The sequence below is a fragment of the Xanthomonas sp. WHRI 10207 genome (assembly GCF_040202975.1).
GTDB lineage: Bacteria > Pseudomonadota > Gammaproteobacteria > Xanthomonadales > Xanthomonadaceae > Xanthomonas.
This window is the reverse complement of the sequence record NZ_JBEGDX010000003.1, coordinates 791,947-898,404: the sequence shown is the minus strand read 5'-3', so window position 1 is coordinate 898,404 and position 106,458 is coordinate 791,947. Positions and strand designations below refer to the sequence as shown.

Here is a 106,458-nt window from a genome sequence, read left to right as displayed (position 1 = left end):
CCAAAGAGCTTACATGGACGTACTTGCAGCGTGTCCCGCGATGGTGGGCGGGCAAGGGCCCTGCAGCGAACCCGCAGACCAGACGCCTTGCGCATCATCCATCCGCAGCAATCGCTTGCAGACGCCAGGATCTACGCGATAACAACCCCACCAGGCACCACACCCAAGCAAAACGCGACAGCGCACGCCGCAAGTTGTTTCGACGCAAGCACCGCATCGGGCATCATGGAGCGATGAAGATCTATCTCGTTGGCGGCGCAGTCCGCGATGCCTTGCTTGGCCAACCCGCCGGCGACCGCGACTGGGTGGTGGTTGGCGCCGACCAGGCGCAGATGCAGGCACAGGGTTTCAAACCGGTGGGAAAGGACTTCCCGGTATTTCTGCATCCACGCAGCGGCGAGGAATATGCATTGGCCCGCACCGAGCGCAAATCCGGGCGTGGCTACCGCGGGTTCGTGGTGGATGCCGATCCGTCGGTGACGCTGGAAGAAGATCTGCTGCGCCGCGACTTCACCATCAACGCGATGGCGCGCGACGAAGACACTGGCACATTGGTCGACCCGTACGGCGGTGCCCGCGATCTGCAAGCGCGCGTGCTGCGCCACGTAGGCCCGGCCTTTGTCGAAGACCCCGTGCGCGTCTTGCGCGCGGCGCGCTTCATGGCACGGCTGGCACCACTGGGGTTCAGCATCGCACCGGACACTGCCGCACTGATGCGCGAGATGGCGGCCAGCGGAGAGCTGGACAGCCTGGTGCCCGAACGTGTGTGGCAGGAACTGCGCCGCGCGCTGACGTGCGCGCAGCCCTCTGCGTTTTTGCGCACGTTGCACGACACCGATGCCCTGCGCGTCATCCTGCCGGAAATCGATGCGCTGTATGGCGTCCCTCAACGTGCCGAATTTCATCCGGAAGTGGATACCGGCATCCATCAGGAAATGGTCAGCGACATGGCTGCGCGGCTGGCACATGGCGACGCGCTGATCGGCTTTGCCGCGTTGACCCACGACCTGGGCAAGGCGCTGACACCGCCGGACGAATGGCCGCGCCATGTGATGCACGAACAGCGCGGCGTTGCGCCGCTGCAGGCCCTGTGCGAACGGCTCAAGGTGCCGCAAGACTATCGCCAGCTCGCCGTCATCGCCTGCCGCGAGCACCTCAACGTGCATCGTCTGGCGGAACTGCGCGACCGCACGCTGCACGAGCTGCTGGTGCGCTGTGATGCATTTCGTCGACCGGAGCGCATCGCGCAACTGGCGCTGGTCTGCGAGGCCGACAAGCGCGGCAGGCTGGGCAGCGAAGACGCCGCATACCCGCAAGGCGCCGAACTCCAACGCCTGCACGCCGCCGCCCTGGCGATCAACGCACGCGACCTGGCCGCGGAAGGCTTGCAAGGCCCGCAAGTCGGCGAGGCCCTGATGAAGGCGCGCATTGCGGCGATTGCACAGGCGCGTGTATCTGGCCGAGGCGAATCCGCCAATCATGGCGGCTATTTTCAGACGTAAGTATCAGTTTTCAAACCTTCTCACGGATAGCATCGGAAAGCGGCAGCATCTGCACGCAATTACTCAAGGATCAATACATCTAGTATTCGTGCCGAAATTTCATGTTTGCCGTACCGTAAATGTCGCATCTCACTTCAAGACAAAGGATCTGCTCATGAGCGAAGAGACTGGGAACAATCTGGTGGACTATTGGCGTAATCATGCCGGCGATGACAATCCCGCCGGTCCGTTGTTCGTCAGCGGTGCCTATGCGGAGGCCGACATCGTGTGCGAGGCAGCCGCGGTCACCGAACAGTGCGGTACGATTTGTACAGGGTCAGCCACCTTCCAGTGCTGTTGAGGCGGCATGGTCTCCGGCCAGCAAGGCGGTGACTTTGGCACGTCGCTGGATTGCCTGATTTCGTCACCCCTAGAGAAACTGGCAGTCCAGCTCACCCAGGTTGTTGCACTTCAACAGGTGGAACGCGAGGCCATCCTCACTGCAACGCGTCAAGCACTGTTGGCGGTACTCCACGGCAAACTAACCCGTCTGTTGTTGCTGGAACTGAATGCCGCCCGGGTGAATGCCCGACTCGATGGCGATAGCGCTGAAGAGCGTTGGACCGCATTCCAGCAACTGACTTGCAAGCCGGATTACTGGCAGTCATTGGCCCCGCATTATCCCGGGCTGGCAGAACGCGTCGATACTTTAGTTTCACATCGCTGCGCCGCAGCGCTCATGTTTGCGAACCGATGGTGCAACGACCGGCATCTGTTGCCGCCCCTACTGCATGCCACTGGCGGTTTGCTGCTAGAAGTCACTTTCGGAGCGGGCGACAGCCATTGCGGTGGGCAGAGCGTGGTGCTGGTACGTTGCACTGGTGGTCCCCTAGTCTACAAACCTAGGTCGGTCGCAATCGATTTGGCACTTGCACAATTTGTCCAAGCGCTAGGCGAGAAAATTGCAAACAACATGCACGTACCCCACGCCATCGATTGCGGTCACTACGGCTGGGTGGAATTCGTCACTCATCGGCAAGCAGACACACCTTCCGCGCAGCGGGATTTCTATCGCGCCAGCGGCCACTGGCTGGCGGTCATGCGGTTACTTGCAGGCACCGATCTGCACGCAGGCAACCTCATCGCACATGGGTCCGCACCGACCATCATCGACTGCGAGACACTTTTTACACCGCGTCTGCCTGCCCCTGCGTCAGGTCTTGGCGAAGCGGCGGATCGTGTTGCCGCCACCATCGCAGGCACCGCTGCCAACATCGGGATGCTGCCTAGCCGCGCCACCGGGCTTGGATGGCGTGGTGCGGATCATTCTGCACTGGGCTCAATACCCGGCCAACAGCCAGAGATAGCACGACCTGAAATGATCGATGCAGGCACGGACAAGGCACGCATCGGGCTTGGCGAGACACACGGAACGCTTGAGACACAGAATCTCCCGAATGCGCGCCCTGAGCTTGCACGCTATTGGCCGGACGTGTTGGCTGGCTTTGGTGAAATGACGCAGCTACTTCAAGAAATGGATACCCGTGCTGCATTAGGACCGCATTTGGAAGGATTCGCGGGCTGCGTCGTTCGCTTCGTCGCGCGGCCGACCGAAACCTATGCAGAAATCGGCCGCATGCTTTGGCATCCAGTGTCGCTGCATAATCCCGAGCAGGCACGCCAGCGTGCCTATTCATTGATGCTGCGCATGGCCGAAAATGTGGGATCTGTGCCCAAGGATTCAGATGTCCTCAACGCCGAGATCGACGATCTGCTAAGCGGTGACATCCCGTACTTCTCCGCGACTACCGACGATGGCTGCCTAGCAGGCCCAGGAAATACCCGCTGGAAGATCGCTGATAACCTGATCGCCAACGCACTGGCCGATTGGCGCAATGCCGACATCGCACTTGAGCGTGAAGTGATCCAGGCGTCGCTCATCAGTGCATTCGTCAACGATGGTTGGATGCCGGAAGACCGCTCGTTATTGCCCGCGGTACCTCAACAGGAAGACGCCGAGCAAAGGCGGCGGCAGCAACTCTGCGTGCTCATGCGTCAACTGGTCGGAAATGCGGTCATCGGCAAGGACGGCAGCATTGCATGGCTGGCACCGGTACTGGCAGCCAACGGCTGGTCGGTGCAGCCGCTCGGACCAGACGTTTACAACGGTATTGCCGGCATGGCGATGTTGCTCGCGGCCTACCGCAGGGAATCTGCCGAAGGCCGTGCCGATCCGGTCGATGGCATCGAGCACTGCCTGCAAGCGTGCATCACCACGATGATTATGGGTGATGCAAAACGGAGCCGGCTCATGCGCGATGGAATCCGCTTCCGCCCACTGCCGCCTGGCGGCTACATCGGACTGGGGTCGCAGCTTTGGGCATATCTAGTGCTTTTGGATTTCGGTATCGAAGCGGCCCTGGACCATGCGATAGCGCTTGCGCAGGAGCTTCCGGATGCAGCACAGGCCGACCAGGTCTTCGATATCCTGACCGGCTGCGCCGGTGCGATCGTTCCAATGCTTGCGTTGGCCAGACATACCCAAGACCAGCGTCATCTTGAAACGGCCGTATTGCTCGGCAACCGAATATGCGAAGCGGGAACGCGCGATGGTGAAGCCATGCACTGGGTCCACACCCGTTGGCCCGAAGGTGTCGGCGGCTTCGCCCATGGTGTAACAGGAATCGGCTGGGCGCTGACCAAGCTTGCACGAGCCACCGGGTGCCAGCTGTATACCGAATGCGCGCAGGCGGCGTTCGCCTTCGAGGATGGCCTCTACGACCATGCGCATCGCAACTGGCGCGATCTACGTATGCTTGCGGGAAATCCAACCGCCGCTGCGTGGTGTCACGGTGCGGTAGGAATCGGCCTTGCACACGCAGACCTTGATCCACAGTTGACACATACGCGGACCCGCGAAGTCCTGCGCATCGCCACTGACGCAACACGCCGCCAAGGGCTGGGATGGAATCACTGCGCCTGCCACGGTGATCTTGGCGCATGGGAATTATTCGATACAGCCGCGCGTCTGCAACCGGCGAAACACTGCAAAATGGCGACCGAGTTACTGGGCAGCGTGCTGACCAGTATTGAAGAACATGGCGCATGCTGCGGACTACTTCGCGACACCCTATCCCCCGGCTTGATGCCTGGCCTGGGTGGAATCGCCTATCAGTTGCTCAGGGCGCATCCGCAGCATCGCGTGCCATCGATTCTGCTACAGGGAGGACTGGGGATTTAACGTCTATGGCACACGATCCCGGACAGATTCAGAGCCCCTACTGGCGTATCGCAGATGACGCTTCCTCCCAGGACTTGGGAGCGATCCTAGTGCGACTCACCAGAGCGATCGGACCCGTCGTTGGTATCGCTCGCCAAGCTGCGCCAACTGCCATGCGTCTGCTTGTCGCCAGCCAGCTGTTGTCGGCAGCAGCTTCGGTATGGGGATTGCTACTGCTCAGACAGGTGTTGACGGTACTGCTCTCTGGCGTTTCTGCAGCAGATTGGGGTGCGCAGCTCCTGCCTGTCGGTGCCTTATTGCTGCTCGCGCATTTGCTAAAAGTCGGTGCACACGCCGCCAGTCTGTCCGCACAAGCGCAGTTGGTGCCCAAGGTACGGCACCTGGCTGACGACCAGATTCTGGCTGCAAGCCTGTCTATTGATCTGGCCGCATTCGACGATCCTCATTTTTTCGATCGTATGCAACGCGCGCGCGACCGCGGCGCGCTGCATATCGAGCGTGTGACCGTCTGCTTGTCGGAAGCGTTGTCGGCGCTACTGTCGGTTGTCGCCGCCTCGCTCGCCTTGCTGTGGCTGCATCCGCTGCTGCTTCTCGCCATGTCGATGGCCTTCATCCCGGAGGGATGGGCCGCGCTTGCCGCGGCAAGGCTGCACTATTCAGGAATGGACAAGACGATCGCGCTGACCAGGCATGCGCGGATCATCTCCGAGCTTGCCACATCGCGCGATGCAGCGGCGGAGATTCGCGCATGCCAGGCACAGGGCTATGTCCTGGATCAACATCGGCGCAGTGCGATTCCGTTACAAGAGCATTTGACTACCCAGGCAACCCTGGAAGCACGAATGCTATTGCGGGGCCGCCTGCTATCGGTAGTTGGATTGCTACTCACCTTCGGTTGCCTCGCCGCCATGCTGCATGCTGGCTGGTTGAATCTGGCGTTAGCCGGCACTGCCGTCGTCGCCATCCAGGTCACAACCAGTGCATTCGCTCAGTGCCTGCGCATGCTGCACGAGATCTCGGAACGCGCGCTCTATGTAGACGATTATCACGACTTTCTTGCATTGGCGATGGCACACCACACCATTGGTGGCAGCGTGATACCCGCCCTACAACCGAATGAGATCGTGCTGGAGGATGTCGGATTCCGCTATCCTGGAATGAGTGAACGTGTTGCACTGAACGACATCTCGTTGTGTATTCAAGCAGGACAGACGGTTGCATTGGTTGGCGAAAATGGCTCAGGAAAAACTACTTTGGCCAAGTTGATCGCAGGACTCTATAGACCAACCAGCGGCACGATCCGCTGGGATGGCTTCGAACTCCACCAACTTCAGATAGATGCGTTACGCGAACGGGTAAGTATCGTCCCGCAGCATCCACTGCGCTGGCCAGGCACCGTTCGCGAAAACGTCCGCCTAGGCCAGCCTTCACGTCACGACCCCATGGATGAAGACCTGCATCGGGCAGCCGCACGCGCTCAAGCAATTGACGTGATAGGGGAATTGCCCGGCGGCTGGAACTGCCTTTTGTCGCGTGAGTTCATTGGTGGCCATGATCTATCAAGTGGTCAATGGCAGAGACTTGCAGTAGCGCGCGGCATTTTTCGCGATGCGCCCCTGGTGATCTGGGACGAACCCACTGCACCTCTTGATGCAAAGGCCGAACATGTCGTCTTTCAGTCTTTGCGCGAACTTGGCCGCGGGCGCACCGTGGTGCTTATTACCCATCGTCTGGCCAGCGTGCGTGAAGCGGACCGGATCTTCTTCCTGAAAGAAGGCCAATTAATCGAGCAGGGCACTCACACGGAACTGATGCACTACGGCCGCGCCTATGCAGAGCTCTATCGTCTGCAGACACAACATAACGGCACCAATGGCTGAAAGCGCCGACACCGAACGAAGCGGCGGCGCTCCAGCAACCGCTCCGGCGGTAACGCTTACATCTTGAAATTCAGGCTCAGCATGAAGGAGCGGCCGTTTTTGTAGATGTAGTACGGCTGGTTCTTGTTGCCGATGTAGCTGAAGTAGGTTTCGTCCAGCAGGTTGGTGGCTTCCAGCGCCACGCGCAGCCGCTCGGTGGCCTGGTAGCCGAACGAGGCATCCACCTGGGTAAACGCATCGGTCATCTGCTGACCGTTGAGGCGACCGATCTGGGTGAAGTACTCCGAGCGCCAGCCCAGATTGACGCGCGCACTCCACTTGCCCTGCTCGTAGTACGGGCTGATGTTGTAGGCGTTGCGCGAGTTGTACGGCAGGCTGTAATCGCCGTCGGTGTTGGAATCGGAGTACGTGTAGTTGGCGACCAGACCGAAACCGTTGCCGAAGTTGTGCTGCAGATTGAGCGCCACGCCTTGCACTTTGGCGTCGCCGGCGTTGGTCGGCACCGAGGTCTGATACGTACCCGACCCACCGGTGGTGTTATTGAAGAACACGCGGTCCTGCACCGTGGTCAGAATGTAGTTGGAGATATCGCGCGAGAAGAACTCGCCGCTGAGCAGGCTGCTGTCGGAGAAGTACCACTCCACCGACGCACCGAGATTGGTCGACTCGTAAGGACTCAACCCAGGGTTGCCGGTCGACGCGGTCAACGTGGTGTCGTCGGTGGCAACGTATGGGGTCATGTTGGTGTAGCGCGGCCGCGCGATGACCTTGGAGGCGGCAAAGCGCAGCATCAAATCATCGCGTAGGTCGTAGGCGATATTGAAGGCCGGCAACCACTTGCCGTAACTGCTGAGAAAGTTCACCGGCGTGTAGCTGCCGCCCGGCGCATAGCTGAAACCATCGGTGGAATCGCGCGTATGCACGTAGCGCACGCCGATGTTGCCGCGATAGCGCTCGCCGGAGAAGTTGGCCTGCAGGAACCAGGCGCGATTCTGTTCTTCGATGCTGTAGTTGCCGGCGTAGCTGATCGGCAAACCGTCATCGCCCTCCAGGCCACCGATGTACTGACCGATGGCACCGCGATTGATGGTGGACCAGCGCTGCATGTCGGCGCTGGTCGATAACCCGCCCAGATAGCCGGACGGCGTGGTGCCCGGCGAGAAATCCGCCAGTGTGCTGCCGTCGTTCGGGGCCCAGGTGCGGCTGTACGACGATTGCCCGGTAGCATGATTGGTGAGCTTGATGCCGGTCATGATCTGCGTAAACGGGCCCCACTCCACCGCATGGTCGAAGTCCAGCTGCAGGTAACGCTCTTTGTCGTACTGCGGGCTATGGCTGGCCGAGGCGTTATTGAGCTGCATCGCCGCTGCGTTGGTGGGATCGGTGCTGTAGTCCATCACGGTGCGGCGCCCGTCGATGTTGTAGCTGTAGCCGGCAAGATTGCGGAACTGGATGCCGTAGATGCGCTCGGCACCGCCTTGCGAGCTGGTGTAACCGACCTGGCTCGATGCATTCCAGCCATCGCCATGCCAGTCGGCACGCAAGTGGATGCTGCCGGTGGTGACGTCGCTGTTACGCAGATAACCGTCGAGGAACGTGGTGGACTGATCGCCGAAGGTACCCGAGGTGGCCACGCCGTTTTCGAAGCCCAATGCCTGCGCGTCGCCAGGATTGGAACCCCAATAGCCGTAACGGCTCTGGTTGTAGTTGTCGAAACTTTCCTTGACGTACAGACCGGTCAGATTGAGCTCGAAGTCGGCGTCGGGCTTCCACTGCAGCGCTGCACTGATGCCATCGCGTTTGCGCGTCTGCTGAAACAACGCAGTGTTGATCGAGGTGGGGAACACGCCGGTGTTGTTGCCAACCACTGCAGGCGGAAACGCCGCGCCGGCCACGTTGTCGTAACCGAAGATTTCCACACCATCGCGGCGCAGCACGCGCTGGGAATGCATCACCGAGGTGAGCACACCCAGAGTTTCGTCCTGGTTCTTCCAGCTGTACAGCGCCGATGCGTTGGGCTTGCCTTCCTCGGACCGGTCGTTGTAGCCGTAGCTCACCGTGCCGGTCAGCGTATTGCGCTCCAGATCCAGCGGTTTGCGCGTATGCACGATCACCGTGCCGCCAATGGACCCTTCATCGATGCGCGCTTCCGGCGTCTTGTAGACCTCCATCAGCCCCACAACTTCTGGCGCCAGCGTGCTGTAGTTGAACGAGCGGCTGTCCGGGTCGTTGGGGTCGCCGCCCCAGCTTGTCGATGCAATAGTCTGGCCATTGAGCAACACGCGATTAAGTGCCGGGTCGGTACCAAGGATGCTGACCTTTTCGCCTTCGCCGAACTGGCGGTCCACGGTGATGCCAGACAACCGCGACAGCGACTCGGCGACGTTGGTGTCCGGGAACTTGCCGATGTCTTCTGCGCTGATCGCATCGACGATCGCATCGGCATTGCGCTTGACGTTGAGCGCCTTGCCCAGGCTGGCCTGGTAACCCACCACCTTGATTTCGTCCAGGGTGGAGACCGACGGGTTGGCTGGCGCCTGTTCTTGCGATGGCGCAGCGACGGGCTGTTGTTGTGCGGGCGCAGGTTCGGATTGTTGCTGCGCAGAAGCGGGAAGCGCCAGTACACCGCTCATTGCGGCGCCACCAATCAGCAAGCCGCGCACCGCCGCGCTCAATCGCGCGCGTTGCGGCCAATGCCTGGCTGCAGCAGTACTCAAGGAAGCGCTACGCGACTGCGCTGAATTGGCTTCAACAGCTTTCAAAAAACGCGAGTTGGAAGGGGCCTGCGACGCTGCGCAGAGATGATGGCGCACGTGGATTGGCTGCGCGGCGGGTTGGCTTGTTGCGGAAACAGACACCGGGAACAGACGGGGAAACAGCATTACATTGACCTCGTGGCAGATACGTCAGGTCGCAACCGATGGGTTGCACTAAAGCGCGCTGCGCGCGCCATGCTGCGGTCCGTCCCCTGTGCCGGATCGCGAGCGGCGATCCGCGCGGCTCGATACAGCGCACGGATCGAAAGGCCAGGCCGATGCACGGCTGGCCACAGTGATGTGATCGAGTGAAACAGGCTCCTGTTCGCTGACAACGTTATCAGCGAAGGTGCCTTCCGCAAGTTGCACTGTCAACCCGACATCAGAATTGCTTGGTTTTGTGCGGAATGCGCTATTTCTGCTGCCGATTACGGAATGACAGCGTGATCGCTATCGCAGTCTGGGCATCAACCGATGCAGACCAATGCGCCCGCGAGCCGACGCTAAAAGGCTGCGCAACGAAATGATGCAATGCAGAGTGCTGCGTTGGTGCAGTTGAAGTAAGCGCATCGTTACTGATGCAACGCACGTGATCTGTGCTCGCGCGCAGGCACGGTGTTGCGCGATGGGAAGAGCGATCTCTGCGACATGACGACACGCCCACTCCAATACGGCATCGGCTTCGTTAGCCGCACTGTGGCCAGAAGGTGTCATCCCTGCCCGCACGCCATACTTCGTATAGAACATAGCAACGCGATCAAAAACGACGCGTTGCGTGTCTCACTCAAGCTCTACGCATCGCTGGGTGCGCAACCACTGCGCCGCCGCGTCGATGGCATCGTCCTGCAGCGCAAGCACGACATCCGGATGCAGTGCGCCGTCCAGTTGCCGTGCATTGCGGTCTTGCGTGGCACTGCTGGCAATGGCAAGCACGCCACCACCGGGCAGATCGACCGCGCGATTGCTGGTGGTCTGCCCCGCACTCGGCTGGCCGAAACTGCGCGTTGCCGGGCGGCCACGCATCGCGATGGCGACCATCTCGCCCGAGCTTGCCGTGTGTGGCCCGATCAGGACGGCCACCGCGCGCTCGGTTTGCGACGCATGCGCACCGGCAGCTGGCCGCGCATGCCAGGGTGTCTGCCTGCCCGTTGAGTCGACGAAGTACCCGAGCAACTGGTCACCCAGCAACGGTTGCAGCCCGTTGACCATCGGCCACATCGTGCCGCCGGTGTTCTGTCGCAGATCCACGATCCATCCGCAGCGCGCCTGCGATGCCTTGCTATCCAGCGCGGCGGCAAGGGCGCGTTGATAGGCGCCCCTGACATCACTGGACGAGGTCATCAGGCCGGTCACCTCAACATAGCCCACATCCGGCTGCAGCAAGCGTGCCTGCACTGCGGGTCGCTCGGCGGCGCGCGCCTCCATCTGGCGCAGCGCGGTGGGGCGTATCAGGAAGCTGTGGCCGTCAGCGAGCTCGGCGATCAGCGCGTCAATGGCGGCATACGCGTCAGCTTCGCGCATGCTTGCGGCCTGTGCGCGCAGCTGTGGCTCGCGGGTGGCCCAGTCGATCCGGGTGCGCTGCAATGCGTGGTCACGGATGGCCGGGATGGCGATATCGAAAATCGCGGACGCCGATGCGGCATCAACGGTGGCTTGCGCCATCAGCCGCAAGCCGGTCACCTCGACCGCACCATCCCCTTCCAGCACCACGCCGACTGCCAATCGACTTGCTTCAGAGGGAATCTGCATCGCAATGCGACGGTGTGCCTGAGCACTGCCACTCACCCGATCAGCCTGCGAGGTTTCAAATGCCAGGACCTTGCCCTGCGCATCGACTGCGCGCATCCACAGGTTTGCACCCTGCATCGCTCGGGAGGCGTGGAGAAGGCCGTCCAGCGCCAGCGACTGACCACGCAGCGGGACGGCATCAAGTTGCACAGCGACTGCACCAAACGCAGCCGTGCGCTTGGCGCCAGCGGTCAGACGTAGCCGTGCGCCCTCGGGCGTCTGCACATCCCCGTGGGCCGCATCCAGCTGATAATCCGCCCCGCCGGCGACCAGTTGCCAACTGGCTGCCGCTGCAGCTGCAGCTGGGTGCGCGACGAACAGCAAACAAACCGCCAACCACCACCGCTTCCATGCGTTTCTCATCGGCAACACCGTAGTCCCTGAGTCAGCCGCGAGTCTAGCAGCGGCCCCTTGCCCGCTCACACCGCAGTGCCACGTCCGCATCGGCGACGATGACGCATCTGCTGCGCCGCCAAAGGCGGAGCTACAACCAGACGTTCCGGACTGGCCGCATGGAAGGGATCACAACCTAACTGTCACGAGAGCGACTGGTCCACGCGATGCTTGCGACAAGCATGCCGCTGCAAACCTCGGCATTGCAGCCGGATAAGTGACACGTCGCGGCCATCTGCGATCCCATCGGCTGCACTTACCTCATAGCACGCCGCACCAAATGTGCTGACGCCCTCAGTCGCGCTGCCCGCCAACCCAGGTGCCCAGCACTTGCACGTTCGTATCCACCAGCACCAGGTCGGCCTGGTAGCCGGGTGCGATGCGTCCCAGGCGGTCGCCCAGGCCGATGCATTGCGCGGGGTAAGTGGAGGCCATACGTGCGGCTTCGGCCAGATCCACGCCCAGCCACTGCACGCTGTTGCGCACCGCGGTGGCCATGTCCAGGGCGGAGCCGGCGAGTGCGCCGTCGGCGTTGCGCACCACGCCATCCACGGCGGTGATGGTTTCGCCGTACAGATCGAAGCTGGGGCTGTCGGCGCCGACCATCGGCATGGCGTCGGTGACCAGCAGCACCTTGCCACGCGGTTTGGCTGCCAGCACCACGCGCAGGCTGGCCGGGTGCACGTGCACGCCATCGACGATGACGCCGCACCACACCTGCGGGTCTTCCAGTGCGGCACCGACGGCGTTGGGCTCGCGACCGGCCAGTTGCGACATGGCGTTGTAGACGTGCGTAAAGCCGCTCACGCCGGCAGCAATGCCATCGCGCGCCTGCTCGTAAGTGGCCGCAGTGTGGCCGGCGAATACGATCGCACCACCGGCCACGAACGCGCGGATGTCATCCAGCGGCACGCGCTCGGGCGCGAGCGTGATCAGGGTGACGCCATTGTCCAGAGAGGTGTCGACGGCAATTTCGTGCGCGTCCGGCAAACGAAACTTGTGCGCGTCGTGGGTACCCTTGCGCGCGGGGCTCAGGTAGGGGCCTTCCAGATGGATGCCGAGCACGCCGGGCACGCCTTGTGCGATGGCCGCGCGGGTGGCGTCAATCGCTTCGGCCATCACCTGCGCGGTATCGCTGATCAGCGTCGGCAGCATGCCGGTGGTGCCGAAGCGGCGATGCGCCGCGGCAATCGTGGCCAGTGCCTGCGGGTCGCGTGCGTTGTTGAACAACACCCCGCCGCCGCCATTGACCTGGATGTCGATGAAGCCCGGCAACAAGGTGGCGCCGCCCAACTCCACGCGCGTGTGCGCCTGTGCAACGCGCACGTCGTCGGCCGGCACGACCGCCTGGATCAGCGCACCGTCCAGCAGTACGACCAGACCCTCTTGCAGGCCGTCATCGGTGAGTACGCGTGCGTTGCACAATGCCTGAGTGCGGGAAGCATCCATGTTCAAACGGTTTCCGTAACCTTGTTCAAATGCGGCGGTAAATCAGGATTGTGGCCACGCTGCAGCGCCAGCGCATTGATGGCGCGATAGAAGCTCTGCACGGTCAGCAGCGGCGCGCACGCCGGGTGCGCGGCATCGGCAAGCGGCAGATCGCCATCGGGCGCAGCCAGCCACACCTGCGCGCCACGCGCACGGAATTCTTCGGCCAGTGCACGCGTGCCGGCGCCGGTTTCGTCGGGCTGCGCGAAGACCAGCACCGGAAAGCCCGGGCCGACCAAGGCCATCGGCCCGTGTTTGACCTCGGCCGAGCTATAGGCTTCGGCATGCAGGCCGCAGGTTTCCTTGAACTTCAATGCCGCTTCCTGTGCCGCGCCCAAGCCCAGGCCGCGACCGAGCACGAACAGATTATGTGCAGGCGTCAAACCGGTGGTCAGTGCAGACCAGTCCGCCTGCCAGGCGCTGCGCAGTTGTTGCGGCAACGCGTCCACTGCGGCAAGCAGGGCCGGGTCGTTCTTCCACACTGCGCCCAGGTGCAGCACTGCAGCGAGCGAGGCGAGGTAGCTTTTGGTGGCGGCGACGCTTTTTTCTGGGCCGGCACCGAGCGGAATCACCACATCGGCCAGCTGCGCCAGCGGCGAATCTTCCACATTGACCAGAGCGACCACGCGCGCACCGGCGGCCTTGGCGGCTTCGGCATTGCGCAGCAGGTCGGGGCTTTTGCCCGATTGCGAAATCACGATATACAGCGCGCCACGCAGTTGCAGCGGCGCGGCGTACACCGAGCCCACCGATGGCGATGCCGAGGCAGTGACGATGCCCAGCTGCGTCTCGAACAGATACTTGGCATATGTCGCGGCGTGATCGGAGCTACCGCGCGCGCAGGTCACCACGAACGGCGGCGGGTTGTCGCGCAACGACTGCGCAAGCGCAGCGATGGTGTCGGCGTTACGCGCGAACTGTGCGGCGACCACGTCGGCGGTTTGCGCCGCCTCGCGGAACATCAAGGTGTCGGTTTCCTGGGGGAGAGTCATCGGTACTCAGGCGGATTCGGGGGGAAGGGATTTGGCGGCCGGTGTCTGCGCCGGTGCGGTGGAACCGCGCACCACCAGCTGTGGTACGAAGCCGCGGTTCTGCAATTGCGCCGGCTGGTCGTCGTAGGCATCGCTGCGCAGCTGGCTGATCAACAAACGTGCGGCGTGCCGCGCGATGTCTTCGGTGGCCTGCTTTGCGGTGGTCAACGCAGGCCAGGACTGCCGCGAAAACGGGCTGTCTTCGAAGCCGGCGATCGACAACTGATACGGCACATTCATGCCGGTGGACTTGGCCGCGGCCAGCACGCCGGCGGCGATTTCGTCGTTGCTGCCGAAGATCGCAGTGGGCGGCTCGCGCAGCGACAGCAACCGGCGCGCACCACGGAAGCCATCGTCGAAGGTGTAATCGCCGGGAATCACCAGATGCTTGTCCAGCGGAATGCCGTAGTCCTTCAACGCCGCTTCGTAGCCGGCGTAGCGCTCGCCGCTGGAGCGATGCTGCGGGCCGCCCCACAAGAAACCGATGCGTTGATGACCGAGCTGGATCAGATGCTCGGTGATTTCATAAGCGGCATCGCGGTCGTCGATATACACGCACGGGCCGTCGCCGGGATCTTCGGTGGAGGCGATGATGCGCACGCTCTTGATGCCGCGCGCGGCCAGGCCGGCGAGCAGTTCGGGGCGTTCGGACATCGGCGCGGTCAACACCACCCCGGCAAGACGCGAGCGCTGCACCCATTCGGCCAGTTCTTCGGCCAGCAACGGCGAAGTGGAATCGCAGGGATGGATCTGCAGGCCAAAGCCGGTTTCGCGGCAGGCGGCCAGCACGCCGTTCTGGATGCCGATGATGTGATACGGGTTGGGGTTGTCGTAGACCAGCCCGATCACGAATGGCGTGCCGCTACGCAGATTGCGTGCGGACGGATCGGGTTCGTAATCGAGATCGGCGATGGCGCGCAGCACGCGCGCACGCGTGGCCTGCATTACCGAGGGCTCGTTGTTGATCACCCGCGACACGGTCTTCAACGAGACCTTGGCGCGCTCGGCGACGTCTTTGATAGTGGGCCTGCGCATGGAAGTGCCTTGTTCGTCGGAACGCATCATGCCGCGTCGCTCACTTGGCATGGGCCGGCAGGCCCACGCGATGACCGCGCAGCGAATAAAACAGGATGTACAGATAGCACGGCACCATCAGCGCAGCGAACACGACCTGGAAGTCGTAATGCTGCTTGAGAATGGCGAACAGCTGCGGAATGATCGCGCCGCCGGCAATGCCCATCACCAGCAGCGCCGAGCCGATCTCGGTAAAGCGGCCGAGCCCGCGAATGGCCAGCGGAAAGATCGCCGGCCACATCATGGCGTTGGCAAATCCAAGTGCGGCCACGAAGGCCACCGACACGTAGCCATGGGTGAACAACGCACCCAGTGAGAACACCACGCCCAGCACCGCCGAGATGCTCAGGTAACGCGCCTGCGAAATGACCGCCGGGATCAACACCAGGCCGGCGATGTAGCCCAGCAGCATCGCGCCCAGCGTGTAGGAGGTGAACAGCTTGGTGCTGTCCAGCGGCAGGTTGAAGCCATGCCCGTAGGTGCCGATGGCATCGCCGGCCATCACTTCCACGCCCACATAGACGAACAGGCACAGTACGCCCAGCCACAGATGCGGGAACTGGAAGATGCTGGATTTCTGCACGCCGGCAGCGCCGGGCGTTGCGTTGGCTTCGGAGGCCTTGAGCTCCGGCAACGGCGAGAACAGCACGCCGATGGCCAGCACCAACAGCACGCCGGACATCACCAGATACGGTGCGTGGATCTTGGCGGCAAACGCAGTGAGCAAGGTCTCCTTGGTCGCGGCATCGGCGCTGGCCACCTGTGCGGACAGATCGCCGATCCCGTGCAGCACCAGCGAGCCGATCAGGATCGGCGCCAGGATGCCGGCGATCTTGTTGCAGATGCCCATCAGCGCGATGCGGCGTGCGGCGCTTTCGATCGGCCCCAGGATGCTGATGTATGGGTTGATCGCAGTCTGCAGCAAGGCCAGGCCGCTACCGATCACGAACAGCCCGCCCAATGCGCCCGGATACCAGCGCTGCGTGGCGAACTGGCCGAATGCGGCCGCGCCCACCGCCATCACCACCAGGCTCAAGGCCAGGCCTTTCTTCATGCCGGTGCGCTTGAGAATCCACGACGACGGCAGCGCCAGAAAGAAGTACGACAGGTAGAACACCATCAGCACCAGGAACGCGTTGACCTCGTTGAGGTCGAACGCCAGCCGCACGAAGGTGATCAGCGGCCCGTTGATCCAGGTAAAAAAGCCGATGATGAAAAACAGCACGCCGACGATGGCGATCGAGACAACGGGATTTGCGGGCCTGGCGGTAGTCATGGATCGGCTGGCTCTGAGGTTGTCGTAAGGAATGCCGTTGGCGTCAGCGGCGCAGTTCGGCGACGAAGTCGTAGAAGTCGTTATGGCAATAGGTATCGGTCAATTCGATTGCGCTGCCGTCGCGGGTGTAGCCCACGCGCACCACGTGCAAAATCGCCTCACCGGTTTTCATGCGCAGATGTTCGGCCAGACGCGCCGGCAGATTGATCGCGCGGAAGTACTGCAATGCGCGAACCACCGGGGTGCCCTGCGCATCCAGATAGCTGTAGAGCGAATCGCCCACCTGCTGCGGGTCGGCGACGATACGCTGCGGCAACACCGCATGCTCGTAGGCCATGACGCGGTCGTCGGCGCTGCGCAGGCGCGTCAGCGAGGCCACCGCCGCATCCGGCGACAAGCCCAGCCGCAGGATTTCTTCGCCATGCGCCGGGCGCAGACGCCGCTCCAGCCAGCGCGTGCCGGGCTCATAGCCCTTGATGCGCAGCGTTTCGCTGAAGCTGGTCAGACCACTGAGTTGGTGCTGGATCTGGGTGGTGACGAAGGTGCCGGCCCCCTGGCGACGCGAGACCAGGCCTTGTTCGACCAGCACATCGACCGCCTGCCGCAGGGTGACCCGCGAGATCTGCAGGCGCTCGCACAACTGGCGCTCGGCCGGCAGCGCTTCGCCGGCCTTCCACTGACCGCCACGGATGGCATCGGTGAGCTTGCCGGCCAGCTGCAGATACAGCGGGGTTGGCGCGGACGCGTCCAGGTGCAGGTCGTCCAGTCGCTTGTCGGCGTCCGCCTTGGCCTTGACCATCGTTAGTCCCGCCCGCCCGAATTCGATAGGTCCAATATAGTACCAATCGACGGCGACGCACCAGCCCTGTGCTGTGTCGGCGCGAGTGGACTGGTCTGGCGGGCGTTGGGGTGGCCTGCCGGTGTATCTGCGGATTGGACGATGAATGTCGGCGCAGCGAGGACTGGTGCGCATCGGACGGGGCGTCCTATCGGCAGCGGCCCTGGCAAGGCGCGGTGGCGACCGGCCGATCTGTGGCCGGGTAGATCAGACCAATTTCGCCCGTGCCGAGGTCGGCAGCCGACCAGTTCCGTTGCGCAGGTCGAAGCATTGGGCCATGCCCAACTGCAGTAACCCGGCCCAACGGCAAAGGCGTCAGGCATCTGCGCTACAGCTGCCCCTGATCGACACGCACCAGCCAACGCTCCGGCGTCTGGACGAAGCCGAGCAGTTGCAGGCCCAACTGCAGCGCGCTGTCGTTGCCGGGCTCGACCTGGGTGCGCCACTGCCAGCGGCCATCGTGCTGCAGGCGCAGCTCGGCGCTGAGGTTGACGCCTTCGGGCAGGCCGCCATCGGGCGCCAGTGCCAGCACCACCGCATCGTCCATGCATCGCGGGCTGCCACGCAGACGTAGCGGCAGCAGCCCGGCGGCTTCGCCACCGGCGTTAGGCAGCACCTGCACGGCGACATCGCCGCCGGCCTGCGTGCAGCGTGTGGCGTCGAAAACCGCATGTACCTCGCGCAGGTCGATCGATAGGTCCAGCAAGCCCACCCCACCCGGCTTGCGCAGCAACAGGCGACCGTTGGCCTGCTGCACACCCTGCCGCGCGCCTTGCAGCGCCACCAGCTGCGCGGTGGCCGAGCGTAGCTGCACCTGGCGTTGCCCGCGCAACAAAGGCAGCGGACGCAGACGCACACCGACATCGCCCACGTCCATGCTGGTCCAGGTCACGCCACGCAGGGTGCCATTCCAGATCGAGCCCTGCGCTTCCAGCGCGGCAAACGGCAGCGTGTCGATCGGCAGCACCCACCGCAGCGGCAAGGTGGCGATGACGCCGATGACCAGCAACACGCTGCCCAGCAGCAACCAACGCACTGCCCTCATAGCGCGATACCCGAGAACGTGCAGCGCACCTGCAGTTGCCCGTCGCGGCGGCTGATTTCAAGCGCCGAAGGCGTCAGACCGTGGCGCTGGCGCAGCTGTTCCAGCCAGGCGAACAAGACGGGGCTGGTGACGGTGTCGATCTGCAAGGCAAGTGTTCCCGTAGGACTGCGCTGTTGGTGGGTGATGGTGATAGTCGCATCGCGCGCGCTTTGCGCAATGCGCGCCAGCGGAATGGCGGCCGCGGTACTGCCGGCTTGCGATGCACGCGCAATGAGCAGCGCCTCCGCAGCATGGTCATAGCGTGCCTGCGCGCTGCTGCGCCAGTGCCGTAGCGGCACCAGCAGCGCGTACCAGCCGATGAATGCAGCGATGGCGACCATCATGACCGACAGCATGAGGCGCTCGCGTGGTGCGCGGGTCTGCCACCACACCGGCATGCGTTGCAGCGTGCTCATTGCGGCGGCTCCAGTTCCAATGCGGTGGCGAGTCTGTCGTCGCGGGGCTGGCCTGCGCCTGCGCGCACCTGCCAACCGGCGCGACTGAGCTGGGCGGAGAAGTGTTCCAGTTGCGCGGCGTCGTTGTGTAGCAAGGTGACACGCAGCGGACCCTGTTGCTGGTAAGCGAGCGCGTCCAGTTCTGCTCCCGGCACTGCTTCGACTGCAGCGAACAGTGCGGCCAGTTGCGGTGCGAATGCATTCTGCGAGGCGGCGGTTTGCCGGGCTGTGTCTGCACCGGGCGTCATGACATTCTTGCCCATCAACTGTGCGCTGCGCCGCTGCAGGAGCTGCGCGCCGATCTCGTAACGCAGGCTCTGCGCCACCAGCAGAAGCACAGGCGACAGCACCAGCAGCGCAAGCAACCACGCAAGCGTGCGTGCGCTCAGCTGTGCACGCTGGCGCGTTGGCGCGGCGAAGCCTTGCTGGCGCAGATTGATCGGCGCGCTGGCGGCATGCCGCGCAAACTGCGCGATGGCGTGCGTTGGATCCGGATCCGGCGGCAGTGCCGGTGCGACCGGGAGTGCTGCGATCAGCACCTGCGCAAGCTGCGGCTCCAGGCTGCAGGCGATGCGTGTACCACGCACCACCCAGCGGCCATCCCAGTGCAGCAGCGTCGGCGGTTGATCCGCCGCCGCGTCTGGCAGCAGCAGACAGTCGGGCACCACGGCATCGGGCACGATACCCAGGGCTGCTGCACGGTCTAGCCACTGTCGCATCACCAACGCATCCACTGCGGCGACCAAGCGCATGCCATCGCTCTCTGCGTGGTCGGCGATCACCACATGCAGCGCCTGCGCATCGCCCGCCAGATGCTCGGCCAGCTGCAGCCGCGCCGCAGCCAGCGATTGCGCGACGCTGCGCCCAGGCAAGGCCATCCAGCGCAGATGCACATCCACGCCTGGCACCACCAGCACCGTCTGCGTTGTTTGCGCGGGGCGCTCATTCAACGCGTCCTGTGCCAGCACATGGCCGTGTGCATCCACGCGCACGGCGATGGGCTGCGTTGTGGCATCGGCCGGCAACAACACCAGGGTGCTACTCATTCGTCGGGGCTCCATTGGCGTGCCACCAGCCGCACACGGCCAGCAGGGTCCTGTTGCAGCAATGCCTCCAGCAGGATCTGCGCACCGGCATGGTCCACCTGGCTGTAGAGGGAAAAATAGGACGTGCGTAATGCGATCTGCTGAAACACCGCGTCGGGCAATTGCGCCTGCATCAGTGTAGGTTGCTTCCAGAACGCCGCTGCATCGCTCCAACCGCCGACCGGCCGTGCGGCGATGATGCGGCGTGCCGCCGGCAATTCCACGGCGCCTTCGGTCAAGGCCACCAGCACCGGTGCATCGTCGGCGCGCAGCGTGTTGATGTTGATCGGCGACAGCCGCCCTTCGGGCAGTGCACACACATAGGGCTGCAGCTGCGCGACGAGCGCCGGCGTATAACCGGCGATGGCGCGCAGCTCGCTGACGCCAGCCAACAAGGTCGCTCCGGTGCGCAGCGGCACCGTCGCTTGCAGATAGCGGTCGTCTTCGGCACCTTGCGCGCCCGGCTGTGCATCGCTATCGATCCAGTCCACCAGCGCATCGGTCAGCGCCTGTGACTGTTGCGGCGCGATGCCCAACGCTTCCAACAAGGCCAGATACTGGTTAGCGCCATCGTCGCTGCGTTGCCATTGCTCGGGTGCGCCCATCACCACGCTATTGAGGTTGAAGCAGCCGCCGCGATCGCGCAGCCGCACGCTCACCATCCCATCGTCCAACGGGAAGGTGACCGGCTGATCGTTCCAGCCGCCCTCCAGCGTGGTGCGCAACGGGTCGCGCTTGGCCAACGCCTGCAAGCGTTGCCGCGCGACGGTTTCGCTGCCCAGCGCATACCACTGCGCCTGCGTCATCGCCTCTGCGTTACCGCTGCGGCGCAGGCCAAAGCGCAGGTCGTTCAAGACCGCCACCATCAGCAGCGTCATCACCGCCACCAGCAACAACACCGTCAGTAACGCGACGCCGCGTTGTTGCGCAGGCGCCTGCAGCGTCTTCATGCGCGTCCCTCCGGCAGCAGGAACAGCTGACGCACGCGGCCCCATTGTTCCAGATCCAGTTCCAGCGACAGCGCATCCGGCAGTGCTTCCAGCCCGCCGCTCCAGCCATCGCTCCACTGCGCGCGGTAGTGAAACGCCACCTCGGCCGAGCGCACCCCGCGCAGCAGCACTTGCGGCGCCCCGGCCGCCGCGCCATCCAGCGCCGGCCGCGCACTGCGCTCCAGGCGTCCATCGACGATGCGGTATTCGACATATTGCAGCGACGCACGCGGCGCCTGATCCGGATTGCTCCAGCCACGCCGAACAAAGCCGAACAACGGCCCTTGCGTTCCGGGCGCACGCGCAACGAACGCAGTGCGCGCGGCGCTGCCATCGCTGTTGCGGGTGCGGCGCACCGCAGCCTGTTGCAGATCGCTGCGCAGCAGGCCATGGGCCAGTTGAAGATCGCGCACCTGCTGCAGGCGTGCACGCACCGCATCGCGCTGATCGATGCTTTGCCGCATCACCACCACTGCGGCGCTGGCCACCAGCGCGAAGACCGCCAGCGCCACCAGCAGTTCGATCAAGGTGAAGCCCTGCATGCGGCGCGTATGGCTCATTGCACGCTCCGCAACATGCTCAGGCTGGCAATCTGCTGCACTTGTCCTGCGGCGCGCACGCGCACCTCGATACGCACCATGCCGGCACTTGCCGGCACCGCCTGGCGTTGCCAGTCCCAACCACGGCCGCCCAGTGTGTCCTGGCCTTGCGCAGGCGCCACTGCGGCGTTGGCCGGCGCCAGCATCGCCTCGATCGCCTGATTCTCTGCAACCAACGCGGCCAACATGCGTTCTTCCAGCACCACCGCGGTGCGCGTGCTCTCGCCCGACAGATTCAACAAGCCGACCACGGCCATGCCGAAGATGGCCAAGGCGACCATCAACTCAAGCAGCGAAAATCCGCCACAAGCGCGGTGATTATCGATGCGGCGCATCGACCTGCACCACACCGGCGGCATCCACCGTCACCTGTACCTGTTGCTGCCCATCGGCCAGCGCGATGCGTTGCGGCGTGGCCGCACCGGTCGGGTCGAAGCGAACGCTCAGCTGGGTGCCGCCAGCCGGAAACTGCGCCTGCACGCCGGCAGGCCAGCGCGTGGCGGCGAACGGCGTGTCGTCCAGTGCCACCCAACGTTGCTGCGCCTGACGACGGAATGCATAACCGCCCGCATCGATGGTCACCTCGACCATGCGCAGGCTCAGGATCGCTTCATCGCGGGCATTGGCCAGCGCGCTGGCCAGCATGTCCGCCTGATCGTGCAGATCCTGACGCGTGTCCGGCAAGGTCATCACCACCAGGGTGCTGGCAAGCGCAGTAATCACCAGCACTGCCAGCAGCTCTAGCAGGGTGAAGCCGCGCATGCGTGCGTGCGCGCTGCGTAACGACGCGCATTGCTCGCTGGGTGACGCAGTCAGCACAGCGGCACCTCAGCGCCAGTTGCCGATGTCGGCATTGTCGGCATCGCCACCTTCGGCGCCGTCGGCACCGGACGAGTAGACGTCGAAGCCGCCGTTTCGGCCCGGGCGGCGGTACTGATACGCGTGGCCCCACGGGTCTTCAGGCAACCGGCGGATGTAGCCGCCCTGCCGATAGCGCTCCGGCCGGGTCAGGCCGCTCGGCGGGTTGAGCAAGGCCTGCAAGCCCTGCTCGGTGGTCGGATAGGTCAGGTTGTCCAGGCGGTAGGTTTCCAGTGCCTGCTCCAGCACCGCGACATCGGCGCGCGCCTTTTCGACCATGGCGCGGTCCTGGCTGGGCATCACGTTGATCATCACCACGGTGGCCAGCAGGCCGATGATGACGATCACCACCATCAACTCGACCAGGGTGAAACCACGCACGCCACTGCGCGAGACAGGCGAGCCGGCGAGTGCACGACATTGGGTGGACTGCATGTGGATCTCCGAAGAAAGCGGCCGCGCTCAGCCAAGCGCGAGGGTGTTGAATTGCAGGATGGGCAACAGGATCGACAGCACGATCACCGCCACCACGCCGCCGAGCAGCACGATGATGGCCGGCTCCAGCAGGCTCATCGCCGCGGTGGTGAAGGATTCGAACTCGCGCTCCAGATAATCGGCGGCGCGTTCCAGCATCGGCGCCAGGCGTCCGCTGTTTTCCCCGCTGGACGCCATGTACAGCAGCGTGGGCGGAAACACGCCGGCGCGCTTCATCGCCGCGGCCAGGCTGCCGCCCTCGCGGATGGCGGTGACCATGCTGTCGGTGGCCAGCCGCAATGCGCGGTTGTCGACCGTGCGTGCGGCGATCATCAGGCCTTCCATCAGCGGCAGGCCGCTGTTGACCATGATCGCCAAGGTGCGCGCCATGCGCGCGGCGTGCAGGTCGCGGAGCAGCCGGCCAAGCAAGGGCGCGCGCAAGAGTGCGCGATCCGCAGCCAGCCGTAACGCCGGGCGTTTGAGCAACCGCAGCGCGGCGATGACCGCAATCACCAGCGCAACCAGTAACGGAATGCCGGCATGCAGCAGGAAGTTCGACACCGCAATCACCGCGCGCGTCAGCCATGGCAAGGCGCGGCCCATCGAATCGAACTGGTCCACCACCTTCGGCACGACGAAGGTCATCAACACGATCACCACCGCACCGGCCGTCAACGCCAACGCGGCCGGGTAGACCAAGGCGGACTGCAGCTTGCTGCGCACCTGCGCCTGTCGCTCGAGCAGATCGGCTAACCGCTCAAGCACCTGCGGCAACGCGCCAGCGCTTTCGCCTGCGGCCACCATGGCGCGATACAGCGGCGGAAATGCCTTGCCCTGGCGTGCCATCGCATCGGATAGGCGAAAGCCTTCGACCACCAAGCCATGCGTCTGGCTGGTGACGCGGCGCACGCCGCGACGTTCGGATTGCGTGCCGATGGTGCGCAAGGCTTCTTCCAACGGCGCGGTTTCCACCAGTGTCGACAGCTGGCGCGTGAACAACACCAGATCCTTGCCGCTGAAGCGTGCCGTCTGCACGGCGGTCGATGCAGCTGCTGCGGCAGCGATGCGCACCGGCACCCATTGGCGCTGCTCCAGCTGCGCGCGCGCACTGTGAACGCTGTCGGCACTGATCACGCCCTGGCGGCTGCGCCCCTGCAGATCGAGCACGGTGTAATCAAACCGCGGCATGCGCATCGTCCTGCTGGCGGGTGACGCGCAAGGCTTCTTCCAGCGTGGTGAGCCCTTGCAGCACCGCTGCGCGTGCGGCATCGCCCAACCGCGGCGCGCGTGCGAACGCGACTGCCGCCAGCGCATCTTCGTCGGCGTTGTCGCCGATCAGGCGGCGCAGCGCATCGTCCACCGCAATGGCTTCGTAAATGCCCACGCGCCCTGCATAGCCGCTGTGATGGCACACCGCGCAGCCCACCGCTGCATAGACGGTTGCACTGCCATCGTCGTTGATCGCAAGCAGGTGTCGTGCGGCTGCATCCAGTGGCCGCGGCGTGCAGCATTGCGGACACAGCCGCCGCACCAGCCGCTGCGCCAGAATCAGGCGCAGGCTCGATGCCAGCAGGAACGGTTCGATCCCCATGTCGCGCAAGCGCGTGACCGCGCCCACCGCATCGTTGGTGTGCACGGTGGACAGCACCAGGTGGCCGGTGAGGCTGGCCTGCACCGCGATCTGCGCGGTCTCGGCATCGCGGATCTCGCCGATCATCACCACGTCCGGGTCCTGCCGCAGGATGGCGCGCAAGCCGGCGGCGAAGGTCATACCCACGCGCGCGTTGACCTGGGTCTGGCCGACCCCATCGATGGCGTATTCCACCGGGTCTTCGACGGTGAGGATATTGCGCGAACCATCGTTGAGCAGGCTCAACGCGGCGTACAAGGTGGTGGTTTTGCCCGAGCCGGTGGGGCCGGTCACCAGCACGATGCCGTTGGGTACCTGCAATGCGCGCTGCACGGTGTGCATCACCGACGCGGGCATCCCCAACTGGGTCAACGACAAGCTGCCCTGCTCCTTGTCCAGGATACGCAGCACCACGCGCTCGCTGTTGCGCGTGGGCAAGGTGGACACGCGTACGTCCAACGCCTTTGCGCCCATCACCAGCGACACCCGGCCGTCCTGGGGGACACGCTTTTCGGCGATATCCAGGCGGGCCATCACCTTGACGCGCGACACCAGCAGCGGTGCGATGCGTCCGGGCAACGTAGCCGCTTCGCGCATCACTCCATCCACGCGCAGGCGCACGCGCAGTCGCGATTCGTAGGATTCCAGATGCACGTCGGACGCGCCCAGGCGTGCGGCTTCGGCAATGATGCCGTTGATCAAGCGGATGATCGGCGCATCGTCCTGGCTGTCGAGCAGATCGGCGGTGGGAATATCGTCGATCAATGCATCCAGGCTGCCATGCAGATCCAGCGCTTCGACCTGCACGCCCTGCTCCATGCCAGCATCGGCGTAGATCTCCGACACATGCCGGTCGAACACCGCCGGTGCCAGCGTGCGCACCTGCAACGGCCTGCCCAGCGCACGACGCAACTCGATCAAGGCGTGCACCTCGGCACCATCACGCAGCCCGATCTGTGCAATGTCGTCGGCGCCAAGCAGCACCACGCCATGGCGCTTGGCGAACGCATAGGAAATGCTGGCGTGCGCAGTGCTCATGGCATCAGCGCTGCACGGGGCGTGCACTGGGTGCGGGCGTGGCTGCAGGTGCCGGCGCCACCGGCGATGGCCCGGCCGGCAACTGCGGCGGCTGTGCGCGCAGGTAGTCGCGTACCAGGGCATCGAGCGCTGCTTCCGGGTCGCCGTCGGCCAGCTGGCGGTCGCGTAGATAGCTGTAGCGTGGTGCAGTCATGCGCTGCGCATCGGCGGCATCGCGGATGATGGTGGGGCGAATGAACACCATCAGGTTGGTCTTGTCGCGGTTGCGCGACTTGTGTCGGAACAGTGCGCCCAGGCCCGGCACGTCACCCAGCAACGGCACCTTCTCCACGGTCTGGCGGTCGTTTTGATCCAGCAGCCCACCGAGCGCGACGATGGCGCCGTTTTCCACCACCACCCGCGTTTCGATCTGGCGTTTATTGAAGACCAGCTCCGACGACTGCGCGCTCACCGGCCCGGCAATGGCCGAGACTTCCTGCTTGATCGCCAGCGTAATGCCGCCGGCGGTATTGATCTGCGGGCGCACTTCCAGCTCCACGCCCACGTCCTGGCGCTGGATGGTGCGGAACGGGTTGTCGTTGGCCGCGCCCAGCACTTCGCCGGTGGTGATCGGCACTTCCTGGCCCACCAGAATGCGCGCCTGTTCGTTGTCCAACGTCATGATCGACGGCGTGGACAACAGATTGGAACCGGTATCGCTCTTGACCGCATCGATGATCATGCCGAACACCGCATCGTTGCTTTGCCCGGCCAGACCAATCAGGCCGCCACTCAACCCCAGCAGTGATTGCGCGGCCACATTGCGCGCCTGTTCCAGCACCGAATCGTCATCATCATTGCCGCTGCGCGTACCGGCCGCTGCGGCGGCAAGCGGCACGATGCCCGGCGCTGCACCGCTGTACTGCGTGGCGATCAACGGCACGGTGCCATTGCGGCCGGCCAGCAGCAGCTGCACTCCCAAGCGCTTGGCCGCGGTGTCGGAAATCTCCACCACGATCGCCTCCACCAGCACCTGCTCGCGATGCACGTCCAGCTGGCGGATGACATCCATCAAGGCGCGCTGGGTTTCCGGGTCGGCGTTGATGATCAAGGCATTGGAGCCGGGGTAGCGCACGATTACCGGGCGCTTGCCGGCGGCAGGCGCAATCACCTGGGTCTGTGCGGTGCCGGCGGCTGCCACATCCACGGCAGTGGAGCGCGCGTCCTGCCCGGCTTGCGCCTCATTGCCCGGCGTCTGCCCGACCAACTGTTGCAGCACCGGCAACAGCTGCTCGGCGCTGGCGTGTTGCAACCGCACCACGCTGACATCGCCGCGACGCTCGGCGCGCCCGTCCAGATCCATCGCGGTGCGCACCACGCGCTGCACCAGCGCCGGGTCGCCACGCACGATCAACGAATTGCTGCTGTCCACCGGCAACACCGACAACACCGCGCTGCGTTCGCCTGCCTGGCCGAACAATGAGGTCAATGTGCGTGCCAGCTCCTGCGCAGAACTATTGCGCAAGGTCACCGTGTCGATGGCCGCACGGTCGGTATCGATCTGCGCGACCAGCCCGCGAATGCGCCGCAGATTGTCCGCGTAATCGGCAATCAACAAGCTATTGCCCTGCGGCAGCGCCATGATCACACCGCCGCGCCCGATCAGCGGCTTGAGGATTTCTGCGGCGCTGCGCGCATCCACGCGCTGCAGCGTAAACACCTGCGTGGCAAAACCCAGGTTGCCGCTGGCGGCACTGCCCGGCTGTTGCGCAGCGGTGTCGTCGGGAATGATGCGATACGTCGACGGACCACTGGACACCGCAATCAAACCATTGGCGCGCAACACCGCCAGCAGCATGCCGAGCAGATCGGCTTCGCTCATCGCCTGCGCGCGCGCCACGTTCACCGTGCCCTGCACGCGCGTGTCCACGATGAAGGTGATGCCGGTAGCGCGCGAGACATCCTGGATGAAGGCACGCAGGTCCACGTCCTGCAGCCGTACGGCAGGCGCATCGGCGGCCTGTAGCGACACCACCGGTGCGACGGCACACATGCACAGCAACGTGGCCGACAACAGCCATAAGGGGCGAACAGCGGTCATTGCTGGCGCTTCAAGGTCATGATGTGGGTCTGGCCGTCGCGGCGATAGGTCAGCGTGGCCGCCTGGCCATCGCGTAGTTCGTCCTGCAACTCGCGCAGGTGTTCTGCATCGAGCGTGCGGCCGTTGATCTGGGTCAGCACATCGCCTGCTGCCAGCCCGGCCTGGCGCAACAGCGCGCCATCGCCACGCGGCATGATGGTGAAACCGCTGCCGTCCGCGCTTGCGCGCAGCCCGGCGCTGCTAAGCAGCTGTTGCGGGTCGACCGCGGTTGCGCCTGCTGCTGCCGTCGCATTGCCTACGTTGGACATCACGCCGGATGCGCTGCCTGCTGCCGCTGTGTTCGCTGACGATGGCGTTGTTGCAAGCGCCGGCGCTGCCGCATCGCGCAGTGTCAGGCGGCGCACGCCGCTGCCGGTGCGCAACAGCACATGGTCGGCAGCGACCGCTTGCAACACCACGCCGGGCATCAGCGTATCGCCAATGCGGTAGGCGCCTTGCCGGCCATCGCCAAGACTCAGGTAGGCCGCTGCCTGCGCAGCACCCACGCGCACACCGTGCAGCACCACACCGTCGCTATTGCTATTGCTGTCGGCAACGCTGCGATAGAACACGTCACGGCGTAATACAGACAGATCAAATGCCGTGGCAGCGCTCGGCTGTGCATGACCCACCGGACCGACCGGCGTCATCACCAACCACAGCAATCGCAGCCCTTGCAATGCCAGCAACGCGACCAGCGCACAGACCAGTGCCGTGCGTGCGGCATGCGACGACATGACGGTGGTCAACGGGGGCAAGGCGCGGTGCAAAGCGGACATCCGTCTCAGGATTGCGATCGGATGACAGAATGCGGCAGCAATGTGTCAGTTCGAAGAAATCGATGACACAAGCCGACACACTCCGACATGCGGCAAAACGCAAACGCCCGCTATGCGAAGCACAGCGGGCGTTTGCGTTCCTGCAGGCGTCTGAGGGTTCAGAAACGCGCTGTCACACTGATGTCATAGCTGATGCCGGGCTGGTAGGTGTACAGATCCACCCGGTTGCTGCCCACGCGCTGGAACTCCTGGTATTTGGTCTTGAGCAGATTGCGTGCGGCAAAGTTCACCGACAGCGTATCGCCCGACCACACCAGGCCCTTCTTGATCACCAGATCCAGCGAAGTACCCGGCTTGTCGATGTAGTCCGGCTGACCCGGACGACCGCGTGCAGAAATACGCTCGCCCACGTAGTTGGCGATCAAGGTCGCCTGGCTATGCGTGCTCTCGCTTTCCACACCGATCTGCAGGTTGGCGATATCGTCCGATTGCCCCTGCAGCGCCGACCCGTCGCGAATGAACAGGTTGGCCTGCACCGGTTCGCTGAAGCCGAACGGCTGCACGGTATCGCCGGCACTCGCGCTCACCTCGGACTTGGTGCGCGTGTAGTTGCCGGACACGAACAGGCGCTTGTCGCCCCACCAATCGGCTGCGACCGGCACGTCCAGATACTTCTTGGCTTCCAGCTCGATGCCGTACAGCGTGGCCTTGGGCGCATTGATGAAACTCTGCACGATGCCGCCGCCGGGTGCATCGTTGACGATGGCTTCGATCGGCTTGTCGATGTCCTTGTAGAACGCACCGACGGTGACGTACTGGCCCGGCTCGAAGAACCATTCGTAGCGCGCATCCAGATTGACCAGTTCGCTGTCGATCAGGAACGGGTTGCCGAAGAACTGGCGGTCGATATCCGGGTCTAGATACTGCTGCGGTGCCATTTCGCGGAATTGCGGCCGCGCAATCGTCTTGGACGCACCGAAGCGCAGCTGCTGGTTGTCGGCAAAATTCCAGGTCACCGTGGCCGATGGCAACGCATAGCTGTTCTGCAACGGTGCCACGCTGTCCTGGCGTGCGCCGCTGAAGATGTCGTACGGATGCACCGCCTGGGTGGCGTCCTCGTAACGCACGCCAACGGTGGCACGCAGGGTCGGCACGATTTCGCCTTCGGCCTGCAGATACGCCGCCTTGACCTTCAAGGTCGCGTCGTACGCGGCCGCACCGAAACTGCCGGTGGTTTCGCGTAAGCGCAGCAGATCGTTACTGAGGTTGTAGTCGGAGATTAGGTAATCCACGCGCTGATACTGGTTCAAGAACGGCAACGGGCCGTCCAGCGCCAGAAAGCGGAACTCGCGGCTCCATGCAGTGCGGTCGTTATCCAGATAGGCCAAGCCGCCCTTGACGGTGAGGTCGTGTTCGATCGGCAGCCGCCAGGTCACATCCACGCCGCCGCTGGCGACTTTGTCATCGACCTTGCTGAAGCGTGTGTAGTTCTGCACGCGCGAGGCGTCGTGTGCCCAATAGCCATCGAGCAACTCGTATCGAATGCCGGTTTCGTACGGCACATCGCGGCTGGCGTTGGCCACCGCGGCACGCCACTCGATCTTGAGATCGTCGTATTCGCCGAATGCATGCGAGCCAAGCAGCTGGTTGTTGATCAACTGACGCGCATACCACTCGGTGTTGTCGTCGCGCACATCGAACCCGGCCAGTTCGTCGCGGCCTGCGCGGCTGCGCGCCACCTTCAAGGTGTCGTGCACATACAAGGTGGTCCAGCCGATCTTGTGGCGGCCATATTCCCAGCCCAGGCCGAGCATGCCGTTGGTGCGCACGTTGTTGCGCGTGGTCGCAAAGTCGTAGTTGGAATTGAACTCCACGCTGTCGCCGACAAAGATGCCGTCCTGCTGCTTTCCGGTGCGCGTGCGCCATTCGTTGTCGTAGCTGGCCACGGCCAGAATGCCCAGCTTGGCCTCGCCGATGTCCATGCTGTAGCCGGCGCTGCCGCCGACATTGACGTCCGGGTCGATGCTGTCCTTCTCCTGCAGTACATACAGGTTGGCGTTGTTCATGCTGCGGCCGATGCGGCGGATGTCCTCGCGCGAAAAACTGCCCAGGTCCACGCGGCGCCCGGTGCGGATCGCATCGCGCAACGCGGCAGGTTGCTTGCGCGTGCCATCGTCATCGCCCCACTCGTCATCGCCGAAACCGTAGTACGTCAGGCCCTTCTCGCCGGTACTGACGCTATTGGCGCCGCCGCCCACGGTGAGCGACAGAAACGGTTTGTCCGGCACCGTCATCGATTGCAGATCGATCACGCCGCCGCCGAATTCGCCCGGATAGTCGGCCGAATACGTCTTTTGCACGGTCACGCTTTGCAGCACATCGCTGGGAAACAGATCCAGCGGCACCACGCGCTGCATCGGCTCCGGGCTGGGCAGTGGCGAGCCGTTGAACAAGGCCGACGAATAGCGCTCGCCCAGGCCGCGTACGTACACGTATTTGCCGCGCGACAGGCTCAGCCCGGTAACACGCGTCAGCGCCACCGCAGCGCTGCTGTCGCCGGTACGCTCCATGTCCTCGCGGGTGATGAACGAGGCCACTTCGGAGGTTTGCAGCATCGGTTCGGGAATATATTCGCCGCGCACCACGACCTGGTCGAGTTGCTTGGGCGCAATGGCAGCAGCGCTGGAACTGCTGCTACCGCCAGCGGCATCGCTGCTGGTCGACTGCGCCATGGCGGCGCCGGACAGCAGCAAGGTGGAAATGGAAAGAGACAGGCCCGTCCGCGAAAGACGGGCAACAGCGAAGGTTCGCATCGTGGGAGCCCTGACAACAGAAAAATGAAGCTGGACGCATCACACGGCGACGCGATGGCCGCCGTGCGATGCCGTGCCTCAGCAGGGGCGATCGGCGGTCAGCCCGCAGGTCCAGCCCTGCCACCAGGTGTCGTTGGCATCACGCACGCCACCGATGTAGTTCACCTGCTGGAAGAAGCTGCTCACGCCGTTCAAGCCCTGGAATGCCGGCACTGCAGTTTCGTTGGCGCCATTGATGAAGGTGTTCTGCAGCGTGGACACGCCGTTGGCGACATTGTTGGTGCCGGCCGCGAACTGGCTGGCCGCACGCGGGTCGCTGCCGAACGCGGTCGGGCACGCGAAGAACACCGAGTTGAACGTCCCCAAGGTATCGGTATCGGCCAGGTTGAAGCACACCAGACCATCGCCGGTGCCACCGGCCGGACGGGTGAACACCGAGTTGTAGAACGCGGCCTGCGTGCCCTGGTTGAGCATGATCGCCGCACCCGTGCGGGCATTGCCCACGTAAGTGAAGTTGGCCACCTTCGGGCGCGAATACGGCTGGCGACGCAGGCTGCTCCACTCGTTCATGCGGTCGCCGCCGCCAGCACGCTGGACCACGATGCCGAACTGCAATGCGCCGCTCCAACCGGCATCGGTATCCAGCGAATCGTCGTCGGCGCCGGTGATGACCACGTGGCTACCGTTGACCGTACCGCCGAACCATTCGATCCCGTCGTCGGAGCTGTTGTGGATCTGTACGTAGTCCAGACGCGTGCCGCTGCCCACGCCGGCCAGGGTGATGCCCTGCAGCTCGTTGTTGGGCGAGATTTCGAAACCCGAATACATCACGCGCAGGTAGCGCATCGAGCCGCTGTTGTCGGTGGCGCTATTGCCGCCGTAGAACGCGTTGGTGCCTTCGACCTGCGCCTGACATTCGGGTGTACCCGACACGGTGGCGCCCGGGCAGTTGTTGATCGCTGCACGGCCCAGCACCACGATGCCGCCCCACAGGCCGATGGTGTTGGCGCTGACCGTGCCATCCAGCGCCTGACGTGCAGTGAAGACGATCGGCGCAGTCGCGCTGCCTTCGGCAAAAATCTGCGAACCACGATTGACCACGATGTAGTCGCTACCCGCCGAGCCATACAAGGTGACGCCCGGCTCGATGGTCAACACGCCCTGCGTGCTGCCGGCCGCCGGCGCAATGGCGTTGCCGCCACGGTCGGTACCGACGTTGACGCGGCCGCTGATCGAATACGCGGTACCGGCGCGCGCGGGCACCACCAGATTGCCGGTGATGGTCTCCGGCAACTGGCAGGCGCGCAGCGTGTTGCTGGCAATGGTGCCGACGTTGGAAAAACCGGTGGGGCAATCCGCAGCCGGGCCGGTCGGTGTCGGAGCCGGGGTTGGTGCAGGCGTGGGCGCCGGGGTCGGTGCCGGTGCGGGCGGAAACGCGCCCTCGCCAGGCGAAGCGACACGGTCGGCACCGCCACCGCAGGCAGACAACGCCAGTGCGGTGCTAAAGGTCATGAGAAGTGTCTTGCTGCTGTTGCGAACGGACATGCGGCTGATCTCCAGGTCAAAGGGTCCGGTATGAAGAGGAGTCGTCAAGAATTGGTTGCGTTCCGCTCACTGCAGTGGCGAGCACGTTCAAGATCCCCGTCACCTTTATAGGGGCCGTCTGTTGCATTTGTCTTACCACGACACATTTGACACATAGTTGCCACACGTTGGCATGCACTGTAGCGGGATGACATTCGCCGATATCCCCAGCGCCCTGGCCGACTGGATCGTGGCGCAGGCTTTGGCCGGCCAACCGCCCGAGCACGCGCTGCAACCGCTGCTGGATCGTGGCTGGAACATGCAGGACGCCATCGATGCAGTCGAAGCGCTGGTGCGTGCGCACATCCAGCAGCACGCGCAGACACATGGATTGCCGATGCCGGTGCGCGTGCCGGCGCTGCTGCAGGACAGCGATGCGTCGCTATTGGATCTGGGCGATCGCCAGGTGCGCGTGTTGATGCGCATGCAGTTACCGCGCGTGATGGTGCTGGGTGGCTTTTTATCCGATGCCGAATGCGATGCAGTGATCGCCCTCGCGCAGCCGCGCCTTGCGCGCTCGCGCACCGTGGACAACGCCAACGGCGCACATGTGGTGCATGCCGCACGCACCAGCGACAGCATGTGTTTGCAACTCGGGCAGGATGCACTCTGCCAACGTATCGAAGCGCGTATCGCCCGTTTGCTCGACTGGCCGGTGGATCACGGCGAAGGCTTGCAGGTCTTGCGCTACACCACCGGCGCCGAATATCAGCCGCACTACGATTACTTCGACCCCGACGCAGCCGGCACGCCGGTGTTGCTGCACGCCGGCGGGCAACGCGTCGCCTCGTTGGTGATGTACCTCAACACGCCCGACCGCGGCGGGGCCACGCGCTTTCCCGATGTGCAGCTGGACATCGCCGCGATCAAGGGCAACGCGGTGTTCTTCAGCTACGACCGCTCGCACCCGATGACACGCAGCCTGCATGCCGGCGCCCCAGTCCTGGCCGGCGAAAAGTGGGTGGCGACCAAGTGGCTGCGCGAGCGCGCGGCGTGCCTGCCGGACTGATTGAGCAACGCGCCCAGCAACTAGTAGCTTCGTCGCCCGACGCGCCCATTGCGGCGCGCACCGCGTTCCGTCATGCCACCCGCTCCAGCACGCCGCTAGAGACGCGCGTCACATATGTTATAATATTGCATTAGCTGACACATGGGGTGATCAGCTCTTCCTCGCATCGGTGTCGTTCGATCCATGAAGATCCATATTCTCGTGGCGGCAGTGGCTGCCGTCCTGTTTGTCGCCGAGTCGCGTGCGCAGTCGTCGGATTCGGCGCTGACGCTCGGCAAGGTCGATGTCCACCAGCATGGCGAAGGCCAACTCACCGCACATCAGGTGCTGACCTCGGTGGACGTGCTGGGCGCCGACCAGATCGAAGACAAGAACGTGTCCTACAGCTGGGAGCTGCTCGGGCAGATGCCCGGCATCCAGCTCACCGAAACCCGGCAAGGCGCCGAGTCGGGCAAGGTCAGCTTTCGCGCGTTCAATGGCGAGGGCTACCTCAATGCCATCAAGACGCTGATCGATGGCATCCCCAGCAACGTCAACAGCGGCAACCAGCGCTTCATCGACATGCTGTTTCCGCTGGAAATCAGTTACATCGAGGTGGTGCGCGGCACCAACGATCCGCGCTACGGCTTGCATAATATCGGTGGCAACATCAATTTCGGCACGCGTCAGGGCGGCAATTACACCGATGCGCGTCTGACCTACGGCAGCTTCAATACCCGCGATTCGCAGCTGGCCGTGGGCCGCGAGCGCGACGGGTTCGCGCAGAACTATTTCATCGGCGTGCAGGCCTCCGATGGCTACCGCGACCACGACACCTCCAGCAAATACTCGTTGGGCGGCAAATGGTTCTACGGCACTCTCGATGACGGAATGCGCATCGGCCTGACCGCCCGCGTCTATCACAACGAAGCCGACGAACCCGGCTTCATGACCGCAGCGGAAATGCGGGCCGACCGTCGCAGCTCGGACCTGCGCAACCGCAACGACGGCGACGACCGCGACATGCGTCAGGTCGGCATCCACATGGATTTGAAGCTGGCCGAGAACCTGTTTCTGGGCACCAAGCTGTACTACAACCGTTATCTGGACGACCGCCAGGTGACTTTCAGCGACCTGCCCACCGGCAACGCGCCACGCCAGCGCCGCAGCTGGGACGAGACCCAGATCGGCATGCTCAACACGCTGACCTGGCGCAGCAGCGACACGCTCACCCTGGAAGGCGGCGTCAACTACGAGCATCAGGACAACGCCTACCGACGCGAACGCTTCCGCTATGCCGAGCCCACCAACTTCAATGCCACGCCGGCACGCATCCAAAACGACGACCGCCATACCTTCGATAACTGGGGCGCCTATGTGCAGGCGATCTATCAGCCGATCGAGGCGCTGAAGATCGTGCCGGCCTACCGCGTGGATCGCTTCGATGGCGACACTCAACTGCCGGGCGGCGTGCGTGCACCGCTGCAGCGCTACGGCACCATCGAGCAGCCCAAACTGAGCCTGGTCTACGCCTTCACCCCGACCACCAACGTCTATGCCAACTGGGGCCGTACTTTCCAGGTACTGACCGGGTCTACCGCACCGGCCTACCTCACCGCCGGGCAACCGGACGTGCGCCCGTCCACCAATACCGGCATGGAGCTGGGCATGAAATTCAGCCCGTTCCACGGAAGCCAGGCGCGCATCGCGGTGTGGCAGCAGGACGCGGCCAACGAAGTCTCCAACATGCCCGCCACCGGCACCACCGTCACCCTGGGCAAGACACGCCGGCGCGGCGTGGACGCGCAGATCAATGCGCAGCTGGGCGACAAGTGGACGCTATGGGCATCGCACGCGTATCAGGAAGCGAAGATCGAACGCGACAACCGCGATGCCAACGTGTCGCTGGTCGGCCGCGAGGTGGCGGCAACGCCGCGTTACATCAGCAACATCGGCGTCGAGTACCGGCCAACCGATGCGCTGCGCTTGGGGATGCAGGGCCGTGCGCAAGGCGATTATTATCTGGAAGAACGCAATGTAGCCGGCAAATACGGTGGCTTTGCCACCCTGGATCTCACCGCCAGATACACCATCAACCCTGCCTGGAGCGTGGATCTGCAGGTCCGCAATGCCACCGGTCGCGAGTATGCCTACGTGTGGTACGACAGTTTCTTCTGGACCCAGGCGCAGCCGATGTTTTCGCCAGCGGCAGGGCGCCAGCTCTATCTCGGCTTGAACATGAAGCTGTAACTCCGGCATCCGCAGGCCGGGACCAGTAGCTCATTCGGCGATGACGGCATGGCTGCTGCACAACGCAGCAGCCATGCAACAGATCCGCGATGTCAGGCACTGCCGTCGGCTCCTGCAGCGATTCAGAGCTTGCGGCCATGCCAGCGCATCAATGCGCGATCGGAAGCAACACCGTTCCGTTGGCCATAACGCTGCACGCGTGACTGCGTTTGCATTCGCATGCCCAACATGTGCACGCAACTCAACGCCGCGCAAACAGCCGCTGATCGATCCGCAACATCACAAAGCGCAGCGGCGTCCATGCCAGGCACAGGCCAGCAACGATACCCAGCGTGTCGGCCAGCGCATCGTATGGGTCGGCGCTTCGATTGGTCGTCAGTGCGCCCTGCGCGATCTCAATGCCGATTCCCAAGGCCACCAACCCGATGGCTGCAACGATCTGCGCGCGACGGGTGGCAAACAACTGCACCGCGCCCCAGCACAACAACGCAAAGGTCAAAAAATGCTCAGCCTTGTCGCTGTTATCCGGCAGTTCCGGAATCTCCGGCGGCGGCCCCAGACAGACCGCAATCACCACCACGATCGCAGCGATCCACAACCCCACCCACAATCGCGGCCGATGAAACGGGCGCAGCGTCTGCGTTACAGCCGCCATGTGAGATCGCCGGCCAGAAATGCGGGCGCAATATCCACATCGCGCGCGAAGCCCATCACCTGGAACCGCTCGCCCATCTCGCTGGGCAAGGTCAGCCGCTTGATCTGCTCGCGCAGACGCATGCGCCCCACTTCATCGGTGCGCGTATCGGCCTGCGTCAGCAACGCATCCAGGCCGTTGCCCAGCAGGAAACTGGCCTGCGTGCAGTAACCCGCCAGCTCAAAACCGGCACCGGTACCGGCCTCCGCCAGCGCGGTGAAATCCACCGACGCGGTCAGATCCTGCAGGCCGGGCCAGCGATACAGGTCCTCATGCATGCGATGGCGATAGAACGCACGCAAGGTGCCGTCCTCGCGCTGCGCGCGATAGAACTCGCCGCGCGGATAGCCGTAGTCGACAAACACCATCGCACCGCGCTTCAGGCCGCCGGCCACCGCCTGGATCCAGTACGGCAGCTGCGGCAACAACTCGGAGCGATAGCCATCGGCGAAGGGCTGATCGAGATAGCGCTCCAGATGCCGCACCGCCGCGCTCAACAACGCATCGGCCGGCTGCTCGCCACGCGCAAATTGCTGCTGCGCATCGAGCACCACGGTTTCTTCGTACACCTCGCCCTCGCGGATCGCAAAACGCGGCGTCGGCAGCGCATCGATCACCTCGTTGGCGAACAGCACGCCGTCCCAATCGTCCGGGAACGGGCCATCCAGCCATTCGACCAGATCGAACACCGGCGGGATCAGGCTGCGCCCCAGGCGCTCGCGCTGACGCTCGCGCAGGTCCGCACTGGGTTCGAGAATCGCGTAACGCTCGGGCAATGCATCCAGCTCCAGCAGCCGCTTGAGCATGACTTCGGCAAATGCGCCGCTGCCGCCGCCCACTTCCAGCATGCGCGCCTGCGGCCCCAGCTGCTGCAGCACCGGTGCCAGCGCACCAGACACGGTGGCCGCAAACAACGGGCCCAGCTCGGGCGCGGTGACGAAGTCGCCGGCTTCACCGAACTTGCTCGACCCGGCGCTGTAATAGCCAAGGCCCGGCGCATACAACGCCAGCTCCATGAAACGCGAAAACGGGATCGCACCGCCGGCGGCCTGGATTTCGGCGCGCACATGCGCGGCCAGTCGGTCGCTGTGCGCCAGCGCGTCCGAATCGGGGGTGGGGAGGTCGGCGTGCATGCGGGCACCGGTTGCGGGGACAATGCACAGGATAGCCGAGCCCTTTGCAACGCCGAGCGAGTACGTCATGACAGACAGTTCCAAGGTGGTGTTGATCACCGGCGCAGGCCGCCGCATCGGCGCGCAGATCGCCACCACGCTGCACGCCGCCGGCTACCGCGTTGCCCTGCATGCGCATCAGTCCGCCGACGCGCTGCGCGCACGCGTGGCCGAGTTGTGCGCGCAGCGCGCAGGCAGCGCGCAGGCCTTGCACGCGGATCTGCGCCTGCCGCACGCACCTGCGCAACTGGTGGCCGCGTGCATCGACGCGTTCGGCCGCCTGGATGGCGTGGTCAACAACGCCTCGGCGTTTTATCCCACCGCAGTGGGCGAAGCCACGCCGGCGCAGTGGGACGAGCTATTCGCGGTCAATGCACGCGCGCCGTTCTTCATTGCCCAGGCCGCTGCTGCGCAGCTGCGCCAGCACCGCGGCGCCATCGTCAATCTCACCGACCTGCATGCACAGCAGCCGATGCGCAACCACCCGCTATACGGCGCCTCCAAGAGCGCGCTGGAGATGCTGACCCGCTCGCTGGCGCTGGAGCTGGCACCGCAGGTCCGCGTCAACGCCGTCGCGCCCGGCGCCATTCTGTGGCCGGAAGAAGGCAAATCACCCGACGCCAAGCAGGCGCTGCTCGCCCGCACGCCGCTGGCGCGCATCGGCACGCCGGAAGAAATCGCCGAGGCGGTGCGTTGGTTGCTGGACGATGCCAGCTTCATCACTGGTCAGACCTTGCATGTGGATGGCGGCCGTCAACTCAGCTGAGGGCGGCTAGCAACACGACTGCGCTCACCGCCAGGCGGGCGCGGCCGATGCTCGGTGCGGTAGTGCCACTCGTACATTGCGGTTCTGAGTGCGACGCCCACAGCTGCCTGATGACTGCTCACCACGTTTTGTTAGCCGCTCTAGAGCGGACGTCGCACGAACGCACGCGCTACGTGCGGTGCATCGTCAGCGATCGGCGTGCGAAAGCGCACAGACCGATCCGCGCCGAACTGACATCCCTTCACCACGACATTGCAGCACGACCAACCGCACTGCACACCTGCGCTACTGCGCGGCACTCAGCGCAGGCACATCCAGCGGCACTGTCGCAAATGCGCTGCCGTACTGCGGATGCGCCTGCCACAGCGCGGCGAGCGTGCGTCCGCTCAGCGGGTCGACAAAGTCCGGCGCGATATCGGCCAGCGGCTTGAGCACAAAGGCATGCTTGAGCTCGGGACGCGGGATGCGTAGATGCCCGGGACCTTCAACAATGCAATCGCCAAAAAACACCACGTCCACATCCAGCGTACGGTCGCTGAAACGCGGCCCGCTGCGATCGCGACCATGCGCGTCTTCCAGCGCATGCAGCCACTGGTCGAGGGCATGCAGGTCCAGATCGGTCTGCAAGGCCACGGCGTTGTTGACGAAGTCCGGCCCATCGAAGCCCACCGCCGGCGTGCGATACGCCGGGGAGACGTCGAGCTGGCCGAAGCGCGCGCGCAAGGCGGCGACGGCCAAGCGCAGGTAGTGAGTCGGCTGGACATTGCTGCCGAGGCTGAGGAGCACGGTGGTCATACGGTATTCGCGCATGCGGCCGGCGTCAGCGTCAACTGTTGCTGCGCGCTGCAGGCCCATCGGCGCACGCGCAGCGCGCGTGCGTGCGTGGCTCAGGCCATTTCCAGCGCGTGCGCTACCGCGCGAAATACACGGCGCATTTCCAGCGGTTTGCGCAACACGTGCACCGGGATGTCGGGCGGAAAATGCGCACGCTGCAGAGGCGCGCCGACGTCTTCCAGCACGATCGCCGGACCCTGGTAGCCCAGCTCCTGCATGCTCAGCAGCACGCTCACCGCCGACAGCAAGATGATGTCGCTGTCGATGATCACCAGATCCGGCATCGCGTGCTGCTGCACCAGTTGCAGCGCAGCGGCGCCATCGGTGGCCAGCTGCGGCTGATAGCCCTGGCTGGACAACGCATTACCCAGCAACGACAGCCGCGTGGCTTCGCCATCCACCAGCAGAATGCGCTGCCCCTGGCCCAGCGCCAGCGGCGGTTCTGTATCGGCAATGGTCACCGAGGCCGCGCGCATCGGCACGATCATGTCGAAGCGCGTGCCTTCGCCCAGCCGGCTGTCGACCTGGATGTTGCCACCGTAGCTTTCCACGATGCGCTTGCACGAAATCAGGCCCAACCCGGTGCCATCGGCCTTGGTCGTGAAAAAAGGACTGAACAGGCGAGCGCGCGTTTCATCGGTCATGCCCACGCCGGTGTCGGCCACGCTCATGCGCACGCGCGTGGCATCAAAGCGATCGGCCGACAGCACCAGGGTGCCGCCGCCGGGCATCGCCTGGATCGCGTTCAAGCCCAGGTTGAGCAAGCACTGCTGCAATTCGGTGTAGTTGGCTTCGATGGTCAGATCCGAGGCGATCATGTCCATCTGCAGCCGCACGCCATCAGGCAGGCTGCTCCGCAGCAGCATCTGCACCGCCTGGAACAGTTTGGCAATGGAGACCTGCTCGCGCGGCTTGTTGGAGCCACGCACGAACGACAGCATCGACTCGGCCATGTCATGCCCGCGCCGGCCGCATTCGGCCACCACATTGGCCAGCTGACGCAGCTGCGGGTCGTCGGTCCGCCCGGCCAGCAGGTCGGGCACGATCAGCAGCGGCTGCAGGATGTTGCGCAGATCGTGGCTCAGGCCGGCCGCCAGCATCGCCAGGCTTTCCAGTCGCTGCGCACGCATCAGCTCGCTTTCCACACGCTGGCGCTCAAGCTCCGCACGCGCCTCGCGGATGGCGCGCATTACCGCGCTCGGCAGCCGCGTGGGGTTGTGCTTGATGATGTAGTCGTTGGCACCGTCCTGCAGCGCCTTGACCGCCGTCTCCTCCCCCATGGTGCCGGAGACGAAGATGAAGGGGGTGGCGCCGTTCTGACGCACCAGGCGCAGTGCCTGATAGCCGGAAAATCCGGGCATGCTCAGATCCGACAGCACGATATCCGGCTGAAACGCCTCCAGCGCGCTGCGCAGCGATGGCTCGCTGTCCACGCGCTCGAACGCCGCATCGATGCCGGCATCGAGCAACTGATCGGACAACAGCTCGGCATCTTCCGGTGAATCTTCCACCAGAAGGATCTTCAGCTGCTCCAGTTTGCCACCCTCATGCGGCATGGGTCAGTCCAGCTCCGGTGCCTGATTGATCACCGCCCAGAACGTGCCGAGCGTCTTGACCGCGGTAAAGAACTGATCGACATCCACCGGCTTGACCACGTAGGCATTGACGCCCAGGTCCCAGCTGCGGGCAAGATCGCTCTCTTCGCGCGAGGACGACAGGATCACCACCGGAAGGCGCTTGAGTGATTCATCGTTGCGCACCTGCTTGAGCACTTCCAGCCCATCCAGGCGCGGCATCTTGATGTCCAGCAGCAGCACCGCCGGCAGGCCTTCCTCGCGGTTGGCATAGGCGCCGCGGCGCAGCAGGTAATCCATGGCTTCCACGCCGTCTTCGACGTGCACGATGGGGTTGGCAAGACGGGCGTCGCGCAGGGCGTCGACTGCCATCTCGGCATCGGCCGGGCTGTCTTCTGCCAGAAGAATGGTACGGATGGCGGTCATACACTGAACTCTTGGTTGGGCGCTTCAAGCGCAGGAGGAAGCTCGAAATAAAACGTGGCGCCTTCATCGACGACGCCTTCAGCCCAAATGCGGCCACCGTGACGCGTCAACACGCGCCGCACGCTGGCCAGACCGATGCCGGTGCCAGCGTACTCGCTGGCCTTGTGCAAGCGCTGGAACACGCCGAACAACTTGCCGCTGTACTCCATGTCGAAGCCCGCGCCATTGTCGCGCACGCTGAACTGATGGCCGCCGTCGGCCATCGGCGTGTAGCTGACCTCGATCCTGGCCACCTCGCGCTTGGCGCTGTACTTGACCGCATTGCCCAGCAGATTCATCCACAGCTGGCGCATCATGTTTTCGTCGGCCACCAGCACCGGCAACGGCGCGACATGCCAGTCCACACGGTGGCCGGTATTCTCGCTCTGCACGTTGGAATCCAGGATCGCACGCGTCTCGGCCACCAGCGATTGCATATCCACCGCCTGCAGCCGCAACGCGCTGCGACCCAGGCGCGAATACACCAGCAGGTCGTCGATCAACGACGCCATGCGCCGCGCCGAGGAGCTGATCACTTCCATGTAGTGACGCGATTTCTCGTCCGCCGCATCGCCAAGATGGCGCGCCAGCTTGTCCGAGAAACCGGCCACATGCCGCAGCGGCGCGCGCAGGTCGTGCGATACCGAATAGCTGAAGGCTTCCAGTTCGCGATTGACCTCCGACACCTGCTCCACCTTGCCCTCCATCTGCCGGTTGAGCTCCTGGATGCGCAGTTGCGAGGCCTTTTGCAGGCTGATGTCGCTGACCGTCATCAGTACCACGTCTTCGTCGACGGTGTCCGGCAGCGGCATGCGGCGGGCGTTGATCAGCATGGTGCGCAACACGCCATCGGCGGCGCGCTGCTCATGCTCGAAGTCCCACAGCTCGCGGCCACGCAGCAACACGTCGGCCAAGCGCTGATGGAACAGCGGATCGCGCCAGACCCCCTCGCCCACATCTTCCAGCGCCATCAATTCGTTGCCGCGCTCCTCCAGGCCGTACAACTCGGCGAAGGCGGGGTTGTGCAGCACGATGCGTTGATTGGTATCCAGCAACACGATCGGCTCGCGCACGGTCTGCAGCACCGAGCTGGCACGGCCGCTGGCGCGCAGATATTCCTGCTCGGCGGCGAGACGGCGGCGGATCTGCCTCTGCAGCAGCCAGATCACTGTCGCCAGCAAGAGCAGCTGCACGGCCAGCGCGGCCCAGCTCAGCACCGCGTAGTGCAGGCGCTCGGTGTCCGCGCGCGCGTTGCGCAGGGTCAGCAACCGGCCCTCGGCACCCTGCAACTCATCGATCAGCACGCGGATCGGGTTGTTCAAGGTCATATCGTCGATCAGCGCGCGAATCTGTGCCTGCCCGGTGGTCACCGCAATCCGCTCGGCCAGCAACAGCCGACGCTCGATGGTGCTCTGGATACGCCCCATGCGCACCTGCTGCGCCGGGTTGTCCTTGGTCAGTTCGATCAATCGCTCGACCGCGGCCAGCGACTCGCGCCGGCCACGTCGCATGCGTTCCAGCAACGCCGGGCGCTCCACGCCGTGCGAGCGCATCAACGCGGCTGATTCGGTATCGCGCATGGCCGCTTCCAACCGCTGCGCGGTCTCCTGCACTTCCTGGCTATGCGATACCCACACCGCCGCCTGATTGGCGTTGCGCGCCATCTGCTGCAGCAGCAACGACGGCACCACCACAATGAGGCACACGGCAACCGCCAATAAGGGCAGGCGCCAGCGATCCCATCTGTCTGCTTGGACCGTTGTCTGCATTGCTAGGTCTGTATCCGTTCGCTGCACGTGCCTAAAGACGCGTCGGTATTGTCTCCGATCACACCCCAAGCGAGATGAATGATTCAGCTCATGACGCCGCCATCGTGACATAGCTGAATGGGCATATCATAAGTGCAGCAAAGGTGAAAATGGCGCGAGAAGGCCGCCGTTTGTCGGCGCCGTGGTGAACGATGGGCCCTGGGCGCGTCCAACGGGGGCGCCACACCACAACTGGGCACCTGCATGCCTGCGTTCGATCCTGAGCGCTGCCACGCATAGACGCTCACCTGATGCGATCGCGCGTCGACAGGTACGGATCCCCGCCAGTACCGAAGGCATCGCCATCCACATCAGCAGATGGCTCGGTCCGCTGCAATGATCCCAAGTCGACGGCATGATCGGATACCAACCCAATGCGTCGCCGTAGACAGTGACCGAAGTATCGATGTCCATCACCGGCACACGGAGCATCGCACGACGACAAGCTGCGTCAGAAAAGCAGCCAACAAAACCTAGCGAGCGGGTGCTGGGCACTGCAGCGAATCAGCGCCTGCCAGCACCGCACAACAAGCCAGCGTTCCAGCGCTGATCGCGCGAGCACGCCGATAACTGGCCTCCCTGACGACGCACAAAAAAAAGCGCACTCCGTAGAGTGCGCTTCGTGCCCGGTTCAACTGCCTCGCCGCAGCTGGCCCAGCATTCGCTGCCGCTGCAATTACATCTTCGCAGCGACGACCTTCAGGCCGGTCGACTTGACGCTCTTGACGCCTTCGATGCCCTTGGCAACAGCCACGGCCTTGTCGTGCTCGGCCTGGGTTGCAACCGAACCGGTCAACATCACGATACCGTTCTTGGTCTCGACCTTGACGTCGGTGCCAGACACGTTATCGGTAGCGAGCAGATCGGCCTTGACCTTGGTGGTGATCCAGGTATCGGTGACAGGCTTCTTGGATTCATTCATGCCGGCGGCGTGGTCCTTGTGCGCGCCCATGTCCTGCGGCGCAGCAAATGCCTGCGAAGCACCCAGGGTCAGACCGAGCGACAACGACAGCGCCAACAGCTTGCGTGCATGCATCATGTTCTTCATTCGAATCACTCCCGTTGAATGTGGCTGCAGCTTGCGGCGGCGGTCGTCGCGTACACGTGACCGTTGCATGCAGAGGTTGTGAACCCCGCGCACACGGGTGGGTGCAATACCATGCAGATTCCCTCGTTCGTTGCGATGAACCGTTTTCAATGGCTAAACCGTTCAATCTGGCCGTCGTCGGCTACGGCTATGTCGGCCACACCTTCCATGCGCCGCTGATCGCCAGCACGCCGGGCCTGCGCTTGCACAGCGTGGTGTCGTCCAAGCCGCAACAGGCGCAAGCCGATTTCCCGGAGATCAGCGTCGTTGCCGACCTCGACAGCGCCCTGGCCGACCCGGCACTCGACGCCGTCGTGCTTGCCACACCCAATCAGACCCACGCGCCATTCGCATTGCAGGCACTGGCTGCGGGCAAGCACGTGCTGGTCGATAAACCCTTTGCGCTGGATGCCGCGCAGGCGCGTGCCATGGTCGACGCTGCCGCGGCAGCCGGCCGCGTCATCAGCGTGTTCCAGAATCGACGGTGGGACGCAGACTTTCTGACCGTGCGTCGCCTGATCGACGAAGGGCAACTGGGCGAGGTTGTGGAGTTTCATTCGCACTTCGACCGTTATCGGCCGCAGGTCCGCGACCGCTGGCGCGAAAGCGACATCCCGGGCGCAGGCCTGTGGTACGACCTGGGCCCGCACCTGCTCGATCAGGCATTGCAATTGTTCGGCGCACCGCAGGCGATCGCTGCGGATTTGCAGCGCCAGCGCAGCCAGGCGCGCAGCGACGATTATTTTCACGTCGCCCTGCATTACCCGCGGCTGCGGGTGATCCTGCACGCCGGCTCGCTGGTCGCCGACAACCGCCTGCGGTTTGCCGTGCACGGCACGCGCGGCAGTTATCTCAAGCACGGCCTGGACACGCAGGAAGACCAGCTGCGCGCCGGGCGTCGTCCTGGCACGGTTGGCTGGGGCGTGGACCCGTTACCGGGCACGCTCACCCGCGTGGACGAAGAGGGCCGCGTACACACCCATCAACCCGACAACCTGCCAGGCGATTATCGGCAGTGCTATGCCGCCTTCCGCGATGCGTTGGCAGGGACTGGCCCGGCACCGGTCGATGGCGCAGACGCGGTGCAACTCATGCGCTTGCTGGAACTGGCGCAGCACAGCGCCGCAACCGGACAGGTGCAATGGCTGGATGGTAAGCGCACGCTTTGATGACGCAGGCATCGGCTGCTTGCGCAGTTAAAGCGTGCAGCCGATGCAGGAAAATGTCTGGCCATCGTGCATTGCCGCCTAAAGGCGTGCCATGCACGTGATGCATGCATGCGCAGCGTCGCTGCATCGATCTGGCGCACCGCGCCGTAGTTTTTAGCTGCCGAACACGCCTACATCAGGCACGCAGATCCGAAATAAAACCGTGGCCACTGAGGGTCGAGCGACACACATCGTGAGCAGCATCGCCCACGCGTAGAACGCGCAGGCGGATCGAGCGCATTCCAATCGAGCAACGACCGCGACGCCGTTCGGCAACCGCGGCCGTGCCAGCGACGCGCTTACGCGTCCTTGCTTCCGATCGCCGGGGCTGCAGCGGTGGTGGTCTTCACCGCATGGCCGCCGAACTGGTTGCGCATGGCAGCCAGCAATTTGTCTGTGAACGAATCCTTGTCGCGCGAACGCAACCGCTCCATCAGCGACAACGTGATGATGGGTGCAGACACTTCCAGGTCGATCGCCTCAGCCACCGTCCAGCGGCCCTCGCCCGAGTCGGCTACGAACGGCGCGATACCGGACATGGTCGGGTTGTGTTGCAGCGCATCGGCGGTCAGGTCCAGCAACCACGAACGCACCACGCTCCCGTCGCGCCAGATCTCCGAGACCTGGTGCAGATCCAGCGCAAAATCGGTCTTGTGCTGCATCAGGGCGAAGCCTTCGGCGTAGGCCTGCATCATTCCGTACTCGATGCCGTTGTGGACCATCTTGGTGAAGTGGCCAGCACCGCTCGGGCCCACCCGCCCCCAGCCCTTGTCCGCCGCAGGCGCCAGCGTGGCCAGGATCGGATGCAGTGTGGTCACTGCGGACTCTTCGCCGCCAACCATCAGGCTATAGCCTTCCTTCAGGCCCCAGACGCCACCGCTGGTGCCGCAGTCGACGAATGCAATTCCGCTTTCCTGCAGTTGCGCCGCGCGACGTTGCGAATCCTTGTAGTACGAATTGCCTCCATCGATGACGATGTCGCCGGCCTGCAACAAGGGCAGCAGTTGCGCCAGCGTGTCGTCGACGATCTTGCCTGCCGGCACCATCAGCCACACCACGCGCGGGCTCGGCAGCGCAGACACCAGCGCTGCCAACGCATCGGCAGTGACAATGCCCTTGGCCTGTGCGCTGCTACGTGCGCTATCGCCGGGATCGTAGCCGTGCACACGATGCCCGCCGTGCACCAGACGCTCGGCCATGTTGGCGCCCATGCGGCCCAAACCCACCATACCCAGTTCCATAACCACTCCTCAATGATCTGATCAGTGCAGGGTGCCACGCCGGGCGTACGCCGGCGTGGCGGAATTTTCAATGGATTGTTCCGTGACGGTGCTGGCGCCGCACTGTTGTAGCTGCCAATCGATCCATCGCCAGTACAAGGTGGTGCGCAGATTGTGCAAGGTCAGGTCGATCGCATATGGGGTGCGCGGGTTGCGATCGAGCAGGCGCGCGACGTGATAACCGATCGGCTTGGTGCCCTTGGGATGCACATACACCAGAAAGCCTTGATAGAACGGATCGTCCAGCAACGTCTGCAGTTCCTGCAGCCGCGCCTGCTGCTGCGGATCGAGCGTTGCCCGCAACGCCGCGTCGCGCTCGTACAGCAACCGCTCGAAACGTCGTTTGCCCGGCCTCTGCAGCTGCCTGGAGAGTTCCCAAATCTGCCGGTTGATCGTGTCGTAATGCGCAAAGCCGCCATGCCGCGCCAACGCCTGCGCCGCCGCATCGCTGACATCCACCACCACGAAGTTTTCGGCCTGGTTATGGATATCGTCCAGATACGCCTTGTCGAACACATGCGCGATGAAGCCCGGCGCACCGACAAACGCCTGGCGCCCCAGTTGCGCGGTCTTCACCGCTTTACCGTCGGCAAAAAATTCACCGGCGTGTGCGCCGAGCAGAATGCTGTCGGTGTCGTGCAAGGTCAAAAATGTACCGATCGACAGTTCGCCCGGCGTAAATACCTGATCGAACCCGACATCGCCATACAGTTCGCGCTGCGTGGCGAGCTGGGCCACCTGCCGCCCCACGCCGCATTCGGAACGCACCTGCCCGCGATAGAACGCGTCCAGCGCCTGCGCATTGCTGCCGCGTGGCTGATAGCCGCGGCCAAAGCTCTTGAATCCATTCCAGCCCTGCGCAGCGGCGCCACGCCAGCCGAAGCCGATCCAGCCCAGTTGCAACGCAGAAAACCGGTAATGCGGATTGTCTTGCAGTTGGGTGACGGCACGCCGTGTGGCGGCGCCAACGTCGAATCCGTAGGCGCATTGGGTAGCGGAATCGTCCAACAGTGCTGTCAGCGCTACGCCGCGTTGCTGCGCGTCCCAGCCGGCAGGCAGTGTGATCTGCAGATCGCCCGCTGCGCGCGCCTGCGCAAGCGAGCCCCGCGTACAGGGCGCGCCGCGCTGGATGATTGGCGTACTGATCGACGCACTGTTGATGCTCCAACCCAATCGCCGCAACAGCGCTTCCACGCAATCGGGTGCGGCCATGCTGGCCGTTTGACTTGGTGCAGCAGCGGCCACTTGCAGCAGCTGCAGACCGCACAGCGCCACTGCACAGAACAGCGCAGCCACGCGGCGCCACGCGGCGTGCCGCACGCGTGTGTGCGCTGCAGGCGTGGATCGCACCGCCCAGCGTCTGCTCTGCACCTGGAATGCACTCATCGAGCGGAAAAGTGGATTGGCAGCACAGCGCTGCTCCTGGACCAAAACAAAGCCCCGGCAGGACCGGGGCTCGTGACATTCACTGCATCAAGCTCAGCGACGTTCGCAGACGCGCTCGACCTGGCGATTGCCGTTAGCTTGCTGGCGGTTGCCCTGGATGGTGCGACCCGCTGCACCACCGGCAACCGCGCCTGCCACGGTGGCGAGCTTCTTGCCGTTACCGCCGCCAACCTGGTTACCAAGCAGACCGCCGATGGCCGCGCCCGCAAGCGTGCCGCCGATGCGATTCGGGTCGGTGGAATTTTTCTGCACCTCAACGTTCTTGCAGCGCACGCGAGTGCCGTCATTGAACCTACGGCCTTCGTCTGCCGTCGTATACCGGTGCTGCGAGTAGTTCTGCGCTTGCGCGAAGGTGCTCGTCGCCATCAGAGCGATCAGGGACATACCCATCAGGGAATTGCGCATTTTCATCGTACGTCTCCATCGTTCTCGCCCATTCGGCGAGCCATGGCTGCACTCTGGCCACTGGGTCGAGAACACAACGTGAAGCGCAAAACCCTCTATTCAGGCTTTGGAGCGGTGCGTGAATCGCGCGTCACGGTTGGGTGGCAGGTCCGCTCTGCGGCACGTTGGCCGGAGCTGGCGGCGGGTCTTGCGCTTCGACCGGCAACGGTGCGACGGGCGGCTGCTCGACCGTGGTTCGGCTCGGTGCTGCAGCGGCTGGCGCACCAGGCGCGCTGACCGCCGGTGTCGGCGCCGCGGCGGGCGGTGCGGCTGGAGCCGCCGGCGGGTGCGGGGCTGCCGGCACCGGCGCAGGCATCGCGGCGGCAGCAGCAGGCGCCGCTTCGGTCACCTTGGGCAGATAGGAGTTCAGCCGTTCGAAAAAGCGCTTGTAGAAGGCCGCGTCCTGCACCGTGGTGCTGGACACGCGCACCAGCGAGTCGCCGCTGCTGCCCACCGGCAACGACAACGAGCCGAGCACGCCAACACCCACGCTCGCCGAGGTGGAGCTCTTCTTCAAAGCGTATCGATCCTGCAGCGCGCTGACGAAGATCTGCGCCTTGCCGCCGTCCTGCGTGGCGCAGGAAATCCGTAGATTGAGCTGCTCGCTCTGGTCGGCTTCCTTCAGCTGGAAGTTCTTGCTGCCTTCCACCGCCGCAGCATCGGCACGCGTCACGGCGTAGCCCTGACTCAACAGCACGCGCCGTGCGGCTTCGCAGGCCTGTGGCGAGCTGGCCGCCACGCTGCGCGAATACGTATCGTCGGAATTGAACGACTCGCGCATCAGCATGGTGTCGCCCTTGCTGCCGCCGCAGCCCACCAAGGTTGCCAACGCGCCAAGCAGCGCGCCGCGCGCGATCAGGGAAGTACACGACATGGGAAGACTCCGGCATCCAAAACCAGGCAAAGCATAGCCGCAACCGATGTGCGCGCGGCGTCGTGTTGCCGGCTCAGGGCATCGACGGTTCATCCGCTGGCAGTTGCAGGTCGACCTGCAGGCGGCTGCCATCGGCACCGATCCGCTCGGCGCGCAGGTAGTGATGCGCACGTACCGTTGCCAGCGCCACTGGCGCGCGACAGGGTTCGCCCCACAGGCTCAGGCTGAAGCCCTGCACCTGCAGCCAGCTGGTCAGGCGGTCCCACAGCGGCTGCTCGGCGCGCAGCATCAAGTCCAGATCCGCCGGGCCTTGCGGCACCAGCGCAGGCGATTGCAGCCAACGCGCATAACTGCCATGCACCACCACCGGCACGCCAAGCGCCTGCACCGCTTGCAGCAGCTGCGACGCCTGCTGTACATCCAAGCGGGCGCGGCAGTGCTGAAAAATCAGCGCGTATTCGTGACTACGATTGCTGGCGGTGCCTGCATGTTCCAACCCAGCGGCAGCACGCGGGTAACACAGCACCCGCTCGTCGTGCAGTGTGAACAGGCTGCCGAGTATCCGGCCCAACTCCCAGGCCTGCGGGATCATGTGCCCGCCCACACGCACATTCTCGACCATGGCCACGCCAAATGCGCCCGGACGCAACTGCCGCCGCAACGCGTGAAACACCGCGCGCATGCCGGCGAGATACCCCGCGTAGTCCGCGCTGGCATACAGCTGCCCAGCCACCGTCGCACCGCGCCACTGGCAACCGAAATACGGCACGTTGGTCAGACACAGATCGATCGGCGCAGCCGGCGCGGTCTGCACCAGGCTGCCGACCACGATCGGCGCATCCACGCCGTGCCGTTGCAGCCGCGTGCGTGCCAGCTGCGCACGCGCATCGTCGATCTCCATGCCGTGCGCGTTGCGGCCTTCGAGGGCCGCAGCCAGCAACGTACTGCCGAACCCGCAGAACGGGTCGAACACCTGCTCGCCCGGTTGGCTGAAGTGGCGCACGAACGGCCGCATCTGATTGACCCAACCACAGTCGCGCCCGTTGAGCGGGTCGCGCATACGCAGGTCGTCGGGCAATGCCCAGGCCGCATCATCGGCTGCCGGCGTCCACCAGCTGCGCTGATCGAACTCATCCATCTGCTGCGTCCCACAGCACATCGGCGTCCGGGTCCCATCCCGCACACAGCCGGCCGTTGGCGAAGAACACCAGTTTGTACACATCGCCGGTGGCATGGCGCGCGTGCATCGCCGCGTAATCGGCGCTTTCGAACACCACTTGCATGCCATCGTCGCTGCGCATCCGCACATTCCAGAAGTAATACCCTTCCGTCATGCCGTCCAGCTGCCAACGCGACCACCACGGCTGCTGCATGCACTCGGCCAGCAGATGCTCCACACCGATGCGGTGCTGCTCGATGTAACGCAACGTGCCGTTGTTGCGATACGCATCATCCAGCCGCGACAACTCGCGGAAGATCACCTGACCTGCGCCACAGCTGCGCGCCCACGCGATATACCGCGCGATCTCCTCTGCACTGCACACCCCGCCCCGTTGCACGATGCACACCAGCCGCACCGGCAGACGTGCAGCAATGCGACGTGCGGTCTGCACGAACGTCGTGGCATCGGCGATGGGCTCGTCCGCGCGGAAGCGCATGATCGCGTCGTTATGCGCCTGCAACGGGTGGTGACGCGACAGCTCGATCCAGGACACGCCGAAATCGACCAGCGCATCGAGCAGACGCTCACCGTGCGCACGCGCCAGGCCTGCACCATTGCTGTACAGCACGCGCTGCTCGACGCGCGGGCCATTGGGCGTGGTCGACAAGGTGTGCAGCAAGGTCAGCAGCCACTGCGCGTCGTCGGTCATTTCCAGGCCCGACAGCGAATACGACAACGGCACCGTATGCAGCAGCTGCAGTGCGCTGCGCAACTGCGCGAAATAGTCCGGGCCCGGGCGCAGCATCGACCCCGCCAGACCGCCCGCGTGCTGGCGCAGATTCTCCGAACAAAACCCGCAGTGCGCCGAACAGGGCCGCACCGAGGCGTACGGCGTCAACGTAATCGGCAATGCAACCCGATAGCGGCGTGCGCCGATCTGCAACGCATGCCATCGGTTGCTGTCGTCCTGCAGCGGCACGCGCCGCTGCAGGTTGGGTGCCGTGGCGCGCAACTGCGCCAACAGCGGTGAGGCAGGCAACAGCGGCACAGCGTCGATGGAAGCGGGCATGGGCATGCCTGCGTGCAACCCGTCAGCGCCGGGCGGCATCGGCACGTTCGCGCACCTGCTGCAACGTCCATTCCTGCTGCATCGCGCCGTTTTCCCATACCGTCACCAACGCATCTTCGCTGTCGGTGCTGGCGGCTACCTCGTCGAGCAACGCACTGCGGTAACTGCCATCGCGACGGTCGCGCAGCAGGGTCAGCCGGCCGCGCTTGCTCTGCTTGCCCTGGTCGGTGATCGGGTCTTTGTAGACGTCGATCCACTGCCCATCTACGCGCACTGCCGAGCACTTCAACGCGAACTTCTGCGTGTCGCGGTCCACCTTCTGCAGCAATGCACCACCCATGCCGAAGGCGACGTTGTCGGCGGCATAACCGGCTGCGGTGATGCGCTCCAGAATGGCGCGCAACGACTGCGGATTGATGCCGTCGCCCTGGATCACGCGCACATGGTTGAGCACCTTGTAGCCCTTGCCGTTGACCTGATGCCCGAAGGCCTCGTCCAGCAATAGCAGGCACTGTTCGACCACATCCACCGGGTCGCCGGAATCGGGGCGGATCACCACCGTCGCGCCGGAGGCGATGATCTCCTCGCGCAAAGTTGTGCCCCAATGCTCGCGAATGGCGCGATAGATGTCGTAGCTATCGGACACCACGGCCACGATGGAACCCGGATGCGCGAATTGCGTGAGCATGTTGCGGTACGCATCCACCTCGCGCTCGCGGCCCCAACTGGTGATGGTGCTGTGCTCGGCGGCGGGAATCGAAAACCCCGCCACCGGCGTGTGGTAATGCGCGCGTGCCAGCAGCAAGGCCGACAAGGTATCGGTGCCGAGGAAGTTCACCAGATGCGCGGCGCCACCGAGGGCTGCCGAGCCCAGACTGGACACACCGCGCGCACCAAAGTCGTGCAGTTTGAAGGGCAACTGGCCTTCCGGATCGTCGCTGGTGCGCTCTAGGTAATCGCGCACGATCTGCTTCACCTGCCAGCTCACCGTGGCCACCGTTACCGGGTACCACACGCGCAGCAACAAGGTTTCCAGATACGACGGCACCCAGAACGCCTTGGCGTCGGTGGATTCGATCGTCATCAACACGTTGTGCGTGGGCACCACCGCGCCTTCGGGCACCGCACGGATACGGATCGGCAACTGTCCGCCAAGGCGGTCGACGATATCGCGCCAGCCGGCTTCGTTGAACGGCTCGCCATGCGCGGCCAGCAAGGCCTTGGCATCGTCGATGTCGGCGTGGGTCACCGGACGGTTGATGGCTTCTTTCAGGATCGACTGCAGACCGAAGAACACGGTCTGGTCGTACACGCCGCCGCGCGATTCGACATAGAAAAACGAGGCATCGGTACCGGGCGGATACTGCAGCCAGTGGCTGGCCTTGTAGCTGTCGGTATTGAGTAGCAGGTTATCGAGGTAATGCATGACGGAAGCTCCTTCGCGTCGGGAAAACCAGCGGTCTGTCCGCCGGTGGGAGGTCGTGATTCAAGCAAGACGCATCGACGTGACCGACGCCGGTCGGCAGCGGCACGCAGGCGATGATGTCGCGCTCAGCCACGACCCAGGAAGAATTCAAGAATATGCAGGTGGTCTTCGTACAGGCGCGGCCCCATCGCCATGACTTCGGCAATCGGAATCCAGCGCGCCTTATCGGCATCGTCGCCGCCGCGCACCGCGGGCAACTCACCGGCCGGAAATTCGAAATGGAATGCATGGGTGATGGTGCGCCCGCGCAGGCTGCGCTCGGGGTGATCGAAGACCTGGCGTCCGCGCAACGAGCCCTTGAGCACCGGCACCGGGACCTTGAGCCGTGTTTCCTCGCGCAGCTCGCGCAGGCAGCTGTCCAGCAGCCCCTCTTCCTGGGCAACGAAACCGCCCGGCAGTGCCCACAACCCCTTGCCCGGCTCGGCGCGCCGCCGCACCAGCAGCACGTGCCCGGAATGCACCACCACCGCATCGGTGGTCACGAAAGTCGGTGCATACGGCGCATCCTTCCAGGCTGCGCGGTACTGCTCGATGAAGCGGTATTCCGCCACCAGTTGCGCGTAGCTGGGCGAATTGCGGCGGAACGCTTCCAGCATCTCGTACACCGGCGCCGGCACATTGCCGCGCAGCATCAGCAACCCGCCATGAAAGCCGATGTCACCAGCCTCGAACAGATAACGGCGTAACTCGGTCGCCGACAACGTGGCGGTATGTTGCACGTCTTCCAGCGGCCACTGCGGGAACTCACGCAAGTAGTAACTGCTGGCGTCCTTGTCCATGCCGATCAGGCCGATGCGCGCATCGAGCGTGCCACCATCGGCGTTCACCACTTCGGCAACCTGGCGCTGCACTTCGGCAATCCACAGGCTTTCGTTGTACAGATGGTCGCGCAACGGACGCAGGATCAAACGCTCGCTCTCGCCCGGCAATGCGGACTCGATCATCACTGCGCGTTCGGCGACGGTCCAGGGGTTGCGGATGGTGCGTGGTGTGTCGGCCGAGCCGATCAACACAATGAGCTTGTTCGCTTTGCCCAGCGCGTGGCGGGCGACGGCAGCGTGGCCGTTATGAAAGGGCTCAAAACGCCCGATAAATACAAGATAGTCGTACTGTGCTGCCATGAGAATCCCTCACGGTTGAGTGGTCAGTCAGCGGTCTCTCCGCTGGCTTGCTGCAAATGCTACGCCGATAGGTGGCCACGTCAAGCGTGTTTGTTCAATCGCGCGCCGACACACTATGTCATGCACGCGGACTAGACTTGGCGGCTGGCCATTCCGGAATCCATCGCATGCCACAGCAGTCCCTTCGCGCTGTCTCTCGGCCATTGCTCGCTGTCATCGCCGTGCTGTGCATGACGCTGTCTGCATGGGCTGCACCTGCGCCATTGCGGGTGATGTCGTTCAACGTGCGTGTGCCGGTAGACACCGACGGCGACAAGCGCTGGTCGGTACGACGCACGGCCATGGTCGAGCTAATCAAGCACAACCATCCCGATGTCTTCGGCACCCAGGAGTTGGTGCAGGATCAGGCGCAGTATCTGGCGTCGCAGTTGCCTGCTTACCGCTGGTTCGGCAAGGGCCGCCGCGCCGATGGCAGCGATGAGCATATGGGCGTGTTCTACGATAGCCACGCGCTGTCGGTGGTGGAATCGGGCGATTTCTGGCTGTCCGACACCCCCGACGTGCCCGGCAGCAGCAGCTGGAACACCGACCTGCCGCGCATGGTCACCTGGGCCTTGTTCGAGCGCCGCAGCGACAAGCACCGTTTTTATCTGTTGAACACCCATCTGCCGCACCGCGACCAGGATGAGGCAGCGCGCGAACAAGGTGCGCGCATGATCCTGTCGCGTATCGCACGCTTGCCGGCAGATGTTCCGGTGGTACTGACCGGCGATTTCAACAGCGATCCCGATCAGGGCACCTACCGCACGCTCACCGCAACGCTTAAGGACGCACGCGCCAACGTGGCGACGCCGCAAGGCCCCGAAAAAACGTTCCAGGACTTCAGCACCCGCCCGACTCGGCGCATCGACTGGATCCTGTTTCGCGGTCTGACTCCGACACGCTTCACCACGCTGGACGCGCGTCCTGGCGGTGTCCTGCCGTCGGACCACTACCCGGTCTTGGCCGAATTCGCCTGGCCGCGTTAATCGCGCCGGCAAAGTGACACTGTCACGATGCCGGCCTGTCTGACGGGACGCAAGTCAGTCGCGTTGCAGACAGTCGACCAGCGCTTGCAGGATGGGCGACGACGCAGACGCGTGAGGCAGCACGATCGAAAGTTGCCGAGGTGCCCAGGCTTCATCCAAGGGCACCGTGCCCAGCTGATCGCGCACGCATGAGCGCTGCACTGCGGCGTTCGGAAGAATTGCCATGCCCATGCCTTGCGCGAGCATGCGGCACAACGCGTCGATCCCTTGTACTTTTGCACGCATGCGCACCTGCGCGCCGGCCCGGTTCATTTGCACGCGCAGATGCCGTTGCAAGGCGCTGTCGCCAGCCAGCCCCAGCATGTCCATTCCCGCGAGCTCGCTCAATCGCAACGTCGAGGCGCCGGCCAGTGGATGAGTGGCAGCCATCACCAGCACCAGCCGATCCTCACGGAACGGCAGCACCTGCAGCCCACTGACGTCGGCATGGCCTGCGACCACGGCGATGTCGGCGCGCTCCTCGCGCACCGCATCGGCCGCCTCGTCGCTACCCTGCTCGGTCAGCGCCAGATCCAGCTGTGGATGTGCGATGAGAAACTCCGCCAGCCGTTCGGGCAGCCATGCCGACAGCGCCGCAGTATTGGCCGCCAGCCGCAGCGTCACCTGCCCGCCGCCGCCATAGCCGCCCAGCTCCAGCTGCAACGCCTCGGTCTGGCGTTGCAATTGCCGTGCGTGCCGCAGCAACACGCCACCGGCCGGGGTCAGGCTGACACCGCGGCGCCCGCGTTCCAGCAGGGCGGCGCCCACTTGCACCTCCAGCGCGCGAATCCGTGCGCTGGCAGCAGCCAACGACAACGCCGCGCGCTGCGCACCGGCAGTGATGCTGCCCGCCTCGACCACCGCAATGAACAACCGTAAATCCACAAATTCCAGATGCATGACCGCTCCCCAAGCACGTGTACGTCAATCGAAGTGCACTCGCCGCCGACGAAGCCGGTCAGCCCATTGATCCTTCCACGGTGGGCATCTTATGCCTCAGCCTTCGTCTCAACCGAAGCCTGCATCAAACAATCACGCATTGTGTGGCGCAAAACACGCCCGGATCCTTGCCTGCATGCAGACCTTGCACACCCACTGGTATCTGATCGCAGGCATTTTTTTGCTGGCTGGCTGGGTCAAGGGCGTGGCCGGGATGGGCTTGCCGACTGTTGCAATGGGGCTGCTGGGTCTGTGGCTGACGCCTGCCGAGGCAGCGGCATTACTCGCACTGCCTTCGCTTGTGACGAATGTGCAGCAAGCCTGGGGGCCAGACACGCCAACCCTGCTGCGACGTCTGTGGCCATTGCTGGCAACCGTGACACTCGGTACCTGGCTGAGCGCGGGGGTGCTGACAGGCGCTGATCCCACTCTAGTCCGCGCCGGGTTGGGCGTGCTGCTGGCGCTGTATGCCTTGCTTGGGCTGGCGCGCCGACACTGGACGATGCAGGCGCATCACGAGCGCTGGGCAGGACCGTTGGCCGGACTATCCACCGGTCTGTTGAGTGGCGCCACCGGGGTGTTCGTGCTGCCATCGCTGCCCTACCTCACCGCACTGCAACTGCCGCGCGAGCTGTTGATCCGGTCTCTTGGCTGGTGCTTCGGAGTGGCGACGCTGGCGCTGGCCAGTGCCCTTGCCTGGCACGGCGCGCTTCCCGGCACGGTGATCGCTCCGTCGGTGTGGGCGCTGCTGCCCACCGCCATCGGCATGTGGCTGGGCGCCTGGGTGCGCAATCGCATTTCCGCCGATACGTTTCGGCGCTTTTTTTCGCCACGTTGCTGGTGCTCGGCCTGCAAGGCGTTTGGCAGGCATTGGCGTAAAGCTACGTCGGAGGCAATGAAGCCTTGCACGACACACCGGCACGGCAGCCAGCCAATCGATCAGCTGTCAAACCCGCCTGCGGTGCCTTGCCTGACATGCAAGGGGCGGCCAACAAAAACGCCACCGCAGTGCGGTGGCGCTTTTTACTTCAACCCAATGCTGTCGCCAGGTGCTCAGGGAACGATCAGTCAGCCCAACGGCCCGGCGCTGTGGACTGAGGTAGCACCTGCGCCGACAGTGGCTGATCCTGCACAAGCAGGCCCAGCGCATCGGCGAGAATCGCGGCAGATTCGTGCAGCAGCGGATCGGGACGCTTTTCCGCCGCCTTCTCGCGTGCCGTGTCCTTGACGATGTCACGCTCGTTGCCGGTCAGGCCGTCATCGCTGTCATCGGCAAGCGGATCCAGCGGCAAGCCCAGCTGCTTGCGCACCTGCTGGCGGTCCTTGCGCTGCTGGTCCTGCTTCTGACGCTCGGCAACGCGCTCGGCTTCGTTCAACGAGATGTACTTCTTGGCCTTCTCGTCGCGGAACTGCTTGACGTCCTCTTCCCACCACTGGAACTCCTTGTCGGTAGCGATGCGCGCAGTGTGCAGCGTCTGCAACTTGGGCAGCAGCGGTGCGAAGTTGCCGTACTGGGTGTGCGGCGCGGCAGCGATACGCGTCCACGGCAGCGCGTTGTCGTAGGTGCTTTCACCGAACTCGGTGGCATCCACGCTGGCCGGGAACGCGATATCCGGCACCACGCCCTTGTGCTGCGTGCTGGAGCCGCTGACACGGAAGAACTGCGCAATCGTCAGCTTGACCTGTCCATAGCGCTGGCCTTCGGCGGCCGGCCAACGGTCCAGATCGACGATGTTCTGCACGGTGCCCTTGCCGAAGCTGGTTTCACCGATCACCAGGCCGCGACCGTAATCCTGAATCGCACCGGCAAAGATTTCCGATGCCGAGGCCGAGCCACGATTGATCAACACGCCCAGCGGACCATCCCAGGCAACCTTTGGATTGCTGTCGCCATTGACGGTGACGCGGCCACCGGATTCGCGCACCTGCACCACCGGCCCCTGCTCGATGAACAGACCGGTGAGCTCGATCGCTTCGTCCAGCGAACCGCCACCGTTGTTACGCAAATCCAGCACCACGCCGTCGACTTTGTCGGTCTTGAAGCCAGCCAGCAGCTTGGCGACGTCGCGCGTTGCGGACGCGTAATCGGTCGCGTTACGACGACGGCCTTCGAAGTCCTGATAGAAGCCCGGCAGCTTGATGATGCCGATGCGGCGTTCCGGTTCGCTGCCCTTGGCCGGCAGGGTGATCGTCTCGCCCTTGGCCGCCTGTTCGGCCAGACGCACCTTCTGACGGGTCAGGGTCACCATGCGGTGCTTGCCGTCGATGCCCGACTCGGCCGGAATGTACTCCAGGCGCACCTGGGTATCCTTGCTGCCGCGGATCTTGGCCACCACATCGTCGATGCGCCAGCCGATCACATCTTCGATCGCGCCGGACTTGGCCTGCCCCACGCCGACGATGCGATCGCCCGGCTTGAGCGTGCCATCCACCGCCGCCGGACCACCCGGGATCACCTCGCGGATCACCACCATGTCGTCCTGCTTCTGCAGTTGCGCGCCGATGCCTTCCAGCGACAGCGACATCTGCTGGTTGAACGTCTCGGCAGTGCGCGGGGTGAAGTAGTCGGTGTGCGGGTCGACTGCGTTGGTGTATGCGTTGACGAAGGACTGGAACACATTCTCGCCGGTCAGCTGCTTCACCGAATCGGCGAGCGCGGCGTAGCGCTTGTCCAGGGTCTTTCGGATCTCATCAGGCTTCTTGCCGGCCAGTTTCAGGCGCAGCCAGTCGTTCATCACCGACTGCCGCCACAGCACATCCAGCTGTTTGTCGTCCGACGCCCACGGCACGTCCTTGCGGTCGTACTCGAACTTGTCGCTACCGTTGAAATCGAAGTCCTGCTTGAGCAGGTCGCGCGCGTATTTGACGCGCTGATCGACGCGCTTTTTGTAGACCGCAAACACCTGAAACGCCGGCTCCAGGTTGCCGCCGCGTAGCGCGTCGCCCACGCCGGCCTGCAGCGGCGCGAAGCCGTCGATGTCGGCCTGGGTAAAGAACTGTTTGCCGCCATCCAGCGATTCCAGATAGCGCTTGAAGACGTCCTTGGACATCCCCTCGTCCAGCGTCCGCGGACGGTAGGCATAGCGACTGTCGGACAGCAGGCCGTAGACAAGTTTGGTCGCCGTCGCCTGATCGGGCGTGGCGGCGGCCGGCAGCGCTGTATCGGCGCGTGCGAGCAAGGCCATCGGAGTGGTCAACACCAGCGCCAGCAGGCCGGCCTTCATGGACGCAGAAACGTTGTAGGTCATCGAATGGCTCTCGGCACAAGGCCGACGAAAGAAAGGCGGTGAACGGATCAGACAGCATGACAGTGCCCAAAGTTGCTGGCGTTGTCATCCGCTGGCTGAATCAGCCTAGCGCCGGGTCTGTATCGGATTGTGAACGCGGCCGTACCTTGCGCCGCAAGCCCGGCAGCCAGAAACGACACGGCCCCGTGCAATGCACAGGGCCGAAGATGAAATAGTTGTCTGCGGCCGCTAGGGCAACCCCCGCGCAAGCGAGCGCCCTGATGACTTCGCAGCTTCGAATGCTGCTGCGGTCACCTGCTGCGCTGTCCGGGCGCGTCGAGCGCCCGGTGTTACTCAGGCAGCCACGCCGGCGCCGGCAGCCTGCCGATCCGCGTGATACGACGAGCGCACCATCGGGCCGGAGGCCACGTGGCTGAAGCCCAGTGCGTTGCCGTACTCTTCCAGCACCTTGTATTCCTCCGGCGTCCAGTAGCGCATCACCGGGTGATGGTGCGGGGTCGGCTGCAGGTACTGACCGATCGTGATCATGTCCACATCGTGCGCACGCAGATCGCGCAAGGTGGCCTGCACCTGCTCCATCGTTTCACCCAGGCCGAGCATGATGCCGGACTTGGTGGCGATGGACGGATGCTGCGCCTTGAAGCGCTGCAGCAGGGTCAGCGACCACTGGTAATCCGCGCCGGGGCGCACGTTCGGATACAGGTCCGGCACGGTTTCGATGTTGTGGTTGAACACGTCCGGCGGGCTCAGCGCCAGAATTTCCAGCGCACGGTCCATGCGGCCCTTGCCGCGGAAATCCGGGGTCAGGATCTCGATACGGGTCTTGGGCGAACTGGCCCGGATGGCCGTGATGCAGTCCACAAAATGCTGGGCACCGCCGTCGCGCAGATCGTCGCGGTCCACGCTGGTCACCACCACATACTTCAGGCCCATATCGGCCACCGTGGTGGCCAGGCTTGCCGGCTCGCTGGCGTCCGGCGGCTTGGGCCGGCCGTGCGCCACATCGCAGAACGAGCACCGCCGCGTGCACACCTCGCCCAGAATCATGAAGGTCGCGGTGCCATGGCTGAAGCACTCGTGGATGTTCGGGCAGCTGGCCTCTTCGCACACCGTGACCAGACGGTTTTCGCGCAACTTGGCCTTGAGGTTCTGCACCGCGTTGCCGGACGGAATCCGCACGCGGATCCACGACGGTTTGCGCAGTACCGGCGCATCCACAAACTGCACCGGCGAGCGGTTGATTTTGTCGCCACCGATCTGCTTGACGCCGGTCTGCAGCGGCGCAGGCGCGGCGGTGTCGCCGGAGACGACCTGCAAGGGGATGGAACGGGCGATAGGCTGGGTCATGACGGTACGGGCGCTCAGGCCGGAAGCGAAAGGTCGGGCATTGCGGAGGCGGGGTGCAGCGTCAGGCCAAACTGGCGGGCCAGCTGATCGAGCAGTACTGCCTTGACGGCGTTCATCCCTGAGGGGCCGCCCAAGTCTAGCACCGAGGTCACCTGCAGGCCCTCGTACCCGCACGGGTTGATGCGGTGGAACGGCTCCAGGTCCATGGCCACGTTGAACGACAACCCATGGAAGGTGCAGCCGCGTCGCACCCGGATACCAAGCGCGGCAATCTTGGCGTCACCGACGTACACGCCCGGCGCGCCATCGCGGCGTTCGGCCACGATATTCCACTCGTCCAGCGTGTCGATCAGTGCCTGCTCGATCTTGCACACGTAATCGCGCACGCCGATCTTGAGCCGGCGCAGATCCAGCAGCGGGTAGACCACCAGCTGGCCAGGGCCGTGATAGGTCACCTGACCGCCACGATCCACCTGCAGCACTGGAATGTCGCCGGGCGCCAGCACGTGCTCCGGCTTGCCGGCCTGGCCCAGCGTGAACACTGGGGCATGTTCGACCACCCACACCTCGTCGGCGGTGTGCACGTCGCGCGCATCGGTGAAACGCTGCATTGCGCGCCACACCGGCACATAGTCCTGCTGCCCGAGGTCGCGCAACGGTGCGGGCGGGATCGAGGCAGCGATCACCGCAGGTTCGGCCGCTACAGCGTCCACTTCACTTCCGGGTGGTCGCGCAGTGCCTGATGCGCCGCGTCGAACTGCTCCCGGCTCTCGGCACGGAAGCCGATCTTGACCGAGACGTATTTGCCGCTGGAAGAGTGCTTCCAGCTGATGCTTTCCTGCAGCAGCTCCACGCCGGTGGCAGCGAGCAGACGCGGCAATTCGGTTTCCAGACCGCGCTCGGCTGCGCCCATGGCGCTGAGCTCGAAGGTACCGGGAAACTGGAAGCCGTGATCGGGGTTGTCGGTGCTGATATCCATCGCCCCATTATCGGGCCGGTGGAGGGCAAACCCAAGTGTGCGTTCCCCGAAACGATAAGCGGAGCCACGTGCATGGCACGGGCTCCGCTCGTCCCGCCAGACAGTGAGCGACTGGCGGGGTTGTTCAACGATGGCGTTCGACAGCGAAGCGATACATCCGCTAAATCAGACTGCGCCCGAAGGCCAGATGCGCGCGCGGCGCACCTGGATTTTTAACGCCCGCCTGACTTTCTGACACAGCCGAACACATCCGGCCGAGGCCTGTGCTTACTTGGACAGTTCCAGCATGGCCGACGACACCCAGCCACGGTTCCCCATCTCGTCTTCGACTTCCCACATGACGCCTTCCTTGGTGCCGGTGGGGTACAGCATCATGCCCGGCTCCAGCGTGCGCACTGCTGCGCCTGAGCCCTTGGCGTTAGCCAACAGACGCCCTGCGCGGGTCACGGTGACCGCCTGCTGGGTGTTGGACGCCGCCGCATTGCCGGACAGCCCGCCCAGCTGGGTGACGATGTCGGTATAGGCCTGCAGATACGCCAGCGTGATGACCTGGCCAATTTCGGTATTGGCATAACCACCAACGCCAGCCGCGCCTAAACCGCCGCCAGTGAACAGGCCGCCCGCCCCGCCCCAGCCCATGTCGGTCTTCTTGGCGTTACCTTCGGCCATGGCGACCTGTTCGGAGGAGCGCACATCGGTGACGGTCAGCGCTACGTCAGCAGTCTTCTTGGTGAAATTCAACCCTCCCACCAGAGCGCCTGCATTACCGCCCACCAAGCCGCCCAGCAAACCTGCAACCGCACTGCCGCCAGCATTGCTGTTCTGCGAAATGAGATCTGGTGTCATTACATAGTCGGCCGCGCGGATCTGACCTTTACCGATGTTGGAACGCGCACGCAGATCGCCACTGGCCGCCATCTCGCGCTCGCGCTGCGATGCAGCCATGCCCGCGCCGCGGTCCACCAGGGTGAAGCAGCGTGACTTGTTGACAAACACCTTGATCAACTTGGATGGCGCCGGCAGCTGCTGCCCCGTCCACCAGTTGACTGCGTCTTCCGGCTCGATGACCGACAGGCTGCCCAGCGGCTTGGTGCACACCGGGATCTCCGCAACGCCTTGTTTGCGTTGGTCCTGCGCGGAGCCCTTGCCCTTGAAGGCATCCTTGAAGCCGGCCGATGCCGGCGCGCTGACGCTAGCCAATGCAATGCCCAGCACGCCGGACAGTACAGCTGCGCTCACAGAAATCGTCTTGCTCATGTTTATTCCCCTGACACCTGCGCTGCCGTCGGCGAACGCGATCCGTTGGTGATGAAATGGCCTGTGAGGGCCGCCGTTCCTTGGGGCTTCTTTCCCCGGGGGCGGATCATATGCTATTCGCGCGCGCTTTTCATCGCTACTAGGTCGCAGTGTCGGCATGTCTCAGACAGAACGGACCGCTGCCTGGGCCGGTACGTTCACGCGGCGCAGCCGCTGGCGCAGGCACCTTTGCACCACCCCGTCCCTCCTACTCCCCCAGGCCTTCCATGCTCCGACCGCGCGCGTTGTCTGCTGCCTTGCTGCTCTCTCTCACCGGGCTGTCGATGCCGGCCATCGCTGCGGATCAGTGCGATTCCAGCCGACTGGGGCGCACGCCGCCAGCGGTCAATTTCCGGGTCGACAACGACCTGTTCGGCGGAGAGGACCAGGATCAGGGGTATTCCAACGGTGCGGTGCTGACGCTGGTCTCGCCCAACCTGGTAGACTACACCGACGACCCGTGCCTGCCGCGCACCGCGCGCTGGGTCAACAGCTATCTGGAGCGGCTGCACCCAGGCGAGTTCGATCAGCAGAACATGGTGTTTTCGATCGGCCAGGCAATCTTTACGCCCACCGATTACACCCGTCGCGACGTGATCCCGGAGGACCGCCCGTATGCGGGCATCCTGTTGGCGAGCTTCGGCTACAACGCGCGCAACGATGCGCACCTGCGGACCACGCAGCTGCAGATTGGCGTGGTCGGCCCGTGGGCCTTTGCAGAGGAAGCGCAGGATGCGATCCACGATGCGCTGGGCGACGAGAAATTCCAGGGTTGGGACAATCAGCTGCATAACGAGCCGCTGATCAATCTGGTGCACGAACGTATGCGCCGGTGGCCGGCCGATGCCAGCAGCAATGCCGATGGATTCGGTTGGGATTTCATCTCGCACTGGGGCGGGGCGGTCGGCAACATGGCCACGCATCTGAACGCCGGTGGCGAAGCGCGTTTTGGCTGGAAACTGCCGGACGACTTCGGCAGCACCCCCACCCGCCCGGCGGGCGAAAACACTGCGCCGAGCCGGCTGGGACGTTCCAGTGGCTGGTCGAGCCATCTGTTCGTGACCACCGACGCGCGCTGGGTGATCCGCGATATCACCCTGGATGGCAACACCTTCCGCAACAGCCACAGCGTGGACAAGCGCCCGTTCGTGGGCGATGTCGGCTACGGCCTGGCCGTGATGTACGGTCGATGGAAGTTCGCCCTCGCCCGTTACCACCGCACCCGCGAATTCGAGACCCAACGCGAAACCCCGGTGTACGGCAGCTTCACGATCAGTCGGATGCTTTGAGGGCTGCGATTGGGGAGTCGGGATTGGGGATTCGTTAGAGCGGGCTGCTGGGGCTTTGCGATGGTCTGCAGCCTGATCGAGAGCGGGGATTGGGGAGTTGGGATTCGTTAAAGCGAGCTTCTGGGGATTTGCACCTGCTCTGGCTGTTGCCAGTCTCGAATGCCAACTCTCTAATCCCGCAACCAAAAAAGCCGGCGAAAGCCGGTTTTTTTGGTTTGACCATTCGAACTTGCTGCCGCGTCCACATAGCCAGCGTCCCGTTTAACCAGATGCACCTGGTCAGGGATTAGGGAGTCGGGATTGGGATTAGTCCGAGCGGCTGCGGTTGCGTTGCACCTGCTCTGGCTGTTGCGAATCCCGAATGCCAAATCCCCAATCCCACAAACAAAAAGCCGGCTTTCGCCGGCTTTTTGCTGCACTTATTCCGATTCCCACCACATCCAGAACGAATCCCAGAGGCGCTTGAAGAAGCCGCCCTCCTCCACCGCGTTGATGGCGACCAGCGGGGCCTGGGCGATGATCTTGCCGTCGAGGCTGACCTTCACGGTGCCGACCTGCTGGCCCTTCTTGATGGGCGCTTCGAGATTCTTGGCCACGTCCATGCTGGGCTTGAGGTCGTTGTAGCGGCCGCGTTGCAGGCTGACCAGCAATGGCTGCGCCACGCCCAACTGCACTTCGTCCTGCTCGCCCTTCCAGACCTTCTGCTTGGTCACGACCTTGCCGGGCGCGTACAGGCTGTGGGTTTCGAAGAAGCGGAACCCCCAGTTGAGCAGAGCCAGGCTGTCAGTGGCGCGTTGTTCTTCAGAGGTGTCGCCCATGACCACCGCGATCAGGCGCTGGTCGCCGCGCTTGGCCGAGCTCAGCAGGCAGTAGCCAGCCTCGGAGGTGTGGCCGGTCTTGATGCCGTCCACCGCCGGGTCGCGCCACAGCAGCCGGTTACGGTTGCTCTGCTTGATGGTGCCGACCTGGAATTCCTTGATCTTGTTGTATGCATAGGTTTCCGGGTAATCGCGCACCATCGCGCGGCCCAGCATCGCCAGGTCGTAGGCGGTGGAATGATGGCCTTCGGCACTCAACCCATGCGCATTGACGAAGTACGAATTCTTCATGCCGATCTTGGCGGCGTAGCTGTTCATCAGCGAGGCAAAGGCTTCTTCGCTCCCGGCCACATGCTCGGCCAGCGCAATCGCGGCATCATTGCCGGACTGGATCGCCATGCCCTTTTCCATGTCTTCCAGACGCGCGGTCTGGTTAACCGGGAAGCCGCTATAGCTGCCATCGGTGCCGGCGCCGCCCTCGCGCCAGGCGCGCTCGCTCATCATGACCTGGTCGTCGCGCTTGACCTTGCCGTTCTTGATTTCCGCGGCCACCACGTAGGAGGTCATCACCTTGGTGATGCTGGCCGGTGCCAACTGCTGATGGATGTTGTCGCCGGCGAGCACCTGCCCGGTGGCGTAGTCCATCAGGATCCAGGATTTGGACACGGCCGGCGCGGGTGCGGGCGGAACCGGCAGTGCAGCCGGCGCGGCAGCCACAGCGGGAGTCGGCTGCGGCGCAGGTGTCTGGGCGCAGACCAGGCCGAAGGCGAACGTGGCCACGGCAGCGGCGGCGAAGCGGAATTTCATTGAAGAACGACTCCTGACGGGCCCGAAGGCTGGGTAATACGAAATTGTAAGGTGCGATGAAGATTCAGGCGACGCGCGCAGGGACCGGCGCGCCTCCACAGTTCAGCGTGACTGCTGGCGTACCGCGCGGGACGTGCGCCGCACCGATGCTGCAGAGCGCCTACCGGAGCCGCGCTGTCGCGCGGTTGGGCGCAAGCGCCGTGATCAGACGCGCTCGCTCGATGGCGGCTAACCACGGCGTATCGGTCTGTGCTCAGTTGGCGACGATCTGCGGACGTCCAAAGCCCAGGCCGGCAATCCGCTGGGAAATCTCCGATGCGTTGGCGTGGTCGCGTGCGTTGACGCGCAAGCGCCACAGGGTGCGGCCACCGCTGACGATGTCGCTGACGCTGGCACCGGCGATACCGGCCGAGGCCAGCTGCGACAGCGCGCGGTTGGCATTTTCGCGGCTGGCAAAGCTGGCGACCTGCAACAGGATGTCGCCCAGCGCGGTCTCGGCCACGCTGGGTGCCTTGGCCGGCATCGGATCGGGCTTGAGCGGACGCGCAGCCACGCTTTCCGATGCCTTGACCACGGCAACGGCGACCGGTGCGGCGGCAGCTGTGGTTGTCGCGCCCGTCGGTCGCTGCACGGCAGCGGCAGGCTTGCCGGTGGCCACACGCACGCCCTGCGTCTTCATCCAGGCATCGAAGTTGTCGGCATTGCCGGGCTGGCGCGAATCGGCCACGCGATAGCGCCAACGCTCGCCGGCCGCAGTGACCGGTGCTGCAGCAATCGCTACTGCAGACGTGACAACCGCTGTGCCCGCGCCTGTCGTCACCGTGCGCGGCGGAACCGTGCGCGTGGGCAGACGCTGCACCAGACCATCGATCTGGCTGCTGCCCGACGCCGGCCGCGCGGTGGCAACCGCCGTCGTGACCGGCACCTGGCCACGATTGCGCTTGGCCAGCAGGTTGCCGTTATCGGCTTCAGTCAGCCCGCGCACTTCGACATTGCCGGTGCCCCTGCCGGTGATGCCCAGCTTGACCGCGGCGGCGTAGCTCAGGTCGATCACGCGGCCATCGTGAAACGGGCCGCGGTCGTTGACGCGCACCACCACCGAATCGCCGGTGTCGGTATTGGTCACCAGCGCGAAACTGGGCAGCGGCAACGTCTTGTGCGCAGCGGTGAAGGCGTACATGTCGTAGACCTCCTTGTTGGAGGTGAGCCGGCCATGGAATTTGCTGCCGTAATACGAGGCGGTGCCGCGTTCGACATAGTCGCCCGGGTCGTCCATCACCACGTAACGCTTGCCCAGCACTTCATAGGGCGAGCGATTGCCGACCGCCGAGCGCGGCTCGTTGGTGACCAGCGGTTCGGGGATGCAGGCCACGTTGGGCACGTGGTCGGGCGTGGTGTCCTTGACGCCGGGTTTGTACAGGCCGCCGGCGGTGTAGTCGCCGCGCGTGGACGGGTCTTCCTTGGCGGCCGCATACGGCGAGGTCGACGGGCATCCGGTGGCGACGTACGCCGGCCCCTTGCCGTCGATCTTGACGCCCTTGATGGCGCCGCCGCCCTTGGCAGCGACGCTTTTCTTCGGTGCGCTGCTACAGGCCGCCAGGCCGAGCATCAGCGCCATCGGGATCAGCCACTTGGGGCCTGTCATGCTGTTCATGCCGGGGGTAACTCCTTGCCGGCGATGGCCTCGGACAACTGGAACACGGCCATCGCATACATCTTGGAAATGTTGTATCGGGTGATCGCGTAGAAGTTCTGGAAGCCCAGCCAGTACTGCTTGCCGTTGGCGTCGTCCAGGCTGATCGGCGTGGCGGTGCTACCCGCCACCACCGGCGCGCCAGGGTGATACCCGCGCGCAGACAGATCGGCCAGCGTGTACACCGGCGACCAGTCGGTGGGATTGAATTCTTCGCGGCCGGCAGCCAGCGTGGCCGGCACGGCGACTTCACCGCCGCGCACCCAGCCGCCCTTCTTGACGAAGTAATTGGCGATCGAGGCGAACACGTCGTTGTAATCGGTGAACAGATTGCGCTTGCCATCCGCATCGCCATCGACACCGAACTGGCGGTAGCTGGAAGGCATGAACTGGCCCATGCCCATCGCGCCGGCGTAGCTGCCGATCAGGCTGGTGACGTCGAGTTGCTCTTCCTTGCCGAGCGCGAACAATTGGCCGAGTTCATCGCGGAAAAACAGCTCGCGACGCACTTCGCGCTCGAGCTTGGCCGGGTCGCCGCTGCGCGGGTAGCGGAACGCCAGCGTGTACAGCGCATCCAACACGCGGTACTTGCCGGCATTGCTGCCGTAACTGGTTTCCACCCCGATGATGGCCACGATCACCTGCGCTGGCACGCCGGTGGCGGCTTCGACCTTGCTCAGCTCGGCGCGGTGCTCGGCCAGGAATTTGCGGCCCCCATCGATGCGCGCCTGGGTGATGAACATCGGCCGGTATTCGTTCCACGGCTTGACCCGCTCGGCCGGGCGCGACATCGCGGTGACGATGGCGTCCTTGAATTGCGCCTGCGCCAGCACCGCTTCGATCTGCGCGGCGTCGATGCCGTATTTGGCGGCGGTGTCGCGCACGAAGTTGGCACGTGCGATCTCGAACGGCACCGGAGTCAGATCGACCGGCGGTAGCGCAGGCGCCTCGGCGGCGGCACTTGCAGGCGCGACCGGAGCCACGGGCGGCTTGGCCGGAGGCGCGCTGGCGGCCGGCGGCGGGGACGGAGGGCTGGGCTGGGTCGCGCAGGCGACAAGGCCGAGGGTGAGCAGGCAGGTCAGAGTGCGTCGAATCATCGGCCGAGGGTAACAGACATCAGATGAACTTCTGGCAATAAGACCATGAAACGAAAAGACTTTAGCCAAAGTCAAGGTCTGCCGCAGCAGGTGGGGCAGTTTGGTGGCTGGGGAATCGGGATTGGATTGGGATTGGGAGCGGCGCCTGGCAGGAGCGGGAGTCCGGCCACGCGGCGCGCTAGCCCGATATGCACCACTGCCGTGTGGGTGCCGCGCTAACAACTGGGTGCTCGACGGTGATTGCGATCAGCTGATCGCGGGCAAGATCGCCGCGCTGATGTCAGTGACGCGAAGGCGGCCGTCGCCCCCTTGGAAAGAACCGAAGACAGCTACCCGGCTTGGCAGCTCATGGGACATCAAAGCCCACTGCCAAACTGCTGCATCGGCTGAGTAGCCTTGGCAGAAGACCAGGCGCGGCCGCTAGGATCGGCCGCGCCTGGCGCATCACAGTGCCGGGAAGCGCGGCGCGCTCGAGCAGGTCGGTATGCCGCCGCCGACTTGCACCGGCGCAGTGGTGACACCGCTCCCGGTCGGAGTCAGCGCGCTGTTGCTCAGCCCGATCTGCGCGTTGCTCGCATTGACCGATGTGTTGCTGGTCGCCACGTTGGCCAGCACCAGATCAAGCCGCGTCTGCGCATCGTAGCCACGCAGAATCCAGCCCTTGCCGCCGGCATCGTTCGCACTGCGCAGCCCGTCGACGACGATGTCGTGGAAGGTCGGTTTGGTGCCGGTAGTACCGTTGGCATAGAACGGGTTGATCACCAGCGGGCTGGTCACGCCGTACAGGCAGGTGTTGCGATACGTGACCTGGCTGACCGGCCCACCCTTGACGATGCTGGTCTTGATGCGCAACCCGTTGTTGTCGGTGCTGCGATTGCCTGCATCGTCGGTGGACACCAGCGCGTTGTTGTCGACCAGCACATTGCTGACGCCGGACATCACTTCGCTGCCGATGGAGATGCCATGCGTGCCGTAGCAACGCGTATTGCGCACGGTGATGTTGGCGGACTTGGAGGCGATGGTCTTGATCGCCACGCAATCGTCGCCGCCCATCACATCGTTGTCGTGGAGAGTGGCATTGACCACGCTGTCCAGATCCAGGCCATCGGTGTTGGGACTGGTGGCCGGCGACTTCACCCGCACGCCCCAGATGGTCAGGCCATCGATGATATGCGCGAAGAAATGGAAGTACGCCGCGTTGATCAGGTTGATGTCGTACAGCGTAAACGCCGTTGAATTCTGCACCTTGATCAGGTCCGGGCTGTTCTGCACCAGGCCGGCCGCCTTGGCGTCTTCGCCCAATTGCCACCAGGTGGTGCTCTTGCCCAGCATGGTCAGATCGCCGCGGCCATCGATGGTGCCCTGACGCCCGCCGATGCGGATGCCCATGACGCCCGACTTGGCGCCCTTGACGCTGATCAACGGCGCACAGCCGCCGCTCTTGGAACCGGCCACGCCGCAGCCGCTGCCGTAGTCGGCCGGATTGCGTGAGCCGTACAAGGTGACGCCCTGGTCGACCACCAGCGTGACGCCACTGGGAATGGTCAGCGGGCCAGTCAGAAACGCGTTGCCACTGCCGCTGGTCAACAGCACGCTGCCGTTTTTACAGGCATTGAGCGCGGCCTGGATGGTCTTGGTATCAGGCGGCGAGCGCTCCAATGCATCATCGAATTGACGCCCGCTCGGCGTCAGGCCGGCCTTCAAGGAGGGCGGACACGTGGGCGGAATTGCCGGTTGCGCGACAGCGCGGGCATCGCCCGTGGCGAAGGTGACAGCGCTGGCCTGCGTGGCAAGCATCAGACAGACACCGCCGATGGCGGCGGTTAGCAATTTCATGGAAACAGGCACCCGAAAGAGAAATGGCGCGCGCCTGCATAGGCAACGCGACGCGGCCGCCATCACTGCAGCGGCATAGCGGACTCTACGGAGCACACATCGCACATGCAGAACGCGAGCGAACCGGATGCCGCCCGAGCGAAGCCAGCCTACGTCGAGGTGTCGTCATTGCAACGCAGCGCGCAAAAACGCGATGCCATCGCTACATTGCCCACGCGGTGACACACGCGTGTCGCATCAGTCGGCGTTGCAATGCGGAGCATGCCGCTTGCGCGTGGGTTGACGCGATGCAACGCGCCAACGGCATGACGCTATGCGTCAGTACCCATGCACCGGCCGGTGCGCCTTCACTGCCATCACCAGGCCCAATCCGGCCAGCAACGACACCGCCGAGGTGCCGCCGTAACTCATCAAGGGCATGGGCACGCCGACCACCGGCAGCAGGCCGGAGATCATGCCGCCGTTGACCAGCACGTAGACGAAGAACGCCAGACCGGTGGCGCCAGCGACCAGGCGCGAATAGGTGTCGCGTGCCTGCGAGGCGATCCACAGGCAGCGGCCGATGACGATGAGATACAGCGTCAGTACGGTGGCCACGCCGATCCAGCCGAACTCTTCGCTGAGCACCGAGAACGCAAAGTCGGTGGTCTGTTCGGGAATGAAGTTCAGATGCGATTGCGAGCCCAACCCCCAGCCCTTGCCATCCAACCCGCCAGAGCCAATCGCGATCTTGGACTGGATGATGTTCCAGCCGGCGCCGAGCGCGTCGTTCTCGGGGTTGAGGAACATCATGATGCGGTCCTTCTGGTACGGCCGCAGCAGCCAGAACCAGGCGATCGGCGCCGCCGCCGCCACGCCGCCCAAACCCACGGCCACCCACCACCACGGCAGACCAGCCAGCAGCAGCACGAACACGCCGCTGGCGGCGATCAGCACGCCGGTGCCGAAGTCCGGCTGCAACATGATCAACGCGGTGGGCACGCCGATGATCATGCAGGTGACCAGCACGGTGGAGATGCGCGGCGGCAACGGCATGCGGTGCAGATACCAGGCCGCCATCATCGGCAGGCTGATCTTGAGCAGCTCGGCCGGCTGCAGATAGAACACTTTCAGATCCAGCCATTGCCGGCCGTATTTGCCGGTGCCTAGCGCGAACACCGCCAGCAACGGCAGCATCGACAAGCCATACACCCACGGGGTCCAGGCGCGCAGGCGCAGCACCGACATGCGCGAGATGCCCCACATCGCGGCCACGCCGATGACGAAGCGGATGCCTTGCGCCATCACCAGATGATCGCCGTTGGCCGTGCCGCCAGCGCTCTTGAGCACCGACAGGCCGATCACCATCAACGCGCCCAGCGCCAGGCACAGCACCCAGTCCAGGCTGCGCGTAAAGCGCGCGGCCATGTCCGCCAACCAGCGCAGGATGTCACTCAATGATCGGTCTCCTGCACCGCATCCGGCACATCCGGTATCACCGGCTGCGCGGGCGTGCTGGGATCCAGCGCAACGGCGGTCTGACCGATCACCACCGGCAATTCTTCCAGCGTGGCGGCGGCCGCATCGCCGACCGCACGTGCATCGGTGGCGCCGGCTTCGAATTGGTTGACGCCCACGGCGGTCATGCCGAGTTCGCTGTCCAGCGGCAGGATGCCCGCGGGCATCTTGCCCAGCAGCCAGGCGTCGAAAATCTTGCGCGCAATCGGCGCTGCCGAGCTGGTACCGAAACCACCACCCTCCACCGCCACCGCCACCGCAATGACCGGGTTGTCGGCCGGCGCAAAGCCGACGAACAGACCACGATGGCGCAGATGCATCGGCAGACTGCGCGGGTCCACGGCGGCCACGCCCTTGCGGCTGACCACCTGCGCGGTTCCGGTCTTGCCGGCCATCTGGTAGGGCGCGCCGGGCGTGATGGCGTAGCCGGTACCGCCCGGGCGCATGGTGTCCATCATGCCCTCGCGCACCACCTGCAGATGCGCCGGATTCGGGCTGACCGGCTTGCCCGGCGGCTGGATCATCGGCTGCCAGGGGTGATCGAAGCCGGTGCGTTCTTCCAGCACCAGATGCGGGCGCAGCAGCAGGCCGCTGGCGATCGCCGAGACGCCGCGCACCAGCTGCAACGGAGTCACCTTCCAGTCGCCCTGGCCAATGGCGATGTTGACGGTGTCGCCGGGGTACCAACGCTCCTTGCGGCTCTTGTACTTGTAGGCCGGCGACGGCAGGATGCCGCCGATTTCGCCCAGCAGATCCACTCCGGTGGGCGCGCCGAAGCCGTATCCACCCATGTAATGGTCGAAGCGCTCGACCCCCATGTCCACCGCCAGGCGGTAGTAGTAGGTATTGACCGACTGGGCGATGGATTTGCGCAGATCGGTCCAGCCGTGGCCGCCACGGTGCGAGTCGCCCCAGCCGCGGCTGACGCCGGGTAGATAGAACATGCCGGTGGACAACACCCGGTCTTCCGGCCGGCGCAGGCCGCTATCCAGGCCGGCCAGGGCGATCAGCGGCTTGAGCGTGGAGCCCGGCGCCACGCCACCGAGCACCAGCCGGTTGAACTGCGGACGCGACGGGTTGTCGTTGAGCATCTTGAAATCGGTATGCGAGATGCCGTTGACGAACAGATTGGGGTCGTAGCTGGGCAGGCTGACCATGCCAAGGATCTCGCCGGTGCGCGGGTCCATCGCAATGGCTGCACCTTCGTGCTCGCCGAACGCCGCCACCATTGCGCGCTGCAGATCGGCATCCACCGACAGCCGCAGATCCGCACCCGACTGCGGCGCGACGCGGCCGACGGTGCGGATCGCCCGCCCCTGCACGTTGGTCTCGACCTGCTCGTAGCCGACCTGCCCGCGCAGGTCCTGTTCGTAATAGCGCTCCAGGCCGGACTTGCCCATATGGGTGAGCGCGGCGTTGCCCTCGCCCAGCACCGCCAGATCTTTTTCGTCGATGCGGCCGACGTAGCCGATGATGTGCGCGAACAACGGCCCATACGGGTAGCGCCGGGTCAGATACGGCTCCAGCTCCACGCCGGGGAAGCGCCAGCGCTCCACCGCAAAGCGCGCCATCTCTTCATCGCTCATGCGCAGCTTGAGGGTGACCGGCAGGAAGCTGCGGCGCGCGCGGCGCTCACGGTTGAAGCGCTCCAGATCCTCCGGCGCGATCGGGATCACCTTGCCCAGCGCGGCCAGCATGGCGCCCATGTCGGCGACCTTGTCCGGGGTCACGTCCAGCCGGAACGCCGGCACGTTTTCGGCCAGCAACCGACCGGTGCGGTCGTAGATCATGCCGCGCCCGGGCACCACCGGTTTGGGCTTGATGCGGTTGGCTTCCGAGCGGGTGGCGTAGACCTCGTGGTCGAGCACCTGCAGCTTGAAATACCACCCGCCCAGGCCGACCAGGCAGATCACCACCATCACAAACCCCAGCACCGCCCGGCGGCGGAATTGCTCGGCCTCGGCATGCGGGTTCTTGGGTTGGCGCCGACCGTGCATGGGCTACTTCTTGCCCCGCTTGCCCAGGCGCACCGCATCCAGCAACACGAACAACGGCGGCCACAGCGCCATGCCCAGCAGCGGCGCCCACCAGTAACTCCACGGCAGGGTCGGCTCGCCGATCGCCAGATGCACCGCCGAAGACACGATGCGGTCGTTGAGCAGCAGCCCGCCGATCGCCAGCGCCTGCTGCGACACCGGGAAAAACCGCATCCGCGCGCGGAAGCGCTGCAGGATGAAGGTCATGATCACCAGCCGCAGCGCCTGCTCGCCCAGCAGCCCGCCATACAGCAGATCGGCCAGCACGCCGGCCACGAAGGCCACACCCAGCCCCACCCGATCCGGCTCCTCGATCACCCAGTAGGCCAGCACCAGCGCCACCCAGTACGGGCGCAGCGGCTGCACCACCTCCGGCAACGGCAGCAGACCCAGCACCAGCGCGATGAGCAGGCTCACCGGCAGGATCCAGGTGTTGCGCATGCGGGTCATTGGTCCGTCTCCGGTGGAGACGCACGGGAATCGGGAATCGGGAGTCGGGAATCGGCAGGAGCGGTGCCTTGCGGCGGCGGCGCATCGTTCGCACGGCCAGCTGGCGACTGCGTGCCGTTGCCATTCCTCGTTCCGGCTGCCCGCAAGCCCTGCGGCGAAGCAGGACGCGAATCAGGCATCGGGATGTTGGATGCATTCGACGCCGTCGCGCGCGCGGGCGTGCTGGCCGGGCGGCCGGACGCTGGCGCACTGGACGGCTGCGTGCCGGGCGCGGCAGGTGTCGGCGCGGACTGGGTGCCCTGAGCGCTGCCGGTGCCGGTGCCGGTGCCGGTGCCCGATGCTGCGCCCGCCGTCGGGCGTGCGGTATCCATCGCCGCGTCGGACACTCCGCTCGCCGGCGTGCGGGGTGCTGCGGTCACCGTCGCGGCGGCAGGTGCCGCGACGCCGTTGCCGTTACCGATTCCCGATTCCCCATTCCCGATTCCCGGCACCACCCGCAGCGGCTTGCCGGCGCGCAACAACAGCACGTCGCGACCGCGGTCGAGTTTGGCGGCAGGGGTCAGCTCGCCGACCAGGAAGGCGTGGGTGTCGTCGGGATGCAGCTCGGAGACCTTGCCCACCGGGAAGCCGGCCGGGAAGCGGCCGCCCAGGCCGGAGGTGACGATCTCGTCGCCCACCTGCACGCCGGCGCTCAGCGGGATGTCGCGCAATTCGAGGCGGTCGCCGCGGCCGTAGACAATCAGGCGCACGCCGTTGCGCGCCACGCTGACCGGCACCGCGTGGTCGGGGTCGGTCAGCAGCAAGACGGTCGAATGCAGCGGGGTCACTTCGATCACCTGGCCCATCAGACCGCCGGCATCGATCACGGCCTGGCCCATCAGCACGCCATCGCGGCTGCCGGCGTCCAGCAGCAAGCGCTGGCGGGTCGGGTCCAGGTCGATATCCAGGATCGGCGCCAGCTGCACGTCCAGGCCACGGCGCTCGGCCACGTTGAGCAGCTCGCGCAACTGGGCGTTATCCAGCGCAGCGGTCTGCAGCCGGGTCAGGCGGGCGTTGGCGACCAGCAGCTGATTGCGCAGGTCGCGGGTTTCTTCCACCAGTTGCGCGTGCGTGGCGGCGTTGTCGCGCACCTGCGACCCGATGCGCCCTGGCAACCCGGCCACTGCCCAGATCGGCTGGATCAGCAGATTGGCCTGCATTCGCACCTGGCTCAGCCAGCTGCCGCGGCTATCGAGCGCAATCAACGTGATCGCCAGCACCAGATAGACCAGCAGCCGCAGCGTGGAGGTGACTTCGCCCGGACGGGAGGCGACGGGAGGACCGGCGTAGGAGGGCACTTTCAGGGCCGGGAATGGGGAGTCGGGAATGGGGAATCGGTGGGCAATGTGCTGCCCACGGAAGGGCTAAGGGATACACGGACGGGAATGCGCAGTGACCACGCAAGGCCGGAGGCGGGGAGCCGCGCGACGATTCCCCATTCCCGATTCCCCATTCCCAGCTCCATTATTCCGGCGCGAAGAACTCGTTGCCGTGCATGTCCACCAGCTCCAGCGCGCGGCCGCCGCCGCGGGCCACGCAGGTCAGCGGGTCATCGGCCACCTGCACGTGCAGGCCGGTTTCTTCGGAGATCAGACGGTCCAGGTCGCGCAGCAGCGCGCCGCCACCGGTGAGCACGATGCCGCGCTCGGCGACGTCGGCGCACAGTTCCGGCGGGGTCTGCTCCAGCGCCAGCTTCACTGCGGAGATGATGCCCGACAACGGCTCATGCAGCGCTTCGAGCACTTCGTTGGAGTTGATCTTGATCATCTTCGGCACGCCTTCGGCGAGGTTACGGCCGGAGATTTCCATCTCCTGCACCTCGTCCTGCGGGTAGGCGCAGCCGATCTGCAACTTGATGCGCTCGGCCGTGGCTTCGCCGATCAACATGCCGTGGTTGCGACGCACGTAGTTGGTGATCGACTCATCGAAGCGGTCGCCGCCCACGCGCACCGACTGCGAGTAGACGATGCCGTTGAGCGAGATCACCGCCACTTCGGTGGTGCCGCCGCCGATGTCGATGACCATCGAGCCGCGCGCTTCGGTCACCGGCATGCCGGCACCGATGGCAGCGGCCATGGGTTCTTCGATCAGGTACACGTCGCGCGCACCGGCCTCTTCCGCAGATTCCTTGATCGCGCGGCGCTCCACCTGGGTGGAACCGGCCGGCACGCACACCAGCACGCGTGGGCTGGGGCGCAGAAAGCGCGACTTGTGCACCTTCTTGATGAAGTGCTTCAGCATCGCTTCGGTGTAGGTGAAATCGGCGATGACGCCGTCTTTCATCGGGCGGATGGTGGTGATGTGGCCGGGGGTACGACCGAGCATCTGCTTGGCCTCCGCGCCGACGGCAGCCACCGAGCGCGTCCCGCCGATTGCGCGGTCCTGACGCACCGCAACCACCGATGGCTCGTTCAGCACGATGCCCTGTCCACGCACGTAGATCAGCGTATTGGCCGTGCCCAGATCGATGGACAGGTCGTTGGAGAACATGCCGCGCAGTTTCTTGAACATCGAGGGAGTTGTTCCTGGGTAAGTCGCGTGCCCGCCGCCAGACTGGCGAAATTTTGGGCAGAAAACGAAGTCCACTAGCCTAGCAATCCCCCCCGGTGCGGGCAAGGAAAAATCGGTGTTTCCGGCCCGGTTTTCATGTGGCGGTCACGCCGGGCATGGCACGCGGTTGTGGCTCTGATCGGTCGCAGCCGTTACCCTTTGCGCCGCGGCGTTGGCGCCGTCCCGCCGCCATGCCGGCAACTGGCGGGTATTTCCTTACGCAAAGGCCTGACTCGATGTCCGCACTGATCTGTGGTTCCCTCGCCTACGACACCATCATGGTGTTCCCGGACCAGTTCAAGAATCACATCCTGCCGGACAAGGTGCACATCCTGAATGTGTCGTTCCTGGTGCCGCGCATGCGCCGCGAGTTCGGCGGCTGCGCCGGCAACATCGCCTACAACCTGCATCTGCTCGGCGGCGCGCCGATTCCGATGGGCACCGTAGGCCAGGATTTCGGCCCGTACCGCGAACATTTCGAAACGCTGGGCATCGATCTGTCGCGCGTGAAGATCATCGATGACCTGTTCACCCCTCAGGCCTTCATCACCACCGATCACGACAACAACCAGATCACCGCCTTCCATCCGGGCGCGATGATGCGCAGTTACGAGAACCACGTGCGCGACGTGCCGGGCGTGACCCTGGGCCTGGTCGGCCCGGACGGGCGCGAAGGCATGATCCAGAATGCGGAAGAGTTCGCTGCCGGCGGCATTCCTTTCATCTTCGATCCTGGCCAGGCGATGCCGTTGTTCAACGGACCGGAACTGCGTGAATTCATCGAGCAGGCCGACTACGTGGTGGTCAACGACTACGAGTCCAACCTGCTGCAGGAACGCACCGGCTGGAACGAGAAAGACATCGTGTCGCGCGTGCAGGCCTACATCACCACGCAGGGCCCGAAGGGCGCGCTGGTGCACACGCCCGAGAAGACCTACGACATTCCGCCGGCGCATGAGCGCCGCGTGGTGGACCCCACCGGCTGCGGCGATGCGTTCCGCGCCGGCCTGATCTACGGCATCCAGCACAACTACGACTGGCTGACGATCGGGCGCATGGGCAATCTGATGGGCGCATTGAAGGTGGAACACCCCGGCACCCAGAACCAACGCTTCGACTTCGCCGAATTCAACGATCAGTTCAAACAGCAGTTCGGTTACGCGCTGTAGAAATGCCCGGAGCGGCATCGGTGCGACACCTCGGCTGCGCACCGTCAGCTCCCACTCCAGCGCTTGCTCCGCGCCCGGCCCGCACCTGCGATGCCGGCGCTGGCGCTGGCTAGGTCCCCCTTCTCTCCTCGGGAGAAGGGGCCTCGCAGCCGCAGATGCCGGCCTGCGCGAAACCTCGCGCAGCTCGAACGACACACTCGCTTCGAACGGCGCCACCGCGCCGGCCCGTACTCCGCCCCACAGCGGCCCTTGCGACGCGGGCGCCCCGCTAAAGACTGCTTGCGCAGCCTCCAGACGGCTGGCGGGGCCAGCGCTCAGTGCGCGCCATGCCGCTGGTTCTGAGCACGCCCTCCACACCCGTCTGACGACCGCTCGCTGCGCTTTGTTAGCCGCTCTCAGCGCTAAATGCGCACGCTCCTCGCCCCGCCGAGCAAGCTGCGCGTCGACCGAGCTCGACCCTTATCGCCCAAAACGCCGTCATGGCCTCAGGCATCGTCGGCCCTCATCGATGCACGTATTGCGAGCAGCGCGGCGCAGTTTGCTGCAATGCGGTTTGAGCATAGGAGCAGTTTGTGCCTCTACTGACGTTTCGCGCCCACTGAGGAACGCTGGCCCATGTCCGAGCCAAGCGTTGTCGCCGCTCCTTCCATCACCCTGCCGGAGATCGAACCGGATGTACTCCGGCAGATCAGACGGCTGCGCGATATTGCGCCGCTGGCGCCACCGCTGTCGCGGTCGTGGCGGCGTTGCCTGGACGACTACGCGCTGCTGCCCGAGGCAACGCCCGAACCATTGGTGCACGACGCCCTGCACGTGCGTGAGCGCCAGCAGCGCCTTGGCGAGGTGCTGCGCATCGCCAAGGTGGAAATGGAAAACCTGTACGAGCAGATCGCCGGCAGCGGCTATGCGGTGATCTTTGGCGATGCCGACGCCACCGTGCTGCACAGCGTGCACGACTCCACCCTGCTGCGCGAGTTCCGCCAGGCGGGGCTGTTCTGTGGCGCCAGCTGGGCCGAATGCCATCAGGGCACCAACGGTCTGGGCACCTGCGCGGCCGAGCGCACGGCGGTCAGCGTGCATCGCGGCGAACACTATCTGACCCGGCATTTACCGCTGTCGTGCAGCGGCGCACCGATCCTGGACCCGCATGGGGGGCTGCTGGCGGTGCTGGATGCGTCCACCCCCAATGCGCAGGACAGCAAGCAGATCCAGCGCCATACCGTGGCCTTGGTGAGCATGTCGGCCGCACAGATTTCGCGCTCGCATTTCCTCAATCAGTTTGGTCATGCGTTCATCCTGCGCTTTCACAGCCGCCCCGAATTTGCCGGCTTGTTGCACGAGGCGTTGATCGCCATCGGTGCCGATGGCCGCGTGCTGGCGGTCAACGAAGCGGTGCTGGAGCAACTGGGCAAGATCGATCGCAGCCAGTTGGTGGGTCGCGATATCTCGCAGGTGATGCAGCTCGACTTCGACACCATCGAACACCGGGCCGGCAGCGACGCGGGCACCCTGTGGTCGATCCGCTGCGCCTGCCACGGGCGGCGCTTCTATGCGCTGGTGCGCCCGCCACGCGCCCGCCCGGCGCTACCTGCGGTGGGTGGGCCGGCGCAGGCCGCACCGGATTCCGAATTGCAACCAAGCGAGCACGTCGGTTCGGATCCTCGTATGCGCCACAACCTGGCTAATGCGTTGAAACTGGCCGCGCACCGCGTCTCGATCCTGCTGCGTGGCGACACCGGCACCGGCAAGGAAGAATTCGCCAAGGCGGTGCACCGTGGCTCGCCCTGGGCCAGCGGCGCGTTTGTCGCGATCAATTGCGCCGCCATTCCCGAGGCGCTGATCGAAAGCGAGTTGTTCGGTTACGCACGCGGCGCCTTCACCGACGCGGCGCGCGAAGGACGGCACGGCAAATTGCTGCAGGCCAGCGGCGGCACGCTGTTTCTGGATGAAATCGGCGATATGCCATTGCCATTGCAAAGCCGCCTGCTACGCGTGCTGGAAGAACAATGCGTGACCCCGCTGGGCAGCGAACGTGCGGTTCCGCTGGAGCTGCATGTCATCAGCGCAAGCCATCGCGACCTGGCGCAACGCGTGGCCGCAGGCGAATTTCGCGAGGACTTGTATTACCGACTAAACGGCGTGGTGTTGCATCTGCCCCCACTGCGCGAGCGCAGCGATAAAGCGGAGTTGATCCGTACCTTGCTGCGCGAAGAAAACGCAGAGCGCAGCGTACGCATCAGCGAAGAGGCGATGCACAAACTGCTCAGCTACGCCTGGCCAGGCAACCTGCGCCAGTTACGCAATGTGCTGCGCACCGCAGCGGTGTTATGCAGCGACGGCGTCATCCGCCTGCCGAACCTGCCGCAGGAAATCGTCGATGCGGGCAGCGCGCCATGCCTGGTCGATGGTCGTGCCGTGGCCGCCGACGACATGCCGGGCCGGGTGGCGCTGGATCAGGCCGAACGCCTGGTATTGCAGCAACAACTCGAACGCCATCGCTGGAATGTCAGCCGCACCGCCGACGCACTGGGGATCAGCCGCAATACGCTGTATCGCAAGCTGCGCAAACATGGGTTGGATACGGGCTGATGGAGGGGCGGGGATTTGGGATTGGGGATACGTCAAATCCAAAGCGGTGGGTTGGCGCTGCTATTTAGAGCGATTAACACAATTATTTTTTCGCCATCAGGCGGCACCGCTGTGGCTTGGTGCGCCATGTGGCACGCTACGTGCCGCGATTGCGGAGCGGATGATCTGTGGCTTGGCTGCAGGGTCCTTGCCCGCCCACCCTCGCGGGACATGCTGCAAGTACGTCCTTGTAAGCTCTTACGCGGCATCCATGCCGCGTAAGGTCCCGCGTCAGTTGGCGGGCAAGGACCAGTGGAGATGGTCGGTGTGCATGGTAGGAGCAGTGCTTGATGCGCGTTGTCGGGTCATCACGTGCCGGCGCAACGTTTGATGTGCAACGCGCTACAAGCAGCTTTCACGCGACCAACGTTCTGGTGCGGTGTCCTCGCCGCTTGCGGGACCGTGTGGCGGAATGGATGCCGCCACCGAGCCCCCAGGGACGGGTTCACGGCGTGTCCCGCGAGCGGTGAGGGCACCGCGCCCCCGACCAGCGCGACGCGCGACCCTCCAGATAACGCGGAGCGCGGCTGGTGCTGACGCCTCATGAATCTCCAATCCCGAATCATCGCCCCAAACTCACAACGCCCAGCGCAGCCCGATCAGATACTGCCTGGTCACGCCCGGCGCCAGAAAGCGTGCCGGACCCGTTTCCACCGGCGCGTCCTGCGGGCGGGCTAGTTCGCCATCGGGAAACACATCTTCGGCCACCGCGGCATAGGTGGCGTACTGGCGATCGAACAGGTTGTCGATACGCGCAAAGACCGACACGCGCGTGCTGATGGCCCAACGCGCCTGCAGGTCGACCAGCGCATAGCCGGCGGTGCCGATATCGATACGCTGCGGTGCGGGCTCGCCCGCTTCGGCATTGTCGACCTGCCCATCTTCGTTGCCGCTGGCCACGCGCCCGGACACCGCGCGCACGCCGGCGCCCAACGTCAGCGCATCGCGCTGCCACTCCACCCCGAGCTTGAGGTTATGCCGTGGCAGCGCAGCGATCCGCAAACCGGGCCGCAACGTGATCACACGCTCGCCGGACAGCAGTTCGCCGTCGCTGCGATAGGTCGCGTCCAGATAGCTGTACCCGGCAGACCATTGCCAATCGCCGCTGCGCAGGTGCAGCGCAGCGTCGAGGCCTTGATAGCGGGTGCGTCCCACATTATCGAAGTAGCCCAGCTGCGTGTCCGGCGCACGCAGAAACAAAATGTCGTCGCGATTGTCGGCGCGGTACACCGACACGGTGGCGTTGCTGTCGGCCCACGGCGACCAGCGTGCGCCCAGCTCATAAGTTCGCGACACGATCTGCTCCAGGCGCGGATCGGCCTGCAGGCCGGTCGGCAGCCGGCACGGCTGGGTGGGGTCGGCGCACCCCAGTTCGATCGCGGTCGGTGCGCGCGTGTTCTGCGCCACCGAGCCGTACACGGTGAGGCCAGAGTCGAGCCGATGGGTGAGCCCCAGCGATGGGTTGGCCTTGGCGTAGACAAAGCGCTCGCGCGGGCGGTCGCCGTCCTCGGCGGTGGACAGGATGTTGTCGACCACCACCCGGTTCCAGCGCACTGCGGTGGTGAGATGGGTGGCCGCGTCCAGCTCCCAGGTGTCTGCGACAAAGGCACCCAGCGTCTTGGTGCTGCCACGCACACCAGAGAAGAACGCACGCTCGACATCGGGATCTGCCAGCACCGACCGATCCGGCTGCACCCAACCATCGCGGGCGAATTGCCGGTAACGCACATGGCCGCGGTCGAAGGTGACACCGGCACTGAGCGCATGCGCTCCCCATTGCTTGCTCAGATTGATCGCAAGCCCCTGCGCTTCCTGACGCATCTGGGTGGTGTTGAGGGCGCCGGTATGCAGCGCATCGGCGTCGGCGCGCGCCACCTCGCAATCGGCATCCAGCGCGCTGCCGTCGGCGGCGTAGCCGGAGGCGCATTCTTCGACGAATTCTTCGTAGTCCTCGCCGATATCGCCATTGACGGTGTCGCGCCGGCCAACGCGCGAATACGCCAGCGCATGCAGCGCGGTATCCGCATCGAACCGGTGGTCTAACTGCGCTGTCAGCAGCGTATTGCGATTGCGGGTGAGATCGGGCGAGGTATACACCGCACGGCGGTCGGCACGGTACAGGCCTGGCTCGGGTCCTTCGTCGGTGTAGCTGGTATCGGGCAACAGTCCATTGCCGATCAGGCGGCTGCGCCCGTGCAGCAGCGACAGACTCCAGTCGGTGTCATCGCCTTGCCGACCGAGCTTGCCGAACACCGTGCCCAGACGTCCTTCGGAGGCATCGCGCCAGCCGTTTTCGTCGAAGCCGGTCACTGCGATAAAGCCATGCCAGCCATCGCCGCCGGCAATGCCATAACTGGCATCCAGCCGCTTGCGCGCGCCGCTGCCGACGCTCAGTTCGCCTTGCAGTCCCGGTGCGGTGAGTCCGGATGCGGTGGACAGCACCACAGCGCCGCCGAGCGTATTCGGCCCGAATAACGGGTTGGAACCGGGCATCAGGGTGACGGCGGTGATGGCGGATTCGGGCAGCATGTCCCAGCTGACGATATCGGCGAACGGTTCGTTGACGCGGACGCCGTCCAGATACACCGACACACCTTGCGAGGCGCCCGGCAAGGCCGATGCGCGAAAGCCATGGAAGGTAAGGTCGTTCTGAAATGCGCTGCCCTGCACATCGTTGCCATCCACACCGACAAACCGCCGCTGCAGCAGATCGCTGATGTTGTTGCTGCGCCCATGCGACAACTCCGCATTGGTCGCCGATTGCACCATGTACGGCAATTGCGCCGCGTCGATGGTGGTGCCGGGGATGGGCGTGGCAGTGACTTCGATGCGATCCAGCCAGGTGACTTGCGGGGTGCCGTCAGCCAGTGCGGGGCCGATCGTGCCAGCGCACAGCAGCGCTGCACAGGCGCAGGCAAGCCGATGGCGTTGCAGTACATCGGATCCAGGGCGAGCGGTGCGAAGCGGCGAGGTACTGCGGTGGCCCAGCAAGTCATGCGTCGACGTCATGTCGTCTCCTTCAATACAGCACGATCGATTTGATGCCGCGCGCCGCGCGCAGATCCGCCAGCGCCTGATTGATGTCGTCCAGTGCCAGGGTACGGGTGATCAGCGGTGCCAACTGGATCTCGCCATGCAGATAACGCTCCACATAGCCTGGCAACTCGCTGCGTCCTTTCACCCCGCCGAACGCGCTGCCACGCCACACCCGGCCGGTCACCAACTGAAACGGCCGCGTGCTGATCTCTTGCGCATCGTCGGCCACGCCGAGAATGACGCTCTCGCCCCAACCCTTGTGGCAGCACTCCAGTGCCGCACGCATCGCACCGACATCGCCTACGCATTCGAAACTGTGGTCGGCGCCGCCATCGGTGAGGTCCACGATCACTTGCTGGATCGGTGCGCCGTAGTCGCGCGGGTCCAGGCAATCGGTGGCGCCCAGCGCACGCGCCAATGCGAACTTGCCCGGGTCGATATCCACCGCAATGATGCGCCCGGCCCGCGCCAGCACCGCGCCCTGCACCACCGACAGGCCGATCCCGCCCAGCCCGAAGACCGCCACGCAATCGCCCGGCCGCACATGCGTGCTGTTGAGCACCGCGCCAACGCCGGTGGTGACCGTGCAACCGAGCAGGCAGACCTGATCCAGCGCCGCATCCGGATGGATGCGCGCCACTGCGATCTCCGGCAACACGGTGTATTCGGAAAACGTACTGGTGCCCATGTGGTGCAGGATCGGACGCCCGTTCAATGAAAACCGGCTGCTACCGTCGGGCATCAAGCCACGTTCCTGACTGCTGCGAATCGCCTGGCACAGGTTGGTGCGCCCGGAGCGGCAGAACTTGCAGACGCCGCATTCGGGCATGTACAGCGGGATGACATGATCGCCGGCACGCACGCTGGTCACGCCGATTCCCACGTCTTCCACAATTCCCGCGCCCTCCTGGCCCAAAATCGCCGGAAAGCTGCTCGCATGCCCGTGTGCCAGCGCATGCGCATCGCCGTGGCAGATGCCGGTGGCAACCAGCCGCACCAGCACTTCGCCGGGGCGCGGCGGCTGCAGGTCCACCTCTTCGATGGTCAACGGCTGATGCGGGCCCCAGGCGACCGCAGCGCGTGTCTTCATCCCGCCTCCCCGGCGCGTATCGGCATGGCCGGCACTCAGCGCGCGATGACCACGCCCCACGGCAGTTCGCCGACGGGGATCTGTTTGAGTTCGCGCATGCTCGCGGTATCGATCACGCTCACGGTATTGGAGCGGCCATTGGCCACGTACAACTTGTCGCCGGCGGGCGTGAGCGCCGGATTCCAGGGCCGTAATCCGACCGGAATCTCGGCCAGACTGCGTGCAGTGGTGGTATCGATCACGCTGACCGTGCCGGCACCACCGTTGGACGCATACAGCCGCGTGCCGTCGGCCGACAGTGTCACACCGGCAGTGCGCACGCCGGCCGGCAAACTGGCGCGGCGCGTACGGGTCTGCAGGTCGATCACATCCACCACGTTGGCAGTTTCCTGCGCGATATAGACGCTGCGGCCATCGGGTGCGAACGCCATGCCGCGCGGATGGCCGCTGGTGGCGACCACGCCGCGCGACTGACGCGTGGCCAGCTCGATCATGTCCATGTCGTTGGAACCCTCGTTGCTGGTGAGCAGCCACTTCCCGTCGGGCGTGTATGCGCAATGCTCCGGCGCCTGCCCACGCGTGGCGATGACCTGCTGCACACGGAACTGCGCCGCATCGATCAACATCACCTGGTTCTGCCCTTCCACGCACACGGCGAACTGCGTGCCATCGGGCGACAACGCGATGCCTTCGGCGTTTTCGCCGATGTCCACTTGCCGCAATACCGTGTCCTTGGCGGTGTCGAGTTCAATCAACCGGTGATGCTCGGCATCGATCAAATACAAATGGCCCTGCGGGCCGGGCAACACCTGCTGCAGACGCTTGCCGAGCTGGCCTTGCGCACTGAGCGTGCGCACCACCGTATCGGTGCCGGTGTCGATCACCGACACCGTGCCGCTGCGTTGGTTGGGCACGTACGCCAACACCGGCGGTGCTGCCGGCGCCGGTGCCGCACTGGTGGACGCAGCAGGCGATGCAGTGGCTGCAGCATCCAGTGCGGCAGCATCGCGCTGGCAACCGGCGACCAACAGCAACGCACCCGATGCAATCACTGCACAGGTGCGCCGCCAGCGACCGATCGCCGAGCGCAGTGCGCCTTGCTTCATTGCGCCTTGCCCGCGGTCTTGTTGATCGAATGGATGAAGGCCAGCAGTTTTTCGGTGTCGCCCGGCTTGAGCACCGGCGCAAACGGCGGCATCTGTCCCACCACTCTTTCATGCCCGATGCGCGTCTTGCCGTGCGTGATCATTGCCGCGGTGCCTTCGCTGATCAGCGTGCGCAGGGTGTCGTCGTCGCTGCCGTAGACCCAGATGTCATTGGTCAGCGGCGGGCACATGCCGCCGCCACCGGTACCGCCGTGGCAGGCATTGCAGCCGGCAGAGAAATAGATCTTCTTGCCTTCGGCGATCAGCTCGGGAGTGACCTTGACCTCCGGTCCCTTCGGGATCGGCGTCACGGCGGCCGGGGGTGCAGCAGGCGTGGCCGGATCCGGCGCAGGGCCTGCGGCCGGGTTAGGCATCGCTGCGGAGGCAGTTGCGGGCGGCGGTGGCGCGGCGGCATCGGCGGCCGGTGCGCTGGCGGCGGGCGATGGCGCCGCGTCGGGTGCCGGTGCCGGCGGAGTCTCTTTTCCGCACGCGGCCAGCAGTGTGCTCAGCAACAACGCGCAGAGCGCTGCGCGCATGGAACGATCGATACAACCCACGGTGGACTTACGCATGAACGAACCTTTCTGATCGGAGGGAACACCGCGCACCCCGTGCACGCGGTGGATGAAACGCTCAGCGTCTGGAAGGGCGCTTGGCCTCGCTGAGCAGTGCAGCCAACGCGGCATCGCCGCGGTCCTGCGCCAATGTCGCGGCGGTCTTGCCATCGCGGTTGCGCGCCGCAGGGTCGGCACCGGCCGCCAGCAGCCGCTTGGCGACGTCCTCGCGCCCGGCGGCGGCGGCCAGCATCAAGGCGGTGACACCCGCCTGATTGGCATGTCCCACGTCGGCGCCGCGTGCAACCAGCGCATCGAGAATGGCGGGGTCGTCGCGCGCCACTGCGAACATCACCGGGGTGAATCCGGTGGGATTGGCACGCTTCACATTCGCCCCTGCGGCCAGCAGTGCCTGCACCACACTGGCGTCGGCATACGAGACCGCCAGATCCAGTGCGCTCCAGCCATCGCCGGACACCGTATCGACCGGCGCGCGTTTGCCCACCAGCCGGTTCACGCTATCGGCATCGTTGGCCCATGCGGCTTTCATCAGCGCCGTCCAACCGCTGGCATCGCGCGCATCCAGGCGCGCGCCGGCATCCAGTAACAGCCCGACCAGATCCGGCTCCTGATTGCGGATGGCCTGATGCAATGGCGGCTCACCGAGCAGGTTGGGCGTGTTGGCATCGGCGCCATGCCGCAACAACCAAGCCGCACGCACTGCGTCGCCGGCATCCAGCGCATGCGCCAGCTCCTGGTTGGGGTCAGCACCATCGGCGATGCGTAACTGCAGCTGCGCCAGCTCCTGCGACGACGCAGCAGGGCTCGGCGCAGTCGAGGCGGAGGTCGGTGTGGCGTACGGCCCATGCGACGGCAGATCGCCAGCCACGATGCACTCGCTGCAACGCACCAGCGGCACATGATAACTGCGCAGGATCTCGGCGATCTTTACCGCATTGTCTTGCAGCGCAGTGTTCAGCGCATCGCGCAATGCGGCGTTCTTGCGCGACACCGCCCACGCCATCGAGTATTCCAGTACCGCGTCGTCGATGGTGTTCAACGGCACCACACCCAGATTGCTACGCGCAGCGTAGTAACCGGCCACCGGGCCCCAGGATTCGGCCGCATCCAGTTCATTGGCGGCCACCCGCTCCACCAGCTTGCCCGGATGTTCTTCCGGTGCGGTGGCCGAGTCGTAGAACAGGTATTGCACTTCGCCACTGATGCCGTGCTCGTACAGGGCCTGGCGCGCGGGCGAGCTCTGAAACACGCCCAGCCGCAGTTTTTTCAACGCCGGATCATCCAGCGATGTGGGCACCAGATTCAGACCCTTGCGCGTCACCAGCACATAGGCCGAGCGATACACCGGGCGTGTGGTCAGGCCCTGCTCGAAGTCGCTGTTGAGATCCATCAGCAGATCGCAGCGGCCGGCGTTGATGGTGCTGCGCGCCAGCCCGCGCTGGTAATAGGTGCGCCATTCGTATTCCAGGCGACGGCCCATCGCATCGGCGACGACTTGTGCAATCTTGTTCTGGAAGCCTTCGCCAGCCTTGTTGGACAACGGCATGTTGCCCGGATCGGCGCACACACGCAGCACCGTCGGATCGGGCGCAGGCGGCGGCGTGTTTGCGGGTGTCTGCGCGGAGGTTGGAGCTGCAGTGGATGCAGGCGCCGCTGCGGGCGCCGCATCGGAATCAGAAGCGCGAGCCGTCGGTGAAGACGGCTCGCGTGTGCAACCTGCGGCGACGAGTCCGAGGCTGCAAACCACCAGCACCTTGTGCAGGTGCCGGGTCATGCCGCACACGCCGGCAGTGATCTGCCGACGTGTGCGTCCAACGCCTTGCGTGGATCTCATCGTGCAGTCTTCGCTGCTGCATTTGCGGTGCCACCACCGGCGGCCGCAGTAGCGGTTGCCGTGGCGGTCACCGTCTTGCCGGCGCCATCGATACGGAAGGTGTGCACCATGCCACCGAGCGGGATCTTGTCGAAGCCGGCGCCAAACGCCAGCCCGGCAGCACCCAGCGCGCCGTACGGATCAGCCGGATCCAGACCGGCAGCCACCGGCAGACCGATCCAGCCACCAATGCCCGAGAACACCGCCACGTACTGGTGACCATTGGCCTTGTAGGCGATCGGGTTACCGATGATGCCGGACGGCAGCTTCATCTCCCACAGCTTCTTGCCGGTGTCCTTGTCCACCGCACGGAACCAGCCGTCGAGCGTGCCGTAGAACACCAGCCCGCCATCGGTGACCAGGGTGCCGCTCCACACCGGGAACTTCTCCTTGATCTCCCACTTGGACTTGCCTTCCACCACGTCGAACGCCTTGACGATACCCAGAGCACCCGGCTCATTGGGCTTCATCATCACGTTGGCGAATACATACGGCAGGCCCATCATGGTGTTGCCGCGTTCCTGCGGTTCCAGTTCCATGTGCCAGTTATTGGTACCGCAGAAAAACACCGCCGAATTGGCCGGATCCACCGAGCACGGCTGCTGATCCTTGCCGCCCATTGCCGACGGGAATGCCTGCACTTTCTTGCCGCGTTCCAGCGGGGAATGCGCCGCCACTTTCACCGGGCGACCGGTCTTCATGTCGATGCGTTCGGCCCAGTTTGCCGGCACGAACTTGTGTGCGCGCAGCAAGGTGCCGTCGCGGCGATCGAGCACGTAGGCAAAGCCGTTGCGATCGAACTGCACCACCGATGGAACTTCCTTGCCGTCGATGGTCAGATCGACCAAGATCGGCTCGTTGATGCCGTCGTAATCCCACTGGTCGAACGGGGTCTTCTGATAGCCCCACACCGCTTCGCCGGTATCGATCTTGCGCGCGAACAGCGTCATCGACCACTTATTGTCGTGCTCGCCGTTGTTGCACTCCTCATGCGAGGTCTTTCCGCAGCGATACGACGGGCTCCACAGACCGGGATTACCGGTGCCGTAATAGACCAGCTTCAACTTCGGGTCGTAGCTGTACCAGCCCCAGGCCGCACCGCCACCGCGCTTCCATTCGTCGTTGGGGAAGGTCTTGATACCCAGATCGCCGAGCTGGCCGTGTTGCGGATTGGCCTTATTGAAGTCCGGGCCCAGGCAGATCGCCTTGTCGGTACCGGCGGCATCGCAGGACCATGACTGCTTGCCATCGGACAGGTTGTAAGCCGCCACGCGCCCGAGCACGCCGAACTCGTTACCACTGATGCCGGCCACCACTTTGCCATCGGCGATGATCGGCGCCATGGTGATGGTTTCGCCCTTGTCCGGGTGCGCGAGTTTCTGCTTCCACACTTCCTTGCCGGTCTTGGCATCGAGCGCAATCACATCGCCGCTCAGGCTGCCGAACACCAGCTTGCCATCGGCATACGACGCACCGCGGTTGACGGTATCGCAGCAGGCCACCGCCACTGAGCGCTCGTCCTGTTGCGGGGTGTATTTCCACAACACCTTGCCACCGTCCTCCTGCGCGGCCAGGTCGATCGCGAATACGTTGTTCGGATACGCGCTGACCATGTACATGATGCTGCCGATCACCAGCGGCTGGCCTTCGTGGCCGCGCGTGGCGTCGGTCTTCATTTCCCACGACATCTTCAGATTCTTGACGTTGTCGCGATTGATCTCGGCTAGCGGGCTATGCCGGGTCAATGCGAAATCGCGACCCACGCCACCCCAGTTGTCGGCATTGCTGGCGTTGGCGGTGAATTCGCTATCGGTATCGACCACGGCGGCGGCTGGCGCCGCGGCGGGTGTGGCTGCAGGTGCGGGCGCGGCGGTTTCGGCCGGCGTGTCTTTTTTGCAACCGGCCAACACAGCGCTCAGCGCAAGCATCAGCAGCGCGCCGCTGCGGACGCTGCGACAGGAAGATTGGTGCATATGCGTCTACCCCTCTCGGTGAACAATCCAATCGAACGAACAGCCACTGGCGTTTGATGCACGCAACCACTGCGCAAACGGGTGGGTACCGCGATAGGACAGAGCACAGCGCGTGCCAGTGCGTTGTTGCGTCGCAACACCTTGCTGTGTCAGGGCTTTGTATGGACGCAGTGAATGCCGCGCGAGAGCTGTATCGGATTTGGCACACTTTGCGCCGAGCGTGCTGTAGCAGCGATGGAACAGATTGGGCGGAGGCGCTTCGGTGGTACGCGGTAGAGACACCTACTCGGTACGACGCCAGACGTTTTCCGGAGCCTAGGGGTTCTGGAGATGGCGGCGAATGAGATGGCGGCGAATTGGCGACGTTGCTGCACCAGCAACGACAACGACAACGAGCCGAGCACGCCGACACCTGCGTTTGTTTTGCAGTTAGAGGAATGCGCCCGAGCGGCTGACGAGGGGTGCCCCGCTACCGCCGTCGATGCGTTTGCCGTTGTGCGCTTTTGAAGCGAGATCCTGGGGATCTGACGGACTGCGCTTGGTCCGTACCCTCACCCCAACCCCTCTCCCGCGGGGAGAGGGGCTAGAGCGCGGTGCCACGCACCTATTCCTTCTCCCCCCGGGAGCACGCGTCTGTTCCTTCTCCCCTCGGGAGAAGGTGCCCCGAAGGGGCGGATGAGGGTACGGGCGCAGCACTATGCAGTTGAAGCGGCACCAGGGCTTCGCCCCTGCCCCCTCACCCCAACCCTTCTCCCGCGGAGAAAGGGGCTAGAGCGCGGCGCCACGCGTTTGTTCCTTCTCCCCTCGGGAGAAGGTGCCCCGAAGGGGCGGATGAGGGTACGGGCGCAGCCCATGCAGTTGAAGCGGCACCAGGGCTTCGCCCCTGCACCCTCACCCCACCCCCTCGCCCGCAGGGAGAGGGGCGATTGGTTGATCGACGCGTGCAAGGCGGTCAAGCGTCCTTGCTCTCCCGGCGCCGAGACGCGACTGATCCAACGTCAGCCGTCTACGCGGGCCTGCCAGCGCTGTAACAGTTCGCTGCAATCGCGCAGGCGCCAATCGGCCAGGCCGGGCCAGGGGTCGCCGGGGGTATTGACCAGCACGGTCGCTGCGCCAGCGGCGCGGCCGCAGGCCAGGTCGTTGTGGTGGTCGCCAATCATGAGCAATGCAGTGGCGCTCACTGCCCACCGCTGCTGGAAATACTGCAGGCCGTCGGGCGCGGGCTTGGGCGCGGCCTCGTCGCGGCCGACAACGTCGTCCCAGGCGAAGGCATCGCTCAGGCCGATCGCCTCCAGCGTGACCTTCGCCAGGCTGCGCGCGTTACGGGTCAGCACGCCGAGGCGGCAGCCATCGGCGTGCAGCGCGCGCACCACTTCTTGCGCGCCGGGCGCTGGCTGGGCCGCTTCAGCCAGGGCGCGCTCGTGCTCCAGCAACCAGGCGTGCTTGGCCTGCGCCTGCTCGGCAGGTAATGCGGCCAGGTGATGCAGGATGTCGTCTTCGGGCGGGATCTCCAACTCGCGCCGGATCAACGCGAAATCGTGCACCGGCAGAGTGAGCGTGCCATCCATGTCGAACACCCAATGCCGGTAGGCGGACAACGGTAGTCGGGCTGCGCTTGCGCCATCCATGGATTATTTCCAGCCCGGCATCTGGGCGGTATCCAGCCCGCCCACGTCGAACTCCGCAGTCCGCGTGCCGCCGGCCTTGACCGGGAAGGCGATGCTGATGCGCTTGGCGTTGCGCACCACTTTCCACAACGCCTTGTCGTCGTCGATGAACATGGCGATCGCCTCGTCGGTGTCGGGGCGATGCGCGGCCATCGCGCGTGGTGCGCCGCCATCGGCGGAGACCTGCACCTTGCAGCCGCCGTAGCAATTGAAGTCGCCGGCCTTGAGCACGAGATAGCTGTGACGCTTCCACTGCGGATGATCGCGGAACACCAGGCTCACCGGCTTGGGACCGCTGCCATCCACATCCACGCGCTCCTTGGCATCGATCATGGCCGAGCGCTGCGTGCCGCCCTTTGCGGGCACCTGCGAGTACTGCCAGAGCGCCTGCATGCGGCGCAGCTCGCGCGCCTGTTCGCCCTTGGCCTTGATGTCGGCATACCCGGGTTCGATGCGCGTTGCGGCCGCCGTACCGGCATAGCCTTCGAGCAAGGCCGCGCCATGCGCGCGCGCCATGTCCCAGTTCTGCGCCTGGACGGCTGCGTCGTACTGCTTGGCGAGCGCATCGGCCTGGGTTTCTTTCGCCTGCGCCTGCGCGGTTTCCTGCGCCTTGCGTTGCGCCTCGCGGTCGGTGCAGGCACTCAGGGCCGCGACGCACAAGACCGCGCTCAACAGATACTTCATCGTCGACTCCAGGGCGAATTCAGCGACAACGATACCAGCCTGTCCATGTGCGATAGATCGGCAGGGCGATAGGTATCGCAGTGACCGCACCACCACCGAACCCGTAGGAGCGCACCTGGGCGCGATAGGGCTTTACCGGTAAATGCCTCATCGCGCCCGGGTGCGCTCCTACGGCGGGGTTTGCGGCGCGACGGGAGGGCGTCCTCAACGTCCTCCCTTGCCATCACGGCTGCGCTGGCATAGCTGGCTTGGCTTTTTCGAAGGCCTGTCCGGCGAATGCACTGCCGTCCGGGGTCTTCAGCACTTCGGCATCGATCGGCAAACGTAGGAGCGCACCCGGGCGCGACGGAGCTTTACTGGTAAAGCCTCATCGCGCCCGGGTGCGCTCCTACGGCCGGGGTTTGCGCCGCGACGGGAGGGCGTCCGCAACGCCCTCCCCTGCCATCACGGCTGCGCGGGCGGTGCTGCCTTGGCCTTGGCAATCATCTCGGCCACCGAGGCGGTGGTGATCGGGTGATAGCTGGGCTTGGCTTTTTCGAAGGCCTGTTCGGCAAACGCGATGCCATCCGGGGTCTTCAACAGTTCGGCGTAGATCGGCAACACCAGCTTGCGGCGGCCCACTCGCTCGATGAACTCACCGGCGGCAGGACGTGCGTCGGTGTAACCGCTGCGGATCGCCAGCGGATACCAGCGCATGGCGATCTCGCCGTTCGGCGTGCCGGTGAAGTGATAGGCATCGTCCAGCTGTTTGAGCTGTTCGGGCTTCAACGTGGCGCCCATGCCGCTGAGGAAATGCACCCATTCCTGCGTGCCCCATTCGCTGGTGACCTGCTTGTTGGGCAGCGTGGCGCTACCACTCCAGGCGATACGCGCGGTGTCCACAATCGAGAAGCTGCGCGAGCGTGCCTTGGCCGCAAACGCCGGGATGCCCGGCTGCTTCAACCAGGCATCCACCTCAGCGGCACTCACCGTGTTGGGATGCTTGGCGAGCAGGTTCTTCTGCAGATACTCGACGAACTGGTCGGTGGTCGCGCTCTGGAACGCATGATCGTCGAACCAGCCACGCAGGAACGGGTCGAACACCTCGCGGCCAAAACGCTGCTCCAGGAACTGCAGGAACCACGCGCCCTTGACGTAGGCCACCTGGCTCAAGGCTTCGTCGGGGTCGCGCTGCGCCAGCGGCGGCAGGGCCAGAGTCTGGTCGGCTGGCGGCATGTCTTTCACTTCGGCCAGCAGATCGCCCTGGTCGATCTCGCGCTCCATCTCGGCCATTTCCGCGCCGTACAACGCTTCGGTGATGCGGCCCTGCACGTAAGTGGTAAAGCCTTCGTTGAGCCAGATGTCCTTCCAGCTGGCGTTGGTCACCAAATTGCCGGACCAGCTATGCGCCAGCTCGTGCGCGACCAGCGACACCAGCGACTTGTCGCCGACGATCACGGTGGGCGTGGCGAAGGTCAGGCGCGGATTTTCCATGCCACCGAACGGGAACGACGGCGGCAGCACCAGCATGTCGTAACGGCCCCAGCGATACGGGCCATAGAGTTTTTCGGCGGCACCGATCATCTTTTCGGTGTCTTCGAATTCCTTGGCGGCCTTGTCGGCCATCGACGGCTCGGCCCACACGCCCGAGCGCGCGGAAATCGGCTTGAACACCACATCGCCAGCGGCAATGGCCAGCAGATAGGACGGAATCGGCTCGGGCATCTTGAAGCTGTAATCGCCATCGCGCGCGGCCTTGGGGTCGTTGTCGGCGCTCATCAGCACCATCACGTCCGGGCGCGAGGTCACGTGCGCGCTATAGGTGAAGCGCACGCTCGGGGTGTCCTGCAGCGGCACCCAGCTGCGCGCGTGGATCGCCTGCGACTGACTGAACATGAAAGGCAGCTGCTTGCCTTCGGTCATCGACGGCTCCAGCCACTGCAGGCCCGACGCGGTCGGCGCGGTGTGATAGGTGATCACGACCTTGCCTGGCTGGTTCGGGGTTTCGATGGTGAGCTTGCTGCCGAAGGTCTTGTCGGCCGGCGCCAGCACAAATTGCAATGGCGACAGGCCGCCCTTGCCATCGTCGGCCTGCACCTGCGCGATGCTCAGTTCGCGCGTATCCAGCTCCAGCTGTTTGGCGGACTTGTTCTTCCACTCCAGCGTGTAGGTCGCGGTGCCGCCGATCTGCTTGCTGTCGAAATCCAGCTTCAGGTCCAGCGCCAGGTCCTTGATGACCACCTGGTCGGGCTGGGCGTAGGAACTTTCGTCGTGGTTGCGGGCGTCTGCTTTCACGGGGGCCTTGGCGGTGGCGGCCGGCGCAGCGGTGGTGGCAGCCGGCGATGTGGATTCGTTGGAACAGCCGGCCAGCGCAATGGAGACGGCCAGGGACAGCGACAGGTACGGGAAGCGCATCGACGGCACCGCAGCAAGGGAATCGGACATTTTAGCGCTCCGCGCCGATGCCTGCCCGTGCAGTCGGCAACAACCGCTTGCAGATTGCCGCTGTACCGCCTCGTCGGCGCTTATGTCACCGGGTGAATACGCGAGGTGTCGTGGCCGTCGCGCACCAGACGCCGGCCACCGGAAAACTTGGCGCGATACATCGCCGCATCCGCGCGCCGATACAGCTCGGTGGCATCCACGCCTTGCTCGCAGACCGCGCTGCCGGCGCTCAGATGCAACGGCGCTTCTTCGCCGTCTTCGCGTTCGAGCATCGACAGCCACTGATTGAGCTTGAGCGTGGCCTCGTCTTCGCTGGCGTGCACGCCGATCAGGAATTCATCGCCGCCCCAACGTCCGATCCAGTCCTGCGCCCCCAGCCAGCCGTAGGCCGACTCCACCAAACGCACCAGCACGCGGTCGCCGGCCAGATGCCCGAAGCGGTCGTTGATCTGCTTGAGGTTGTCCATGTCCAGCACGAACAACACGAACGGCCAACCTTCGCGTTGGGAGGCGGTGACCGAATCGCGCATTGCCTGTTCGCAGCCGCGCCGGTTCAGCGCCTCGGTGAGTGGGTCGAACAGGGCATGCTTCTTGAGATCGCGCATGCCGGCGTCGATCCCGCGCAGGCTGCGATTGATCCCGCGCAGCAGGCGCCCCAGCTCATCGTCGCCATGCTCCGGCAAGCTGGGCAGACGTTGATCGGCGTAGTAGGTATCCAGCGCATCGGCGGCGATGCGCAACGGCGCCAGCAGGCGATACAAGGCAGACAGCGTCAAGGCGGTGCCCGCCAGGGTGGCCAGCAGGGCGACGATGATCACCGACCACAACAGCTGCCCTTCCAGCTCGCTTTGCGATGCCAGCCACGCGATCAACAACAGCAGCGGCAAGTGAATCCCGACAAAGGTCACCGCCAGCAGCTTGGCGCTGAAGGAACGGGGAAACACACGCGAGAGCCCGGCGTATAAGCGCATCCAACTCTCCGACAAAAGAGCGCCTAGTGTCGCCGACAGATGGTGGAGCCAACGCGACGAAAGTCTCAGAAATTCGTTGGTGCGCACGTGCCTGCGGGTAGCGAGGCCGTATCAAGCGAACACAAGCGGCGCCCCTGAACTACAAGACGTGGCAGGTGATGCACGCGCCACGTCGGCCATCAGCCGCGGGCGGGATTCAGATCTTGTAACCGGAATGAATCGCCACGATGCCGCCGGTCAGATTCTTGTAGTGGCAGCGCGCAAATCCGGCCTCGCACATCATGCCCTTGAGCGAATCCTGCGGCGGGTGCTTGCGGATGCTTTCGGCCAGATACTGGTAGCTGTCGGCATCGCGTGCGAACAACTGGCCCAGCTTGGGCAGAATCTTGAATGAGTGGAAGTCGTAGATCGGCTTGAACCACTCGGCGGTGACTTCGGAAAATTCCAGTACGCGCGCCTGGCCGCCCACCTTCAATACGCGATACATCTCGCGCAGTGCGGCGTCCTTGTCGGTGACATTGCGCAGGCCGAAGGAGATGGTCACCAGATCGAAACTCTGATCCGGGAACGGCAGCGCTTCGGCGTTGCATTGCACGTAGTCGAAGCCCGCCACCAGGCCGCGATTGGTCAGGCGGTCGCGGCCCACCGACAACATGCCGGCGTTGATGTCGCCCAGCACCACGGCGCCTTCATCGCCCACGCGCTCCTTGAGCAGCACGGCGATGTCGCCGGTGCCGCCGGCCAGATCCAGCACACGGTCGCCCGGCTTCACCTGCGCGGTCGCCACGAAGTAGCGTTTCCATGCGCGGTGGACGCCCAGACTCATCAGATCGTTCATCAGGTCGTAGTTGCGCGCGACCGAGGTGAAGACCTCGCCGACCAGCTTCTGCTTGTCCTTGGCAGCGACATCGCGAAAGCCGAAATGGGTGGTGCCGGAGGTATAGGGAGATTCGCTCATGCCTGGATTATCGCACTGCTGACGCCGCCATGACTGCAACGGGACCACAATCGCGAACTCTTCCGCAACCGGCCCTGCGAGCATTGCGTGCCCGACAAGTACGCCCCACGCGACTGGCAGCCCCACGAAAAGCCCACCCTGCCGGGGTCGGCGTCCACGCCGCTGCACCCGACCCGGCGCCGCATCCAGTACGGCCTGGTCGGCGTGGTGGTGGCGCTGACCGGCGGGCTGAGCAATGCGCTGGTCACCGCCAACCTGCCGTATCTGCAGGGCACCCTGGGCGCCTACGCCACCGAAATGGCCTGGCTGCCGGCCGCCTACGTGATGACCAACATGTCGGCCAATCTGTTGCTGGTGAAGTTTCGCCAGCAGTACGGGTTGCGCCGCTTCACCGAGATTTTTCTGGCGCTGTATGCGGCCATCGCGCTGGCGCACTTGTTCGTGCACAGCCTCAGTTCGGCGATCACCGTGCGCGCGGCGCATGGGTTGGTTGGCGCGGCACTCAGCTCGCTGGGCCTGTATTACGTGATCCAGGCATTTCCGAGCAAATACCGGCTCAAGGCAGTGGTGCTGGGCCTGGGTGTGACCCAGTTGGCGTTGCCGCTGGCGCGGGTGTTCTCCACCGACCTGCTGGAATTCGGGCAGTGGCAGGGCTTGTACCTGTTCGAATTCGGGCTGGCGATCTTCGCGCTGGCCTGCGTGCTGGCGCTCAAGTTGCCGCCAAGCGACCGCTACCGGGTGTTTGAACCGCTGGATTTCGTCACCTTCCCCCTGTTTGCGGCCGGTGCGGCCGGGCTGGCTGCGGTGCTGTCGCTGGGCCGGCTGCTGTGGTGGACCAGCACGCCATGGCTGGGCGTGGTGCTTGCGCTGTCCATCGTGCTGCTGTGCATGGCGGCCTGGATCGAACACAACCGCCGCAACCCGATGATCAACACGCGTTGGCTGGCCAGCGCGGACATGCTGCGGTTGGGGTTGGCGATTCTGCTGATTCGGCTGGTGCTGTCGGAACAAAGCACCGGCGCGATCGGCTTCTTCCAGACCCTGGGCCTGGCCAACGATCAGTTGCAGACGTTGTACGCGCTGATGTTGCTGGGCGCAGTCGCTGGAGTGGCCGCGAGCGCATGGCTGATCAATCCGGCGCGCATCGCCGAGCATCTGATCATCGCCGTGGCGGCGATCTGTCTCGGCTGCTTCATGGATGCCGATGCCACCAGCCTCACTCGCCCGGAGCAGATGTACGTCAGCCAGTTCCTGCTCGCCTTCGGCAGCACGTTCTTTATCGGCCCGGCAATGGTGGCGGGGCTTGGCCGGGTGATTGCGCAACCCGGCAATCTGATCAGCTTCATCGTGCTGTTCGGCATGGCGCAGAACATGGGTGGGCTGCTCGGCAGCGCCCTGCTCGGCAGCGTGCAGATCCTGCGCGAGAAATACCATTCCAGTCAGTTGGTCGAGCATCTGGTCTTGACCGACCCGCAAGTGGCCGCGCGCGTGCAGGCGTATGCCAGTCTGTATGGCCGCAGCATCGGCGACCCCACGCTGCGCCAGGCGCAGGGCGTGCGTGCACTCGGCAGCGTGGCCACGCGCGAAGCCAATGTGCTGGCCTATAACGATGTGTTCCTGCTGATCGGCTGTATCGCCATCGCCACCGGGGTGTGGATCCTGTCCGTGCTGGTGTGGCGCCGCTATCTGCGTCCTCCCGTGTCACCCTCCCCTCCTGCCTCCACTGCGCGCCCATGAACACATCTACCGATCCCACTGCCGCCGCCGAGCGCGCCCGTCGTCGCCGCCGTCGCATCACCGGCGCGATTGGCTTTGGCGGGCTCGCCCTGATCGGCGTGGCGCTGGCGCTGTACGCATGGCGGCTGCCACCGTTCGTCAGCGCGACCGAACGCACCGAAAACGCCATGGTGCACGGACAGATCACCGTGATTGCGCCGCAGGTCAGCGGCTATGTCACCGACGTCACGGTGCAGGACTTTGCGCATGTCACACGCGGCCAGCTGCTGGCCACCATCGACAATCGCATCTACGCCCAGCAGCTCGAACAGGCCAAGGCGCAAGTGCAGACCGCGCAGGCCAATCTCGCCAACTGGGAGCAGCAACGCCATGGCGCGGACGCGAGCATTGCCGAACAACGCGCAGCGCTGAGCAGCAATCAGGCGCTGCGCGATCGCACCCGCTCGGCATATGCGCGTACGCAACAGCTGGCCAACCAGAAACTGGTATCCGAACAGGACCGCGACACCGCCTTTGCCGCACGCGCGCAAGCCGAGGCTGGCGTGGCGCAGGCGCGTGCGGCGGTGCAGGCCGCCGAAGAAAATGCGCGCAGCGTCACCGTCAATCGCGCAGCGCTGGAAGCGGCCGTTGCCAATGCGCAGGCGGCGGTGCAACTGGCGCAGATCAATCTGGACAACACGCGCATCGTGGCCCCGCGCGATGGTCAGCTCGGCCAGCTCGGCGTGCGTCAGGGCGCCTATGTCACCAACGGCACGCAGTTGATGTCGCTGGTGCCGGACACGCTGTGGATCGTGGCTAATTTCAAGGAAACCCAGATGGCGAAGATCCGCATCGGGCAGCGCGCCAGCTTTACCGTGGATGCGCTGGACAACGCGCGCCTGCATGGCCGCGTGCAGGAAATCTCTCCGGCCGCCGGCTCGGAATTCAGCGTGCTGCCGGCCGACAACGCCACCGGCAATTTCGTCAAGATCGCACAGCGCATTCCGCTACGCATCAGCGTCGATCCCGGCCAATCGCTGGCGCCACGCCTGCGCCCGGGCATGTCGGTTGTGGTGGCAGTCGATACCGACAGCGCGGCCGATTGAGCGCTGCCGGCGCCACGCGCCAAAAGCGGCCAGCAGAGTGTCTGCGCAACCTGCCAGCGGGCGCGGCACATGCTCGGTGCGGCAGGGACTACTCGTACATTGCGGTTCCGAGTGCGCCGTCCCCCCCTGGCTGACGACTGCACGCTACGTTTTTAGGCGCTCCACGCGACCTGGGCGGCAGACGCGGGCAACATCGAGGACGGCACTTTTGTGCCTCAGCGCTGATGCCCCAATTCGCCAGGTGTGCTTCTCGTACGCCTAGCGCTTCTCTGTCTGCCGCGCGCAGGCGATGCCGTTATCATGCGTCGATGCCCTCCACACCAACGCATCCCTTGCACTGGCAGCAACTGCGCTTTACGCAGCTGAGCACGATGCAGTTGTACGCGCTGCTGCAACTGCGCACGGACGTGTTCGTGGTGGAGCAGCAATGCGCCTACCCGGAACTGGATGGCAAGGACACCGATCCGGGCGTGCTGCATGTGCTGGGCGCCACCCACACCACTGCGTTGGCGGCCTACCTACGCGTGCTACCGCCGGGCCTGCGTTATGCCGAACCCAGCATCGGCCGTGTGGTGGTCGCTGCCGCGTATCGCGGCACCGGGTTGGCCCATGCGCTGTTGCGCGAAGGCATCCGCTTGGTGCACACGCACTGGCCGGGCAGCGCGATTCAACTCGGTGCGCAAGCGCACCTGCAACCGTTCTACGCTGCGCATGGCTTCGCGCCATCGTCCGCGCCGTATCTGGAAGACGGCATCCCGCATCTCGACATGCTGCGCCCTGCCGGCGCGGCCACTTTGGAGTCCGCATGATCACCACCCCCGACTACCGCGCATTGCTCGACACCGCCATTACCGAAGCCCGCCAGGGCCTGGCCGAAGGCGGCATCCCGATTGGTGCGGCGCTGTATCACAACGACGGGCGCCTGCTCGGCTGCGGCCACAACCGCCGCGTGCAGGAAAACGACCCGTCGGTGCATGGCGAAACCGATGCCTTTCGCAAGGCCGGCCGTCAGCGCCGCTACAAAGACACCATCATGGTCACCACGCTGGCGCCATGCTGGTACTGCAGCGGGCTGGTACGCCAGTTCAATATCGGCACCGTGGTGGTGGGCGAATCGGTCACCTTCCAGGGTGGCATCGCCTGGCTGCGCGAGCATGGCGTCAACGTCATCGACCTGCAAAGCCAGGAATGCATCGACCTGCTGGGCGGCTATATTTCCGCCAACCCGGATGTGTGGAACGAGGACATCGGCGAGGACTGAGCGCACCGGTCAATCGATTGCGCGGCGGCACGCGGTGACAGGCAGTGGGCAATCCAGCTGTCATGCCGAAGCGCACCTGGGCGCTGCGTTGATCCGTCGTTATCGCGCCAACCAGCGCTAAGGCGTACGTTGATCTCGGTGCACTGCTAGAAACAAAAGACCCGCCAACTGGCGGGTCTTCTCCATTTGGTGCGTTCCATCCAGCGCGCAGGTTGCCGTGCGCTGCGATCAGAGGATGTAGCGACTCAGATCCGGATCCTGCACCAGTTCGCCGAGCTGTGCATCGACATACGCCGCATCGACAGTCACGCTCTGCCCGTCGCGGTCCGGCGCTTCGTAACTCAGCACATCGAGCAGCCGCTCAAGCACGGTGTGCAGACGGCGCGCGCCGATATTTTCCTGCCGCTCGTTGACCTGTGCCGCAATCTCGGCCAGGCGATCAACAGCGTCCGCACCGAAGGTCAGCGTCACGCCTTCGGTCTGCAACAAGGCTTCGTACTGCTTGATCAGCGCAGCCTTGGGCTCGGTGAGAATGCGCACGAAATCGGCCTTGGTCAGCGCGGTCAATTCCACCCGGATCGGGAAGCGGCCCTGCAACTCCGGAATCAGATCGCTGGGCTTTGCCAGATGAAACGCGCCAGAAGCGATGAACAGGATATGGTCGGTCTTGACCGTGCCGTACTTGGTCGACACATTGGAACCTTCCACTAACGGCAGCAGATCGCGCTGCACGCCTTCGCGACTCACATCGCCGCCATTGGAGCCGGCTTCGCCGCGCTTGGCGACCTTGTCGATCTCATCGATGAACACGATACCGTGCTGCTCGCAGGCTTCAATCGCCGCTGCACGCACGTCGTCTTCGTTAACCAGCTTGCCGGCTTCTTCTTCGATCAACAGCGGGCGCGCCGCCTTGATGGTGAGCTTGCGCTTTTGCGACTTGCCGCTGCCCAGATTGGAAAACATCTGGCGCAGCTGCTGGCCCATTTCTTCCATGCCCGGCGGGGTCATGATGTCCATGCTGGCGTTGATCGCGACATCCAATTCAATTTCGCGTTCGTCCAGCTCGCCATTGCGCAGCATGCGGCGGAACTTGATGCGGGTTTCGTTCTCTTGCGACGACGGCTCGTTGCGTGCGGCTTCCGGATCAAAACCAATACCGGCCGCGCGGCGCGGCAGCAGCGCATCCAGGATGCGATCTTCGGCACGCTCTTCGGCCTGGTTGCGCACGCGCACCTTGGCCTGCTCGCGATACAACTTGACCGAGGTGTCGGCCAGATCGCGAATGATCTGCTCGACGTCCTTGCCGACGTAGCCCACTTCGGTAAAGCGCGTGGCCTCCACCTTGACGAACGGTGCATTGGCCAGGGTTGCCAGACGTCGCGCGATCTCGGTTTTGCCGACGCCGGTGGGGCCGATCATCAGGATGTTCTTGGGCATCACTTCGTTGCGCAGTTCTTCGGGCAACTGCATGCGCCGCCAGCGATTGCGCAGCGCAATGGCAACCGCGCGCTTGGCGTCGTGCTGGCCAACGATATGACGGTCGAGCTCCTGCACGATTTCGCGCGGAGTCATGGTTGAGCTATCGGGATTTGGCATTGGGGAATCGAAAATTGGGAATGAGGAATCGTGGGAGCAAAAATCAGCAGCCTATGTCGTTGGAGTGGAGACGAAACCGCTGTTGCGGTTCCCGATTCCCCACTCCCGATTCACAGCTCTTCGACCACCACGTTGCGATTGGTATAGATGCAGATATCGCCAGCGATATTGATCGCCTCGGTGGCGATGGTCTTGGCATCCAGTTCGGTGTGCGCCAGCAGCGCGCGTGCGGCGGACAAGGCGTAGGAGCCGCCGGAACCGATCGCGATGATGCCGTCTTCCGGCTCGATCACATCGCCGGTGCCGCTGATGATCAGCGAGGTCTCTTTATCGGCCACCGCCAGCAATGCTTCGAGCTTGCCCAGGCGGCGCTCGGTGCGCCAATCCTTGGCCAGTTCCACGGCGGCGCGGGTCAACTGACCATGCTTGTCGAGCTTGGCCTCGAACAATTCGAACAGCGTAAACGCATCGGCCGCAGCACCGGCAAACCCGGCCAGCACCTGACCCTCGCGACCGAGCCGGCGTACCTTGCGCGCGTTGCCCTTCATGACGGTGTGGCCGAGCGTGACCTGGCCATCGCCCGCGACGGCGACATGCCCACCACGTCGAACCGAAATGATGGTGGTGGCGTGAACGATGTTGGGATTCTGGCTGGGGTCCATGGGTCCTCCGAGGGTTTCCAAAGAGGTGGGGACGCCCCTGCCGGGTTCAAGCGCGCTGCGACGATGGGACGCAGCGATGAGAGTGGTGCAGAGAGGAGTTGGTCATTGAGCCGTTGGGCCGTTGGGTGAGTGGGTGAGTGGGTGAGTGGGTGAGTGGGTGAGTGGGTGAGTGGGTGAGTGGGTGAGTGGGTGAATGGGTGAATGGGTGAATGGGTGAATGGGTGAATGGGTGAATGGGCGAATGGGCGAATGGGCGAGGAGCAAGGTGCGTAGTGCAAGGTGCAAGGCACGAAGTGCGAAGTGCGCACTGCTCACTGCTCACTGCTCACTGCGCACACGATACGAGCGGGATACACCGATCGCCACACAACCTGGTGATCGGACACCACCCGCCTTAGCCCCTCTCCCGCCGGGAGAGGGGTTGGGGTGAGGGTACGGCCACCGCTGTTGATTGCACGCCACAGCGTCAACACGCTCTTCATGCAGGAATGTCTCGGAGCATCGGCGCTTCTCGCAGCCGCCTTTGAAACGTCGCCGTGTTTAACCGCGGTTACCTCACGCGCCGCTTTTGAAAGCTCACTGGGGCGCCCGCGAGCTCTGACGCTCTCCAATACCCTTCTCAAGACGCCCAGCAGCATCTGCACAGGAACCCTCACCCCAACCCCTCTCCCGAGGGGAGAGGGGCTAGAGCAGCATTCCCACGACTTACTTGCCATCTAGGAAACCAGCGCATTAGCGCTGGACTGGCTTTACGACTGTAGTGGCTTTATCAACTGCAATGACCATTGCAGCTGTAATGGCCTTATCAACTGTAATGGCCTTATCAACTGCAATGGCTTTACCAACTGCAATGACCTTATCAGCTGCAATGGCTTTACCAGCTGCAATGGTTCCACTGCACTCGCTTCATCAGCTGCAATGGCTGGACCAGCAGCACCAATACCTCCATTACATCAGCCAGAAAATCATGCAGCCACGCTGATTACATCGCTCACGCACACGCTCACTCGGCAACCTTCTTGCGCTTGGCACGCGGATGCGCGGCGTCGTAGACGTTGGCCAGATGCTGGAAATCCAGGTGCGTGTAGATTTGCGTGGTGGCGATGTCCGAGTGACCGAGCAACTCCTGCACGCCGCGCAGATCACCGGACGATTCCAGGATATGGCTGGCAAAACTGTGCCGCAGCATGTGTGGGTGCACGTCCTTGAACATGCCTTGGCGCACCGCCAATTGCTTGATGCGGATCTGCACCGCACGCTGCGAAATCGCACCGCCGGCACGCCCGGGGAAGACATGCGTTTCCGCACGCCCGCCACTGTCGCGCTGCCATTCGCGCAAGGCTGCAATCGCATGCGAGCCCACTGGCACCAGACGCTGTTTGCCGCCCTTTCCCAGCACCATCACCAAGCCGCTGGCCAGATCCAGATCGCGCCAGCGCAGCGCGCAGAGCTCGCTCAAGCGCAGCCCCGACGAATAGAACAGTTCCAGCACTGCGCGATCGCGCAACCCCAGCGGCGCATCGGTCGGCACCTCGACCAGGCGTACGGCTTCATCGGCGTCTAGCACCTGCGGCAGCTTGCGCGGCGCCTTGGGCGCACGCAACGACGCTGCGGGGCTGGCGGCGATACGGCCGTGCTTGAGCAACCAGGCGTAGTAGCTGCGGCATGCAGACAAGCGCCGCTGCAGGCTCTTGGCCGACAACCCGCGCCGGTGTTCCGACGCGACGAACTGGCGCAGCTGCGCACTGTCCAGTTGTGCGACATCCAACGGAACGCCAGTCGCGTCCTTCTGCTCGGCCGCCCAGCTCAGCAGCGCGGCAAGATCGCGTCGATACGCATCCAGCGTGTGCGCCGACACCTGACGTTCAACCTGCAGATACGCCAGAAAGCCTTCGACCGACGACATCTCAGCTGTCCTGCTGCGGTGGCATCCACACTGCGGTGCACAGCAGACCGCGCACTGCATGGCCTGCCGCCATCATCACGCTGAGAAACGCTGCAGCGCCACGCCGAGCGACTCGCCCATCATGCGCAGGAACAAGGTTCCCATGCCCGGATAAAACCGGTTGGCATCGCTGCTGCCGACCGCAATCAAGCCAATCCCCGGCAACGGCAGCAACGCGGTCGACTGCACAACGTCGGCCTGGTCGGCGTACAGCAGTGCATGTTTTTCAGCCTGCAGCCGGCCGCAGATCGGCTCGCCATCGCTCAAACAATCGCGGAACGGGGCCAGGCGCGCATCGTCGGCGGCAATCACCTGCAGCCAGTCGGCTTCCAGCCCGGCGACCGGTGCGAGCAATACCAGCCGTACCAGCTCGCCGTTGAAATCTTCCGCCAACGAGGCGGCCATCGCCTTGAGCGTGTCGGCAACGGTGGTCTGGCGCATCAATGCCAGCGTGAGTTGATGGGTGCGCACCGCCAGCCGTTCATTGACCTGGGCATTGCTGCCCAGCTC

Annotated in this window: 83 protein-coding genes, 2 other RNA genes and 1 pseudogene (1 of these 86 only partly in view); 20 read left to right on the top strand and 66 right to left on the bottom strand. The window is 64.6% G+C overall.

Going from position 1 to position 106,458, the window contains the following annotated elements; genetic code table 11:
- Positions 1 to 233: 233 nt before the first annotated feature.
- From ABQU90_RS14225 to ABQU90_RS14210, 4 genes are all read left to right on the top strand, one after another.
- Positions 234 to 1,502, top strand: a complete 1,269-nt coding sequence (locus tag ABQU90_RS14225; RefSeq protein ID WP_323521590.1) for a multifunctional CCA addition/repair protein — start codon at positions 234 to 236, stop codon at positions 1,500 to 1,502.
- 154 nt (positions 1,503 to 1,656) lie between these two features.
- Positions 1,657 to 1,842 carry a DUF6229 family protein gene (locus tag ABQU90_RS14220; protein WP_055850733.1) on the top strand — a complete coding sequence of 62 codons (186 nt, stop codon included), beginning with the start codon at positions 1,657 to 1,659 and terminating at the stop codon, positions 1,840 to 1,842.
- Positions 1,843 to 1,848: 6 nt separating this feature from the next.
- On the top strand, positions 1,849 to 4,722 hold the full coding sequence (locus ABQU90_RS14215; protein WP_323521588.1) for a type 2 lanthipeptide synthetase LanM family protein: 2,874 nt from the start codon (positions 1,849 to 1,851) through the stop codon (positions 4,720 to 4,722).
- A gap of 152 nt (positions 4,723 to 4,874) precedes the next feature.
- Positions 4,875 to 6,602: an ABC transporter ATP-binding protein gene (locus tag ABQU90_RS14210; RefSeq protein ID WP_323521587.1), complete on the top strand. Its 1,728-nt coding sequence runs from the start codon at positions 4,875 to 4,877 to the stop codon at positions 6,600 to 6,602.
- Between the two features lie 56 nt (positions 6,603 to 6,658).
- On the opposite strand, the gene ABQU90_RS14205 is transcribed toward ABQU90_RS14210, so the two are convergent.
- The 21 genes from ABQU90_RS14205 to ABQU90_RS14105 all read right to left on the bottom strand — a co-directional run bounded on the left by ABQU90_RS14205 (position 6,659) and on the right by ABQU90_RS14105 (position 32,714).
- Positions 6,659 to 9,235, bottom strand: coding sequence for a TonB-dependent receptor (locus tag ABQU90_RS14205; RefSeq protein ID WP_323521814.1), 2,577 nt, complete (start codon positions 9,233 to 9,235; stop codon positions 6,659 to 6,661).
- Between the two features lie 903 nt (positions 9,236 to 10,138).
- A complete protein-coding gene (locus ABQU90_RS14200; RefSeq protein ID WP_323521585.1) occupies positions 10,139 to 11,509 on the bottom strand; it encodes a S41 family peptidase in 1,371 nt (456 codons plus the stop codon).
- Positions 11,510 to 11,833: 324 nt separating this feature from the next.
- The gene (gene nagA, locus ABQU90_RS14195) at positions 11,834 to 12,988 is read right to left on the bottom strand and encodes an N-acetylglucosamine-6-phosphate deacetylase (RefSeq protein ID WP_323521584.1); all 1,155 of its coding nucleotides are present in this window, start codon (positions 12,986 to 12,988) and stop codon (positions 11,834 to 11,836) included.
- Between the two features lie 2 nt (positions 12,989 to 12,990).
- Complete coding sequence (locus ABQU90_RS14190) at positions 12,991 to 14,019, bottom strand: SIS domain-containing protein (RefSeq protein ID WP_055850722.1); 1,029 nt, start codon at positions 14,017 to 14,019, stop codon at positions 12,991 to 12,993.
- Between the two features lie 6 nt (positions 14,020 to 14,025).
- Positions 14,026 to 15,093: a LacI family DNA-binding transcriptional regulator gene (locus ABQU90_RS14185; RefSeq protein WP_055851407.1), complete on the bottom strand. Its 1,068-nt coding sequence runs from the start codon at positions 15,091 to 15,093 to the stop codon at positions 14,026 to 14,028.
- Between the two features lie 40 nt (positions 15,094 to 15,133).
- Positions 15,134 to 16,408 carry a sugar MFS transporter gene (locus ABQU90_RS14180; RefSeq protein WP_323521582.1) on the bottom strand — a complete coding sequence of 425 codons (1,275 nt, stop codon included), beginning with the start codon at positions 16,406 to 16,408 and terminating at the stop codon, positions 15,134 to 15,136.
- Positions 16,409 to 16,451: 43 nt separating this feature from the next.
- Positions 16,452 to 17,174: a GntR family transcriptional regulator gene (locus tag ABQU90_RS14175; RefSeq protein ID WP_181113212.1), complete on the bottom strand. Its 723-nt coding sequence runs from the start codon at positions 17,172 to 17,174 to the stop codon at positions 16,452 to 16,454.
- Between the two features lie 400 nt (positions 17,175 to 17,574).
- Positions 17,575 to 18,291, bottom strand: coding sequence for a type II secretion system protein N (gspN, locus tag ABQU90_RS14170; RefSeq protein ID WP_323521581.1), 717 nt, complete (start codon positions 18,289 to 18,291; stop codon positions 17,575 to 17,577).
- Positions 18,288 to 18,746: a type II secretion system protein M gene (locus tag ABQU90_RS14165; RefSeq protein WP_323521579.1), complete on the bottom strand. Its 459-nt coding sequence runs from the start codon at positions 18,744 to 18,746 to the stop codon at positions 18,288 to 18,290. Before ABQU90_RS14165 ends, gspN begins: the two co-directional genes overlap by 4 nt.
- Positions 18,743 to 19,831: a type II secretion system protein GspL gene (gspL, locus tag ABQU90_RS14160; protein WP_323521577.1), complete on the bottom strand. Its 1,089-nt coding sequence runs from the start codon at positions 19,829 to 19,831 to the stop codon at positions 18,743 to 18,745. The genes ABQU90_RS14165 and gspL overlap by 4 nt, the downstream gene beginning before the upstream one ends.
- Positions 19,828 to 20,820, bottom strand: a complete 993-nt coding sequence (gene gspK / locus ABQU90_RS14155) for a type II secretion system minor pseudopilin GspK (protein ID WP_323521575.1) — start codon at positions 20,818 to 20,820, stop codon at positions 19,828 to 19,830. The genes gspL and gspK overlap by 4 nt, the downstream gene beginning before the upstream one ends.
- Complete coding sequence (gspJ, locus tag ABQU90_RS14150) at positions 20,817 to 21,419, bottom strand: type II secretion system minor pseudopilin GspJ (RefSeq protein ID WP_055850709.1); 603 nt, start codon at positions 21,417 to 21,419, stop codon at positions 20,817 to 20,819. Before gspJ ends, gspK begins: the two co-directional genes overlap by 4 nt.
- The gene (gspI, locus tag ABQU90_RS14145; RefSeq protein WP_323521573.1) at positions 21,416 to 21,793 is read right to left on the bottom strand and encodes a type II secretion system minor pseudopilin GspI; all 378 of its coding nucleotides are present in this window, start codon (positions 21,791 to 21,793) and stop codon (positions 21,416 to 21,418) included. Before gspI ends, gspJ begins: the two co-directional genes overlap by 4 nt.
- Positions 21,777 to 22,220 (bottom strand): GspH/FimT family pseudopilin, encoded by a 444-nt coding sequence (locus ABQU90_RS14140; protein WP_316690273.1) that lies wholly within the window; start codon positions 22,218 to 22,220, stop codon positions 21,777 to 21,779. Before ABQU90_RS14140 ends, gspI begins: the two co-directional genes overlap by 17 nt.
- A gap of 66 nt (positions 22,221 to 22,286) precedes the next feature.
- Complete coding sequence (gspG, locus tag ABQU90_RS14135; protein ID WP_323521571.1) at positions 22,287 to 22,751, bottom strand: type II secretion system major pseudopilin GspG; 465 nt, start codon at positions 22,749 to 22,751, stop codon at positions 22,287 to 22,289.
- Between the two features lie 27 nt (positions 22,752 to 22,778).
- Positions 22,779 to 23,978: a type II secretion system inner membrane protein GspF gene (gene gspF, locus ABQU90_RS14130; RefSeq protein ID WP_323521570.1), complete on the bottom strand. Its 1,200-nt coding sequence runs from the start codon at positions 23,976 to 23,978 to the stop codon at positions 22,779 to 22,781.
- Entirely contained in the window at positions 23,965 to 25,458 is a 1,494-nt protein-coding gene (gene gspE / locus ABQU90_RS14125) for a type II secretion system ATPase GspE (protein ID WP_323521569.1), read from the bottom strand. The genes gspF and gspE overlap by 14 nt, the downstream gene beginning before the upstream one ends.
- Before the next feature lie 4 nt (positions 25,459 to 25,462).
- Entirely contained in the window at positions 25,463 to 27,538 is a 2,076-nt protein-coding gene (gene gspD / locus ABQU90_RS14120; protein ID WP_323521568.1) for a type II secretion system secretin GspD, read from the bottom strand.
- The gene (locus ABQU90_RS14115) at positions 27,535 to 28,356 is read right to left on the bottom strand and encodes a type II secretion system protein N (RefSeq protein ID WP_323521567.1); all 822 of its coding nucleotides are present in this window, start codon (positions 28,354 to 28,356) and stop codon (positions 27,535 to 27,537) included. Before ABQU90_RS14115 ends, gspD begins: the two co-directional genes overlap by 4 nt.
- 158 nt (positions 28,357 to 28,514) lie before the next feature.
- The gene (locus tag ABQU90_RS14110; protein WP_323521565.1) at positions 28,515 to 31,169 is read right to left on the bottom strand and encodes a TonB-dependent receptor domain-containing protein; all 2,655 of its coding nucleotides are present in this window, start codon (positions 31,167 to 31,169) and stop codon (positions 28,515 to 28,517) included.
- A 78-nt stretch (positions 31,170 to 31,247) separates the two neighbouring features.
- Positions 31,248 to 32,714 carry a beta-helix domain-containing protein gene (locus tag ABQU90_RS14105; RefSeq protein ID WP_311238960.1) on the bottom strand — a complete coding sequence of 489 codons (1,467 nt, stop codon included), beginning with the start codon at positions 32,712 to 32,714 and terminating at the stop codon, positions 31,248 to 31,250.
- Between the two features lie 187 nt (positions 32,715 to 32,901).
- Here ABQU90_RS14105 and ABQU90_RS14100 point away from each other — a divergent pair, with 187 nt between their 5' ends.
- Entirely contained in the window at positions 32,902 to 33,762 is an 861-nt protein-coding gene (locus tag ABQU90_RS14100; RefSeq protein ID WP_323521564.1) for a 2OG-Fe(II) oxygenase, read from the top strand.
- Between the two features lie 183 nt (positions 33,763 to 33,945).
- Positions 33,946 to 35,991, top strand: coding sequence for a TonB-dependent receptor (locus ABQU90_RS14095; RefSeq protein WP_323521562.1), 2,046 nt, complete (start codon positions 33,946 to 33,948; stop codon positions 35,989 to 35,991).
- 241 nt (positions 35,992 to 36,232) lie between these two features.
- Here the strand turns inward: ABQU90_RS14095 and ABQU90_RS14090 are convergent, their stop codons facing one another.
- Together ABQU90_RS14090 and ABQU90_RS14085 are read right to left on the bottom strand one after the other, a co-directional pair.
- Positions 36,233 to 36,646, bottom strand: coding sequence for a VanZ family protein (locus tag ABQU90_RS14090; RefSeq protein ID WP_323514339.1), 414 nt, complete (start codon positions 36,644 to 36,646; stop codon positions 36,233 to 36,235).
- Positions 36,634 to 37,887 (bottom strand): class I SAM-dependent methyltransferase, encoded by a 1,254-nt coding sequence (locus tag ABQU90_RS14085; RefSeq protein WP_193552554.1) that lies wholly within the window; start codon positions 37,885 to 37,887, stop codon positions 36,634 to 36,636. Before ABQU90_RS14085 ends, ABQU90_RS14090 begins: the two co-directional genes overlap by 13 nt.
- Here ABQU90_RS14085 and ABQU90_RS14080 point away from each other — a divergent pair.
- Both ABQU90_RS14080 and ABQU90_RS14075 read left to right on the top strand, forming a co-directional pair.
- Positions 37,886 to 38,623: a pteridine reductase gene (locus ABQU90_RS14080; RefSeq protein WP_323521561.1), complete on the top strand. Its 738-nt coding sequence runs from the start codon at positions 37,886 to 37,888 to the stop codon at positions 38,621 to 38,623. The two genes, ABQU90_RS14085 and ABQU90_RS14080, sit on opposite strands and share 2 nt — an antisense overlap.
- Before the next feature lie 61 nt (positions 38,624 to 38,684).
- A non-coding RNA gene (locus ABQU90_RS14075) (sX9 sRNA) lies at positions 38,685 to 38,760 on the top strand.
- Between the two features lie 148 nt (positions 38,761 to 38,908).
- On the opposite strand, the gene folK is transcribed toward ABQU90_RS14075, so the two are convergent.
- The 5 genes from folK to ABQU90_RS14050 all read right to left on the bottom strand — a co-directional run bounded on the left by folK (position 38,909) and on the right by ABQU90_RS14050 (position 44,352).
- On the bottom strand, positions 38,909 to 39,418 hold the full coding sequence (gene folK / locus ABQU90_RS14070; RefSeq protein ID WP_323521560.1) for a 2-amino-4-hydroxy-6-hydroxymethyldihydropteridine diphosphokinase: 510 nt from the start codon (positions 39,416 to 39,418) through the stop codon (positions 38,909 to 38,911).
- Between the two features lie 92 nt (positions 39,419 to 39,510).
- A complete protein-coding gene (locus ABQU90_RS14065; RefSeq protein ID WP_115512591.1) occupies positions 39,511 to 41,013 on the bottom strand; it encodes an ATP-binding response regulator in 1,503 nt (500 codons plus the stop codon).
- 3 nt (positions 41,014 to 41,016) lie between these two features.
- Positions 41,017 to 41,457, bottom strand: coding sequence for a response regulator (locus tag ABQU90_RS14060; protein WP_323521559.1), 441 nt, complete (start codon positions 41,455 to 41,457; stop codon positions 41,017 to 41,019).
- Positions 41,454 to 43,265: a sensor histidine kinase gene (locus ABQU90_RS14055; RefSeq protein WP_311238967.1), complete on the bottom strand. Its 1,812-nt coding sequence runs from the start codon at positions 43,263 to 43,265 to the stop codon at positions 41,454 to 41,456. The genes ABQU90_RS14060 and ABQU90_RS14055 overlap by 4 nt, the downstream gene beginning before the upstream one ends.
- 715 nt (positions 43,266 to 43,980) lie before the next feature.
- Positions 43,981 to 44,352 carry a BON domain-containing protein gene (locus ABQU90_RS14050; RefSeq protein ID WP_055850667.1) on the bottom strand — a complete coding sequence of 124 codons (372 nt, stop codon included), beginning with the start codon at positions 44,350 to 44,352 and terminating at the stop codon, positions 43,981 to 43,983.
- Between the two features lie 149 nt (positions 44,353 to 44,501).
- Between ABQU90_RS14050 and ABQU90_RS14045 the strand changes: the two genes are divergently transcribed.
- Positions 44,502 to 45,560 carry an oxidoreductase gene (locus tag ABQU90_RS14045; protein WP_323521558.1) on the top strand — a complete coding sequence of 353 codons (1,059 nt, stop codon included), beginning with the start codon at positions 44,502 to 44,504 and terminating at the stop codon, positions 45,558 to 45,560.
- Between the two features lie 338 nt (positions 45,561 to 45,898).
- Here the strand turns inward: ABQU90_RS14045 and gnd are convergent, their stop codons facing one another.
- The 8 genes from gnd to ABQU90_RS14005 form a co-directional block, all read right to left on the bottom strand.
- Positions 45,899 to 46,840, bottom strand: coding sequence for a phosphogluconate dehydrogenase (NAD(+)-dependent, decarboxylating) (gnd, locus tag ABQU90_RS14040; RefSeq protein ID WP_055850661.1), 942 nt, complete (start codon positions 46,838 to 46,840; stop codon positions 45,899 to 45,901).
- A 21-nt stretch (positions 46,841 to 46,861) separates the two neighbouring features.
- Positions 46,862 to 48,199, bottom strand: coding sequence for a hypothetical protein (locus ABQU90_RS14035; RefSeq protein WP_407078729.1), 1,338 nt, complete (start codon positions 48,197 to 48,199; stop codon positions 46,862 to 46,864).
- 159 nt (positions 48,200 to 48,358) lie between these two features.
- Complete coding sequence (locus tag ABQU90_RS14030; protein ID WP_055850660.1) at positions 48,359 to 48,736, bottom strand: glycine zipper 2TM domain-containing protein; 378 nt, start codon at positions 48,734 to 48,736, stop codon at positions 48,359 to 48,361.
- Between the two features lie 124 nt (positions 48,737 to 48,860).
- Positions 48,861 to 49,643 (bottom strand): DUF2242 domain-containing protein, encoded by a 783-nt coding sequence (locus ABQU90_RS14025; RefSeq protein WP_115552959.1) that lies wholly within the window; start codon positions 49,641 to 49,643, stop codon positions 48,861 to 48,863.
- A 73-nt stretch (positions 49,644 to 49,716) separates the two neighbouring features.
- The gene (locus ABQU90_RS14020; RefSeq protein ID WP_323521556.1) at positions 49,717 to 50,781 is read right to left on the bottom strand and encodes a DNA methyltransferase; all 1,065 of its coding nucleotides are present in this window, start codon (positions 50,779 to 50,781) and stop codon (positions 49,717 to 49,719) included.
- Positions 50,774 to 51,874 carry a hypothetical protein gene (locus ABQU90_RS14015; RefSeq protein ID WP_323521555.1) on the bottom strand — a complete coding sequence of 367 codons (1,101 nt, stop codon included), beginning with the start codon at positions 51,872 to 51,874 and terminating at the stop codon, positions 50,774 to 50,776. Before ABQU90_RS14015 ends, ABQU90_RS14020 begins: the two co-directional genes overlap by 8 nt.
- A 22-nt stretch (positions 51,875 to 51,896) precedes the next feature.
- Positions 51,897 to 53,300: a nicotinate phosphoribosyltransferase gene (locus ABQU90_RS14010; protein WP_323521554.1), complete on the bottom strand. Its 1,404-nt coding sequence runs from the start codon at positions 53,298 to 53,300 to the stop codon at positions 51,897 to 51,899.
- Positions 53,301 to 53,425: 125 nt separating this feature from the next.
- Positions 53,426 to 54,481, bottom strand: a complete 1,056-nt coding sequence (locus ABQU90_RS14005; protein ID WP_115561238.1) for a bifunctional nicotinamide-nucleotide adenylyltransferase/Nudix hydroxylase — start codon at positions 54,479 to 54,481, stop codon at positions 53,426 to 53,428.
- A gap of 167 nt (positions 54,482 to 54,648) precedes the next feature.
- On the opposite strand from ABQU90_RS14005, the gene ABQU90_RS14000 reads away from it, so the two are divergent.
- Positions 54,649 to 55,509 (top strand): endonuclease/exonuclease/phosphatase family protein, encoded by an 861-nt coding sequence (locus ABQU90_RS14000; protein ID WP_323521552.1) that lies wholly within the window; start codon positions 54,649 to 54,651, stop codon positions 55,507 to 55,509.
- Between the two features lie 54 nt (positions 55,510 to 55,563).
- Here ABQU90_RS14000 and ABQU90_RS13995 read toward each other — a convergent pair whose 3' ends face one another.
- The gene (locus tag ABQU90_RS13995) at positions 55,564 to 56,448 is read right to left on the bottom strand and encodes a LysR substrate-binding domain-containing protein (protein WP_115512601.1); all 885 of its coding nucleotides are present in this window, start codon (positions 56,446 to 56,448) and stop codon (positions 55,564 to 55,566) included.
- A 175-nt stretch (positions 56,449 to 56,623) separates the two neighbouring features.
- Between ABQU90_RS13995 and ABQU90_RS13990 the strand changes: the two are divergent.
- A pseudogene (locus tag ABQU90_RS13990) lies at positions 56,624 to 57,366 on the top strand (sulfite exporter TauE/SafE family protein).
- A 185-nt stretch (positions 57,367 to 57,551) separates the two neighbouring features.
- Here ABQU90_RS13990 and ABQU90_RS13985 read toward each other — a convergent pair.
- From ABQU90_RS13985 to ABQU90_RS13965, 5 genes are all read right to left on the bottom strand, one after another.
- Positions 57,552 to 59,711, bottom strand: coding sequence for a carboxy terminal-processing peptidase (locus tag ABQU90_RS13985; protein WP_193552426.1), 2,160 nt, complete (start codon positions 59,709 to 59,711; stop codon positions 57,552 to 57,554).
- A gap of 357 nt (positions 59,712 to 60,068) precedes the next feature.
- Positions 60,069 to 61,082, bottom strand: a complete 1,014-nt coding sequence (gene lipA / locus ABQU90_RS13980) for a lipoyl synthase (RefSeq protein ID WP_115552955.1) — start codon at positions 61,080 to 61,082, stop codon at positions 60,069 to 60,071.
- Between the two features lie 14 nt (positions 61,083 to 61,096).
- A complete protein-coding gene (gene lipB / locus ABQU90_RS13975) occupies positions 61,097 to 61,795 on the bottom strand; it encodes a lipoyl(octanoyl) transferase LipB (RefSeq protein WP_115561234.1) in 699 nt (232 codons plus the stop codon).
- Positions 61,783 to 62,061, bottom strand: coding sequence for a YbeD family protein (locus ABQU90_RS13970; RefSeq protein WP_055850635.1), 279 nt, complete (start codon positions 62,059 to 62,061; stop codon positions 61,783 to 61,785). The genes lipB and ABQU90_RS13970 overlap by 13 nt, the downstream gene beginning before the upstream one ends.
- A 267-nt stretch (positions 62,062 to 62,328) precedes the next feature.
- On the bottom strand, positions 62,329 to 63,318 hold the full coding sequence (locus ABQU90_RS13965) for a CsgG/HfaB family protein (protein ID WP_055850633.1): 990 nt from the start codon (positions 63,316 to 63,318) through the stop codon (positions 62,329 to 62,331).
- 266 nt (positions 63,319 to 63,584) lie between these two features.
- Between ABQU90_RS13965 and ABQU90_RS13960 the strand changes: the two genes are divergently transcribed.
- Positions 63,585 to 64,646 (top strand): lipid A deacylase LpxR family protein, encoded by a 1,062-nt coding sequence (locus ABQU90_RS13960; RefSeq protein ID WP_323521551.1) that lies wholly within the window; start codon positions 63,585 to 63,587, stop codon positions 64,644 to 64,646.
- Between the two features lie 419 nt (positions 64,647 to 65,065).
- On the opposite strand, the gene ABQU90_RS13955 is transcribed toward ABQU90_RS13960, so the two are convergent.
- The 9 genes from ABQU90_RS13955 to ABQU90_RS13915 all read right to left on the bottom strand — a co-directional run bounded on the left by ABQU90_RS13955 (position 65,066) and on the right by ABQU90_RS13915 (position 77,430).
- Entirely contained in the window at positions 65,066 to 66,271 is a 1,206-nt protein-coding gene (locus ABQU90_RS13955) for a D-alanyl-D-alanine carboxypeptidase family protein (RefSeq protein ID WP_055850627.1), read from the bottom strand.
- A gap of 253 nt (positions 66,272 to 66,524) precedes the next feature.
- Positions 66,525 to 67,925 (bottom strand): septal ring lytic transglycosylase RlpA family protein, encoded by a 1,401-nt coding sequence (locus ABQU90_RS13950; protein WP_115552952.1) that lies wholly within the window; start codon positions 67,923 to 67,925, stop codon positions 66,525 to 66,527.
- Positions 67,922 to 69,061 (bottom strand): lytic murein transglycosylase B, encoded by a 1,140-nt coding sequence (gene mltB, locus ABQU90_RS13945; RefSeq protein ID WP_055850620.1) that lies wholly within the window; start codon positions 69,059 to 69,061, stop codon positions 67,922 to 67,924. Before mltB ends, ABQU90_RS13950 begins: the two co-directional genes overlap by 4 nt.
- A gap of 444 nt (positions 69,062 to 69,505) precedes the next feature.
- Positions 69,506 to 70,897 carry a glycoside hydrolase family 28 protein gene (locus ABQU90_RS13940; RefSeq protein ID WP_323521549.1) on the bottom strand — a complete coding sequence of 464 codons (1,392 nt, stop codon included), beginning with the start codon at positions 70,895 to 70,897 and terminating at the stop codon, positions 69,506 to 69,508.
- Between the two features lie 318 nt (positions 70,898 to 71,215).
- Positions 71,216 to 72,334: a rod shape-determining protein RodA gene (gene rodA / locus ABQU90_RS13935; RefSeq protein WP_055850614.1), complete on the bottom strand. Its 1,119-nt coding sequence runs from the start codon at positions 72,332 to 72,334 to the stop codon at positions 71,216 to 71,218.
- On the bottom strand, positions 72,331 to 74,391 hold the full coding sequence (gene mrdA / locus ABQU90_RS13930) for a penicillin-binding protein 2 (RefSeq protein WP_323521548.1): 2,061 nt from the start codon (positions 74,389 to 74,391) through the stop codon (positions 72,331 to 72,333). The genes rodA and mrdA overlap by 4 nt, the downstream gene beginning before the upstream one ends.
- A gap of 3 nt (positions 74,392 to 74,394) precedes the next feature.
- A complete protein-coding gene (mreD, locus tag ABQU90_RS13925) occupies positions 74,395 to 74,880 on the bottom strand; it encodes a rod shape-determining protein MreD (RefSeq protein ID WP_115512611.1) in 486 nt (161 codons plus the stop codon).
- The gene (mreC, locus tag ABQU90_RS13920; protein ID WP_323521547.1) at positions 74,877 to 76,217 is read right to left on the bottom strand and encodes a rod shape-determining protein MreC; all 1,341 of its coding nucleotides are present in this window, start codon (positions 76,215 to 76,217) and stop codon (positions 74,877 to 74,879) included. The genes mreD and mreC overlap by 4 nt, the downstream gene beginning before the upstream one ends.
- A 166-nt stretch (positions 76,218 to 76,383) precedes the next feature.
- A complete protein-coding gene (locus ABQU90_RS13915; protein ID WP_006452025.1) occupies positions 76,384 to 77,430 on the bottom strand; it encodes a rod shape-determining protein in 1,047 nt (348 codons plus the stop codon).
- Positions 77,431 to 77,705: 275 nt separating this feature from the next.
- Between ABQU90_RS13915 and ABQU90_RS13910 the strand changes: the two genes are divergently transcribed.
- On the top strand, positions 77,706 to 78,638 hold the full coding sequence (locus ABQU90_RS13910; protein ID WP_005990298.1) for a carbohydrate kinase family protein: 933 nt from the start codon (positions 77,706 to 77,708) through the stop codon (positions 78,636 to 78,638).
- A gap of 615 nt (positions 78,639 to 79,253) precedes the next feature.
- On the top strand, positions 79,254 to 81,227 hold the full coding sequence (locus ABQU90_RS13900; protein WP_115584715.1) for a sigma-54-dependent Fis family transcriptional regulator: 1,974 nt from the start codon (positions 79,254 to 79,256) through the stop codon (positions 81,225 to 81,227).
- Between the two features lie 615 nt (positions 81,228 to 81,842).
- Here the strand turns inward: ABQU90_RS13900 and ABQU90_RS13895 are convergent.
- From ABQU90_RS13895 to ubiE, 11 genes are all read right to left on the bottom strand, one after another.
- Positions 81,843 to 84,275 (bottom strand): TonB-dependent receptor, encoded by a 2,433-nt coding sequence (locus tag ABQU90_RS13895; protein WP_323521545.1) that lies wholly within the window; start codon positions 84,273 to 84,275, stop codon positions 81,843 to 81,845.
- 10 nt (positions 84,276 to 84,285) lie between these two features.
- Entirely contained in the window at positions 84,286 to 85,392 is a 1,107-nt protein-coding gene (locus ABQU90_RS13890) for an S-(hydroxymethyl)glutathione dehydrogenase/class III alcohol dehydrogenase (RefSeq protein WP_055850603.1), read from the bottom strand.
- 35 nt (positions 85,393 to 85,427) lie between these two features.
- Positions 85,428 to 86,483, bottom strand: a complete 1,056-nt coding sequence (locus ABQU90_RS13885; RefSeq protein ID WP_503064414.1) for a beta-propeller fold lactonase family protein — start codon at positions 86,481 to 86,483, stop codon at positions 85,428 to 85,430.
- A gap of 11 nt (positions 86,484 to 86,494) precedes the next feature.
- Positions 86,495 to 87,145: a c-type cytochrome gene (locus ABQU90_RS13880; RefSeq protein ID WP_161964617.1), complete on the bottom strand. Its 651-nt coding sequence runs from the start codon at positions 87,143 to 87,145 to the stop codon at positions 86,495 to 86,497.
- Positions 87,146 to 87,170: 25 nt separating this feature from the next.
- Complete coding sequence (locus ABQU90_RS13875) at positions 87,171 to 88,946, bottom strand: quinoprotein dehydrogenase-associated putative ABC transporter substrate-binding protein (protein ID WP_323521542.1); 1,776 nt, start codon at positions 88,944 to 88,946, stop codon at positions 87,171 to 87,173.
- Positions 88,943 to 90,958, bottom strand: coding sequence for a methanol/ethanol family PQQ-dependent dehydrogenase (locus ABQU90_RS13870; protein ID WP_323521541.1), 2,016 nt, complete (start codon positions 90,956 to 90,958; stop codon positions 88,943 to 88,945). The genes ABQU90_RS13875 and ABQU90_RS13870 overlap by 4 nt, the downstream gene beginning before the upstream one ends.
- A gap of 998 nt (positions 90,959 to 91,956) precedes the next feature.
- The gene (locus tag ABQU90_RS13865; protein WP_323521539.1) at positions 91,957 to 92,586 is read right to left on the bottom strand and encodes an HAD family hydrolase; all 630 of its coding nucleotides are present in this window, start codon (positions 92,584 to 92,586) and stop codon (positions 91,957 to 91,959) included.
- A 3-nt stretch (positions 92,587 to 92,589) separates the two neighbouring features.
- Positions 92,590 to 93,309 (bottom strand): hypothetical protein, encoded by a 720-nt coding sequence (locus ABQU90_RS13860; protein WP_115512623.1) that lies wholly within the window; start codon positions 93,307 to 93,309, stop codon positions 92,590 to 92,592.
- A gap of 444 nt (positions 93,310 to 93,753) precedes the next feature.
- On the bottom strand, positions 93,754 to 95,703 hold the full coding sequence (locus tag ABQU90_RS13855) for a M1 family metallopeptidase (protein ID WP_323521813.1): 1,950 nt from the start codon (positions 95,701 to 95,703) through the stop codon (positions 93,754 to 93,756).
- Between the two features lie 110 nt (positions 95,704 to 95,813).
- On the bottom strand, positions 95,814 to 96,704 hold the full coding sequence (locus tag ABQU90_RS13850; protein ID WP_055850582.1) for a GGDEF domain-containing protein: 891 nt from the start codon (positions 96,702 to 96,704) through the stop codon (positions 95,814 to 95,816).
- A gap of 196 nt (positions 96,705 to 96,900) precedes the next feature.
- Positions 96,901 to 97,662 (bottom strand): bifunctional demethylmenaquinone methyltransferase/2-methoxy-6-polyprenyl-1,4-benzoquinol methylase UbiE, encoded by a 762-nt coding sequence (gene ubiE / locus ABQU90_RS13845; protein ID WP_323521538.1) that lies wholly within the window; start codon positions 97,660 to 97,662, stop codon positions 96,901 to 96,903.
- Positions 97,663 to 97,749: 87 nt separating this feature from the next.
- Between ubiE and ABQU90_RS13840 the strand changes: the two genes are divergently transcribed.
- The 5 genes from ABQU90_RS13840 to ABQU90_RS13820 all read left to right on the top strand — a co-directional run bounded on the left by ABQU90_RS13840 (position 97,750) and on the right by ABQU90_RS13820 (position 101,745).
- Positions 97,750 to 99,399, top strand: a complete 1,650-nt coding sequence (locus ABQU90_RS13840; RefSeq protein ID WP_323521536.1) for an MFS transporter — start codon at positions 97,750 to 97,752, stop codon at positions 99,397 to 99,399.
- Positions 99,396 to 100,484 (top strand): HlyD family secretion protein, encoded by a 1,089-nt coding sequence (locus ABQU90_RS13835; protein ID WP_323521535.1) that lies wholly within the window; start codon positions 99,396 to 99,398, stop codon positions 100,482 to 100,484. Before ABQU90_RS13840 ends, ABQU90_RS13835 begins: the two co-directional genes overlap by 4 nt.
- An 83-nt stretch (positions 100,485 to 100,567) precedes the next feature.
- Positions 100,568 to 100,642, top strand: a non-coding RNA gene (locus tag ABQU90_RS13830) — sX9 sRNA.
- 150 nt (positions 100,643 to 100,792) lie between these two features.
- On the top strand, positions 100,793 to 101,293 hold the full coding sequence (locus ABQU90_RS13825) for a GNAT family N-acetyltransferase (protein WP_323521534.1): 501 nt from the start codon (positions 100,793 to 100,795) through the stop codon (positions 101,291 to 101,293).
- Positions 101,290 to 101,745 (top strand): nucleoside deaminase, encoded by a 456-nt coding sequence (locus ABQU90_RS13820; protein WP_008571705.1) that lies wholly within the window; start codon positions 101,290 to 101,292, stop codon positions 101,743 to 101,745. Before ABQU90_RS13825 ends, ABQU90_RS13820 begins: the two co-directional genes overlap by 4 nt.
- A 228-nt stretch (positions 101,746 to 101,973) precedes the next feature.
- Here ABQU90_RS13820 and hslU read toward each other — a convergent pair whose 3' ends face one another.
- The gene (gene hslU, locus ABQU90_RS13815) at positions 101,974 to 103,341 is read right to left on the bottom strand and encodes an ATP-dependent protease ATPase subunit HslU (protein ID WP_055850568.1); all 1,368 of its coding nucleotides are present in this window, start codon (positions 103,339 to 103,341) and stop codon (positions 101,974 to 101,976) included.
- A gap of 110 nt (positions 103,342 to 103,451) precedes the next feature.
- The gene (gene hslV / locus ABQU90_RS13810; RefSeq protein WP_005997221.1) at positions 103,452 to 104,003 is read right to left on the bottom strand and encodes an ATP-dependent protease subunit HslV; all 552 of its coding nucleotides are present in this window, start codon (positions 104,001 to 104,003) and stop codon (positions 103,452 to 103,454) included.
- Between the two features lie 778 nt (positions 104,004 to 104,781).
- On the opposite strand from hslV, the gene ABQU90_RS13805 reads away from it, so the two are divergent.
- Positions 104,782 to 104,985, top strand: coding sequence for a hypothetical protein (locus ABQU90_RS13805; protein WP_323521533.1), 204 nt, complete (start codon positions 104,782 to 104,784; stop codon positions 104,983 to 104,985).
- 21 nt (positions 104,986 to 105,006) lie between these two features.
- Here ABQU90_RS13805 and xerC read toward each other — a convergent pair whose 3' ends face one another.
- Positions 105,007 to 105,909, bottom strand: a complete 903-nt coding sequence (gene xerC, locus ABQU90_RS13800; RefSeq protein WP_323521532.1) for a tyrosine recombinase XerC — start codon at positions 105,907 to 105,909, stop codon at positions 105,007 to 105,009.
- Between the two features lie 75 nt (positions 105,910 to 105,984).
- A protein-coding gene (locus ABQU90_RS13795) for a DUF484 family protein (protein ID WP_323521531.1) crosses the window boundary here: on the bottom strand, positions 105,985 to 106,458 show its 3' portion. It continues 198 nt past the right edge of the window; only the last 474 of its 672 coding nucleotides appear in the window; its start codon lies off the right edge, out of view; the stop codon is at positions 105,985 to 105,987.

Excerpts from the sequence above, each read along its gene's own strand:
- ABQU90_RS13875 (WP_323521542.1), bottom strand. The coding sequence starts at position 88,946 with ATGAGATCCACGCAAGGCGTTGGACGCACACGTCGGCAGATCACTGCC.
- ABQU90_RS14110 (WP_323521565.1), bottom strand. The coding sequence starts at position 31,169 with ATGCGAACCTTCGCTGTTGCCCGTCTTTCGCGGACGGGCCTGTCTCTT.
- ABQU90_RS14015 (WP_323521555.1), bottom strand. The coding sequence starts at position 51,874 with ATGCCCGCTTCCATCGACGCTGTGCCGCTGTTGCCTGCCTCACCGCTG.
- ABQU90_RS14055 (WP_311238967.1), bottom strand. The coding sequence starts at position 43,265 with ATGCAGACAACGGTCCAAGCAGACAGATGGGATCGCTGGCGCCTGCCC.
- ABQU90_RS14030 (WP_055850660.1), bottom strand. The coding sequence starts at position 48,736 with ATGAAAATGCGCAATTCCCTGATGGGTATGTCCCTGATCGCTCTGATG.
- ABQU90_RS13940 (WP_323521549.1), bottom strand. The coding sequence starts at position 70,897 with ATGAAATTGCTAACCGCCGCCATCGGCGGTGTCTGTCTGATGCTTGCC.
- ABQU90_RS13860 (WP_115512623.1), bottom strand. The coding sequence starts at position 93,309 with ATGAAGTATCTGTTGAGCGCGGTCTTGTGCGTCGCGGCCCTGAGTGCC.
- hslV (WP_005997221.1), bottom strand. The coding sequence starts at position 104,003 with ATGGACCCCAGCCAGAATCCCAACATCGTTCACGCCACCACCATCATT.
- ABQU90_RS14020 (WP_323521556.1), bottom strand. The coding sequence starts at position 50,781 with ATGGATGAGTTCGATCAGCGCAGCTGGTGGACGCCGGCAGCCGATGAT.
- gspF (WP_323521570.1), bottom strand. The coding sequence starts at position 23,978 with ATGCCGCGGTTTGATTACACCGTGCTCGATCTGCAGGGGCGCAGCCGC.
- ABQU90_RS13825 (WP_323521534.1), top strand. The coding sequence starts at position 100,793 with ATGCCCTCCACACCAACGCATCCCTTGCACTGGCAGCAACTGCGCTTT.
- mreD (WP_115512611.1), bottom strand. The coding sequence starts at position 74,880 with ATGACCCGCATGCGCAACACCTGGATCCTGCCGGTGAGCCTGCTCATC.
- nagA (WP_323521584.1), bottom strand. The coding sequence starts at position 12,988 with ATGGATGCTTCCCGCACTCAGGCATTGTGCAACGCACGCGTACTCACC.
- ABQU90_RS13855 (WP_323521813.1), bottom strand. The coding sequence starts at position 95,703 with ATGCGCTTCCCGTACCTGTCGCTGTCCCTGGCCGTCTCCATTGCGCTG.
- gspE (WP_323521569.1), bottom strand. The coding sequence starts at position 25,458 with ATGAGCACTGCGCACGCCAGCATTTCCTATGCGTTCGCCAAGCGCCAT.
- ABQU90_RS14115 (WP_323521567.1), bottom strand. The coding sequence starts at position 28,356 with ATGTCCGCTTTGCACCGCGCCTTGCCCCCGTTGACCACCGTCATGTCG.
- gspN (WP_323521581.1), bottom strand. The coding sequence starts at position 18,291 with ATGAGGGCAGTGCGTTGGTTGCTGCTGGGCAGCGTGTTGCTGGTCATC.
- ABQU90_RS14210 (WP_323521587.1), top strand. The coding sequence starts at position 4,875 with ATGCGTCTGCTTGTCGCCAGCCAGCTGTTGTCGGCAGCAGCTTCGGTA.
- ABQU90_RS14200 (WP_323521585.1), bottom strand. The coding sequence starts at position 11,509 with ATGAGAAACGCATGGAAGCGGTGGTGGTTGGCGGTTTGTTTGCTGTTC.
- folK (WP_323521560.1), bottom strand. The coding sequence starts at position 39,418 with ATGACCACCGTGCTCCTCAGCCTCGGCAGCAATGTCCAGCCGACTCAC.
- ABQU90_RS14225 (WP_323521590.1), top strand. The coding sequence starts at position 234 with ATGAAGATCTATCTCGTTGGCGGCGCAGTCCGCGATGCCTTGCTTGGC.
- ABQU90_RS14205 (WP_323521814.1), bottom strand. The coding sequence starts at position 9,235 with ATGAGCGGTGTACTGGCGCTTCCCGCTTCTGCGCAGCAACAATCCGAA.
- mltB (WP_055850620.1), bottom strand. The coding sequence starts at position 69,061 with ATGATTCGACGCACTCTGACCTGCCTGCTCACCCTCGGCCTTGTCGCC.
- ABQU90_RS13950 (WP_115552952.1), bottom strand. The coding sequence starts at position 67,925 with ATGAACAGCATGACAGGCCCCAAGTGGCTGATCCCGATGGCGCTGATG.
- gspI (WP_323521573.1), bottom strand. The coding sequence starts at position 21,793 with ATGCGCCGCATCGATAATCACCGCGCTTGTGGCGGATTTTCGCTGCTT.
- ABQU90_RS13995 (WP_115512601.1), bottom strand. The coding sequence starts at position 56,448 with ATGCATCTGGAATTTGTGGATTTACGGTTGTTCATTGCGGTGGTCGAG.
- ABQU90_RS14045 (WP_323521558.1), top strand. The coding sequence starts at position 44,502 with ATGGCTAAACCGTTCAATCTGGCCGTCGTCGGCTACGGCTATGTCGGC.
- ABQU90_RS14105 (WP_311238960.1), bottom strand. The coding sequence starts at position 32,714 with ATGTCCGTTCGCAACAGCAGCAAGACACTTCTCATGACCTTTAGCACC.
- ABQU90_RS14065 (WP_115512591.1), bottom strand. The coding sequence starts at position 41,013 with ATGCCGCATGAGGGTGGCAAACTGGAGCAGCTGAAGATCCTTCTGGTG.
- gspL (WP_323521577.1), bottom strand. The coding sequence starts at position 19,831 with ATGAGTAGCACCCTGGTGTTGTTGCCGGCCGATGCCACAACGCAGCCC.
- ABQU90_RS13805 (WP_323521533.1), top strand. The coding sequence starts at position 104,782 with ATGACCATTGCAGCTGTAATGGCCTTATCAACTGTAATGGCCTTATCA.
- ABQU90_RS13865 (WP_323521539.1), bottom strand. The coding sequence starts at position 92,586 with ATGGATGGCGCAAGCGCAGCCCGACTACCGTTGTCCGCCTACCGGCAT.
- gspG (WP_323521571.1), bottom strand. The coding sequence starts at position 22,751 with ATGCAGTCCACCCAATGTCGTGCACTCGCCGGCTCGCCTGTCTCGCGC.
- ABQU90_RS13960 (WP_323521551.1), top strand. The coding sequence starts at position 63,585 with ATGCTCCGACCGCGCGCGTTGTCTGCTGCCTTGCTGCTCTCTCTCACC.
- gspJ (WP_055850709.1), bottom strand. The coding sequence starts at position 21,419 with ATGAGCCATACGCGCCGCATGCAGGGCTTCACCTTGATCGAACTGCTG.
- ABQU90_RS14000 (WP_323521552.1), top strand. The coding sequence starts at position 54,649 with ATGCCACAGCAGTCCCTTCGCGCTGTCTCTCGGCCATTGCTCGCTGTC.
- ABQU90_RS14085 (WP_193552554.1), bottom strand. The coding sequence starts at position 37,887 with ATGACGTACTCGCTCGGCGTTGCAAAGGGCTCGGCTATCCTGTGCATT.
- ABQU90_RS14090 (WP_323514339.1), bottom strand. The coding sequence starts at position 36,646 with ATGGCGGCTGTAACGCAGACGCTGCGCCCGTTTCATCGGCCGCGATTG.
- ABQU90_RS14005 (WP_115561238.1), bottom strand. The coding sequence starts at position 54,481 with ATGGCAGCACAGTACGACTATCTTGTATTTATCGGGCGTTTTGAGCCC.
- ABQU90_RS13970 (WP_055850635.1), bottom strand. The coding sequence starts at position 62,061 with ATGGATATCAGCACCGACAACCCCGATCACGGCTTCCAGTTTCCCGGT.
- ABQU90_RS13910 (WP_005990298.1), top strand. The coding sequence starts at position 77,706 with ATGTCCGCACTGATCTGTGGTTCCCTCGCCTACGACACCATCATGGTG.
- hslU (WP_055850568.1), bottom strand. The coding sequence starts at position 103,341 with ATGCCAAATCCCGATAGCTCAACCATGACTCCGCGCGAAATCGTGCAG.
- ABQU90_RS14190 (WP_055850722.1), bottom strand. The coding sequence starts at position 14,019 with ATGACTCTCCCCCAGGAAACCGACACCTTGATGTTCCGCGAGGCGGCG.
- gspK (WP_323521575.1), bottom strand. The coding sequence starts at position 20,820 with ATGAAGACGCTGCAGGCGCCTGCGCAACAACGCGGCGTCGCGTTACTG.
- ABQU90_RS14010 (WP_323521554.1), bottom strand. The coding sequence starts at position 53,300 with ATGCATTACCTCGATAACCTGCTACTCAATACCGACAGCTACAAGGCC.
- ABQU90_RS13835 (WP_323521535.1), top strand. The coding sequence starts at position 99,396 with ATGAACACATCTACCGATCCCACTGCCGCCGCCGAGCGCGCCCGTCGT.
- xerC (WP_323521532.1), bottom strand. The coding sequence starts at position 105,909 with ATGTCGTCGGTCGAAGGCTTTCTGGCGTATCTGCAGGTTGAACGTCAG.
- ABQU90_RS13850 (WP_055850582.1), bottom strand. The coding sequence starts at position 96,704 with ATGCGCTTATACGCCGGGCTCTCGCGTGTGTTTCCCCGTTCCTTCAGC.
- ABQU90_RS14140 (WP_316690273.1), bottom strand. The coding sequence starts at position 22,220 with ATGCGCGGCTTCACCCTGCTAGAGCTGCTGGCAGTGCTGGTGATTACT.
- ABQU90_RS13890 (WP_055850603.1), bottom strand. The coding sequence starts at position 85,392 with ATGAAGACACGCGCTGCGGTCGCCTGGGGCCCGCATCAGCCGTTGACC.
- ABQU90_RS14185 (WP_055851407.1), bottom strand. The coding sequence starts at position 15,093 with ATGCGCAGGCCCACTATCAAAGACGTCGCCGAGCGCGCCAAGGTCTCG.
- ubiE (WP_323521538.1), bottom strand. The coding sequence starts at position 97,662 with ATGAGCGAATCTCCCTATACCTCCGGCACCACCCATTTCGGCTTTCGC.
- gnd (WP_055850661.1), bottom strand. The coding sequence starts at position 46,840 with ATGGAACTGGGTATGGTGGGTTTGGGCCGCATGGGCGCCAACATGGCC.
- ABQU90_RS13900 (WP_115584715.1), top strand. The coding sequence starts at position 79,254 with ATGTCCGAGCCAAGCGTTGTCGCCGCTCCTTCCATCACCCTGCCGGAG.
- mrdA (WP_323521548.1), bottom strand. The coding sequence starts at position 74,391 with ATGCACGGTCGGCGCCAACCCAAGAACCCGCATGCCGAGGCCGAGCAA.
- gspD (WP_323521568.1), bottom strand. The coding sequence starts at position 27,538 with ATGACCGCTGTTCGCCCCTTATGGCTGTTGTCGGCCACGTTGCTGTGC.
- ABQU90_RS13915 (WP_006452025.1), bottom strand. The coding sequence starts at position 77,430 with ATGTTCAAGAAACTGCGCGGCATGTTCTCCAACGACCTGTCCATCGAT.
- ABQU90_RS14095 (WP_323521562.1), top strand. The coding sequence starts at position 33,946 with ATGAAGATCCATATTCTCGTGGCGGCAGTGGCTGCCGTCCTGTTTGTC.
- ABQU90_RS14165 (WP_323521579.1), bottom strand. The coding sequence starts at position 18,746 with ATGAGCACGCTGCAACGCATGCCGGTGTGGTGGCAGACCCGCGCACCA.
- ABQU90_RS13870 (WP_323521541.1), bottom strand. The coding sequence starts at position 90,958 with ATGCACCAATCTTCCTGTCGCAGCGTCCGCAGCGGCGCGCTGCTGATG.
- ABQU90_RS14215 (WP_323521588.1), top strand. The coding sequence starts at position 1,849 with ATGGTCTCCGGCCAGCAAGGCGGTGACTTTGGCACGTCGCTGGATTGC.
- ABQU90_RS14100 (WP_323521564.1), top strand. The coding sequence starts at position 32,902 with ATGACATTCGCCGATATCCCCAGCGCCCTGGCCGACTGGATCGTGGCG.
- ABQU90_RS14050 (WP_055850667.1), bottom strand. The coding sequence starts at position 44,352 with ATGAAGAACATGATGCATGCACGCAAGCTGTTGGCGCTGTCGTTGTCG.
- ABQU90_RS14060 (WP_323521559.1), bottom strand. The coding sequence starts at position 41,457 with ATGACCGCCATCCGTACCATTCTTCTGGCAGAAGACAGCCCGGCCGAT.
- ABQU90_RS14080 (WP_323521561.1), top strand. The coding sequence starts at position 37,886 with ATGACAGACAGTTCCAAGGTGGTGTTGATCACCGGCGCAGGCCGCCGC.
- ABQU90_RS14025 (WP_115552959.1), bottom strand. The coding sequence starts at position 49,643 with ATGTCGTGTACTTCCCTGATCGCGCGCGGCGCGCTGCTTGGCGCGTTG.
- ABQU90_RS13820 (WP_008571705.1), top strand. The coding sequence starts at position 101,290 with ATGATCACCACCCCCGACTACCGCGCATTGCTCGACACCGCCATTACC.
- ABQU90_RS13895 (WP_323521545.1), bottom strand. The coding sequence starts at position 84,275 with ATGACGTCGACGCATGACTTGCTGGGCCACCGCAGTACCTCGCCGCTT.
- ABQU90_RS13965 (WP_055850633.1), bottom strand. The coding sequence starts at position 63,318 with ATGAGCAAGACGATTTCTGTGAGCGCAGCTGTACTGTCCGGCGTGCTG.
- lipA (WP_115552955.1), bottom strand. The coding sequence starts at position 61,082 with ATGACCCAGCCTATCGCCCGTTCCATCCCCTTGCAGGTCGTCTCCGGC.
- ABQU90_RS14180 (WP_323521582.1), bottom strand. The coding sequence starts at position 16,408 with ATGACTACCGCCAGGCCCGCAAATCCCGTTGTCTCGATCGCCATCGTC.
- ABQU90_RS13985 (WP_193552426.1), bottom strand. The coding sequence starts at position 59,711 with ATGAAGGCCGGCCTGCTGGCGCTGGTGTTGACCACTCCGATGGCCTTG.
- ABQU90_RS14220 (WP_055850733.1), top strand. The coding sequence starts at position 1,657 with ATGAGCGAAGAGACTGGGAACAATCTGGTGGACTATTGGCGTAATCAT.
- ABQU90_RS13955 (WP_055850627.1), bottom strand. The coding sequence starts at position 66,271 with ATGAAATTCCGCTTCGCCGCCGCTGCCGTGGCCACGTTCGCCTTCGGC.